Source organism: Brevundimonas sp. Br13, from assembly GCF_055391505.1.
The window spans coordinates 938535-1048753 of the sequence record NZ_AP044008.1; the positions used below are offsets into that span (position 1 = coordinate 938535).

Genomic DNA, 110219 nt, shown 5'->3' on the forward strand with positions numbered 1-110219 from the left:
GGCGGATCTGCGGATCCGCCTGGGGATGGCGCCGGTCGAACCGACCCTGAACACCCGGATCCTGGTCCTGGACATCCCGCTGGAGGACCGGACCCTGAGCCTGGGTCTGGTCGCCGACCGGGTGTTCGAGGTGACCAGCTTTGCCGCCGACCAGATCGAGCCTTCGCCCGACATCGGCGTCAAATGGCGCTCGGACTATATCTCCGGCGTGGTGCGGCGCGACGACGGCTTCGTCGTCCTGATCGACCTGCCCCGGCTCCTGTCCACCACTGGCGATGCGGCCGATCTCGCCGCCTTCGCCCCTCTCGAACGCGCCGCCTGAGGGCGGCGCGAACGGCCCATAAAAAGAAGAGAGAAACGCCTTGTCCCAAGCGGCGCTAGAACGGTCCGCCCCCACGCTTGATCAGATCAGCGCCCGCAACTTCGAACGGTTGGCGCGCTACATCTATGACTACAGCGGCATCAAGATGCCCTCGTCCAAGCGCACCATGCTGGAGGGACGGCTGCGTCGCCGGCTGCGCGTCACCGGCCATGAGACCTTCGACCGCTATTGCGACTATCTGTTCAAGGACGGCGGGCTGGAGACCGAGTCCGTCTTCCTGATCGACGCGGTCACGACCAACAAGACCGACTTCTTCCGCGAGCCGCGCCATTTCGACTATATGGCCAGCCACGTCCTGCCCGAGTTCAAGGCCGCCGGGCAGCGTCGCATCCGCGCCTGGAGCGCGGCCTGTTCCACGGGCGCCGAGCCCTATACGATGGCCATGGTCCTGCAGAAGTTCGCCGACGAAGAGGGCGGGCCGGACTATCAGATCCTGGGCACCGATCTGTCGACCGAGGTGCTGGAGACGGCCCTGCGCGGCGTCTATCCCGACGAAATGCTGACGCCCGTGCCGGCGGACATGAAGCGCTGGGTGATGAGGGCGCGCGACGCCAGCCGCCGCGAAAGCCGCATTCATCCGTCCCTGCGGTCCAAGCTGTCGCTGGCGCGGCTGAACCTGATGGACGACGCCTATTCGGTCGGCGATCCGTTCGACATGATCATGTGCCGCAACGTCATGATCTATTTCGATAAACAGACCCAGGCCAAGGTTCTGAACCGTCTGTGCGCCCGTCTGCGGCCCGGCGGCTATCTGTTCATCGGCCATTCGGAAAGCATCACCGGCATCGAACTGCCGCTGGTCACCGTCGCCAACACCATCTTCCGGAAGACCTGACCTCATGCCCAAGGTTCGTGTTCTGGTGATCGACGATTCCGCCAGCGTGCGCCAGACCCTGGTGGACGTGCTGTCGGCGGATCCGCAGATCGAAGTCATGGGGGTGGCGTCCGATCCCTTCGTCGCCGCCCGCCGCATCGCCGAGGACGTGCCCGACGTCATCACCCTGGATGTGGAAATGCCGCGCATGGACGGCATCACCTTCCTTCGGAAACTGATGTCTCAGCGCCCGATCCCGGTGGTCATGTGCTCCTCCCTGACCGAGGCGGGCTCCGAGACCCTGATGCAGGCGCTCGAAGCCGGCGCCGTCGACATCATCCTGAAGCCGCGGATCGGGGCGGCGGACCATCTGGCCGAGAGCGGCGACCGCATCCGCGACGTGGTCAAGGCCGCCGCCCGCGCCCGCGTCGGCGCCCGCCGCCCGACCGCCCGGACGCTGGATCCCGGCACCAAGCTGACGGCCGACGCCATGCTGCCGCCGCCCAGCGGCGCGGCCATGGCCCGCACCACCGAAATGGTCGCCTGTCTGGGCGCCTCGACCGGCGGCACCGAAGCCCTCCGCGAAGTCCTGCAGGCCCTGCCGGCCAATGCGCCGGGGATCGTCATCGTCCAGCACATGCCGGCCGGCTTCACCGCCGCCTTCTCCAAACGGCTGAACAGCCTGTGCGAGGTCGAGGTCAAGGAGGCCCAGCACGGCGATCCCGTCCTGCGCGGCCACGTCCTGATCGCGCCGGGCGACAAACACATGCTGCTGGAACGCCAGGGCGCCCGCTATCAGGTGGCGATCAAGGACGGTCCGCCCGTGTCGCGTCACCGGCCCTCGGTGGACGTCCTGTTCCGCTCGGCAGCCCGCGCCGCCGGCCGCAACGCCATGGGGGTCATCATGACCGGCATGGGCGACGACGGGGCGCGCGGCCTGCTGGAGATGAAGGAGGCCGGCGCCGTGACCGTGGCCCAGGACGAGGCCAGCTCGATCGTCTTCGGCATGCCCAAGGAGGCCATCGCCCGGGGCGCCGCCCAAAAGATCATGGCGCTGGAACATATCGCGCGCGAAATCATGGCGGTCGATCGGTCGCGCTGAACCAGGCCTGGTCTTCGGCCTGTTCGACAGTTGACGCCGCGCCGACGGAGACGTCGGCGCGGCGTTCTCATTTCAGGGCTGCGTGATCTTCAGAACAGCAGGTCGGCGAACTCGTCCGCCTCGGCCGGCGCCGCTTCGACGGCCGCCGTCTCGGCCTGAGCCTCTTCGCCTTCCGGCGCAGCGTCCTTGGGAACGGCGTATTCGGCATGGATCAGCCGTTCGCGCGCCATCGTATAGCAGAGCCCGATCTCGTTCATCGCCTCGTCCAGGGCGGCCTCGATCTGGGACAGGTCGTCCACCTCGGGCCCTGCGGCCTCGACCAGGGCGGCGGCGGCGGCGTGAAGGGCGTCGCCCATGTCGGCCTTCAGCCCCAGCTGTTCGGCGGCGACGGTCAGGGACCGCGCCGTGGCGGCGCCCTGGTCGCTGAGGCCGCTCAGGTCGTGCTCGACCACGTCGGCGGCCTGGCGCAGACGGCTGCGCACCCCGTTCAGACGACCGGCGTCCACCCGCCCGTCCTGATCGCCGCCCGCCGGCCTGTCATTGGCGACGCCCGCCAGGGCGTTCAGGGAGCTGAGCGTCAGATCGGCCTCTTCCTCCAGCTGGCCGGCGTGGCTGCTCAGCTCGATGGCGATCACGCTCAAAGGCTTGCCGATGTCGCCCAGGCGGTTGGAGCGCAGGCTGCTGTTGATGGCCATCTGCTGGATGTCGCGCTTGACGCCCTGGATGGCGCCGACCCGGCGCGACAGGGCCTCGACCGCCGAGACGGTTTCGTTGCTGATCCTGTGGGCGTTGGCCATGGCCGCAGTCACGTCGCCGACGAGAAGGCCCGCGTGTCCCAGGCTCTCTTCCAGTTCGCGCAATCCGCCCTTGCCGCCCCGGCCGCCCAGGGCGTTGACCGCCAGGATCTGGGCCGTGTCCGCCGCCATGCCGTTCAGGCTCTGGGTCACCTTGACCGCTTCCGCCTCGAAATCGGCCGCGATATCGGACATCTGGGCCGCCAGCATGTGCAGCAGCCGACGTTCGGCCCGGTCGCGCGCCTCCTCGGCCAAGTCCGACTGGGCCGCCAGGCGGCTGGCGACGCGCAGGCCCAGCTGGACGTGTTCGATGCGCTGACGGGTGATGTCGCCGATCTGAAGCGCCATCAGGGCCTTGCTGACCTTGGTCTGGATGTCGCGGGCGATGGCCGCGATCGAACGGGCGACGTCGGCGATCTGGGTATGCTGTTCCTGAATGGCGCGGGCGTCGACCGCCAGCCGGTCCGGCACGGCGGGGATCAGGGCGGCGTATTTGCCGCTCAGAGTCTGTTCGAACTCCAGGGCCTGTTGCAGGCGGGTCGACAGATCCGTCAGCTGATCGGCCAGTTCGTCCAACTGGCCGACGCCCAGGTCCAGCTGGCTGCACATGCGCTCGGCGAAGCCGGCGAACTCGTCCGACGCGCGGATGGTGGACCCGGCCGTTATCTTGACGTTCAGCGCAAAGGCCCGGAGGTAGCGCAGCGTTGTGCGCATCGACTCGATATTGGCCTGAAGCTGGGCGCCGGCGACCTTGATGTTGGCGAAATAGGCGATCCGGTCCTGCTGGGCCTCCGGCAGGGCGTTCAGTCCCTCGGCCGTGGACAACAGGTCCTGGGTCGTGTCCGACACGGATTTGGCGTCCAGGGTGACCTCAAGCCGATCCAGGGATTCGATCAGTCGTCCCACCATTTCCAACGACCCCGCCAGCCGGCCCCCGGCGTCGGAGAAACGGCTTTCGATCAGCGCACGCGCTGTTTCGAGCTGGTCGATGATGGCTGTCGGCTGGACGGGGAGACCGGCCGTGACGGCGAAATCATGATGCTGGATGTTCACTAACCGTCTCGTTCTGAGCGTCGTTCGGTGAAACATAGGCCGCAACTTACCAACTGAGGGTAAACGCCTTTGCGGCGGCGGGCGGAGTCGATCAGGGTCCGGAAAATTAAAAGGGGCCGGCTGCGTCGCAGCCGGCCCCTTGGAAACTGGTGGAGCTTAGCGGAGTCGAACCGCTGACCTCTTGCATGCCATGCAAGCGCTCTACCAACTGAGCTAAAGCCCCGGACCTTGCGGTCTGGTTCGCCCGGTTCATCTTGCGATGGCCCCCGGCGAGGCGGCGGAACCTATGTCAGAGCTTTTTTAGGATCAAGCCCGTTTCGACATTTATTTTCACATCGGTTCCAGGTGTGAAAAAGGGCAGAGATTTCAAACCGCAAGGGTCCGAAAGCCTGTCCGCCCGCCGCGTCTCCCTAAAGGGAAATACGGCGGGCGCAACAAAAAAGATCAGTCGTCGTCGTCGCGCGACGGCTTGGCGATTTCGTCGTCCAGGTCGTCGTCGTCTTCGTCCTCGATGAAGGGCACCGAGTCGTCGTCATCGTCGCCCAGGTCGTCATCGTCGCCGTCGGTCGAACCCATGCCCGGCTCGTCTGCGGCGTCGGCGGGGGAATCGTCGTCGTCGTCAGGCGTCAGGATCGGCTCGTGGCCTTCCTCGTCGATTTCCGGGGCGCGGATCTCTTCGTCCTCGTCCTCTTCGCCGTCGGCCGCCTTGTCCTTGACCTGATCTTCGGCGTCCTCGTCGTCGGTCGGATAGCCGGGACGGGCGCGGCGGCTGCGCAGCTTCAGGGCTTCTTCGGGATCGAAGTCCGTGCCGCATTTGGGGCAGTGGGCGGGGCGGCGGTTCAGGTCGTAGAACTTAGCCTGGCAGTTCGGGCAAACCTGTTTGGCGCCCAGTTCGGGATTGGCCACGTTTGGAACCTTCAACGGGTTGAATTCGGGGCGGTCCCTTGCCACCCCTCGGAGCCGCTGTCAAAAGCTGTCTTTCGCGCCGCCCGCGCGGCCCTTTCGACAAGCCAGCCTGAAGCGGGTGAAAATGCCGTCCCAACTGACCGCCAGCCGTTCGAACGCTCTCGCCGGAACGGTGCGGGCGCCGGGCGACAAGTCCATGTCCCACCGTTCGATGATCCTGGGCGGCATGGCCTCGGGCGTGACCGAGGTCGAGGGCCTTTTGGAGGGCGACGACGTCCTGGCCACCGCCCGGGCGGTCCAGGCCTTCGGCGCCAAGGTCGAACGGATCGGCGAGGGGCGCTGGCGGATCGAAGGGGCGGGGGGCTTCAAGACGCCCGCCTCGGTGATCGACTGCGGCAACGCCGGCACCGGTGTTCGCCTGCTGATGGGGGCGGCGGCGGGCTATCCGCTGACGGCGACCTTCGACGGCGACGCCTCCCTGAGAAGGCGGCCGATGAAGCGCGTCACCGGCCCGCTGGCCGACATGGGCGCCCGGTTCGACTGGCGGGCCGCCGAGGATCGGCTGCCGGTCGCCCTGACCGGCGGGACGCTGACGGCGATCGACTATGTGCAGACCGTGGCCTCGGCCCAGATCAAGTCGGCCATACTGCTGGCCGGACTGAACGCCCAGGGCGTCACCTCGGTGACCGAGCCGGAAAAGAGCCGCGACCACACCGAGCGGATGCTGCGCGCCTTCGGCGCCGAAGTCGGGGTGCAAGACCTTCACGAGTCTGGGGGCGAGGGCTGGGTCGTCACCCTGAAGGGCGGTCAGGCCCTGACCGGAACCTTCGTCGCCGTGCCGGGCGATCCGTCGTCCGCCGCCTTCCCCCTGGCCGCCGGCCTGATCGTTCCGGGTTCGGCGGTGACGGTCGAGGGGGTCATGCTGAATCCCCTCCGCACCGGCCTGTTCGCTGCCTGGCGCGACATGGGCGCCGACCTGACGATATCGAACCGGCGCGAGGCCGGCGGGGAAGCGGTCGGCGACGTCACCGCCCGGCATTCGGCGCTCAAGGGCGTGGTCGTGCCCGAAGACCGCGCCGCCTCGATGATCGACGAATATCCGATCCTGGCCGCCACGGCCGCCTTTGCGGAAGGCGTCACCGTCATGCGCGGGGTGGGCGAAATGCGGGTCAAGGAAAGCGACCGGATCTCGCTGATGGTCGAGGGCCTGCGCGCCTGCGGCGTCCAGGTGGAGGAGGAGCCGGAGGGCTTCATCGTCACGGGCGCTCCGTCGGTCCCGGGCGGCGCGACCGTGCACACCGCCCACGACCACCGCATCGCCATGAGCCATCTGGTCCTGGGCCTGGCCGCCGACCAGCCGGTGTCGGTCGACGAACCGGGCATGATCGCCACCAGCTTCCCGGGCTTTGTCGAGATGATGAACGGGCTGGGCGGGCGGATCGCTTGACGAAATGTCGCCTATAGACGACAATGTGGCGACAAGATTGACGTTCACGCCGGTGTTTGATCGATGGCTGCTGAGGCTGCGCGATCAAAGGGCCGTCGCTCGGATCACGACCCGTCTACAACGTCTTTCCCGCGGTCAGTGGGGCGATGTAAAGCCTGTCGGCGAGGGCGTCAGCGAACTGAGGATCGCCTACGGACCCGGCTATCGTCTGTATGCGATGAAGAAGAACGAGGCCTGGGTCATTCTGCTGGCGGGAGGCGACAAGTCGAGCCAGGACCGCGACATCGCCGAGGCGAAACGGCTGGCTGAGGAGTATCGAAATGACTGAGCCCCTGATCGAATTCGATCCCGCCCGTTATTTGAACACGCCTGAGGCGGTGGAAGAGTATCTGGTCTCCTCGTTCGAAGAAGCCGCCGAACTCGGCGACCCGCGCATCATCACCAACGCCCTGGGGGTCGTGGCTCGGGCCAAGGGCATGACCCAGATGGCGCGCGACGCCGAACTGTCGCGCACCGCCCTCTATCGCGCCCTCAGCGAAGAAGGACGGCCCGAGCTTTCGACCATCTTCAAGGTGATGCAGGCCCTGGGTCTTCGCCTCGCCCCGGTTCGCGTGGACTCCGCCGCCTGATGTCCCTGATCATCGCCGTCGACGGCCCGGCCGCCTCGGGCAAGGGCACCATCGCCGCGCGTCTGGCGCGGACCTATGGCCTGCCGCATCTGGACACGGGCCTGCTGTACCGCGCCGTGGGCGTCAAACTGCTGGAGGCCGGCCGGTCTCTCGATGACGAGGCGGCCGCGACCGAGGCTGCGCGGTCCCTGGACGCCGCCGCCCTGTCCGACGATCCCCGTCTGACGACCGGCGAGGCGGGCGAGGCGGCCAGCCGTGTGGCGGGCCATCCCGGCGTCCGCGCCGCCCTGTTGGACCTGCAGCAGGCCTTTGCGGCCCAGGCGGGCGGGGCGGTTCTGGACGGGCGCGACATCGGCACGGTCATCGCGCCCGACGCCCCCGCCAAACTGTTCGTCACCGCGACGCCGCAGGTGCGCGCGACGCGCCGCTGGAGACAGCTGACGGCGCGCGGCTTCGACATCGGCTTCGAAGAGATGCTGGCCGATATCCAGCGTCGGGACGCGCGCGACGCCGGCCGGGGCGCGGCCCCCATGGTCCAGGCCGAAGACGCGGTCTTGCTGGACACGACCGATATGGATATAGAGGCCGCCTTCGATGCGGCCCGCCGTATCGTCGAGACGGCGCGCGCGAAACACGGTCTCTGACCGGTTTTGCAAATCCAACGCTTCGTCCTCGGCTTCCGCGGGCGTTCTGACCGATCCGGCCTCGCATCCTGACGACCTGCCTATCCTTTTTGACGTCCACCTCGCGCGGGGCCGTTCGGTCGCGCGCCACAGCCCCTACGGAACGCTTTTCAGCTCCATGACTGACACCCTCACCCCCACCCGCGACGATTTCGCCGCCCTGCTCGACGAACAACTGTCGGGCCGCGACTTCGGCGAAGGCCAGGTCGTTCACGGCCGCGTCGTCGGCATCGAAAAAGACATCGTCATCATCGACGTCGGTCTGAAGACCGAAGGCCGCATCGCCATGCGCGAATTCGGCCAGGGCGAAGACGGCGCCCTGCCCAAGGTCGGCGACAATGTCGAAGTCTATCTGGAGCGCGTCGAAAACGCCCTGGGCGAGGCGGTCATCAGCCGCGACAAGGCCCGCCGCGAAGAAGCCTGGACCCGTCTGGAAGCCGTGTTCGCCGAAGGTCATCCGGTCAACGGCGCCATCGTCGGCCGCGTCAAGGGCGGCTTCACCGTCGACCTGGGCGGCGCCTCGGCCTTCCTGCCGGGCTCGCAGGTCGACATCCGTCCGGTCCGCGACGTCGGCCCGCTGATGGGCAAGGAACAGCCGTTCCAGATCCTGAAGATGGACCGCCCGCGCGGCAATATCGTCGTCTCGCGTCGCGCCATCCTGGAAGAGGCCCGCGCCGAACAGCGCACCGAGCTGGTCGGCCAGCTGCAAGAGGGCGAAGTCCGCGACGGCGTCGTCAAGAACATCACCGACTACGGCGCCTTCGTGGATCTGGGCGGCATCGACGGCCTGCTGCACGTCACCGACATGTCGTGGAAGCGCGTCTCGCACCCGTCGCAGGTTCTCGCCGTCGGCGACACCGTCAAGGTCCAGATCGTCAAGATCAACCCGGACACACAACGTATCTCGCTGGGCATGAAGCAGCTGCAGTCGGACCCCTGGGACGGCGTGGAAGCCAAATATCCGGTCGGCGCCAAATACACGGGCCGCATCACCAACATCACCGACTACGGCGCCTTCGTGGAGCTGGAAGCCGGGGTCGAGGGCCTGGTGCACGTCTCGGAAATGTCCTGGACCAAGAAGAACGTCCATCCGGGCAAGATCGTCTCCACCTCTCAGGAAGTGGACGTGGTCGTCCTGGACGTCGACGCCTCCAAGCGCCGCATCTCGCTGGGCCTGAAACAGGCTCAGGACAATCCGTGGGACGCCTTCGTCGCCAACCACCCGATCGGCTCGACCGTCGAGGGCGAGGTCAAGAACGCCACCGAATTCGGCCTGTTCATCGGCCTGGACAACGACATCGACGGCATGGTCCACCTGTCCGACCTCGACTGGTCGGTCTCGGGTGAAGAAGCCATCCAGCGTTACCGCAAGGGCGAGATGGTCAAGGCCAAGGTCCTGGACGTCGACGTCGAGAAGGAACGCGTCTCGCTGGGCATCAAGCAGCTGGGCGGCGATCCGATCGGCGAGGGCGATGCGTACCGTCGCGGCCAGCAGATCACCGTCACCGTGACGGCGATCGAGTCGGGCGGCATCGAGGTCAAGTTCGGTGAAGACGACGCCCCGGTCACCGCCTTCATCCGCAAGTCGGACCTGTCGCGCGACCGCAACGAGCAACGTCCGGAACGCTTCGCCGTCGGCGACCGCGCCGACGCCATGATCACCGCCGTGGACAAGGCCTCGCGCCGCATCTCGGTCTCGATCAAGGCGCTGGAAATGAAGGACGAACAGGAAGCCATCGAACAGTTCGGCTCGTCCGACTCGGGCGCTTCCCTGGGCGACATCCTGGGCGCCGCGCTGAAGAACGCCGGCTCCAAGGAGTAAGGCGCTCGCCGCAAGGCGTCAGGCGCTTCGCTCAAGCAGCGGAGCGCCGCGCGCTTCGCGATAGCGGACCTCGCTCAAGCAGCGGAGCGCCGCGCGCTTCGCGATAGCGGACCTCGCTCAAGCAGCGGAGCGCCGCGCGCTTCGCGATAGCGGACCTCGCTCAAGCAGCGGAGCGCCGCGCGCTTCGCGATAGCGGACCTCGCTCAAGCAGCGGAGCGCCGCGCGCTTCGCGATAGCGGACCTCGCTCAAGCAGCGGAGCGCCGCGCGCTTCGCGATAGCGGACCTCGCTCAAGCAGCGGAGCGCCGCGCGCTTCGCGATAGCGGACCTCGCTCAAGCAGCGGAGCGCCGCGCGCTTCGCGATAGCGACCAAAAAAGACCAAGGCGGCGGGAGCGATCCCGCCGCCTTTTTCCTGTGCGGCGGCGGCCAATGACCGGAACCGGACATAATTCATGCAAATCCGAGGGCTCGCGGCCCGATAGGGGCTTTTTAGAGGGGCGGGCGGCGGTTAGGGTGCCGTACAGTGGATCATCGGCGGGCGCGGCCTGCCGATCATGAGCTGGCAGGGGCCCTGATGATCAAATCCGAGCTGATCGAGAAGCTTGCGGCGGAAAACACCCACCTGACCCATGCGGAGGTGGAGCGGCTGGTCAACGTCATCCTGGGCGAAATGACCGGCGCCCTGGCCGACGGCGGCCGGGTCGAACTGCGCGGCTTCGGGGCCTTTTCCGTCCGTTCGCGACCGGCCCGCGTCGGTCGCAATCCCCGCACCGGCGAGACCGTGGACGTTCCCGCCAAGGCCGTGCCCTTCTTCAAGAGCGGCAAGGAACTGCGCGAACGTCTGAACGCTTCTGGGGACGCCTAAGCCTAAAGACCGAAAGACCCCGCATGAGCCTTCTGTCCGAGTTCCGCGAGTTCGCGATCAAGGGTAACGTCGTCGATCTGGCGGTCGGCGTCATCATCGGCGCCGCCTTCAACGGCATCGTCAAAAGCCTGGTGGATCAGGTGGTGATGCCCCCGATCGGCCTGCTGACCGGCGGGGTCGATTTTTCCGAGCTGGAATGGGTGCTGCGGCCTGAAAACCCGGCGACCGAAGCGGTCGAGAAGGTGGCGATCCAATACGGCGCCTTCGCCAATACGGTGATCCAGTTCCTGATCGTGGCCTTCGTCGTCTTCCTGCTGGTCAAGGGGATCAACAGCCTGCGCCGCCAGGAAGCCGCCAAGCCGGATCCGGCGCCCTCGGCCCCGACCCCGACCGAGGCCCTGCTGACCGAGATCCGCGACACGCTGAAGGCCCGGCCCTAGAGCCTGATCGGTTGAAGTGGAATCGCTTCGCGATTCCACTGAAGCCGTGAATCAGGCTCCAGATTAAAGCGAGAGCATGATTCACGCTTCTGTCGGAACCGCGAAGCGGTTCCGTCCGAAACGATCATGCTCTAGAGCCTGATCGCTGAACGACGCCGCGACCCGGTCCGCGCCTCGCCTTCGCGCCGACGTCGCTATAGGTCAGGGCGTAAAGAGATCGATTTTTCAACGCCTTGCGGATCGAGCCGCCCAATCGGCCGTCGGTCCTTCCGCAGCGCCTAGACTGGCGTTTCGGTATTCGACATCGCAAAGGACGGCGCGACCGTTCGCCGACGGACTGTCCGGTCCACGGCGGACTATTCTTCAGCAAAATCAAAGGGCGTCGGACAGATCGGACACATCGGACACCTTTTTTCGTGTCCGATCGCCGGCCCGCCCCGGAGCAAGACCGGTCGGCTCAGACGGCGGCGTCTCGCTCGATTTCGCGCCTGATCGACGACCGGCGGGGCGCCGGCACGGGGCGCAGGCAGACGGCGTAGTCCCCGTCGAACGGGGTGGGGCTCCATTCCTCGGCGGAGACGGGATCGCGGAAGACGGCGTGGCCGTGGCCCCATCCGCCCTCGCGCCGGGCCTTTGCGGCCAGCGGCCCCAGACGCTCCAGCATCAGGGGCGTCGTCACCTGCAGCCTGACCTTGGCCGCGCCCAGGCCCCGCGCATTGTCGATCAGGGTCCGGGCCAGGATTTCGATCGCGTCGTCCGCCCCGTCCAGCGCCGCCAGATCCAGGATGTCCAGACAGGGCGGATCGATCAGACGGGTCTTGTTCATGTGGGCCAGGGCGACGCCTTGCAGCCGGTCCCGGTGAAAAAGGCCCAGAACCACAGGCGCCAGGGTCATGTCGGGGTCGCTCATGCGCCAGGCCATGATCTCGGGGCTGCGGTCGGCGATCAGCCGGCCCTCGGCGACCAGGGCCCGCCAGAAGTCGGCATAGGGCGAACCCTCGCCCAGGTCGGTCAGCACCCGGACCCCGTCCGGCAGCTTCAGGCGGCGGGGTTTGAACAGGCGGCGGTTCATCAGCCGGTCGCCCAACCGCCGGGCCGTCTCCGCCGACACTCCGCCCAGCAGTCCGCGCAGCAGCCGGCCCTTCGCACAGGTCAGGGGATCGACCCTCCAGGCCAGCTTCAGGGCGTGGGTCTGGGCCGGCGCCGGCTTGAAGCCGAACAGGGGATAGAGCGGCGCCGACCGGGCGTTGGCGTTCAGGGTGTAGCAGGCGAACAGGCCCGACTGGGCCAATATGGCCCTGATCAGGGGCCGGCTGGCGCCCCGTCGTTCGGGCGGAACGATGATGGAAAAACCGGTGGCGGCGTAAAGAACCTCGGGGCCGCGCCGAAACCTCTGGACCAGATTGCCCAGCATGGCCTGGGGCGCATCGGCCTCATCGACGACGACCCAGCCGGTCGGGGCGTCCAGGTCCCGTCGCGCCGGATTGGCCTCCAGCCACCGCCACCCCGCCTCGGACCGCTCGGGCCAGCCGACCTGGCGGTGCAGGGCGTTCAGCGCCGCATAGTCGGATCGGCGGATCGGCCGCACAGCCATTCAACACTCCCTCCCGTCCTCGACCGGGCCATATTGGCGCCCCGGCGGCGGGATGCGGGAACCTCTGCATATCGGGCGCCAGTTCGGCGCATCGCCGGGTGCGGCGAGGGGGCGCATAACCTTAACTCTTGTTCGGGTTTGCTCCCTGTGCTGGGTATGCGCCTTTCGCGCGCCCCGTTGAGGCGCGGCAGTTGGGAGTGAGCCGTTGACAGTGACGGATGGGGGGGCGCTCGCGCCTCGTAAGACTTTCCTGGGGCACCCGCGGGGGCTGGTGATCCTGTTCTTCACGGAAATGTGGGAGCGTTTTTCCTACTATGGCATGCGGGCCCTGCTGGTCCTCTATCTGACCCAGCACTTCCTGTTCGGCCCGGCCGAGGCTCAAGGCATCTACGCCGCCTACGCCGCCCTCGTTTATCTGATGCCGGTCCTCGGCGGCCTGATCGCCGACCGCTATCTCGGATCGCGCAAGGCCGTCATCATCGGCGCCGTTCTGCTGGTCCTGGGTCACTTCACCATGGCCTTCGAAGGCACGGGCGGTCGCGAGCGCCTGACCATCGGTGACACCACCTATGAGCTGCAGGTCGAGGGCCGCGACCAGAACCGCCGCATCTTCGCCGTCAACGGCGATGAACGGGTCCAGGTCGCCATATCGCCCGAAGGCGTCTCCGCCGTGGGCGCCGAGCCCTCCGCCGCCAACGCCTCCGATGTGGCGGCCGTCGCCACGGGAGCGGCGATCAACGCCCAGCCGACCGGAGCGCTGGATCCGGCGACCGCAGCCGCGCCCGAGGCCGCCGCCAAGGCCGGCTTCCCCGCCTTCACCGCGACCGGCGCCTATACGCTGGAGACCACGCGGGATCTGGCGCTCGGCGAGCCGGTTCTTTTCCTGGCCCTGTCCCTGATCATCGTGGGCGTCGGCTTCCTGAAAGCCAACATCTCAACCGTCGTCGGCGCTCTCTATGAAGAGAACGACCCCCGGCGCGACGGCGGCTTCACCATCTTCTACGTGGGGATCAACCTCGGTTCCTTCCTGGCGACCATCGCCTGCTCCTATCTGGGCATCAAATACGGCTGGGCCTACGGCTTCGGCCTGGCCGGCATCGGCATGCTGTTCGGCCTGCTGACCTTCGTCCTGGGCCAGTCCTGGCTCGAAGGCCGCGGCGCGCCGCCGGTCCCCGTTCAGGGCCGTTCCATCCTGGGCGTGCCGCTGGTGCCTTTCTTCTGGATCGCCGGCATCGTCGCCGTCATCCCGACCTGGCTGCTGATGCAGCGCCACGAGATCATCGAGACGGCCCTGCCGTGGATCGCGGGCGTCATCTTCGCCGCCGTGGTGGGCTTCACGGTCTTCCGGCTCAAGGGCGCCGAGCGGTCGCGCATGCTGGTCGCCCAGGTGCTGATCTTCTTCTCGGTCCTGTTCTGGGCCCTGTTCGAACAGGCAGGGTCGTCCCTGACCCTGTTCGCAGACCAGTCCACCCAGATGCCGTCATGGTTCAACGCCGCCATGACCCAGACCTTCAACCCCGGCATCATCGTGCTGGGCGGGCCGATCATCGCCGCCCTCTGGGTCTGGCTGGCCAAGCGCAAGCTGGAGCCTTCGACCCCGGTCAAATTCTCCTTCGGCCTGGTCTTCGTCGGTCTGGGCTTCCTGGTGCTGACCTGGGCTGCCGCGACCCAGGCCAACGACGCCTTCCGGGTGCCGCTGATCTTCCTGTTCCTGACCTACTTCTTCCACACGATCGGCGAGCTGTGCCTGTCGCCGGTCGGCCTGTCGATGATCACCAAATTGTCGGTGGCGCGGGTGGTCGGGATGATGATGGGCGTCTGGTTCCTGTCCAGCTCTGTCGCCCATATCGTCGCCGGCATCATCGCCAAGGCGACGGCGACCGACACCGTCGCCGGCGTCGTCACCAGCCCCGAGCTGGCGCTTCAGACCTATGGGTCGATCTTCGGCACCATCGGCTGGACGGGCGTCGGCGTCGGCGTCTTCCTGCTGCTGATGTCGCCCCTGCTCAAGAAGGGCATGGCCGGGATCCACTAAAGTCTGCCTGTTCGACGCAAGAAGCCCCGGCGGAGCGATCCGCCGGGGCTTTTCGTTGGCGTCAGCCGCCTCAGAAGGTCTTGCGTACCCGGATGGAGGCGAAGGTGCGCGGGTCGACGACGCTGTCCTCGACGAAGGCCACTGCGCGGGTGTCGCGGTCGGCGAAGACGGTGCGGCTTTGGGTGAAGTCGTCCCACAGGTTCAGCTGGGCCCGGATCGCCAGGGTCGGGCTGGGCTTGTATTCGGCGAACAGCTCGAAATAGTCGGTTCCGCGCCAGCGCGAGACCTGATCGGGCGAATAGCTGGGCTGACCCAGATAGGGCAGCCACGTCACCCCCCACTGCAGCTTCAGGCGGGTGAGGTCCTGCTCGATGCCGACATTGGCCTGGGTCGGGCGAACGCCGGAGATGGGCCGCTTTTCGCCCGTGGTCGGATCGGTGACCTCGGTCTTGTTCCAGTCGTTCCTGAAGGTGAAGCGGGCGCCTGAGACGCCCAGCTTGTCCAGCGGCAAGGTCACGTTCAGCGACAGCCGGTCCAGCGTCCCCTCGCCGATATTGCCCACCGCCGACAGGCCGCCAGCCAGGGGGATGCGGTCGATGGCGTCGATGATCTCGTCGTGGCGATAGCCGATGGAGACCACGCCCTCGCCCCAGAAGCGGCGCTCATAGGTCAGTTCCGTGATCCAGCGCTGCTCCGGCTCCAGATCGACGTTGCCGCCATAGACGTTCTCGTCCTCCAGATCGGCCGAGGCGGCGAAGTCGGAGAAGTCGAGCTGGCCCAGTTCGCGCTCGAAGCGGAAGCGCAGCTGGTTGTTCGGCATCGGCGTCCAGGTGGCCATGAAACGGGGCTTGGCGAAGAAGAAGCTCTTCTCCTGATCGGCGTCGCCCGACTGGCTGATGGTCGAGGCCTCCAGCCGCAGACCCGCCTCCAGCGTCAGGTCGGGATGCAGCCGCCAGGTGCCCTTGGAGAAGGCCTCGCCGCGCGTCTCCTCGACCTTGACCGAGGCGCTGGGCAGGGTCACCGGCGCCCCGCCCACGCTATAGGCCTGGTCGGTCTGGCGCATGTTGTAGGCCACCTCGCCGCCGGTCTCGATCGTCAGCTTGGGCGAGCGTTCGTGGCGGATCAGGGCGCGCAGGATGGTCTCGGACCGCTCGCCCGAATAGACGAACCGCTCTTCCGGGGCGTCCTGACCGTTGCTGAGGACGTTGTAGGTCGAGACCCCGTCCCAGCTGCCGAACTCATGCATCAGGCGGGTTTCCAGCTTGAACCGGTCGTTCAGCGGCCGCTCCCAGGTGACGCCGAACTCGCCGCTCTTGTTGTCCTCCTGGTCGAGGCTTTGGCGGAAGGCGGTCGCGGAACGGCTGGTGTAGACGCCGTTCCAGTCATTGATCCCATAGCGGGCGGACAGGTCGACCTTGCCGCCTGCAATCGGGCCGGCGTAGGTCCCGCGGATCGAATTGCCGCCGCCGTAGCCGTCGGTGTCGGTAACCTCGTCGCGCAGCACATCGCCCGCGGCGTTGCGGCGGACGGTTCGACCGGGGCCGTTGGAATCGCTCATGCTTATGCCGTCGGACAGGGTCACGCCCCAGCTGCGGTCCCCGTCGCGGGCGGTGAACTGATAGCTGCCGCCGTAGAGATCCTGACCCGAGCCTTCGAACTGGGTCGTGTTCCAGGTCAGGATGGACTGGCGGCTGGCCTCGGTCTTCAGGATGACGTTCACCACCACCGAAAAGCCCTGCATGTCGATGCCGGGGGCCCCGCCGCGGATCAGCTCGATCCGTTCCACCTGGCGCGCCGGGGTGCGGCTGAGCACATTCGAACCGGAGTCGTTCTTGGAGGCGGGGCGGGCGTTGTTGATCAGCACATTGCCGACCGCCCCTTCGAAGCCCCGCGCCCCCGACCCGTCGTCGACCTCGAAGCCTGGCACGCGATTGACCATGTCGAGCGCCGTATTCGGGCGCTGGGCCGCGAAGAAGTCGGGCGTGAAGATCAGGACGCCGCGCTGGGTCGCGTCGGCCAGGGGCGCCTGGCCCGCCGGGCCGGTCGGCACGGGCGCCTGGGCCACCTGGCGTTCGTCCCCGGCGAAGGCCGATGCGGCCGACAGGAACAGGGCGGTGCTGGCCAGCAGCAAGGTCTTCGTCATCGGTCTTCCCCTCGAATGTTGTCGATGGGTGTGCCGTCAGCCGACGTTCATCTCCAGTTACAAGGCGGAAAGGTGGATTAAATCGCGGCCATCATTACAGACATTTCATTAAGAAACTGAAAGGGCGCCGAATACAGTGAAGTCATGAACTTTATCCGCACTGTTCTCTTTTCTATTCTGCTTGCCGCAGGCGCGAGCCGGCCGGCGACAGCCCAGGAGGCGGACCCGCCGGCCGATGCGGTGGAGGACATCGTCGTCACCGCCCGTCGGATCGAGGGGCCGATGTGGGAGATCCGGCGCGGGGACGCGACCCTGATCCTGGTCGGGTCGATCGACGGCCTGTCGCGCGACATGGATTGGCGGACCGAGGCCCTGACGACGGCGGTGGAGCGGGCGGATCGGGTGCTGTTCCCGGTGCAGGGGCGGGCGTCCCTGGCCGATCTGGGGCGAGTCATCTGGCGGGCGCGGACCCTGACCCGCCTGCCCGAGGGCCGGACCACGGCCGACTATCTGCCGGCGGAGCTGGAGGCGCGGCTGGAGGCGGTCACGGGCGAGGGGCCCAGCCGCACCAGCCTGCTGCTGCTGTCAGCCGAGCTGATGGAGCGGGGCGGCTACGCCCGGCGCGAGCGGCCGGTCTCGGACGTGGTGCGGCGGGCGGCGCGGACCAACCGCAAGCCGGCCGAGCCGGTCGGCACCCTGCGGGGGGATGAGATCATCGACCGGGTGCTGACCACCCCGCCCGAGCGGTACCTGGACTGTATGGCGCGGGCGGTGACGGCGGCCGAGCTGGGCGAGGCGGAGGGCGAGCGGCGGGCCGAGGCCTGGCGCCGGCGCCGCGTCGCCGAGGTACTGGCCTCGCCCCTGGATCAGGCCGTCAGCGCCTGCTCCTACTGGGTGGTGATGGGCCAGGGGCCGGCGCTGGAGGCCCTGTGGGGCCAGGCGGTGGACCAGGCCCTGGCCGAGGGCGGGACCACGGTCGCCATCGCCCCGCTGCGGCTGCTGGCCCAGCCCGGCGGCCTGTTGGACCGGCTGGAGGCCCAGGGGCTGGAGCCTCTGGGCCCCGACTGGCGGCCGCAGCCGCCGGCCGAGGCCCCAAGCACAAGTCCTATTTCATAGGCAATATCAATAACTTATTGGGCGGTCGTCGGACGCTCGGGCACGGTGTCGCGGGCGGCCTCGCCGATGTTGTCGGCGGCGTTTCCGACGCTTTCGGCGGCGCCGGCCACGGCGTTGGACTCGATGGCCTCATTGCGGTTCATGTTCATCAGATACCAGCCGATGACCAGGACCAGGGCCAGGCCGATGACCAGGGCAAGGACGCCGCCCAGGCCGCCGCCGCCGCTGCGGCGCTCGACAATTACGGGGGCGTCGGCGCGGTCGTTTTCGCTGACGCGCTCGACCCGGCCGTCGGGGTGTTTGATGGTGCGTTCGGTTGCCACGGTAAGTCTCCTCTCCTGTGTGGCGGGGAAACTCACGGTCGCGCGATCCGGTTCCGCCCCCTAGACCGCCGTTCCGCCGACGGTCAGGCCGCCGATCTTGAGGCTGGGCTGGCCGATGCCGACGGGCACGCCCTGTCCGGCCTTGCCGCAGACGCCGACGCCGGGGTCGAAGGCGAAGTCGTCGCCGATCATCTGGATCTTCGTCAGGGCCGTGGCCCCGTCTCCGATCAATGTGGCGCCGCGCACGGGGGCGGTGATCACCCCGTCCTCGATCAGATAGGCCTCATTGCACTGGAAGACGAACTTGCCGTTGGTGATGTCGACCTGACCGCCCGAGAAGTTGGCGGCGTAGAGGCCGCGCTTGGTACTGGCGATCATGTCGGCCTTGGAATCCCGCCCCCCCTCCATGAAGGTGTTGGTCATGCGCGGCATGGGCATGTGGGCGAAGGACTGGCGACGGCCGTTGCCGGTGGCCGCGACCCCCAGCTGACGCGCCGACAGCCGGTCGTGCATCAGCCCGACCATGATCCCGTCCTCGATCAGGACGGTGCGGCCCGTGGGCGTGCCCTCGTCATCGACCGACAGGGAGCCGCGCCGCCCGGCGATGGAGCCGTCATCGACCACGGTCACGCCCGGCGCCGCCACCCGTTTGCCCATCATGCCGTTGAAGACAGATGAGCCCTTGCGGTGAAAATCGCCCTCGAAGCCGTGGCCGATGGCCTCGTGCAGCAGGACGCCGGGCCAGCCGGCCCCCAGGACCACGTCCATCTCGCCCGCCGGACAGTCGACTGCGTCGAGGTTGACCAGGGCCTGGCGCAGGGCCTCGTCCACCTGGGCCTGCCAGCGTTCGGGCGCCACCCAGGCCTCGAAGCCCGCCCGGCCCCCGGCGCCGGAGGAGGCGCTCTCGCGCCGGCCGTTCTGCTCGACCGTCACCGAGACGTTCAGCCGCACCAGGGGCCGCACGTCGCGCACCGCCCGGTCGTCGGCCCTCAGGATCTCGATCGCGCGCCGCTCGCCGACCAGGGAGGCCGAGACCTGGACCACGCGCGGATCGCGGGCCCGGGCCCAGGCGTCGATCTCGGCCAACAGGGCGATCTTGTCCGAGAAGGCCGGCGAGGCCAGGGGATCGACCTCGGCATACAGTTTCTGATTGGTGGCGCGCGGCCCCTCGGCGACGCGGGCCTCATGCCCCGCCTTGGCCAGGGCGGCGCTGTCGGCGGCGCGGCCCAGGGCGGCGGCCGAAATCTCATTGGCGTGGGCGTAGCCGGCGGTCTCGCCCGCCACGACCCGCAGGCCGAACCCCTCGGTGGCGTCATAGGCGGCCGATTTCAGCCGCCCGTCGTCGAACACCAGGCTCTCGCTCTCGGAGCGTTCCAGGAACAGCTCCCCGTCGTCCGCCCCGGCTAAGGCGGACTTCAGGATCGACAGGGCGTCGTCGGTCGAAACGCCGGCGGCGTCGAGGAGGGGCGGCGGGGCGGCATGAAGGGTCATGACGCCTAGGTAGGGGCTGAAGCGCCCCTCGTCACCTGTTCAGGACCGGATCGGAACCGTCAGGAGGGGACGGGCGTGGAAAAAACACTGTCCGATGTGTCCGATGTGTCCGATGTGTCCGATGTGTCCGATGTGTCCGGTTGGTCCGGTTGGTCCGGCGCCGGATCGACCGGATCGGGCCCCATCAGGACGACCGCCTTCACCGCCTTTTCCAGCAGGCGGCGATAGACGGGATTGCTCAGGTCCAGGCCGGCGAAGGACCGCTCCAGGTCCGTCAGGGCCTTCATCTGGCGTTCCAGCACCTCAAACCGATCGCAGTCCGACAGGGGTTTGGGGCCGGAGCGGCGCTTGGGCGCGGGCGGTTGGGGCGCGGCCGGTTTGGGCGCGGGGGCCGGGGCGGCCTCGGCCGACGGCGGACTCGGAGTCTGGGCCTCAGCCTGCGCCTTCGCCGCCGCCTTCATCGCCTCTTCCGCCTGGGCCATGGCCGTCAGCTGGGCGTGCAGCCGCATCCAGCGCCCGGCCTCCACCCCCCGGCCCGCCAGGATCGCCCGCTGCATCCGCACCCGGGCGTGGCCCGCCAACAGGCCGTAGTCGCACAGGCCCGCCGCCGTCTCGGCCTCCAGGTCCACGGGCGCGTCCGCCCCGTCCGCCTCGAACCCATAGTCCAGGGGGTCGGCCTGATCCTGATCCTGGCGCAGCCACCCCTCGTCGCGGGCGCGGGCGTAAAGGGTCGAGCGCGCCAGGCCGAACCGCCGACAGACCGAGGCCCCCGGCTCGCCCGCCGCATAGGCCCGCTGGATCGCATCCCACCGGTCCTCCGATATCCGGCTGTAACCCCCGCCCCTCTGATAGGGATCGCGCACCCGCCGCCCGTCATACAGGGGCCGGTCGTTCAGGGGTTCATCGTCCCAGGCCCGCTCGGCGCCCGGCTCCGCCATCCCCTCCGCGCCCCAATCCCCGTCCCCGTCCTGGCCCCAGCCGCCTGCCGTCGCGTCCATCCGTCCCTCCCGACCGATCCGCCCCGATGCGGAGCCGCCTCAGTATGAGGTCGGGGGAAAGGGGTGATGGGTCGATTGTCGGGAAGCGCCGAAAAGCCGTGGGGAATCAGAGGGCGGTGTGGGGGAAGGGGTGGGGGCAGGGGGCTTCGCACCCTCCTTTCGTCATCCTCCGGGCCGCGCAGCGGAACCGGGGGACCCCCAACGTGGGCATGGGCCGCGAACCCCTGAACCTATGGCCGGACGGAATAGCCGTCCGTGGGGGAGACCCAGATCACCGGCTGATTCAGGTCGGGGCGGGGGCGGCCGTCGATGAAGGCCTCGGCCAGCCAGCCCTCGCCCTGGGGCGTATAGCGGGTGCAGACTTCCGTCCCCAGCTGGGCGAAGGCGGCGCTCAGCTGACCCCGGAGCATCTCTGCCGTCTGGGGGTCGGCCGGCTGGCCGTCGATTGTGAAGACGGCGCCCTCAAGGCCGGTTAACGGCCCGCAGACTGCGCCGTCGCGGACGACAACGGGGGTTTGGTCCCGCATGACGATGAGCGGCGAGGGATTCAGCATCACCTCGGCTTGGTTCGAAATCGTCCCGTCCGCCGCAAAGCTGTAAGTCGCGATGGCGCCGCAGGTCTTTCGCGCCGCATCTGGCGAATGGCACTGCAGCCGGCCCTCGCGCGCCGGACCCAGTGGGTCGGCGGGTTGCTGTGGGGCGACTGCGGCGAGCGCGAAGGCGAGAGCGAGCGATATCACGGGGTCAGGCCCGCTTCTTCTTCGGCGCGGCCGGAACGTCTGCGGCCGTGACCAGACGCCCCTTCCAGCCGGGCGGCGGCAGGAACTTGCCAGACTTCTCCTCGCGCGTGCCTTCGCGCGCGATCCGGGCGGCGTCGCGCAGGGCCTTCAGGGTGGTTTCGCGGTCGAAGATGCTGCTCATTTCGGTCCCCAATCTAACAGTTCCCTTCCTTTCGTCATCCTCCGGGCCGCGTAGCGGAACCGGGGGACCCAGCGGCGCCGAAGGCGAAATCCATCCGCCGCACCGACGTTGAACACCGAGTCCGCGACAGGGTCCTGCTCGCGCAGGCCGCTGGGTCCCCCGGTCTGCGCCGCGAAGACGCGGCTTGCCGGAGGATGACGAAAGGAGAGGCTAAGCTCGCGTTTTCCTGGGCGGATGGCAGACGCCAGCGGTGCCGTCCCTCTCCCGTTGGGAGAGGGCTTGGAGACCGCAAAGCGTAGCGATGCGCCAGCCGAAAAAGTGAGGGTCGTGCGTCTCCGGCGAGGTCCGACCCTCACCCTTTCGCGCAAGTCTGAGACCGAACTCGAACGAGCTGAACGAAGACTCGTCGAGCATGGTTACTCCCCAAGCGTCACGTGATCTCGCCTCTAGACAGCTTTCCCGTGTGATGCGAAGCCAAAGGGAAGGAGCGACCCAATGCTAGACACAACCCGCGAGGGCGGCTCGAACGAGCCGCAATTTGAAGAAGTCGATGGCCAAGCGGAGGGCATTGAAGACGCCGACGTCGATCAGGAAAAATTCAATAACACCACGATCATCCAAACGGATTGGACGGTCTCCACAATCATTGATCAAGTCCGCCGTGGTATCATTGATGTGAACCCAGACTTTCAGAGGCGAGACGCTTGGGATCGGAACCGGAAAACTAACTACATAGAATCTCTGATTCTTGGGATTCCGGTGCCGCCAATCGTCCTCGCCGAGCTTCCGGGCAAGAAGGGCAGGTTCGTTGTTATCGATGGGAAGCAAAGACTGCTGTCCATGATGCAGTTTTTCGCCGGGAAGAACGATCCATCCGGATTTAAGCCGTTTAAGCTGCGCGAGCCGCCGATAATCAAATCCATCAAGGGGATGGGCTGCGATGCTCTCTCGTCGACGCCATACATGGTAGCGCTCGAAAATCAGTCCGTTCGCACGAACGTAATTCGCGGCGTAAAGGACGAAGATGTTCTTTATCAGATTTTCCTTCGCCTCAATACCGGCAGCGTCAAGCTTGCAGCGCAAGAGCTTAGACAGGCTCTACATCCTGGCGATTTCCTAAAATACATCGATGATTATTGTGCGAAGAGCGACGCTCTTTCGTTTATTTTCTCGGGGCGGGTCCCAGATTTTCGCATGAGGGATGCCGAACTTCTTCTCCGTTATTTAGCGTTCCGAACTAGGCTTTCTGATTACCAAGGCAATTTGAAGCAATTTCTAGATGAGACTGTAAAATACTGGACCAGCCGCTGGGACGACAACGGGCAAAATGCTGTCGTCGAGGAATCTGTGAAATTCGAACAGGCAGTTGCGGCCGTTCGGACTATTTTTGGAGATAGAGGCGCATTCCGGTTCTGGTTGGGCGACGAATACGAGACCCGGTTCAATCGGGCCCTGTTTGACGTGATGTTGTTCTACCTCGCAGACCTGCCCACTAGGGAGCGGGCGTTGGCCAATCCCAAAGCGGTTGAGGACAAGTTCAAAGAGTTGTGCGTGTCCGACAACCTGTTCGGGGAGCACGTCAGGCTCACCACGAAATCCCTTGACGCCACACGCTACCGCATGAACACGTGGCGAACTGGCCTGCTGCAAGCGATTGGCGGTGAGACGGTAGCGTCGCCGCTGGGATGAGCATGCTCAAGCTATCGCGCTTCAGGGCCTTGGAAAAAAGGGAGCTGTCGCTTCGGCGGCAGTTCCTTCAATGGGATGTTGCTGCACAGGTTTTCGGTAGCCCCTCACCAGACGAAATCCGAGCCTATTGCGTGTTGTTTCACGCGGAAATTGAAGCGTACGTCGAAGATGTCGCTAAGGACGGTATCGAGTATTCCAAGGGCTTGCTTAGGGACAAAAACGTAGCAAACGGAGTTCTTTTTAGTCTCGTTGCCGGCATGCACGACGTTTTTGGCGATCAGGCGATCTCTGATGAAGATCGTCTATCTGCGGCGCGCACCCAAAAACCAAAAAGTAAGTTAGAATGGGTCAACCTTTGCGGCAAGCAAGGACACCAAATTATTGCTTCAAATCACGGGATCAAAGAAGAGAACATCATTCGTATGTTCCGTCCTCTCGGCGTGGATCTTGGCGCGCTTGATTCAGTCTGGCTTGCCGAGATGACACAGATGGGTGCTGCTCGGGGAAGCATCGCTCACGACACGCTGAAAATTCAGGCGGTACCAAATCTGACAGATTTGAAGACACGAGTAGATCTCATCATGAAGGGCTGCGACGAGCTACGTCAGGCGATGTTGAGTGTCTGCAAGACAACAGTTCCGGCGACCGTGGCCTTAGCCGGGGCCGCTGCAGCCACCTAGACCTTCACCTCCACCACCCCGCCCCCGGCCCGGAACTTCGCGCTCATCTCCGCCATCCCGGCCTCGGCCTCCGCCAGGCTCGCCCCCGCGTCATTCTGCGCCGCCGCCGCATCCCGGATGTCCTGGCTGATCTTCATCGAGCAGAACTTCGGGCCGCACATGGAGCAGAAGTGGGCGGTCTTGTGGGCCTCCTTGGGCAGGGTGGCGTCGTGAAACTTGCGGGCGGTTTCGGGGTCCAGGCCTAAGTTGAACTGGTCCTCCCAGCGGAACTCGAACCGGGCGCGGCTCAGGGCGTCGTCGTGCAGCCGGGCGGCGGGGTGGCCCTTGGCCAGGTCGGCGGCGTGGGCGGCGATCTTATAGGTGATGACGCCGTCCTTGACGTCCTGACGGTCCGGCAGGCCCAGATGCTCCTTGGGCGTGACGTAGCAGAGCATGGCCGTGCCGAACCAGCCGATCATGGCCGCCCCGATGGCCGAGGTGATGTGGTCATAGCCCGGCGCGATGTCGGTGGTCAGCGGCCCCAGCGTATAGAAGGGCGCCTCGTGGCAGTGCTTCAGCTGCTCGTCCATATTCTGTTTGATCTTGTGCATCGGCACATGGCCGGGGCCTTCGATCATCACCTGGCAGCCCTTGGACCAGGCGATCTGGGTCAGTTCGCCGAGCGTCCGCAGCTCGGCGAACTGGGCCTCGTCATTGGCGTCGGCGATCGAGCCGGGGCGCAGGCCGTCGCCCAGGCTGAAGCTGACGTCATAGGCCCGCATGATGTCGCAGATGTCTTCGAAATGCTCATACAGGAAGCTCTCCCTGTGGTGGGCCAGGCACCATTTGGCCATGATGGAGCCGCCGCGCGAGACGATGCCCGTCACCCGCTTCGCCGTCATCGGCACGAAGGGCAGGCGCACCCCGGCGTGGATGGTGAAATAGTCGACGCCCTGTTCCGCCTGTTCGATCAATGTGTCGCGGAACACCTCCCAGGTCAGGTCCTCGGCTATGCCGCCCACCTTCTCCAGCGCCTGATAGATGGGCACGGTGCCGATCGGGACGGACGAGTTCCTGATGATCCAGTCGCGGATGTTGTGGATGTTGCGGCCCGTCGACAGGTCCATGACGTTGTCCGCGCCCCAGCGGGTGGCCCAGACCAGCTTGTCGACCTCGTCGTCCACGGAGGACAGGACCGCGCTGTTGCCGATGTTGGCGTTGATCTTCACCAGGAAGTTCCGGCCGATGATCATCGGCTCGACCTCGGGGTGGTTGATGTTGTGCGGGATGATGGCGCGGCCGCGGGCGATCTCGGAGCGCACGAACTCGGGCGTCACATAGTCGGGGATGCTGGCGCCGAAGGCTTCGCCGTCGCGCTCCAGTGGCGAGTGGCGAGTGGCGAGTGGCGAGGTCGATGCGGGAAGCGGCACGGTCGAACCGTCGGCCAGGGTGATGGCCTGTCCCTCGCTCGCCACTCGCCACTCGCCACTCGCCACTGCCTCCCGCCGCAGATTCTCCCGGATCGCCACATATTCCATCTCGGGCGTGATGATCCCGGCCTTGGCGTATTCGTACTGGGTGACGGGGCGGCCGGGCACGCCCTTGAAGACGCGGTGGTTGGAGGTGTCGAAGCGGGGGGCCAGGTGGCGGCCCGAGGCATGGCCGTTGTCCTCGGGCTTGACCTCGCGCGGGTTCAGGACGGGGGCGATGTCGCCGCGGTCCAGCTGCCAGCTGGTCTTCACATGCGGCAGGCCCTTCTTGATGTCGATCGTGACGTTCGGGTCGGTATAGGGGCCCGAGGAGTCATAGACGGTGACCGGCGGCTCGTTCGCCGACGGGTGCAGGGCGATCTCGCGGAAGGGGACGCGGATATCCGGATAGAGGACGCCCTGGACATAGACCTTGCGCGACCCGGCCCGTTCGCCGGTCGGGATACGGCCGGTCTCAGCCTCGACCGCCTTGCGCGCCTCGGCCAGGGCCAGATCCACATTCGGCTCTTCGGGCAGGGCGGGCGGGGTGACTTGGATGTTCATGGCGGCCTCAAACGGTTTGAGGTCCGCCGACGTCGGGCGCGAGGGTCCTGTGGCGCATGGACCTAAAGCGTACTCATCCCTTCGCCGGCATGACCCGGATCAGGTTCGACGGGTCAGAGGAGGAACCTCTATCTCAGCCGCTCGATTGCGACACCCCGGAGAACGAGGCTCAGGGTGACGCCGGGGGAGGCGGACGTCAAGCCGGGCGGGCGGCGCCGGAAAAAGACGCCCCTTCCCACAGGCTTAGCCATGAAACGGACTTGCCCCCCGGCGTTCGGGCGGCCAAACCACGGGGGTGACTGTCCAATCCCTGATCATCGACTGCGACCCCGGCGTGGATGACGCCGCAGCGCTCTTCCTGGCCTTCGCCGCCCCCGAGCTGGAGCTGCTGGCCGTCACCACCGTCGGCGGCAACGTCCCCGCCCATCTGACCCAGCGCAATGCGCGCATGCTGCGCCAGATCGCCGGTCGCGAGGACGTGCCCGTCTATGGCGGGGCCGAACGGCCGCTGAAACGCCCGCCCGCCGGCGCCGGCGAGTTCCACGGGGCGGAGGGGCTGGGCGACCTGGAGCCGTTCGAGCCTCACGGCATCATCGGCGACGGCCCGGCCGCCAACGCCATCGTCGACCTGGTGATGAAACGGCCCGCCGGATCGGTGGCGATCGCCGTCCTGGGGCCGATGACCAATCTGGCCCTGGCGATGAAGCGCGAACGGCGGCTGGCCGAACACCTGGGGCCGGTCGTGGTCATGGGCGGGGCGCGGTCGGAGGGCGGCAACATCACGGCTTCCGCCGAGTTCAACATCTGGGCCGACCCGGATGCGGCGGCCGTGGTCTTCGGCTCGGGCTGTCAGGTGATCGCCTTCGGCCTGGACGCGACGCATCAGGTGCGGGCCACCGAGGCCCGCATCCGCGCCATAGAGACGATCCGCACCGAACCGGCCCGCACCACGGCCGCCCTGCTGCGCTTTTCCCAGAGGACTGAACGGACCCTGGTCGGCTGGCCCAGCCCGGACTGGGGCGCCCCCCTGCACGACCCCTGTCCGATCGCCTGGCTGATGAAGCCCGACCTGTTCAGCCTGAAGCCCTGCCGGATCGAGGTCGAGACCGGATCGGACCTGACGCGCGGCCATACGGCGGTGGAGTTCCGGGTCGATCCGGAGACGGCCCGCCATCGCTGGGCGGTCGCGGCGGACGCTCAAGGGGTGTTCGACCTGATCGCCGAAACCCTGAAGGGCGCTGAAGGGGCGCGCGGGGGATGAGGATCACCGTCGTCGGCTCGATCAATCTGGACCTGGTGGCGACGGCGCCCCGGCTGCCGGCGCCGGGCGAGACGGTGACGGGGGCGGCGCTCGCCCGCTATCCGGGCGGCAAGGGCGCCAACCAGGCCTATGCGGCCGAGAAACTGGGCGCCGAGGTCAGCCTGATCGGCCGGGTCGGAAACGACGCCATGGCCGGCGAGGCCCTGGCCCTGATGTCCGAGCTTGGCGTCGATCTGGCGGGGGTGGAGGTCGATGTGGCGGCGCCCACGGGCGTCGCCCTGATCGCCGTCGATCCGACCGGCGAGAACCAGATCGTGGTGGCGGCCGGGGCCAATCATCTGGTCACGCCCGAACAGCTGCCCCAGCGGATCGAGGGCGCCCTGATCGTGCAGCTGGAGCTGCCGATCGAGACGGTGGAGGCGGCGGTCGGTCGGGCGACCGGCTTCGTCTGCGCCAATCTGGCGCCCGCCCAGCCCGTTTCGGAGGCCCTGCTGCGCCGCGCCGACCTGATAGTGGTCAATGAGACCGAGGCCGCCTTTTATGGCGAGGCCCTGCACCGGGGCGGCGGCCGGGTGGTGGTGACCCAGGGCGCTCGCGGGGCGGTGATGTATCAGCGCGGCGTTCAGACGGCCTGGGCCGAGCCGCCCGCCGTCCAGGCGGTGGATGCGACGGGCGCGGGCGACGCCTTCGTCGCCGCCATCACCGTGGCCCTGCTGGAGGGGATGGAGCCCGCGCAGGCGCTGCGCTTCGCCTGCGCGGCCGGGGCCTTTGCGGCGACGCGGCCGGGGGCCCAGCCGTCGGCGCCGGAACGGGATCAGGTCGAGGCGCTGCTGGGAGGGTGAGGGGGGCGGGCCCCCTCCGTCTCTTCGCTGCGCTCAGAGCCACCTCCCCCAAGGGGGGAGGATTGGGGTTGCCGCCATCGTCTGGCTGTCGTTAGTCTGGCGCTTAAATCAGTGGGGACTTCAGACGATGATGATGCGTGTTCGCGGTTCCGGCCTTGCGCTGGCGGCGGTGTTGCTGGCCACGACGGCGAGCGGGGCCCTGGCCCAGTCCGCGGCGCCCGGCCAGACGACCTATCAGCAGCCGCCGTCCCCCATCGCCGACATTCTGGACGCCAAGCCGACGCCGTCGTCGATGCTGAGCCCGGACCGCAAGACCCTGGTCCTGATGGACCGGTCGAACCTGCCCAGCATCCAGGCCCTGGCCGAGCCGATGCTGCGGCTGGCGGGGTCGCGGATCAATCCGCGCAACAACGGGCCGGCCGAGAGCCGGGTCTCGTGGCTGACGGGGCTGACGCTTCAGGCCGTGGACGGAGGATCGCCCCGGGTCGTGGCCCTGCCGGCGGGGGCGCGGTTCACGGGGGCGCGCTTCTCGCCCGATGCGAAACACCTGGCCTTCGTCATGGACCGGCCGACGGGGCTGGAGCTGTGGGTCGTGGACGTGGCGAGCGCGCAGGCGCGCAAGCTGACCGAGCCGGTGGTCAATATGACGGGCGGGGCCGGCTATGACTGGCTGCCGGACAGTTCGGGCCTGCTGGTCGAGGCGGTCCCGGCCGGGCGGGGGGCTGCGCCGGACGTGACGGCGGCGCCGACCGGGCCGAACATCGAGGAGACGGCCGGGCGCGCGGCGCCGGTCCGGACCTATCAGGACCTCTTGTCCAATCCGGGCGACGAGGCCCTGTTCGACCATTATTTCACCAGCCAGCTGACCCTGGTCCCGCTGAACGGCCGTGTACGGACGATCGGCGCGCCGGCCGTCTATCTGGACAGTTCGGTCTCTCCCGACGGCCGCTATATTCTGCACGAGATCGCCAAACGGCCCTATTCCTACGCCGTGCCGGCGGGCCTGTTCCCGACCGAGATCGTGGTGACGGACATGGCCGGGCGGGTGGTGCGGACCGTCGCCGACTTGCCGCTGAGGGACGATGTGCCGACCGCCTTCGACGCCGTGGCGCCGGGGCCGCGGTCCGTGGGCTGGCGGGCCGATGCGCCGGCGACCCTGACCTGGGTCGAGGCCCTGGACGGCGGGGACATCCGCAATCAGGCCGAGTTCCGCGACCGGGTCTTCATGCAGGCCGCCCCCTTCACGGCCGAGCCGGTCAAGCTGATCGACCTGAAGGAGCGGTACGCCGGCATCGTCTGGGGCAAGGATGACTTGGCCGTCGTCAACAGCCGCTGGTTCAACACCCGGCATGAGAGCCGCTTCGTGGTCGATCCGTCCAAGCCCGGCGAGGGCCGGCTGCTGCTGGAGCGGAACTATCAGGCCCGCTACGACAATCCGGGCCAGCCGGTGACCCAGCCCAATGCGGCGGGACGTCCGGTGATCCGCTTCACCCCCGACGGCAAGATCCTGATGCAGGGGGCGGGCGCCACGCCCCAGGGCGAATTCCCCTTCCTGGCCGCCCTGGACCCGGCGACGGGGCGCAGCGAGCGGCTGTGGACCTCGGCCCAGACCGACTATGAATATGTGGTCGGCTTCCTGGATGCGGACGGCAAGCGGGTGGTGACCCAGCGCTAGACGCGGCTGGACCCGCCGAACCTGCAGATCCGCGACCTGACGACGGGCCAGACCACGGCCCTGACGAACTTCCCCGATCCGGCGCCGCAGCTGGCGGATGCGACGCGCCAGCTGGTGACCTATGAGCGGGCCGACGGGGTCAAGCTGTCGGGAACCCTGTATCTGCCGGCCGGCTATGACAAGGACCGCGACGGGCCCTTGCCCATGCTGATGTGGGCCTATCCGGCCGAGTTCACCGATGCGGCGGTGGCGGGCCAGACGGTGGACGTTCAGAACCGGTTCGTGCGACCGGGCGGGTCCAGCCATCTGTTCCTGCTGACCCAGGGCTATGCGATCTTCGACAACCCCTCCATGCCCATTATCGGCAAGGATGGGGCAGAGCCGAACGACACCTATGTCGAACAACTGGTCGCCGACGCGAAGGCTGCGGTCGATGCGGTGGTCGGCATGGGGGTGGCGGATCGCGACCGGATCGCCGTCGGCGGCCACAGTTACGGCGCCTTCATGACGGCGAACCTCTTGGTCCATTCGGACCTGTTCCGGACCGGGATCGCGCGGTCGGGCGCCTATAACCGCACCCTGACCCCGTTCGGCTTCCAGTCGGAACAGCGCAACTATTGGGAGGCGACCGAGGTCTATACGGAGATGTCGCCCTTCACCTACGCCGACCGGATGAATGAGCCGATCCTGCTGATCCACGGCGAGGCGGACGACAACTCCGGCACCTTCCCGGTCCAGTCCGAGCGTTTCTATGCGGCGCTGAAGGGGCTGGGGGCGACGGCGCGTTACGTCACCCTGCCGCTGGAGGCGCACGGATACCGCGCGCGGGAATCGGTGGGCCACACCCTGTGGGAGATGACCCGTTGGCTGGACCTGTACGTGAAGAACGCGCCGCCGAAACCGGCGGCGAACTGAGCGATCAGGGCCTGGACGCCGCAGCTTCGGCTGCGGCGTTGACGGCGGCGAGGCGAGCGTCCTGTTCCGCCTGGGGCGGGACGCCGAAGACGGCCCGCAAGCTGTCGGGGACCAGGGCGCGATCGTAAGGTTCCAGGGTCGCCGGGGCGTCGCGGGTCTTGCGGGTCTGGGTGCCGTAGATCTGGGGCTTGTCCGTCATCTGCAGATAGCGGTCCAGGGTGGCGGCGGCGATCCAGGCGGCGTCCGCATCGCCCTTGGCCACCGCTGCGACGGCCAGGCTGTGGGCCAGCAGATAGTCCTCGGGCGTCGAGCCGTGCTGGAAGACGAAGGCGGCGGCGCGATAGTCGGCGCCGGTCTTCAGCGCCCCGGCGTCCAGCAGGGCGCGGGTCTGAACGCGCCGGGCGGCGTCGGCGGCGTGCATCTGCTCGACGAAGGCGCGGTCGCGAAACTTCTGGGGGTCGATGTTCTGGCGGACGGCCTGGTCGGCGGCGAAGATGGCCGCCATTTCGGCATTGTCCTGCCCCCGGGCGTTGTCGGATGGGGCGTCCTGGGCGAAGGCCGGGGCGGCGAAGGCGAGGACGACGGCCGACATGGCGGCGGCCAAGGACGGGCGGGACAGGCGCATGGTAATCTCCGCTGAAGCTTGGGCCGGGATTGGCGCTCGGCTTTGCGGCGGAAAACGGGCGCCGGAATTACCGTCTCTTCACGGGCGAACGATCAGCCGCACCACCTCCCCGGCGTGAAGCCGGTCGAAGCCGGCGTTGATCTCGTCCAGCGGGATGACGCCGCTCATCAGCCGGTCCACCGGCAGGCGGCCCTGGCGGTAGAGGGCGACATAGCGGGGGATGTCGCGGCTGGGGACGCAGGTTCCGATGTAGGAGCCCTTCAGGGTGCGTTCCTCCCCGACCAGGGAGACGATGTTGACGGCGAGCGCCGCCTCGGGCGGGGGCAGGCCGGCGGTGACGGTGGTTCCGCCGCGCCGGGTCATCTTCCAGGCGTTCTCCAGGGCGCGGGCCGAGCCGGCCATTTCGAAGGCGAAGTCGGCGCCGCCGTGGGTCAGGGCGCGGACCTGGTCGACGGCGCCGGGATCGGCGGCTTGGACGGTGTGGACGGGCCCCAGGGTGCGGGCCAGGGCCAGTTTCTCTTCCGACAGATCCACGGCGACGACGGGCGAGGCGCCGCAGGCCAGGGCGCCCAGGACGCTGGCCAGGCCCACGCCGCCCAGGCCGATGACCACGACGCTCTGGCCCGCCTTGACCCCGGCGGTGTTCACCACGGCCCCGACGCCGGTCAGGACGGCGCAGCCGAACAGGGCCGCCTCCTCGAACGACAGGTCGGGGTCGATCTTCACCAGGGACCGGCGCGAGACCACGGCCCGTTCGGCGAAGGCGGAGCAGCCCAGGTGGTGGTTGACCGGCTCGCCTTCGCGAAAGAGGCGGCGGGCGCCGGACAGAAGCTCGCCCCGGCCGTTGGCGGCGGCGCCCGGCTCGCACAGGGCGGGACGGCCGCCGGCGCACGGGTCGCAATGGCCGCAGGACGGCATGAAGACCATGACGACGTGATCGCCGACAGCCAGGTCCGTGACGCCGTCGCCCAGGGCCTCGACCACGCCTGCGGCCTCATGCCCCAGGGCCATGGGCAGGGGGCGGGGACGGTCGCCGTTGATGACGGAAAGATCCGAATGACACAGGCCGGCGGCCTTGACGGCGACCAGGACCTCGCCGGGGCCGGGTGCGGCCAGCGTCACAGTCTCGAGCGACAGGGGGCGGCTGTCGCCATAGGGAAGGGCGGCGCCGCTCCTCGACAAAACAGCCGCGCGGGTCGTGATGCTCATAGTCAAGCTTCTCCTTGCGCTATCGCCGAGGACGCGGTCGTCAGCCGCCTGAGCGCTTGTGATCGTCCGCCTACCGATAGGCGCTTGACGCCGCGTCGTCCAAGCCCGAGCGTCACCTGGACGGCGACACGGACGATCGCCGGGGAGGATGATGACGATGCCGAAGACGGAACTGGGCGCCCTGGCCGAACGCGCGACCTATCGCGCCTTTCACATGGTCTCGACCCGCTGGGCCGACAACGACCAGTACGGCCATATCAACAACGCCAAATTCTACGAGTTCGTCGACTCGGCGGTGAACGCCCATCTGCTGATCGCCAACGCCCTGGACGAGTCCATCGGCCTGGTGGTGGACAGCGGCTGCCAATACACCTCGGCGCTGAAGTTCCCCGATGTGATCGAGGTGGGGATCAAGGTCGACCGGATCGGCACCTCCAGCGTCACCTACGGCTTTGCGGTCTTCAAGCGCAGCACCGACGTGCCCGCCGCCGTCGGCCATTTCGTCCACGTCTATGTCGACGCCGAAACCCGCCGCCCCAAGCCCCTGCCGGCGAAACTGAGGGCGGTGGTGGAGAATCTGAAGGCGGGGTGAGGCCGCGCTGACAGGTCGTATTACCGAAGCTTCATTGGCCCCGCGCGGGGCGGCGTGGTGGACTGGGGGCCTATCGGAGCAGCTCGCATGACGTTTCGCCTTCCTGTCGGTTCGGCCGGCGCCCTTGCGCTGGCCTGCGTCGCCGTCTGGACGCCGCTCGCCGCCTGTTCGGCCCAGCCTGTCCAGAGCGCGGCGACGGAGCCCTCACGGGGGACGGCGATCTTGGGCGAAGCGGCGATCCTGGCGGCGGCCGCCGCGGAGGTGACGCCGCTGATGGCGGATGGGCGCTATCAGTCCGTGTCGGGCGCCGTGGTCTATCAGGGGCGGGTCCATACCTTCCACTACGGCCGATCGCCGTCCGGGCGGGCGCCGGACGACCAAACCCTTTATGAGATCGGCTCCCTGACCAAGACCTTTACCGGCCTGCTGCTGGCCCAGGCGGTGCGCGACGGCAAGGTCGCGTTGGACGCGCCGGCCGCCCTCTATCTGCCGCAGGTCGATCCCTCGCGGCTGACCCGCAACGGCAAGCCCGTCACCGTCCGTCATCTGGCCACCCACATGTCGGGCCTGCCGATGCTTCTGGCGTGCGAAGACCAGCCAGCCGATCCGGCCCGCATCGCCTGTCTGGCGGCCCATGACGATCGGGATTTTCTGAGGCGGCTGAACGCGGTCGAGCTGCGGTCCGATCCCGGTGAAACCTATCTGTACAGCAACGCCGGCGCCCGGCTGATCGGCCTGATTCTGGAAGGAGTCTACGGCGCCCCCTATCCCGAACTGGTGCGGCGGTTCCTTCAGACCCGCGACGGGGGGATCGACGTTCGATGCGGCGCTGCGGTCGAGGATCCCGCGCGTCTGGCGGTGCGCGACCGGGCCGCCGAAACCTGCGACGGGGCCGGCGGCCTGGTCGCCACGACCGCCGACATGGGGCGATATCTCGCCCTCTACTTCGACCGGCGGGACCCGATCCCCGCCCAGGCGACGACGCCCCTGTTCCAGGACGGCGACTTCGGCCGCGCCTATTTCTGGAACACCTACAGACCCGAAACCGAGGGGCAGCTGTACCATGGCGGCGGCACCTTCAACACCTCGTCCTGGATCTCGCTTTATCCGCGCCAGGGCCTGGCCGTCTTCCTGATCTCGCCAACGGTGGCTGAGGGCGCCCAAGGCGCGCTGAACGAAAGGGCCAACGCCATTGCCGACCGCGTTCGGGCGGCGGCGGGCGAGCCGCAGGCTGGGCGCTAGGCGACACGACGGCCCTAAGCTTCGGGTCGCCTGATGTGGGACTGGTGCGCCACCAAAGCCGCCCGTCTTTGAAGCTGAGAATATACGGCCGAGCTCATGCCGGAAGCGGCGAGCCTTTGTCGATCTTCTCGCTTGCTGGTTGCCGAAAGGATCACCAAATGGAGGTGAGGATCAAGGAGACGTCATCAGATGCTGAACCCGTATGAGGCCGTTCTGGCTCTTCAGAAGCTCATTCTGCTTCACCACAAGCCGCGCGACGGCGACGAACTTAGTCCCTTCATTGTCTGCTTCGACAAGGATGGTACAGCGCTGGATATCGGTGAAGTTTCAGCGGCGCATCCAAAAGAGATGGTCGGGAATTTGGAGACATGGACCCCGACGCCCGGCGCCGGCTATTACGCCCACATTCGGCAGAGTGGTTCGAATACCAATAGACACACCGGATCCGTCACGCGCTGGGAGGTCGAAGGGCCCGACTGGAACGCCTTCGTCGATGTGTATGAACCTCTGAATCAGAGCATATCGGCCGCAGTGAACATACCCTCGTTGACGGTAGGAGCCCTGACCTTTTTGGAGCGTTATCGCGCGGTTTGAGAGGAGTCGACGGTTTTCCTTGGGCTCTGAGGGGCCGTCTGCCATCGCCTCATCTCGGACAAGGCACGGCGCCAATCTGAGGCCCCCGCCCTAGCCAATCGGCCCTGCGCGTGAGAACGTTCCCACAAAAGCGCGTGGAGGAACGCCATGAGGACGGGATGGATCGCGGTCTTGGCCGCGAGCGCGGTGCTTTGCGCCGGCGGCGCGGCGGCCCAGACGGGCGGTTTCCTGCGGGCCGAAGGGGCGCGGATCGTCGATGAGACGGGGCGGCCCGTTGTTCTGCGCGGCATGGGTCTGGGCGGCTGGGTGCTGCAGGAAGGCTATATGCTTCAGCTCGGCGCCCTGGGTCAGCAGCATGTGATCCGGGGGCGGATCGCCGATCTGATCGGCGAGGAGAAGACCGAAGCCTTCTACGCCGCCTGGCGCGCCAACCATACGACCAAGGCCGACATCGACGCCATGGGGCGCTGGGGATTCAACTCGGTGCGGCTGCCGATGCATTACGACCGGCTGACCCTGCCGGTGGATCAGGAGCCGGTCGCGGGGCGGGACACCTGGAAGGAGGAGGGCTTCGCCGAGATCGACGCCCTGCTGGCCTGGGTCAAGGCCAATGGGATGTACCTGATCCTGGACCTGCACGCCGCGCCGGGCGGGCAGGGGAGCGACCTGGCCATATCGGACCGGGATCCGGCAAAGCCGTCGCTGTGGGACAGCGCGGAGAACCGCAGGAAGACCGTGGCCCTGTGGCGGCGGCTGGCCGAACGCTATGCGGACGAGCCGGCCATCGGCGCCTATGACCTGATCAACGAACCCAACTGGGATTTCGAAAAGCCCGGCGGCGGCCACGGCTGCGAGCAGACGGCCAACGTCCCGCTGCGGTCGCTGATGATGGAGATCACAGCGGCGATCCGCGAGGTCGATCAGCGGCACATGATCGTCATCGAGGGGAACTGCTGGGGCAACAACTATCGCGGCGTCACGCCTCTGTGGGACGACAATACGGTCATCAGCTTCCACAAATATTGGAACGCGACTGACCGGGCCTCGATCGCCGAGATGCTGCGGTTGAGAGAGGAGACCGGCGCGCCGCTGTGGCTGGGCGAATCCGGCGAGAACTCCAACACCTGGTTCACGCAGACCGTGGCCCTGGTCGAGGGCGAGGGGATCGGCTGGGCCTTCTGGCCGCTGAAGAAGATCGGCTTCAACCAGCCGCTGGAGATCAAACCCAATCCCGGCTGGGCGCGGCTGGTCGCCTATTGGACCGGCAAGGGAGAGCGGCCGTCGGCGGCGGAGGCGGAGGCGACCCTGATGCGGCTGGCGACCCAGGACGTCCGGTTCGAGAACACCGTCAAACATCGCGACGTGGTCGACGCCCTGCTGCGCCGGCCCCATTCGGACGCGGCGGTCCCCTTTGCCGATCACCGCATCGGGACGTCGGGGGCGACGATTCGGGCGGCGGACTATGACCTGGGCCGGGCGGGCGCGGCCTGGTCGGACGTCTATGATTCCGACATCGACGGGCCGGGTGAGCGCGTGCCCTGGTGGAACACCGGCCGGACCTTCAGGAACGACGGGGTGGACATCGCCGTGGTCGAGGGCGAGCCGGTCGTGGCCGAGTTCGAGACGGGGGAGTGGCTGCGCTATACCGTGACGGCGGAAACGGCCGGGACGCGGGCGCTTACGGTGGTCGGAACCGGCGGCCGGGTGTCGGTGTCGCTGAACGGCGGCGCGGCGACGCCGGTCGATCTTCCGGCGGGCGACGGCTGGGGCCAGGCGACGACGCCGGCCCTGTCCTTTCTGGAAGGGACCAACACCCTGATCGTGCGGGCGGAGGATTGCGAGGACTGCCGGGTAAAGGCGTTTCGCGTGGAGCCTTGAGCGTCGGTCGAGCCCGAGGATCACGGCGGGAGCGTTGCTGCGCGCCGAAAGGGCTGGTCCCGGCTTTCGCCGGGATTGGCGGAGAGGCTGACTTCAGTCGTCCAGCTGTCCCGTCAGGAACAGCACGCCCACCGCCGTCAGGGCGCCCAGGGTGAAGGCGGCGATGATGGAGCCGGCGGCGACGGCGGCGGGGACGGTGACGGGGCGGGCCTCGTACCATTCGACGATGTCGGCCTCGTGCAGGTCGTCGTCGGCGCGGCCCTCGGCTTCATAGATGTCGGTCGCGTTCATCGGGGGCTCCTTATCGGCTTCAGGGATCAATACCCCCAAATGGTTGAGGTTCCACTGCGCTTCGACGCCGTCGCGGCGGCGTGACAGCCTGCCGCGCATCGGCTAGGGAGCGCGGCTCAGGTTTCAGACTGTCGAAGACGATCCCCATGGCCGGCCACTCGAAATTCAAGAACATCATGCACCGCAAGGGGCGCGCGGACGCGCAGCGCTCCAAACTGTTCTCCAAACTGTCGCGCGACATCACCGTGGCGGCCAAGTCGGGCCTGCCGGACCCGGCCGCCAATCCGCGCCTGCGCCTGGCCATCAACAACGCCAAGGCCGAAAGCCTGCCCAAGGACGTGATCCAGCGGGCGATCAACAAGGCCTCGGGCGGCGACGTGGATACGATGGAAGAGGTCCGCTACGAGGGCCGGGGCCCCGGCGGCGTCGGCATCATCGTCGAGGCCCTGACCGACAACCGCAACCGCGCGGCCTCCAACATCGGCACGGCCTTCAAGAAGAACGGCGGCGCCCTGGGCGAGATGAACTCGGTCGCCTTCATGTGGGACAAGGTGGGCAAGATCGTCTATCCGGCCGAGGCCGGCACAGAGGACGCCGTGATGGAGGCCGCCATCGAGGCGGGCGCCCAGGACGTCGAGAGCGATCTGGTCAAGCCGGACATCTATGAGGACGCGCCGGGCCACACCATCTGGACCGCCTATGAGGACCTGAACGAGGTGGCCGAGGCCATGTCCAAGGTGCTGGGCGACCCCAAGTCCACCGCCATCGTCTGGAAGCCCCAGTCGGAAGTGACGGTGACGGGCGAGGCGGTCGGAACCCTGTTCAAACTGCTGGACGCCCTGGACGCCGAGGACGACGTGTCCGCCGTCTATTCCAATGAGGATATTTCCGACGAGGATGCGGCGAAATACGCCGGCTGATCGGCGAACGCGGGTCTCGACTTGGACGGCTCCCTCGGATTAACCTTTCGTCAACGTTTGGGGAGCGGCTGATTCGACCTGAGGTCGCGTCGCCGCTCTGGGGCGAGGACGAGGGGCGCGATCATGAAGCTGACCAGAATAGACCGGGTTCTGTCCCGCAGCGGCAAGGCCCAGGGCAATGAGGCCCCGGCCGCCGCCCCCGCTTCGCGGGCGGAGGAGCAGGACGTCGCCGGCCTGATCGGCGAACGGTTCGAAACCATCCAGGACAGTCTGGATCAGCTGGCCGAAATGGCCCAGCGGTTCGGGACCTTCGAGACCCTGCTGGGCCAGCTGCGCGATCCGCTGGAGGCCGAGTTCCGGTCGCGACGCGACAACCACGTCGAACTGGTCAATCTGCGCAACGCCCATGACGAGGCGGCCCGGCAGCTGGGTCTGGCCAACGCCGAGGTGCGCCGCCTGTCCGAGGCCCTGGCGGAGGCCGAGGCCAAGGTGGACGATCTGGAGGCGCGCGGCGCCGAGAGCGCGGCCAATCTGCAGGAGGCCCGGGTCGAGATCGGCCGGCTGCGCGCCGACCTGGCCCAGTCCGCCACCCGGATCGAAGGGTTCGAGGCGGTCGATCGCGCCGCCGTCCAGCGCATCCGCGAACTGGAGCAGGACCAGGAGTCGCTGCGCATACAGCTGACCCAGGCCGAGACGGCGCGGTCCGAGCTGGAGGCCGCCCGCGCCCAGATCCAGCGCGACCACGCCCTGGTGCTGGAAGAGAACACCGTGCTGCGCCGCCGCGTGGACGAGGTGGGGACCGAGGTAGCCGCCCTGGCGCGGGCCGCAGCGACCGGCGAGGGCCAGCTGGCGACCGAACGCGCCCGCGCCGCCTCCGAACAGGCCGAGGCCGCCCGCGCCATCCGCACTCTGGAAAGCCAGGTCGAGGCCGCCCGCGCCGAGGCCGCCTCCCTGACCGCGCGCCTGGACACGGCCACGGCCCGGGCCAACGGCCTGGAGGTGCTGAACAGCGAACTGACCTCGCGGCTGGGCGAACTTCAGACCGGGGGCCATGCGGCCGAGCGCCGGGCGGACACGCTGCAGATCAATCTGGACCGCGCCGTGGAGCGGGTGCGCGCCCTGGAGAGCGAGATCGAGGAGGCGCGTCAGCGTCAGGCCGCCATGGAGGTCGCCCGCGTGGCGGCCGTGGACCGCGCCGACGCCCTGGCCAAGGCGGCCGCCGGCCACGACAAGGCCATCGCCCGGGCCGAGGACCGGATGGTCAAGCTGCAGGCCAAGCTGAGCGCGGCCCAGGACGAGCATGAGAAGCGCGTCCAGACCCTGAACCAGCAGATCAGCGCCCTGCGCGAAGATCTGGAAAGCGTGCGGGCCGAGGCCGCCATGTCGGCCGCCGCCCTGGACGCCGCCCGTCGGGGCCGGGGCGGCCGTCCCAGCATCGCCGACGCCGCCGCCCAGCTTCAGGCCATCGTCGGCTGATCGTCCGAAATAGGACGCGCCCGGAACATTCGGGCGCTCCCGTCGCTTGATCGGCATGATGAGCGACCTGTTGAACGGCGCGCTCTGGCCGATCCTCGGGGCGGTCGTTGCCGGCGGGACGATCGGGCTGGAGCGCGAATGGCGCGGCCGCGCGGCCGGGTTCAGAACCCACATCCTGGTCAGTCTGGCCTCGGCCCTTCTGATGCTGGCGGCCATGCGCCAGGCCGACTGGGCGTTCCGCGCCCTGCCGGATGAGAACATCGTCACCGATCCGACGCGGATGGCCCATGGGGTGCTGACCGGCATCGGCTTTCTGTGCGCCGGAGTGATCTTCCGCACCGGATTTTCCGTGCACGGCCTGACCACGGCCGCCTCCCTGTGGATCACCTCGGCCATAGGGCTGCTGTTCGGGGCGGGGCTTTACGGCCTGGGCGCCCTGGGGACCGGGGTTACGGCCCTGATCCTGGGGGGACTGCGGCTGATCGACCTGCGCCTGCCCGACCGCAAGGTGGTGGATGTGGTCGTGGTCTGGGACCGGGCGGCCCCGTCGCCGGAGGATCAGGTCCAGGCGGCCATTCGCGCCATCGACCCCCAAGCCCATTCCGGGCGGCTGGAGCTGATCCACGACGGGCGCAGAATCCGGCGATCCTGGCGGCTGAAGGCGGCGACGGACGATGAGCTGGAGCGGCTGGCCGGCCTGTTGTGCGCCGCGCCGGGCGTCGCCGCCTATCGGCTGAATCCGCGCGACGGCTGAGCGGGGCGGGAACCGTCGCGGGCCGCGCGGATTAGCCGGTGGACCGTCAGACCCGCCATGCCCGGCGCCGGTCGAAGGATGCAGACCCCGATGGACATCACCCAGCTGATCTTGGACGACCACGCCGAACAGCGCCGCCTGTTTTCGATCATCGAACAGATCGACCCGAAGGACGTGGACGCCCTGAGCGCGGTCTGGCTGAGGCTGTCGGCCTTTCTGGACGTCCATGCCGAGGCCGAGGAGCGGTTCTTCTATCCCGACCTGATCAAGCTGGGCGAAGGCGCCAATGACGCCGACGACGGGACGGCAGAGGGCGAGACCGAAGACGCCATCGAGGACCACAACAAGCTGCGCGATGCGGTCAAGGCGGTGGAACGGCATCCGGTCGGCAGTCCGGACTGGTTCGCGGCGGTGGGTCGGGCCAATGTGGTCAACTCCAAACATATGGGCGAGGAGGAGCGGCAGGGCCTGACCGACTTCCGCCTCAACGCCGACGTGGCCCTGCGGCACGACCTGGCGGTCCGGTTCGCCGCCTTCGAGGCCGAACACATCACAGGGGTGAAGCCGGTCAACAAGCACCCGGACGCCTATGTGGAGGCCCACGGCTGAGGTCGATCGGGCCGGGTTTCTGAAGCTGTTCATTGCCCGCTAACCCTCTTTGCGGCATGAGGGGAACGGATGGCGAACGAAACAGTCAGAATCATCGGCCTGGACCCCGGTCTGCGACGCACCGGCTGGGGCGTGATCACAGCCGACGGCGCGCGCCTGCGCTGGGTGGCGCACGGGGTGGTGGCCCCGCCCGAGGCCGCGCCCTTTTCCGAACGTCTGCTGTTCCTGTTCGAAGCGCTGGGGACCATCTTGGCCGACCACGGCTGCGAGGAGGCGGCGGTGGAGGAGGTGTTCGTCAACGTCAACCCGTCCTCGACCCTGAAGCTGGGCCATGCCCGGGCGGCGGTCATGCTGGCGCCGGCCCAAAGGGGCTTAAGGGTCGCGGAATATTCGCCGAACCTGATCAAGAAGGCCGTGGTGGGCGCCGGCCACGCTGACAAGGGCCAGATCGGCTTCATGGTCAAACGACTGCTGCCGACCGCCGGGGATGTGAAGGCGGACGCCGCCGACGCCCTGGCCGTGGCGATCACCCATGCGCAACTGAGGAAACGGTCCTTGCTGGAAGCCATGCACCGGGGGGCGGCGTGATCGGGCGGTTGAGAGGCGTGCTGGCCGAGGTCGGGGAGGCGGACTGCCTGATCGACTGCGGCGGGGTGGGCTATGTAGTGTCGTGCGGGGCGCGGACCCTGGGCCGGCTGCCGGCGCCGGGGGACGAGACGACCCTGCATGTCCATTCGCAGTGGAGCGAGGATGCGGGGCCGCGCCTGTATGGATTCCTGACCCGCGACGAGCGGCGGGCCTTCACGACCCTTTTGGCCATTCAGGGCGTGGGGCCCAAGGCGGCCCTGGCGGTGCTGGACGTGCTGCCGCCCGGCGAACTGGCGTCGGCTGTGGCGCGCGAAGACAAGGCGGCGGTGGCGCGGGCCAACGGCGTGGGGCCGAAACTGGCGCTGCGGATCGTCACCGAGCTGAAGGGCAAGCCCCTAAGCAGTATAGTGGGTGACGTCAGCTTTGCGCCGGCCGCACCCGGCATGCACGTCGAGATCGCACCGCCGGTTCCGTCCATCACCGGCGAGGCCGTGTCGGCCCTGCTCGGGCTGGGCGTCGCCGAGGTCAATGCGCGCCGCGCCGTGGATCAGGCGTTGATCCGTTTGGGCGAAGAGGCCGAACTGTCGGCGGTGATCCGCGCGGCCCTGCAGGAGCTGGGGCGGTGATTGGAAGGGAGTGGCGAGTGGCGAGTGGCGGGTGGCGAGCGCTGTCGTGTGGCCGCACCGGACTGTACGCCGCTTTTGCCGATGATGGGCTGAAAGCGGGGCGGCTTTCTCGCCACTCGCCACTCGCCACTCGCCACTCGGCAGCCACTCGCCACCCAGGTCGACCATGACCCGCATCATCTCCCCCGAGGCCGAAACGGGCGAAGCTTTCGACCGCGCCCTGCGGCCCCAGACCCTGGCGGAGTTCGTCGGCCAGTCTCAGGCCAAGGGCAATCTGAAGGTCTTCATCGACGCCGCGCGTGGCCGGGCGGAGGCCCTGGATCATGTGCTGCTGTTCGGCCCGCCCGGTCTGGGCAAGACGACTTTGGCGCAGATCGTGGCGCGCGAGCTGGGGGTGGGTTTTCGGGCCACGTCCGGCCCGATCCTGGCCAAGGCGGGCGATCTGGCCGCGATCCTGACCAATCTTGAGCCGCGCGACGTCCTGTTCATCGACGAAATCCACCGCTTAAGCCCCCAGGTCGAGGAGATCCTGTATCCGGCCATGGAGGACCATGTGCTGGACCTGATCATCGGCGAAGGGCCGTCGGCGCGGTCGGTGCGGATCGACCTGGCGCCCTTCACCCTGGTGGGGGCCACGACCCGGGCGGGCCTGTTGGCCACGCCGCTGCGGGACCGGTTCGGGATTCCGCTGCGGCTCGAGTTCTATACGCCTGACGAACTGACGGCGGTGGTGCGCGGCACGGCGCGCAAGATGGGCGCCGGGATCGACGAGGCCGGGGCGCGCGAGATCGCCTCGCGGGCGCGGGGCACGCCCCGGATCGCCGGGCGGCTGCTGCGCCGGGTTCGCGACTTCGCCTCGGCGGAAGGGGCGGAGACCATCTCGAAACTGGTGGCGGCGCGGGCCCTGGCGCGGCTGGAGGTGGACGAGGCCGGGCTGGACAGTCTGGACCGGCGGTTCCTGAAGGCCCTGATCGAAAACTACGGCGGCGGCCCGGTGGGGATGGACACTCTGGCGGCGGCCATCGCCGAGGCGCGCGACGCGGTCGAGGACGTGATCGAACCCTATCTGCTGCAACAAGGCTTCATCATGCGCACCCCGCGCGGCCGCATGGCCTGCGCCAAGGCCTATGCGCATCTGGGGCTGACCCCGCCGGCGCAACCCGCCGTCGGACCCGTGCCGGGCGACCTGTTTGAATGACGATCGCCTTCGATCCGGGCAAGGATGGGATCAACCGCGAGAAACACGGGCTGTCTTTGGCGCGCGCCAGCGAAATCGATCTCCGCACCGCTTATGTGCTGGTGGATGACCGTCAGGATTACGGCGAGCCACGCTGGCGCGCCTATGGTATGTTGGACGGACGGCTGCATATGCTGGCCTTCACCGTCCGCGACGGCGTAATAAGGGCCATCAGTCTGCGGCGCGCGAACGTCAAGGAGGTCCGACGCTATGGCTGATCCCGAATTCAGCCTCGATCCGAACGACTATGAGGATGGCGAGATCGACGATCCCCAGAATCCGGAGTGGACGGATGAGGATTTCGCCAGGGCGCGGCCTTTGCGGGAAGCCTTGCCTGAGCTTTACGCCCAGATCGTCGCCGAGCGCGAAGTCGGTCTGAAACTGCCTGCCGACACCATTCGCGCCTTCGCCGAAGAGGGCGAAGACTGGAAGGAGCGGATGGCCCAGACCCTGACCGAGGCGGCGCGCAAGAAACACGCGGCCTGATCGTCGATAGGCGTTGCCAAGCGAGGCGGGCGGGGGTTTGCTGGGACGAACCGGAGCCCTCGACCCATGATCCTGCGCACCCTGGCCTTAGTGGCGTTTGCGGCCGGCCTGACCAGTCTGGCGCCGCCTGCGAAAGCAGCCGCCCCCGTCTTCACCGAAAAGGCCTGTCCGGCCGAATGGCCGACCGAGGTGCGCCAAGTGCGGTGCGGAACCCTGACTGTGGACGAGGCGCGCGACGGGACGGTCAGCGACCGGCGCATCGACCTGGCCCTGGTCATCATCAAGGCCGCCGCCCCCTATAAGGACGCCTCGGGTCAGGCCCTGCCGACGGTGGTGATGTTCCACGGCGGGCCGGGCGGGGCCATGGTCGGCGGGGCCGGGCGGATGCTGACGGCCCTGCGTCGCAATCCGGAAGCCTTTGCGGTGGATCAGGACGTGATCCTGTTCGATCAGCGCGGCGGCGGGGCCGGCGCCCCGTCGATGGATTGTCCGGGCGTCGAACTGACCGATGCGGGGCCGCCGTCGGATGCGGATCGCGATGGGCTGATCGCCTGTCTGAAGGGGTATCAGGCCCAAGGCGTCGATCTGAACCAGTACAACGCCGCCGCCACCGCCGCCGACGTCAAGGACATGGTCCAGGCCCTGGGCCTGTCGAAGATCGACCTGTGGGGCGGCTCCTACGGCCCGCGCATCGAGGCGGCGGTCATCACCCACCAGCCTCAGATCGTCCGCGCCGCCGTGATGGACAGCCCCTGGCCGCCCGAGGGCAACTGGGCGGTTGGAACCCCGGAACAGGTGTCGACGGCGGTCAAGATCATCCTGGGCAAATGCCAGGCCCAGGCGGACTGCGCGGCGCGCCATCCGGACCTTCAGGCGCGGTTCGAGGCCGAGGCGCGCAAATGGCTGGCCGGCCCCGTGACGGGCAAGGACGGTAAGACCTTCACCGTCGACGACCTGTCGGCCTTTCTGATGGACACCACCTACAGCGCGCGGGGCGTGCGCAGCCTGCCGGCCGATCTGGAGAAGATCATCGCCGGGGACCTGAGCCCGGTCGCAGAGATCGCCGAGGACCGGACCTATTATTTCGAGGGTCAGCACATGGCCCATCTGTGCAAGGAAGAACTGCCGTTCGAATCCAAGGCGCGGCTGGCGGCGGGCGCCGCAGGCGATCCGGTCGCTGAGGTGCTGGTCCCCTCGCTGTCGCGGCTGTTCGACGTCTGCGCGGCGGTAGGGGAACGGCCCGCGCTGCCGATCGAGAACCTGCCGGTCCAGACCGACGTCCCGACCCTGTTCGTCGCCGCCGAGATCGATCCGGGCTGCCCGCCGCCCCTGACCGAGGCGGCGGCCAAGGGCTACTCCAACAGCCAGGTGGTGATCGTGACCAATGCGACCCACGGCGTCATCAACGCCAGCCCCTGCACCCGCAAGATGGCGCGCGACTTCCTGCGCGATCCATCGGCGCCGGTGGATCGCAGCTGCCTGCCACCGGCGGACACGCCGCTGAACTTCATCGAGGCCGCGACGGCGGGCTGAGACATGGGGCGGGCCTGGGTCTTTCCGTCCTCTTCCCGTGCGATCGCCGCCCTGTTCGTCGCGGCGGCGCTGGCGGCGGCCGGGGCGGGGCTGTGGATGATGACCCACCGGTCGCGGATTGCGCCGCCCGAGACGCCGTCGCATCGGGTCGTGCGCCAGATCGGCGAACAGCTGGGGCCGGGCGCCGAGCTGCGCTACGCCGAGGCGGGCGAGAAGCGGGCCGTCTGCGGCTATGTGGGCCGGTCCAGGGGCGGGGCGGCGGTGGGCTTCATCTCCGTGCCCAACCGCATCCTGTTCAGCGACGATCCCCTGCCGACCGAGTTCCGCGAGATGCGCCGACGCTATTGCCCCGGCTTCCTGACGCCGCCGCCCAGCGTTAGGCTGGGGACATGACCGATCTTCCCAGCGACCTTCCGACGGCCGGCCGTTTCGACGGGCGCGACCACCTGTTGCCGGTGCGGGTCTATTATGAGGACACCGACTTCACCGGCCTGGTCTATCACGCCAACTACGTCCGCTATTTCGAGCGGGGGCGGTCCGACTTTCTGCGCGCCGTCGGGGTGGGGCACGCCGACCTGCTGGAGGAGGATCAACCCCTGGCCTTCGTCGTGGCCGAGCTGAACATCCGCTATCTGAAGCCGGCGCGGATCGACGACGCCCTGGTGGTGCGGACCCAGTATGAGGCGATCCGGGGGCCGCGGCTGATCATTCGACAGACGGTGGAGCGCGGGGGCGAGGTGCTGTGCCGGGCCGAGGTGACGGCGGTCTGCATCCATCTGGACGGACGGCCGCGTCGCCCGACGAAGGGGCTGATCGAGAAGGTGACTCCGTGGCTGGCGAAAGGAAGCTGAATCATCCCTCCGCTCATCCCGGCGAAAGCCGGGACCCAGGGCTTTCGCATCGACAGCGCATGGGATGACGGCCGGGCTTTGATTTCAGGCGATTTGCGCCCAAAGATCGGGGTCCCGGCTTTCGCCGGGATGGGCGGATAGAGATCGGGTGCAGGATGGCCGGGGAAACCTACAAGATTTCGACGGGGGCGACGCTCACCGTGCTGCTGTTGGCGGCGCTGCTGGTCGGCGGCGCCCTGGTGGGCTGTCCCTATTACAAGGTCTGGGAGCGCAAGATGGCGGGCCAGGCCGAGCTGCAATATCAGCAGGGGGCGCGTCAGGCCCTGATCGCCCAGGCCGCCGCAGAAGACGAGGCGGCGATCAAACGGGCCGAGGCGGCGACGCGCCGGGTCCTGGGCTGGACCGATGCGGCCAAGCGCGGCTGCGAGGCCCTGGGCCGTCCGGGCGACCGCCAGTGCGAGGAACAGCTGCTGAAGGACGCCGCCACCTATTCCATCGCCAAGGAAGGCCACGAGGGCGTCATCATCAGCGTCGGCGCCCCCGTCTCGGTCGCTGTCGATCCGAACCGGCGGCCGAGCGCCGAATGAGGCCCTGAGGCGAGCGATCGGCCCAGAGGCAAGGCCATGATCATCGACCAGTTGGACGTCGCCGTCCGGGCCGGGGCGGCGGCGGCCCTGCTTTTGCCCGCCGCCCTTCTGCTGAGGCAATGGCGGCGGATCGGCCTGCCCGCCCTGCTGTTTGCGCCCCTGGCCCTGTGTCTGACGGGTTTCGTCCTGGGCAATACGCCCCTGGCGCTCAAGCCTGACGGACCGGTCGGAGCCGCAGCTCGGGTGCTGAGCGGCTTTACGGTCATCTTCCTGTGGTGGTTCTGTCTGTCGTGTTTCGACAGGCGGTTCCGGGTGCGGGGGCCGGTCCTGGCGGTCGGCCTCATCTGGGGACTGATCGCCGCCCTGGATCGGGGCCTGTTCGGCGCGGCCCTGGGACAGTGGGAATGGTCGCGGCTGCTGTTGCCGCTGGGGTTCGCCATCGTCGGCCATCTGGTCTGGCGGCTGCTGGTCGAACGGGAGGACGACCTGATCCAGCAGCGGCACGACGCCCGCGTCCTGACCGCAGTCGGGCTGGGCGGGATGTTGTTCGTCGATCTGTCGGCCGACCTGCTGTTCGGCTTCGACTGGCGGCCGCTGGCCTTCGCCCTGAGCCAGAATCTGATGATCCTGATCTTCGGCCTTTGGCTGGCCGGGCGGCTGCTGACCGTGCGGTCCGAGGCCCTGACCTTCGGCGTTGCGAACCCGGAGCGGGCGCCGGCCGAAGCGCCCGGCCTGGGGGCGAGGGATGCGGCCCTTCATCGCCGTCTGATCGATCTGATGGAGAACGAACAGGTCTTCCTGGATCCCGAACTGACCTTCGCCGCCTTCGTGGCCCGCATGGGGGCGTCGGAGCGGGCCGTGCGGATCCTGATCAACCACGAACTGGGCCATGACCATTTCCGCAGCTTCCTGAACCAGTATCGGGTGGCCGAGGCGCGGCGGCGGCTGAGCGCCCCGGCGCACGCTGAAGACAAGCTGATCGCCGTCGCCCTGGACAGCGGCTTCGCCTCCCTGGCCAGTTTCAACCGGGCCTTCCGCGCGGTCGAGGGCTGCGCTCCGAGCCGCTACAGGGCGACCGCCCGCGCCGCCTCCTCGACAAATGCAGGTTCTGAGGAGCCGAAAGCCGGGTTCTGAGGAGACGGCGCCGTCCCTCGGGCCCTAGTGCGGGGGGTCTGACACAAGGGGACGACAGTGAACGGATTGATCGGTTTGGCGGGGGTTCTGGCGCTTCTGCTGGGAGGGGGCGTCGCGATCGGCTTGATGGACCGGCGCGGCTTTTCGTTTCGGTGGCTGCTGATCGCGGCCGTCTTGGTGGCGGTGAACGACGCCCTGCTCACCAATCTCTACGGCCTCTTGCCCGATGTGATCGGCGGGTCGTGGAACTGGCAGGGCAAGATATTGGCCCTGGCCGCCACCCTGGCGATCGCGGCCTGCCCCGGCTTCGGCCGGCGCCGCAGCGGCCTGACCCTGGTCCAGGCGCCGGGCAGTCTGAAAGCGGCCCTGCCGGTCGGCCTGCTCTATTGCGCCTTCTTCCTGGTCCTGGCCCTGGCCTTTTCGGGGGAGAGGGCCATGGGCGAAGAGATCGCCTTCCAGCTGACGATGCCGGGCCTGGAGGAGGAGCCCTTCTATCGCGGCGTGCTGTTGCTGGCGCTTTGCCAGGCCTTCACCGGGACCAAGCGCGTCCTGGGCGTGGATTGGAGCTGGGGGGCGGTTCTGTCGTGCCTGTTGTTCGGCCTGGCGCACGCCTTCGGCTTTTCGAAGGGGAGCTTTTCCTTCGATCCGCTGACGATGGCCATGACCGCCCTGCCCGCCTTCATCGCCGTCTGGCTGCGTCTGCGGACCGGAAGCCTGCTGGCGCCTGTCCTGCTGCACAATTTCGGAAACGCCGTGTCCCTGTTCCTCTGACGGGCGCGCCTTTCTGGTGACGGCGGCGCATGGGGCGGCTAAACGGGCGGGACGCCACACAATGGTCACGCCCGCTCGGTCGAAGAGGGGACGTGACTGATCCTGATCTCGCCCGGAGCGCCTGAATGACTACGCCCGTCGACGCCTCGATGATGAACCCCGTCGAGCTGTTCATGACCGCCGACTGGGTGGTGAAGTCGGTGATGGTGGGACTGGCGGCGGCGTCGCTGTGGTCCTGGACCATCATCATCGACAAGGCCTTCCGCTTCACCGCCCTGAACCGCCAGGCCGACGACTTCGACAAGGCGGTGCAGTCGGGCCGGTCGCTGGAGGACGTCGCGGCCCAGGCGGGACCGCAGCCGGAACACGCCCTGCCGCGCATGCTGGTGATCGCCCTGTCCGACTGGCGCGAGGCGCGCCAGAAGGGGGCGCTGAACGAACACCAGGGCGATCTGCTGATGACCCGGATCGACCGGGCCATGAACAGCCTGATACAGCGCGAGGGCCAGAGGATCGAAAACGGCCTGGGCGTGCTGTCGGTCGTGGCGACGGCCTCGCCCTTCATCGGCCTGTTCGGCACGGTGTGGGGCATTATGAACGCCTTCGGCCGCATCGCCGCGGCGGGCAACACCAATCTGACCACGGTGGCGCCGGCCATCGCCGAGGCCCTGTTCGCCACGGCCATCGGCCTGGGCGCGGCCATTCCGGCCTATATCGCCTACAACAAGTTCTCGATCGACGCGGGCAAGTTCACCGGCCGGCTGGAAGCCTTCGCCGACGATCTTCAGGCGGCGGTGGCGCGGCGTCTGGGGGCTCCGTCCGCCCCGCCGCCCCCTCCGGTCGAGCCCGCCTCGGGCCTGAACCTGAAGCGGGGCGTCTGAGCCATGGCCTTGGGAGGCGGTTCGAGCGGCGGCGGGTCGCGTCGCGGGCGGCGGGGGCGCAAAGGCCCCCTGACCGAGATCAACGTCACGCCCCTGGTGGACGTGATGCTGGTGCTGCTGATCATCTTCATGATCTCGGCGCCGCTTCTGACCGTGGGCGTGCCGGTGGAGCTGCCCAAGACCGAGGCTAGCGCGGTCGAGACGAATAACGAACCCCTGTCGGTCAGCATCGACCAGCAGGGGGCGATCTTCATCGGCGACAGCGAGACGTCGTTCGACGATCTGGCGGTGCGTCTGCTGACCGAGGCCGGCGGATCGGACAAGGCGTCCGAGCGGCCGGTTTTCGTGCGGGCCGACGGCCGGGCGCCCTATCAGGCCGTGGCGCGGGTGATGGCGCGGCTGAGCGCCTCGGGCTTCACCAAGCTGAACCTGATCACCGACACGGCGCCGGAGGGCTGATTGCGCCGTCCGAGCCCCGCGATCCTCGGCTCCATCGCCCTGCACGCCGGGGTGGTCGCGCTCGCCTTCGTGTCGTTCTCGCAGAAGGCCGAGGAGGCGCCGCCGCTGGTGAACTCCGTGCCGGTGTCGATCGTGTCCGAGACCGTGATCGCGGCGGCGGCCGCCGACGATCCGCAGCCCGAGCCCTCGCCTGACGACGCCGCCACCGCCCCGGTCAGCGCGCCGGAAGAGCCGACCCCGCCGGTCCCTGAACCGACCCCGCCGCCGCCGACGCCTGCGCCCGCGTTGAGGCCCGCGCCCAAGCCCACGCCGACCCCGACGCCCCGGCCGACCCCGCCGCGGCCTGCGCCCCCGACGCCGGAAAAGGCCCGGCCCACGCCGCCGCGTCCGACCCCGCCGACCCCGACCCGCCCGGCGCCGAAACGCGACGAGCCGAGCCTGGACCTGGACGCCCTGGCGGGACCGACGCGCCCGACCAACAACCGCGGCCGCCCGGCGACGGGCCAGCAGGGGTCGGGAACCGCCTCCCAGGCCACGGGGCCGCAGGTCACGGCCATCTTCAACCAGGTCTATCCGAACTGGATTCTGCCCTGCGACATCCCCGGGGCGGACCAGTTGCGCATTCAGGTCGAACTGACCCTGTCGGCCGACGGGCGGATCACGCGCGGCCCGACCCTGGTCAATCCGCAGTCGTCCTCGGTCTATCGGGCGGCGGCGGACGGGGCGCTGCGGGCCCTGCGCCAGACCGCCCCCTTCGACGTGCCCCAGGGCTTTCCCGGCGGCGCCTATCGCCCGACCTTCAACACCGAACGGGCCTGCCGGAACCGGTGAGGCTCAGGTGTCCGTGATCAGGTGAAGGGCCGATCGTCCGCCTTTGACGGCGTCTGGGGACAGTCGGCGATCGAAGGTCGCAAGCCGGCCCCCGTTCGAGACCGCCAGAGCCAGGAGATAGGCGTCGGTGATCTGTTCCGGCTTGGTCAGGGCCGAGGGCTCGAACAGGCGTTCGTCGGCCAGGCTGACGGCATCCGGCCAAAAGACGTGACCAGCCATGTCTCGCAGCAGAGCGAGAATCCGAACGACATCGGAAGGCGGGCCGACCGGATTGCGATAGCGGCTGCTGCCGACGATGCGGACCAAACCGTTCTCGGTTATCGGACAGGTGGCCCAGGACGGAGCGGCTTCGCGTTGGAACCAGGTATTGGCAGGATGGTGAAAGACGTGGCGAGGATCGACGAGGGCGATCAGCACGTTCACGTCCAACAGATAGGTCAAGGCAGCTCGTCACGCAGGGCGTTGACGTCTTCCAGCGTGACCATGGGCCCAGGCCGATCTGGCAGAAGAGGAACCCCGTTGCGGAAGCGCACTGTGCTCTCACGCTTTTGCAGCGCCTGACGAGCGAGTTCAGACATCACCTCACCCACCGTGCGGTCCTGGTGGGCGGCAAGGGCGCGAGCCGCATTCAGCACGTCGTCGTCTATGGCGAGGGTGGTGCGCATGCCGCCGAAGATAATGCATCACGCATCACGCATCAATGTGAGGCGCGCCTCCTCAAAGTCGCCCCATTCGCCGTGAGAAGCTGGCGATTGTCATACGAACCGGCGATAAGGTCGGCGATCTTTCGAGATTTACGGGAGCATTTGATGCGTCTGAACCTCCTTCTGGCCTCGGTCGCCGCCGTGGCGACGACCGTCTCTTCCGCCCAGGCCCAGAACGTCGCAGCCGCGCCCCAGCAGAGCCAGCCGGTCGAGGTCGAGATCGACCAGGGGGTGCTGCGCCCCCTCCAGATCGCCATAGTGCCCTTCAGCGGCGATCATGGGGCCGACATCTCCAGCGTGATCAGCGGCAATCTGAAACGGTCGGGCTTCTTCGAACCGCTGAACCCGGCCGGCTTCATCGAGACCGGCCTGACCCTGGCCAATGCGCCCAACTTCCCCCAGTGGACCCAGATCGGCGCCCAGGCGGTGCTGTACGGGGCGGTGACGCCGCGGGCCGACAATCGGGTGGACGTGGGCTTCCGCCTCTATGATCCGTACCGTCAGTGCCAGCTGGTCAGCTATCAGTTCACCGCCACGGCCGAGCAGTGGCGCCGGATCGCGCACAAGATTTCCGACGTCATCTATCAGCGGATGACCGGCGAGGCCGGCTTCTTCGATTCCCGCGTCATCTTCGTCTCCGAAGAGGGGACGCAGCTGAACCGGATCAACCGCCTGACCATCGCCGACCAGGACGGGTTCAACCCCGTCTATCTGACCCAGGGCGACGAGGTGATCATGTCGCCGCGCTTTTCGGCCTCCCAGCCGGACGAGATCACCTATGTGGCGCTGGGCAAGGATTACAGCCGGATCTATCTGTACAATCTGACCACGGGCCGGCGCGAAAGCCTGGGTCAGTTCGACGGCCAGGTGCTGGCGCCGCGCTTCTCCAACGACGGCAACAAGATCGCCTTTTCGATCATCCGGGGCGGCAATACCGACATCTATGTGATGGACCTGCGCAGCCGCCAGCTGTCGCGGCTGACGTCGGACCCCGGCATCGACACCTCGCCCTCCTTCAGCCCGGACGGCAGCCAGATCGTGTTCAACTCGGACCGGTCGGGGACGGCGCGCCTCTATGTCATGCGGGCCGACGGCTCGGGCCAGCGGCCGATCTCGCGCGGCGGCGGCGTCTATACGGCGCCGTCCTGGAGCCCCACCGGCGACCTGATCGCCTTCACCAAACAGTCGGGCGGCCGGTTCTCCACCGGGGTGATGAACTCTGACGGCTCGGGCGAGCGCATCCTGTCGTCCAGCTATTTCGAAGAAGGCCCCAACTGGGCGCCCAACGGCCGCTATGTGATGTTCGCCCGCCAGACGCGGGGCGGGGACACCCGGTTGTGGACGGTGGACCTGTCGGGCCGGGTGGTGGCCCAGGCGGGCTACAACGGCCGCGGCACCGACCCGGCCTGGTCGCCGCTGCTGGACGCGCCGCCGTCGAACCTGGGCTTCGGCCAGGGCCCCGACAGCTGCCCAGCCTGAGGTCGGGCGGCGTCGCGTGACGCCGTTCGCCGTCAGACGGAGCCATTCGGCTCAACACTGCGTTATCGCCCCTGGCGCCCAAAATCCGCCAAGGGCAGAACTTAAGGCCAAGCTTGAGGCCGCCGTCCTCATAATCCTTCAGGAGACGACCCGATGAAAAAATCCCGCATCATGACCGTGGCCATGGTCGGCTGCGCCGTCGCCGCCATGGCCGCCTGCGCCCGCAAGCCGGTCGAGGGCGTCGTGCCGACCGAACCCGCGACCACCGCCCCGACCGGCCCGGCCTATCCGACCGCCCCGACCGGCCCGGTGTCCGGCGGCAATATGGGCGCCGCCGCCCCCGGCACGGAACAGGACTTCGTCGTCAATGTCGGCGACCGGATCTATTTCGACCTGGATTCCTATGAGGTCCGGCCCGAGGCCATGCCGCGCCTGGACGCCCAGGCCCAGTGGCTGCAACGCTATCCGTCGGTCACGGTGCGGATCGAGGGCAACGCCGACGAACGCGGCACCCGCGAATACAACCTGGCCCTGGGCGCCCGCCGCGCCGAGGCCGTCCGCACCTATCTGATCAATCGCGGCGTGCCCGCCGGCCGGATCGACACCATCAGCTTCGGCAAGGAGCGCCCGATCGCCGAAGGCTCGAACGAAGAGGCCTGGGCCCGCAACCGCAACGCCCACACCGCCATCGTCTCGGGCGCCTCGCGCTAAGGGGCGAGAGCCGAAATCGAGACCGGAGAGGCGTCGGCGAAGGCCGGCGCCTCTTTTCTTTTCCGCCCGCCCTCCGCAAGGTGGCCTTCGCAAGACGACGGGGGATCAAGGGCGTGGATATCGAAGGAGCCGGCGGGGCCATCACCGGCGGGCTGATCGCGGGGGCGATCGAGAAACCGGCGGGCCAGGCGGGCGAGGCCGGCCACGGCGTCTGTTCGGACTGCGGGGCCGAGACCAGCGGAAACTTCTGCGCCCACTGCGGCCAGCCGACCCATGTCCACCGCACCTTGCTGCATCTGGGCGAGGAGCTGCTGCACGGAGTCATGCATTTCGACGCCCGGGTCTGGCGCACCCTGCCGCTGTTGGCCTTGAACCCCGGCCGTCTCACGCGCGAATGGGTTCAGGGCAAACGCACCCGCTATGTCTCGCCCCTGGCGATCTTTCTGTGCACCCTCTTCATCATGTTCTTCGCCCTCAGCTTCATGCCCCAGCCGGGGGCGCATGAGGGTGAGGCGGAACGCACCGCCCGTCTCCAGGCCGAGGTCGCCGAACAGCGGCTGGGTCTGGTCGAGGCGGAAAAGACCGTCGCCGAACTGCGCGCCGACCCCGAAGTGAACGACAGTCCGATCGCCGCCCAGACCCTGAAGACCGCCGAGGGGGTGGTGGAGAACCGCCGCCAGTCGCTGAACCGGCTGGAGACCGAGCTGCGCGACGGCCGGTCCGACGGCCTGGCCCCCGGCACCTGGCAGGCTCAGGTCAAGGACTTGGCCGCCGACGGCAAGGTCAAGGGCCACGGCCTGGGCGCCGTGCTGCTGAAGAAGCTCCAGAACCCGGACCTAGCCCTCTATAAGCTGCAGCAGACCCTCTACAAGTTCGCCTTCCTGCTGGTGCCCTTCTCCCTGCCGTTCGTGGCCCTGCTGTTCCTGTGGAAACGGGGCTTCACCCTTTACGACCACGGCGTCTTCATCCTGTATTCCCTGACCTTCATGGCCCTGCTGCTGATGGTCATGGTCCTGGCCGGGACGATCAACGGCGTCCTGGGCGGCTTCGTCGGCCTGATCGGGCTGGCGGTCATACCGGCGCATATGTTCGCCCAGTTGAAGGGCGCCTATGGTCTGTCGATCTTTTCGGCCCTGTGGCGGACGGCGGCCCTGCTGTTCTTCTGCAACATCGTCATCGGCCTGTTCGTCACGGCCATCGTCTATCTGGGTCTGGGTCATTAGGTCCGCCTTGCGGCGGCCCCAAATCGGTGAAAGCTAGAAGCCATGATCAAGCTGTCCTTCCCCCGTCTCCTGGCCCTGACGGCCGTCGGCCTGGTTCTGGCCGGGGGCGGCGTCGCCGTCGCCCAGCAGGCCGCGCCCAACATCATGCAGCCCATCGAATGGGACAAACGCCGGCTGGACCAGCTGGACCGCAATGTGCGTCGGCTGGAACGCGCCCTGACCCAGAGGAACGCCGCCGGTCAGCCGGTGCTGGTCGAGCCCGACCCCGAGGTGGTCACCCTCCAGGGCCAGTTCGGCCTGTTGAGCCAGAGGCTGGAGGACCTGGAGGCCACGGTGCGCCGGATCAACGGCGACAACGAACGGCTGACCTTCCAGCTGGACGAGGCCCAGCGCGACAATGCGGCGCTGAGAACCCGGATCGTGGACGCCGAGGGCCGGATCGAGAAGCTGGAGCGGGCGGCCGAGCTGAACGCCCCGATCGAGGCCAATTCCCCGACCGGCGACGCCGGGCAGGACCTGGCGGCGGCCGTGCGGCTGATGGGCGAGGACCGGGCGCGCGGCGCGCGGGCGCTGGAGACGGTGGTCGTGACCTGGCCCGACACCCCCCAGGCGCGCGAGGCCAACTCCCGCCTGGGCGACATCCGCGTCTCGGCCAATGACAAGGCGGGGGCCGTGGCCTTCTACGCGGCGGCCCTGAAGGACTGGCCGCGCATCGGCTGGGCGGCCGATACGACGCTGAAACTGGCCGACGCCCTGTTCGCCACCGACCGCAAGACGCAAGGCTGCGCGGCCCTGGCGGAGTTCACACGCCGCTACGCCCCCTCGGCCTCGGATCCGCAAAAGGCCCGCGCCGCCCAGATGAAGACCGCCGGCGGGTGCAGCTGACGGACCCGTCGGACGACGGGACCGGAGGTCTCCAGCCCCGCCTGTTTGCACGGCTGGACGATCGGCTGACGGTCCATGACGACCGACCCGTCGCCCTGGCCCTGTCCGGGGGCGGGGATTCCATCGCACTGATGCGGCTGACGGCGGCCTGGGCCCAGGCGCGGGGGCGGCCGGTTCTGGCCCTGACGGTGGATCATGGGCTGAATCCCGACAGCCCCGGCTGGACCCGGTTCGCGGGCGAGGCGGCCCAGGCTGCGGGCTGCGCCTGGCGGGGTCTGGTCTGGACCGGGGACAAGCCTGTTGCGGGCCTGACGGCGGCGGCGCGGGGCGCCCGGCACCGGCTGATCGCCGAGGCCGCGCGGGCCGCCGGGGCGCGGGTCGTGCTGATGGCCCACACCGCCGACGACGCAGCCGAGGCCGATCTGATGCGGGCCGAGGGCTCGACCCTGGGGCGGGTGCGCGAATGGGCGCCCTCGCCGGCCTGGCCCGAGGGGCGGGGGCTGATGCTGCTGCGGCCCCTGCTGGGCGAACGGCGCGAGACCCTTCGGGCCTGGCTGAGAGATCAGGGCGCCGGCTGGATCGAAGACCCCGCCAACGCCGACCCGCGTTTCGGCCGCAGCCGGGCGCGGCAAGCCTTGGCCGATCGGGCCGTAGCGGACCTCCCTGCCGAAGCCCCCCCGGCCACAGCTCCCAGAAAGTCCGGCGCCGTCCAGCCTGTGCGTTTTTCTTCGGAGGGCTTGATCCAGACCTCGCGCGACATCGAGCCTCGCGTCCTGGCCACGGCCCTGGTCTGTATCGGGGGCGGATCGACCCCGCCGCGGGGCGAGCGGCTGGCGCGGCTGATCAGGCGATTGCGCGCGGGCGAGGATTTCGCCGTCGTCCTGTGCGGGGCGCGGATCGAGGCCGAGGGGCAGGCGGTCCTGATGATGCGGGAAGCCGGAGAGCTGGCCCGGGCGGCGCGGCCCGATCTGGACCTGATCCCTGGGGTGGAGACGGTCTGGGACGGCCGGTTCGTGTTTGAAGCCGACGAAGCGGGCTGGCGCGTCGGCGCGGCGCGAGGCCGTCTGGCCCAGTTGGCCCCGTCGGACCGCGCGGCCCTGGGGCGGCTGCCGTCGGCGGCGCGGGGCGCCGAGCCCGTGCTGATCCGGGACGATGAAGGCGCCCCGGTTCTTGCAAGCCCGGCCGTGCGGCGACGCGATCTGGCGCCCGAACGGCTCAGACTGGCGCTGGGCGAAACGACGCATGAGGACGATCTGATCGCGCCGCCATGGCGTAACGCGGCGGAAGCGCCTATTTTCCGAGACTGACAATCCAGCCGTCGGGCCAGAGGGCGCCGGCGGACGACCGAGGACCTCAATGAACCTGCGTAATCTGGCGATCACGGGCGTCATCATCCTGGCCCTGCTGGCGGTCTATGCGGCGGTGTCGCAGGGCGGCGCCATGACCGGCATGGCGGCCCAGGGCGGCCCCGGCGCCGGCCGGCCCGAGACCATCACCTATTCCCAGCTGGTGCAGCGGGTCGAGGCCGGCGACATCAAGGAAGCCACCGTGCGCGGCGACCAGGTGACCGGCGTCTATAAGAACGACGGCCGCTTCTCCGCCACCACCCCCTATCCGAACGAGCAACTGGTCAACTCCATGCTGGCCAACGGCGTCAACGTCGACGCCAAGACCACGCGCCAGTCGATCTGGATGAGCCTGTTGATGGGCATCCTGCCCATCGCCCTGCTGGTCGGGGTGTGGATCTTCTTCATGCGCCAGATGCAGGGCGGGGCGCGCGGCGCCATGGGCTTCGGCAAGTCCAAGGCCAAGCTGCTGACCGAGCACAAGGGGCGCAAGACCTTTGACGACGTCGCCGGCGTGGACGAGGCCAAGGAAGAACTGACCGAGGTGGTCGAATTCCTGAAGGATCCGGGCAAGTTCCAGCGCCTGGGCGGCAAGATTCCCAAGGGCGCCCTGCTGGTCGGCCCTCCCGGCACCGGCAAGACGCTTCTGGCCCGTGCGGTCGCGGGCGAGGCGGGCGTGCCCTTCTTCTCCATCTCGGGCTCCGACTTCGTCGAGATGTTCGTCGGCGTCGGCGCGTCGCGGGTTCGCGACATGTTCGAACAGGCCAAGAAGAACGCCCCCTGCATCATCTTCATCGACGAGATCGACGCCGTCGGTCGCCATCGCGGCGCCGGCCTGGGCGGCGGCAATGACGAGCGCGAACAGACGCTGAACCAGCTGCTGGTCGAGATGGACGGCTTTGAAGCCTCCGAGAACATCATCCTGATCGCCGCCACCAACCGTCCCGACGTGTTGGACCCGGCCCTGCTGCGTCCCGGCCGTTTCGACCGTCAGGTGGTGGTGCCCAACCCCGACGTCTCGGGGCGCGAGCGTATTCTGCGCGTGCATATGAAGGACGTGCCCCTGGCCGCCGACGTCAACGTCAAGACCATCGCGCGCGGCACGCCCGGCTTCTCGGGCGCCGATCTGGCGAACCTGGTCAATGAGGCGGCCCTGATGGCGGCCCGCAAGGACCGTCGCATGGTCACGCACCGCGACTTCGAAGACGCCAAGGACAAGGTGCTGATGGGCTCGGAACGTCGCTCCATGGCGATGAACGAGGAAGAAAAGCGCCTGACCGCCTATCACGAAGCCGGGCACGCCATCGTCGCCATGAACGTCAAGATGGCCGACCCCGTGCACAAGGCCACCATCGTGCCGCGCGGCCGGGCCCTGGGCATGGTGATGCAGCTGCCGGAAGGCGACCGCTATTCGATGAAGTACCAGCAGATGATCGACCGGATCGCCATCATGGCCGGCGGTCGGGTGGCGGAAGAGCTGATCTTCGGCAAGGAGAACATCACCTCCGGCGCCTCGTCCGACATCGAACAGGCGACCAAGCTTGCAAGGGCGATGGTCACGCGCTGGGGCTTTTCCGAAAAGCTCGGCACCGTGGCCTATGGCGAGAACCAGGAGGAGGTCTTCCTGGGCCATTCGGTCGCGCGCAGCCAAAACGTGTCCGAGGAGACGGCCCGCACCATCGACGAGGAGGTCCGCCGTCTGGTCGCCTCGGGCTGGGACGAGGCGCGCAAGATACTGACCGAAAAGGCCGAGCATCACGAGAAACTGTCCCAGGCCCTGCTGGAGTACGAGACCCTGTCGGGCGAGGAGATCAAGGACCTGCTGGAGAAGGGGGTCGCGCCGAACCGCGACGAGAACAACTTCCCCAACGCCGGGCCTTCGGTCTCGGTGCCGGTGACGCCGGTTTCCGATGGGACCGAGATCGAAATCCCGGTCGAAAAGCCCGCCGTGACGAGTGTGCCGACGGTGCATTGAGGCGCGGCCGCGACGCCGACAAAGACGAAGGGGCGGCCTGCGAAGGCCGCCCCTTTTTTTGACGTCGGACAGGGTTCAGAGAATCTGCGCCGCCTGGTCGAAGCTCAGGCGCGGCGAGCGGGGGAACAGGTTCTCGTCCGTGCCGTAACCCAGGTTCAGAATGTAGTTGGGTTCGACATGGCTGTCGGGGAAGAATTCGGCCTTCACCCCCGCGGCGTCGAAGCCCGACATGGGGCCGACGTCCAGACCCAGGGCGCGGGCGGCGATGGTCAGATAGCCGCCCTGGAGCGAGGCGTTGCGGAAGGCGGTCTCGCGCCGTCCGGCCTCGTCGGCGAACCAGTCGCGCGCGCCCGGCGCATGGGGAAATAGGGTCGGCAGATGGTCGTGGAAGTCGAGGTCCTGAGCCAGGATCAGATTGACCGGCGCCTGCTGGGTCTTGGCGCGATTGCCCTCGCTCATCAGCGGGATCAGCCGGGCCTTGGCCTCGGGCGAGGTGACGAAGACGAAGCGGGCCGGGCCGGCGTTGACGGCCGTAGGGCCGAACTTGGTCAGGTCGTATAGTTTCTTCAGCAGCTCGGGCGCGACCGGCCGGTCGCTCCAGGCGTTGCGGGTGCGCGCCTCGGTGAAGAGTTGCGCCAGGGCGGCGTCCGACAGAGGGAGGTCGCGGGGGGAGAGAGCGTCATAGGCCATGGGAGGGCGTCCTGATCTGCAAAAGCAACAAAGTCTGGTGCTAATTTAGCCCATTCCGCAACTGTCGCAAGTGCAAATCCGGCAATCCATCGTTTCCAACCGTGCGCCGCCCCCCTGTCGCAAGACGCGGCTTTGTCCTATCTAGGCAGGATGAAAGACCTGACCCAACTGATGCAGCAGGCCCAGGCGATGCAGCAAAAGCTGCAGGACGCCCAGGCCAAGATGGCCGAAACCACCGCCGAGGGCTCCTCCGGCGGCGGCCTGGTGAGCGTGGCCCTGAAGGGCGCGGGCGAGATCACGGCGATCAAGATCGACGACAGCCTGCTTACCCCCGGCGAGGGCGAGATCCTGGCCGATCTGATCGTGGCCGCCCATGCCGACGCCAAGCGCAAGCTGGACGAGGTGAACGCCGCCCTGATGCGTGAGGCCGCCGGCCCCATGGCCGGGTTGAATATTCCCGGAATGCCGAAACTGTTCTGATGGCCGCCTCCGCCGGGCCGGAGATCGAGCGGCTCATCTCCCTTCTCGCCAAGCTTCCGGGCCTGGGGCCTCGCTCGGCCCGGCGCGCGGCCCTGGCCCTGCTGAAGCGGCGCGAGCAGCTGCTCGTGCCGCTGGCGGCGTCCCTGGCCGAGACGGCCGACAAGGTGGTGTCCTGTTCGGTCTGCGGCGCGCCCGATACGCGCGACCCCTGCGCCGTCTGTTCGGACGGGGCCCGCGACAACGGCCTGATCTGCGTGGTCGAGGAGGCCGGCGCCCTGTGGGCCATGGAGCGGTCCGGCGCCTTCCGCGGCAAATATCATGTGCTGGGGGGGCTGTTGTCCGCTCTGGACGGCGTCGGCCCCGAACATCTGCGCATCGCCGAACTGGTCGGGCGTGTGAAGGGCGGGAGCGTGCGCGAGGTCGTCCTGGCCCTGCCGGCCACGGTCGACGGCCAGACGACCGCCCATTATGTCGCCGAGCGGATCGCCGGCCCGGACGTCCAGGTCACCTCCCTGGCGCGCGGCGTGCCGGTGGGCGGCGAACTGGACTGGCTGGACGACGGCACCATTGTTCAAGCGCTGCGGGCGCGGCGGCCGGCCTAGGCTCGCGTCTTCCCCGAGCCGCCGACTCCGGCTAGGAACGGAGCATGAACATGTTCGTGCTGATCCTCGCCGTCGTCGCTCTTGCCTTCGGGGGCGGTTTTCTGTGGGCCTTTATGGGGTGGCAGAGGGCGCGGGGGGATCTGGCGGCGGCCCAGGCGCGGATCGACCTGGTCGAGGAGAGCCGCGTCACCATGGGCGAGCTGCTGAAGGCCCAGGCGGCCCAGTCGGCCCAGGCGGTGGCCGACCAGATGGTCAGCCGCGCTACCGAGACCTTCCGCGCCCAAGATCAGCTTGCGCGCGAGCGGATGGCGGCCCAGCTGAAGCCGGTGGCCGATACCCTGACGAAGTTTCAGGAACATGTGGCGGCGCTGGAAAAGGCCCGGGCCGAGGAGACCGGCGGCCTGAAGGAGCAGCTGACCCAGCTGATGGCCGCCTCGTCGGCCACGCGGGACGAGGCGCGCAAACTGACCGAGGCCCTGCGCGGCAACACCGGGCGGCGCGGCCGCTGGGGCGAACAGACCTGCCGCAATGTGCTGGAGGCCGCAGGCATGGCCGGCCGGTTCGACTTCACCGAACAGACCTCCAGCGCCGACGACGAGGGGCGCCAGAACCGGCCAGACTTCCTGGTGCGTCTGCCCGGCGGCGGCCTGTTCGTCATCGACGCCAAGGTGCCCCTGGCCTTCGACGAGGAGGAGGGGGACGAGGAGGCGCGCGCCCGGTCGGTCGGCCTGCGCATCGCCGCCAGCCTGAAGACCCATGTGCGCCAGCTGTCGTCCAAGGCCTATCAGGACCAGTTCAAGCCCAGCCCGGATTTCGTCGTCCTATTCGTGCCGGGCGACAGCTTCCTTTCCACCGCGCTCGACCATGCGCCGAACCTGCTGTCGGACGCGATGGAATCGCGGGTCGTCATCGCCACCCCCTCTACCCTGTTCGCCCTGTGCAAGGCCGTGGCTTACGGCTGGCGCGCCGAGGAACAGGCGGCCAACGCCGACAAGGTCGCGGCCCTGGGCCGCGAACTCTACAAGCGGCTGTCGGTCATGGGCGGCCACGCCTCGGCGGTCGGTCGGGCGCTGGATCAGGCGGTGGGTAAATACAACCAGTTCGTCGGTTCGCTGGAGAGCCAGGTCATGGTCTCCGCCCGCCGGTTCGAGGATCTGCAGGTCGACCACGAGGGCAAGGAAATCCCCGCCCTGGCCCAGGTCGAAACCCAGCCGCGCCTGATCACTCGGCCGGAGCTGACGGGGCCGTCAGACAACTGACCTTGTCTCTTTGACAAGGTCGCTTGACATAATCGACGCACGGTGAGACAAGCATCCTTGTCATAACGACAAGGAGCATTGTCATGGCCAAGGGCCTCTGGAAAATCATCGCCCTCTCGCTCGCCGGCGTTCTCGCCATTGTGGTGCTGGTCGTCGTCGGCGGCGTCATTGCGGTTCTGGCCTCGGACAAGGGGCTGATCGCCGAGGACGCCGCCCTCCTGATCATCTCCGCCGTCATGGCTGTGCTGATGATGGCCCTGTCCCTGTGGCTGGGCGTCGCCTGGATGGCCCGTATCGACGAGGCGGCGCGCGAGGCCCACAAGGCCTCCTGGTTCTACGGCGGATCGGGCGGTCTGGCGGTGGGCGGGGTCTTCATCATCCTGGCCTCCACGCCGCCGGCGGCTCGGCTGACCCTTCCTGCCTGGTTTGACGGGCGCACCGACCCTGCCGCCTATGCCGCCACCGGCGCCGTGGGTCTGATGACCCTGATGCTGATCGGCTATGGCGTCGTCTGGGGCTGGTGGTGGCTGGCGCGGCGGTGAGGAGCTGAACCATGAACAACCGCCTCAAGGTGCTGCGGGCCGAGCGCGACTGGTCCCAGGCCCATCTGGCCGAACTGCTGGGCGTGTCGCGTCAGACGGTCAATGCGCTGGAGACCGGTCGCTATGACCCGTCCTTGCCGCTGGCCTTCAAGATCGCCCGCATCTTCGAACAACCCATCGAATCCATCTTCTCGGAGGACTGACCATGTCGAGCGTTGAAGATCCGAAAATGTCCTGGCCGGGGCGTATCGGCGGCCTGTTGTTCCTCGGCCTGGCCGGGGCGGGCGTCGGCTATCTGGTCGGGGGCCGAATGGAGGTCGAAGACCTGCGCTGGGACGACGCCCTGGCCCTGGTCATCGCCGCCCTGCTGCTGACGACCGGGGTGATCATGGCGGCGATGGCGGTCCTGCGATCCAGCACGCTGCCCCCGGCCTGCGGTCCGCTCCAGGCCCTGGTCATGCTGATCGCAGGCGTGCTGATGATCGCGCCGATCTGGGGGCCGAACCTGGCCTCGCCCGACGTGGTCTTCATCGGACTGGTCCTGCTCAGCATCATCCAGTCGGTCGCCAATCTGATGCTGTGGCGCCGCGCCGACGAAATGCTGCGGCGGGTGATGGTGGAGACCAGCGCCCTGGCCTTCTGGGCCTCGCAGATGGCCTTGTTCCTCTATGCGGCGGCCGAGCGCCTGGGCCTGACCGGAGGGGTCTCCGCCTGGGGCATGATGGGCGTGTTGATGACGATCTACCTCCTGGCCTCCACCGTCGCCTCGATGCGGCGCGGCCTCCACTGAAAACTCTCAACCGAAGGAAACACCCATGACTCTCGCCAAACGCCTGAAATCCTCCGTCTCCAACCTGGCCCAGGGCGCCGTCGGCGTCGCCGCCGGACTGGCCCTGGTCTTCGCCATCGCCGGCGCCCCGACCCAGGTTCTGGCCCAGGCCGCCCCGGCGCCCGCCGCCCCGGCCGCCGCGCCCGCCATCCAGGGGCAGGGCCCGGCCCTGTGGGTGATCAAGGACGCGGACTCGACCCTGTATCTGTTCGGCTCGGTCCATGTGCTGCGCCCGACCACCGGCTGGGCCAGCCCCCGCGTCAACGCCGCCTTCGACAGCGCCTCGGACATCTGGTTCGAGATCACCAATCCGGAAGACCAGGCGGCCATGATGCCCCTGATCCAGCAGTACGGCCTGTCGCCCCAGACGCCCCTGTCCAGCCGTCTGACGCCGGAAGAAGTGGCCCAGTTGGACGTCGCCGCCAAGACCATCGGCGCTTCGGCCGCTCAGCTGGATCCGCTGAAACCCTGGCTGGCCGCCCTGTCCCTCTCGGTCGCGCCTCTGGTCAAGGCGGGCTATGATCCTCAGTCGGGCGTCGAACTGGCCCTGAAGGCCCGCGCCCAGGCCGCCGGCAAGAGCCTGCACGGCTTCGAGACCCTGGAGAAACAGGTCGGCATGCTGGCCACCCTGCCGGATGACGTCCAGCTGGAGTTCCTGCGCGAAACCCTGAAGGACTTCGACCAGGCGGTGGAGATGCTCGACTCCATGGTCGAGGCCTGGGCCAAGGGCGACGTGGAGGGCCTGGACCGGATCGTGGTCGAAGAAATGAAGACCGATGCGCCGGAACTGTACAAGGTGCTGCTGGTCGACCGGAACACCGACTGGGCCGACCAGATCCAGACCCTGCTGCAAGGCTCCGGCACCGCCTTCATCGCCGTGGGCGCGGCCCATCTGACCGGCGACGACAGCGTCCAGTCCATCCTGCAATCGCGCGGCGTGGCGGTCGAAACGGTCGAATAGGGCGGCAGGCGGCGGCGTTCAGGCCTGGTTGACGTCCCAGACGAAGACCACCCACAGCGCCGCCGCCGCCGCTGCGGCCATCAGGACGGCCGCCAGACAGCCGAAGGCCAGGCCCTGCGGCCCCTGTCCGTCACCCTGGTTCATGCTCTGGCGCTCCCCTGCGCGCCCATACTGCCCCAAGCCCTTGAGCCCCGCCACCGCCCCGTCTATGGAAACAGGCGCGCGGGCGTAGTTCAGAGGTAGAACGTCAGCTTCCCAAGCTGAATGTCGTGGGTTCGATTCCCATCGCCCGCTCCAGCTTCCCGCCCATCCTCCGATGCGCCCCTGGACCCCGACGCCTCTGCACGACGCGCCGTCCGCCGGTCGTGAGGCGCCCGGCACGCCCTGCTGCGGGCGGCGTCCCCCAGGCCGAAAAGTATTTAGCACCGCAACTCAGAATTTTTTAAGTTGAAGCGCCCGTAGGTTGTGCCGGCTAAGGGTTTTTGCATCGACATCTGAGCTTTTAGAATCCCCCAGGTTGTGTCTTTACTTGGCCGACGGAGCTGATCCGTCTGCAATGGGGATGTCATCACATGCGTCGTTTGCTTGTTTCTGTCGTCGCCTTGATCGCTGGCCTTGCCGTCGCGGGGGCCGCCTCGGCCCAGGGCCAGGGAAAGCGGGCCCTCGATGCAACACCTTCACCACCACGATGACCCTGTCGTCCAAGGGCGTCTGGTCGTTCCGCTTCACCGCCACCCCCTATGGCGAGAACACCACGGCGGTCTGCACCTTCGAGCCCACATCGACCAATGCGTCGACCGGCCGATACTACGCCGACGCCAAGGTCTCCGGTCTCTGATCGGTTTACGTCTTAAAAGGGAAGAGATCGCAATCTGCGATCTCTTTCTCCTTCAGGGAAGCCCGCCATGACCGACGCCCTCAATCCCAAACCGCCTTCGGCTGCGGCCTCGGCCGCCGCGCCCAAATCCGACGCCGCGCCAAATCTCGCGCAGAACATGGAGCGGCTGCGGACCCTCGCCGCGATCATTACGGATGAGAGCGGGAACGTCACCACACAGGCCAAGCATGCGGCGGCTCTGGAGGAGCGCCGGATGTTTCTCGACGGAAAGTTCAAGGGGTCAGGTACGGAGACGACGCCGATATATCTTCAGATCAGCAACAGCGAGTTCAGAAAGAAAATAGATTCTATAAGAACGGAAATGATGAACTTAGACCTCAGTCCTGCGGACGAGGTGAAATTCGTTAATTCATACTCATCAGAAGACCAGCAGATCATATTCGATTTCATTTTAAGTCCCACATACGGAGACGGCTCTCGGCAGTACGCCGACCTCGACAGCTGGAAGAAGAATATGGAGGCCCTGTCCAAGGTTCAGGACTTCATGGCGAAGGCCAAGACGGACCCGGCGGTCAAGGCCGATCCCAAGTACGCCGAGGTGGAGAAGCTGTGGATGATGGCCGACACCTCGGCGCCGTCCTGGACCGCCCTGGTGCTGCAACTGTTCGGCGAGACGCCCAGTTCGAAACTGGACCTGTCGGACAAGGCCAGGACCGTCGTCGGCGACGTCAAGCCCAACGCCCAGCCCGCCCCCTATGAGCCCGGCGCAGTGGCGTCAAAGCGCGTCTGATCCCTTCCTCCGACATCAAGTACCGCCCTAATGACAGACGCCCTCAATACCGCCTCGACCCCCGCCGCCGGCGCCTCCTCAACGGCGGCGCCTCCGATGACGCCGAAGCTGGCGGAGAACCTGGAGAAGCTGCGCGGTTTGGCGGCGATCATCGCCGACGGCGACGGCAAGACGAACGTGGAGGGCAAGAAAAACGCCTATGCCGCGATGCGAAATATGATCATCACGGGAGCGTTTTCAGATGCCGCCAACAATAATCAATCGCTCTTGTCGACGCTGAACACAATATACGAGAGTCCGTTTGGAAAGCGGGTAAGCGAGTTGGACAATAGGTACGGTGAGGAGGTGACGGCCCTCAACCAGGATGGTCGTCTTGGTGAGGCGATGGTTTCCGTCATCAGCACCTACTCAGAAGAAGACCAGAGACTGATATTTGATCTTAACATCAATGCGGCGGACGGCGGAGGGGCGAGAAAGTACAGCGATATTGACAGCTGGAAGAAAAATGTGGCCGCCGTTTCTAAGGTCCGGGACTTCATGGCGAAGGCCAAGACGGACCCGGCGGTCAAGGCGGACCCCAAGTTCGCCGAGGCGGAGAAGCTGTGGATGATGGCCGATACCTCCGCGCCGTCCTGGACCGCCCTGGTGCTGCAACTGTTCGGCGAGACGCCCAGTTCGAAACTGGACCTGTCGGACAAGGCCAGGACCGTCGTCGGCGACGTCAAGCCCAACGCCCAGCCCGCCCCCTATGAGCCGGGAACGGTGGCGTCAAAGCGCGTCTGATCATCGACCGACCGCGCTAGAGCATGATCGTTTCGGACGGAACCGCTTCGCGGTTCCGACAGAAGCGTGAATCATGCTCTCGCTTTAAATCTGGAGCCTGATCCGTTTCAGCGGAACCGCGAAGCGGTTCCTCCTCAACGGATCAGGCTCTAAAGCACCAGAACCCCCGGCTCGGGCGCCGGCTTGCGGGTCAGGGGGGTGCGTTTCAGCCACAGTTTCAGCGCCTCCCAATGGATGGCGGCGACGACCTTCAGCGTCAGCAGCGGCATGGACAGGGCGGCGGCGACCAGGGCGCGGTCGGTCAGGGGGCGACGGCGGCCGGTCATGGCGGTGGCGATCAACAGGCCCTGGGCGTCGCGGCCGTCGATCGCCAGGCTCAGGGTCTCGCCGGGCGGGCGGCCCCGGAAGACATAGTCCATCTCCATCCCCATGAAGGGCGAGACATAGAGGCGTTTGTCGGTCTGCTGGCGGAACCGGTCGTCGTCGACCTCGGCCGCAGGGACCGGCAGGACATAGGACCGGCGCTCACCGAAGGTGCTGGTGACCTCATAGACCATGGCCGCCAGCCGCCCGTCGGCCCGGTGGCAGTAGTAGAGGCTGATGGGGTTGAAGACGAAACCCAGAACGCGCGGCATGGTCAGGAGGCGGATCGCGCCGGAACCGACGTCGATCCCCGCCTCGGCCAGGCGGGCGACGATCTGGGCGCGAAGCGGGGCGCCCGAGCCGTCGCCGTGGTCGCGGTCGTAAAAGCCCATCAGGTTGAACCGGCCGCGCGAAAAGGTCTTGAGCCGGCGGTGCAGGACGTCGATCTCGTCCAGGTCCAGCATCAGCCAGAAGACGCGGTATTTCAGCCGATGCCGCCGGGGCCTCAGACGGGTGTGCAAGACCCCGCCGACATAGAGGGCCGAGGCCCCCGTCACGCGACGCGCGCCAGGGAGGCGGCGCCAGAGGTCAGATGGATGCGACCGCTCTCGTTCTCGACCGTCCAGGGGCGGCGCACCCCGCCCAGCTGTTCGGCGACGGCGAGGCCCGACTGAAGCCCGTCCTCATGGAAGCCGGCGCCGAAATGGGCCCCGCAGAACCAGACGCCGCCGTGACCTTGCAGGCTCCACAGGTCTTTTTGCGCCCGGACGGCCGCCGGATCGAAGATCGGATGTTCGTACAGTTCGCTGCGCAGCAGCGTCCCGGCCGCAGGCGGGCGGGGCGGGTTCAAGGTGACGAACAGGTCCTGGCCCGGCAGGCCCTGAAGCCGGTTCATCCAATAGGTGACGCAAAGGCCGTCGTCGGCCCCGATATAGTTCCACGAGGCCCAGGCCCGGCGCCGACGCGGCATCAGGCCGGGGTCGGTGTGCAATATGGTCAGGTTGCGGCTGTAGCGGAAGGCGCCCAGCAGCTCGCGTTCGCGGGCCGTGGGCTGGGCCAGCATGGCCAGGGCCTGGTCGGCGTGGGCGCCGATGACGACATGGTCGAACCGTTCGGTCGCGCCGGTCGCGTCCTGAACCAGAACCCCGCCCTCGATCCGTCGGACCTGGGTCACGGCCCGGCCCAGACGCGACCCCTCGCCGCCGCGGCCGGCGGCGGCCGGGCCGGCCGCGATCTGATTGGCCGAAATCTGGCGCGCCAGTTCCTGGACATAGACCCGGCTGCCCCCGACCACGGTGCGCCACAGCGGCCGGCCGACCAGTTTCAGCAGGCCGTGATTGCCGCAGAACCTCAGGAAAGACTCAGCCGGATAGTCCAGCAGCGTATGGGCCGGCGACGACCAGATGGCGGCGGCCATGGGCAGGAGGTGATCGTCGCGGAAGGCCTCGCTGAAGCCCTCGCGCTTCAGATAGTCGCCCAGGGTCACGTCGCTGTCGGCCAGGGCCGCCAGCCCTTCCGGGGCCGAGCGATAGAAGCGCAGAATCTCGCTCAGCATCGACCAGAAGCGCGGGCGCAGCATGTTCCGGCGCTGGGCGAACAGGCCCGGCGCCGCATATTCGAACCGGCCCTGATCCAGGGAGACGGCGAAGGACATGTCGGTGGCCTGGGTCTTCAGCCCCAGATGGGCGAACAGGGCGATCAGGTTCGGATAGGTGGCGTCGTTGAAGACGATGAAGCCGGTGTCCACCGCCGTCTCGCCCTCCGCCGAACGGACGTCGACCGTATTGGAATGGCCGCCCAGCCGATCCTCGCGCTCATAAAGGGTCACGTCGTGACGGCCCGACAGCAGCCAGGCGCAGGACAGGGCCGAGACGCCGGAGCCCACGACGGCGATCCGCAGGCGGGGACCAGTCTGTACGGCGGCTGAAGGGGGCATTGGGTTTCCAGAAGGGCGGATGTTTGCGACGATACGCCGCCCGCTCTGCGGCGGATCACGAAATGATCCAGACTTCGACCTGAACCGTATTAGGGTCGATGCATGAGCAGATTTCCATCCTTCGGCCGATTCGGACGCCCGTGACCCCGGCGGGCGAGGATTTCGACCGCCTGATCGAGGCGGTGGCGATGCGACGCGATCGGGACGCCTTTGCGCGCCTGTTCGACCATTTCGCCCCGCGGCTGAAGGCCTATCTGATGAAGGCGGGGGCGACGGCCGGCGCGGCCGAGGACTTCGCCCAGGACGCCATGCTGACCGTCTGGCGCAAGGCCGAGCTGTTCGACCGCACCAAGGCCCATGCCGCGACCTGGATCTTCACCATCGCCCGCAACCGGCGGCTGGACGTGCTGCGTCAGGACGCGCGGCGTCTGCCCCTGCCCGAGATCGACCTGGTTCAGGACGAGCCGGAACAGCCCGACACGGTCGTTCTGGCCGCCGAGAACGCCGCCCGGCTGAAGGCCGCCATGGCGCGGCTGTCGCCCGATCAGATCGAGGTGCTGCGGCTGGCCTTCTTTCAGGACAACCCCCATTCCGAAATCGCCCGGCGGCTGGAACTGCCCCTGGGCACGGTGAAGTCGCGTATTCGCAAGGCCATGATCAAGCTGAGAACCCTGCTGGACGACGAACAGGGAGGGACGGCGTGACCGGCGTGCACAATCCCTCCGAAGAGCGGCTGTTGGCCTATGCGGCCGGGACCCTGAGCCCGCCCGAGGCGGTGGTGGTCGCCGCCCATCTGGCGATGCGGCCCCAGAACGACGCCTGGGTCAGGACGCTTCAGGCCGTAGGCGGCCGTCTGCTGGACGAGCTGGAGCCTCAGGCCCTGGCCGAGGACGCCCTGGCGCGGGTGATGGCGCGGGCCGAGACCGACGCCGGAGAGGTTCTGGCCTCCACCCCGCTGAACGACATGGCCGGCCTGCCCGAGCCGTTGCGCCGCTACGCCCTGGGGCCATGGCGCTGGCTGGGACCGGGCATGCGCGCCCGCGACGTCCATGCGCCGCGCGACGGCGACTGCCGCGTCATCCTGCTGGAGATCGGGCCGGGGCGAGAGACGCCCAAACACACCCACGGCGGGATCGAGCTGACCTGCGTCATCCACGGCGCCTACGCCACCGAGACGGCGGTGTTCGAGCCGGGCGATTTCGAAGAGGCGGACGGCGAGGTGCTGCACCAGCCGCGCGTGGTCTCGCCCGACCCCTGCCTGTGCGTGGTGGCCCTGGACGGCCAGATCCAGCTGGACGGCTGGCTGGGCAAGCTGATGCAGCCCTTCATCAAACTGTAGGCGCACAAGGAAAGACGCCCGGTCCGCAGGGACCGGGCGTCTTGGTTTTCAGGCCGGGAGAGGGCGATCAGCCGCGACGATTGTCCCAGTCGCGGCGCTCATAGCGGACCTGGGCCGCCAGGCGATCCAGGCGGCGGTCCAGATCGGCGCGCTCCCAACCGCTGAGGCCGCCCCGGCGATAGCCGGCTTCCAGACGCTGGACGCTGTTGAGTTCGGCGCGCAGACGGCCGGCTTCGCGGCGGCTCAGCTGGCCGGTGCGCAGGCCCTGGTCGATGCGGCGGTCGAGTTGGTCGATGCGGACGTTGACCGAGGGGCCGTAGCCGTAGCCGGCGGGCTGGGCGTGATGCGGACGACCATGAGGGCCGTAGGATTGGGCGGCGGCGGGCAGGGCGGCCGAGGCCGCGGCGGCCAGGACCAGGGCGGGGATGAGGGCTTTCTTGTTCAGCATCGGATCAATCCTTGCGTTGGGGACGCTCCGAGGGGGAGCGCCGATGAAGCCAAGAGACCACGCCCCGCCTGAGCCCGATCTGAACGGCGCGTTTCAGGCGCCGTTCATCTGTTCGCCCCCGTTGTTCGCCCCCGTCAAACGAGCGAACGGGGCGCACTCCGCCGTCTTTGGCGCGGGCCGTCTTTGGTGTAAGGGCGGTTGACGGGGATTTTCATCAGTCTGGCCCCTTTCCGACACCCTTGTTCAGCGGCTGTTCAGAGCCGTCCGCCTAGAACCGCCCCATGACCCGCACCCGCGCCCTCCTCATCGCCGCCGTCCTGGCCCTGGTCCCTGCGACCCTGGTTCCCGCGACCCAGGTCTCGGCCCAGTCGCGCGAGGCGTCGCGGGATCAGGATCGCGAGGCCGCCCAGGACCGTCGGGGTCCGCCCCCGCGCGACAGCCGGGCCATGGACGCGCCCCGCGCCGACCTGGGGGCCGTGGTGCGCCGGGTCGGCGCCGGTCGCGAGGGCCGGATGCTGGGCGTCAGCCCGCGCGGCGACACAGTGGTGGTGCGCTGGGAATATCCTGGCGGCCGGGTGGCGGATATTCGCGTCGACGCCCGTTCGGGCCGCGTGATGGGAGAAGACTGAAGATGCGTGTCCTGCTGGTCGAAGACGACGCCGATCTGTCGCGGCAGCTGAAGGGCGCCCTGGCCGACGCCGGCTATGCGGTGGATCACGCCGCCGACGGCGAGGAGGCCTGGTTCCTGGGCGACACCGAACCCTATGACGTCATCGTTCTGGACCTGGGCCTGCCCAAGATCGACGGGGTGTCGGTGCTGGAGCGCTGGCGGCGCGAAGGCAAGGCCACGCCGGTCCTGATCCTGACGGCGCGCGGCGCCTGGTCGGACAAGGTCTCGGGCTTCGACGCCGGGGCCGACGACTATCTGACCAAACCCTTCCATACCGAAGAGCTGCTGGCGCGGCTGCGGGCCCTGCTGCGCCGCTCGGCCGGCATCGCCTCGGCCACCCTGTCGTGCGGCGGCCTGCGGCTGGACCCGCGCGCGGCCCGCGCCAACGTCAACGGCGAGCCGCTGCGCCTGACCTCGCTGGAGTACCGGCTGCTGCACTATATGATGATGCATCAGGGCCGGGTGATCAGCCGCACCGAACTGGTCGAACATCTCTACGACCAGGACTTCGACCGGGATTCCAACACCATCGAGGTCTTCATCGGCCGACTGCGCAAGAAGATCGGCTCGGACCGGATCGAGACGGTGCGGGGCCTGGGCTATCGGCTGGCGCCCCTGGCCGGCGAGTCCGAGGCGGCGTGACCCTGAGTCGATGAACCGAGACGGGGGGACGAGGCGCGCCGGCTGGGGCCGATGGTTCGGCCGGCCCGGGCGGTCGCTGACGCGGCGGCTGATCTGGCTGGCCTCGGGCTGGATCCTGCTGGCCCTGGTCGCCACGGGCCTGGTCCTGACCAATCAGTTCAAGGAATCGGCCCTGCGCCGCCTGGGCAACGTCCTGGCCGAGACGACCGACGAACTGGTGGTGCGGACCGTCACCGCCAGCGGAACGGTGATGACGCCCCAGATCATGGACGCCCCGACCTTGCGGGTCTTTTCCGGCAAATACTGGATGACGGCCGAGCCGACCCTGGCGGGGGGCTTGCGCATCCTGACCCGGTCGGACTCCCTGTATGGCGAAGACCTGGTCGCGCCGCCGGACCTGCCGGCGCGGCTGGACGACGCCTATGGCCAGACCATCACCTATAACGCCGTCGGTCCGGCGGGTGAGCCGCTGCGGATCGCCGCCAGCATGAAGTCCCTGCCGGGGCGGACCGCGCCGGTGGTCTTCTTCGTCGGGATCGACCGCTCCAATGTCGAGGCGGATGCGCGCCAGTTCGCCACCGTGACCTGGGTCGCCCTGTTGCTGCTGGGCTTCGGCCTGGCCTCGGCGGTCTTCATCCAGGTCCAGGTGGGCCTGCGGCCCCTTTATGATCTGCGGAATGAGATCGCGGCGGTCCGAAAAGGCCAGGCGGCCCGGATCGAGCGCGCCTATCCGCTGGAGATCCAGCCCCTGGCCGAACAGGTCAACAATCTGCTGGACCACAATCAGGAGGTCGTGGACCGTCAGCGCACCCATGTCGGCAACCTGGCACACGCGCTGAAGACGCCCATCTCCGTCATGCTGGCCGAGGCCGGTACCGCGCAAGGGGCCCTGCCGGAACTGGTGCGTCGCCAGACCCAGATCATGCAGGGCCAGGTCGATCACCACCTGCGCCGCGCCCGCGCCGCCGCCCGCGCCGCCCACGGCCTGGGCGAGACCACGCCCGTGCCCGAGGTGCTGGACGAGCTGGCGGTGATGATCGAACAGGTGTTCCGCGACAAGGGGGTCGAGATCGACTGGCGCGCGCCCGACGACCTGGCCTTTCTGGGCGAACGCCAGGATCTGCAGGAGATTCTGGGCAATCTGATCGAGAATGCGGCCAAGTTCTCGCGGCGGCGGGTGCGGGTCTCGGCCGGGGGCAACGGCCTGGGCCAGATGATCGTCGTCGTCGAGGACGACGGCGCCGGCCTGCCGGCCGATCAGCGCGAGGCGGTGATGAAGCGCGGCGCCCGGCTGGACGAAAGCGCGCCCGGTTCGGGCCTGGGTCTGTCGATCGTGGAGGATCTGACCCGCGCCTACGGCGGGCGGCTGACGCTCGGCGACAGCGACATGGGCGGGCTGAAGGCGGTGCTGGAGCTTCCCGCCGCCCACGGAGCCTGAGGCGGCGGGCGAGGCGGGAGCCATAGGCGGCCGGGCACGTTGAACGGCTCCGCCTCTTCAGGAGCCCGCATGGCTGTCGCCCGCCTTCGTCACGCCGCCGCCGCCCTGGGCCGAACCGTGCGCGACCGGATTCCCGTCGCGCGCCGAACGCCGCCGCTTCATGTCCTGGTCGAGCAGGCGGCGCGGGTCGGCTATGGGGCGCGGGGCTTCGTCTATCTGTCGGCCGGCGCCCTGACCCTGCTGGCGGCCCTGGACCGGATCGGCGACGCGGTCGGCACGGGCGGGGCGGCGGGCTGGCTGGCGGAACAGCCGTTCGGTCGGGTCTGGCTGGTGGCCCTCGGCCTGGGATTGTGGGCCTTCGTCGGCTGGCGCGTCCTGCAGGCCGTCTTCGATGCGGACCATGCGGGGCGCGATCTGAAGGGCTGGGCGACGCGGGCGGGCCAGGCGGCCAGCGGCCTGTTCTACGGCCTGCTGGCGGCGGGGGTGTTCGAATATCTGGACGAGGCGGGCGGCGCGACCAGCCAGGCGGCGGACCAGGCCGAAAGCATCGCCGAAAACCAGGAGAAGGCGGCCATGGTCCTGGACCTGCCGTTCGGCGACCTGCTGCTTATGTCGGCGGGGCTGGTGGTGCTGGGGGTCGGGATCGGCAACATCGTGCGGGCCTTCCGCGACGACTTCGACGCCGCCCTGGCCTGTCCTGACGGCCTGCGCCGTCCGGCCTCGATCCTGGCGCGGATCGGCTATGGGGCGCGGGGCTTCGCCTATCTGCCGCTGGGGGTCTTCGTCGTTCTGGCCGGTCTGCACACCCGATCGGGCGAGGTCACCAATACGGCGGCCGCCCTGGAGACGCTGGAAAGCCAGCCCGGCGGCTCATGGATCCTGGGCCTGACGGCTGCGGGTCTGATGGCCTTCGGCGCCTTCGCCTTCGTCGAGGCCCGCTGGCGACGGATCCGTCCGCCGCGCGATCTGAAACTGGGGTGAGTGAAGCGCGCGGGTGCGGGTGAACAAGCGGTGCGCGGGGTCTGCGGCGGCAGACCCGCCCTGCTCACCTCCTGCTCACTGGCGCCAGGGCAGCGGCCCTCCCATATGATCCGAAACCAAGGCTGTTTCAGAAGGCGCGCCATGTCCCAAACCGCTTCCAAGACCCTGAAGATCGACTTCGTCTCCGACGTGGTCTGCCCCTGGTGCGTGGTGGGGCTGGGCGGCCTGGAGGCGGCGCTGGACCGGCTGAAGGACGAAGGCGTTCAGGCCGACATCACCTTCCATCCGTTCGAGCTGAATCCGCAGATGGCGCCGGAGGGCGAGAACATCGTCGAACACATCGGCCGCAAATACGGGGCGAGCCCGGAACAGTCGGCCGCCAACCGCGCCATGATCCGCGAGCGGGCGGGAGAGGTCGGCTTCGATATGCGGATGACCGATGAGAGCCGGATCTGGAACACCTTCGACGCCCACCGCCTGCTGTACTGGGCCCACGAGACCGAGCCTGAAAAGCAGAAGGCGCTGAAACAGGCCCTGTTCACCGCCCATTTCACCGAAAACCGCAACCTGACCGACGCCGGGGTTCTGACGGCCGCCGCCGAGGCCGCAGGGCTCGACCGGGCCGAGGCGGGCGAGGTCCTGGCCTCGGGCCGCTACGCCCAGGCGGTGCGCGCCGAGGAGGATCTGTGGCGCGCGCGGGGGATCAACTCGGTCCCGGCCGTGGTCGTCGAGAACAAATATATGATCAGCGGCGGCCAGCCCGCCGAGGTGTTCGAACAGGCCCTGCGCCAGATCGCCGGCGAAGCCTGACCTCTTTTAGCGCGCCAGCCGGCCCTTGGCTTCGGCGGCGGTCAAGACCACTTCGTCGTCCGGTGCGGCGATCTCCTCGCCGCAATGGTCCAGCACCTTCAATATGTGCCGGATCAGGTTCAGCCGGGCGGTCTTCTTGTCGTCGGTGGCGATGACGGTCCAGGGGGCGTAGGCGCGGTCGGTCTCGTCCAGCATCCGGTCGCGGGCGGCGGAATAGGCGTCGAACCGGGCCTCGGCCTCGGCGTCCAGGGACGACAGTTTGAACTGTTTCAGCGGATCGACCCGGCGCTCCTTCAGCCGCTGAGCCTGCTCCTTGCGCGAAATGTCCAGCCAGATCTTGATCAGAATGATCCCGTCCTCGGTCAGCATCCGCTCGAACCGGGGGGCGTCGGTCAGGAACTGGGCGTATTGTTCCGGGGTGCAATAGCCCATGACCGGCTCCACCCCGGCGCGATTGTACCAGGAGCGGTTGAAGATGACGGTCTCGCCCGCCGCCGGCAGGTGCGGGACATAGCGCTGGAAATACCACTGGGTGGTTTCGCGATCGCTGGGCTTGGGCAGGGCGACCACACGGGTCTGGCGCGGCGACATATGTTCGGTCAGCCGTTTGATGGCGCCGTCCTTGCCCGCCGTGTCGCGCCCCTCCAGCACGATCACCACGCGCAGCCCGTGTTCGATCGTCCAGGCCTGGGTCTTCACAACGGCGAGCTGGAGCCGTTCCAGTTCGGCGTCATAGGCGTCGGTCTTTTTTCCCATCGGGGCATGGTGAAGGGTCCGGCGCGTCGGGACAAGCGGAGCTTTAATGAGGGTGTCGCCGATTACGGCTGTATACTTAGGAAGACAACCGTCGGCTACATGGTAGGCGGCCAATTGTCTATGCAATTCCAGCAATTTAACTTGAAAATAAGGAGCAATACCGACCTATCCTATACTGTTTATACACCCAGAGCGCTCATGGTCGGCGGATCAGTCAAACGGGTTCGCAGATGTTGATCGGCAATTTCTCAGTGGTGAACAGGGACCCCCTCGGGAAGGGGCGTCGGTTCTCCCTGGGACAGGGCGAATACGGGGTGTCGGACGAGTCGGATCTGGCCCTGACCACGGTCCTGGGCTCGTGCGTGGCCGCCTGCATCCATGATCCGGTCGCCGGCGTGGGCGGGATGAACCATTTCGTGCTGGCCCGCCGCAACCGCGGCGCCAGCGGCGATCCGGCCCGCTACGGCGACCATCTGATGCCGCTTTTGATCGAGGGGCTGTTGCAGGCCGGGGCGAAGCTGAACCGGCTGGAGGCCCAGGTGTTCGGCGGCGCCAGCCCCGGCAATTTCGTCAACTCCATCGGTCAGGACAATCTCGCCTTCGCCTGCGGCTTTCTGGAAGAACTGGGCGTGCCCGTCGGCGTGGGTGAACAGAGCGGCCCGGCGGGATGCCGGATCGTGTTCTGGCCCGCCAGCGGCCATGTGACGCACAAGCCCCTGACGCGCGTCAAAGAGACCAAGGTGCGGCGCATTATCCTGCCGCTTGTGAAACCGCTGAACCTGACGCCGGCCGCCGCCTGAGACTCCCTCGGCGTTGAACGTGCAGCCCTGCGCGGCGTTTGCCAGCGGGGCCGTTGGCGGTCCATGCTGGGGCCTCATGAAGCGCGACTTCGCCGATTTCTGGAATCTGATGTGGGAGGTCGGGCTGTTGGCCTGCGCCGCCTTCGCCCTGCTGAACGCCTATGCGCCGCCGCAGGATCTGCCCTGGAAACCGCTGGACTTGAACCAGCCGGTCGGGCGGGCGACGGCGGCCAAGGTGGCGGACTTCGACCTTTCCCCCACCGCCGCGCCTGAAGAGGTGCAGGGCGCGACCGAGGCCTGTATGCAGGTGCTGCGCGAGGCGGGGGTCGAGGTCGAGCGCGCCGCCGATCGCGACGACGGCGGCTTCTGCGTCGTGCGCGGCGCGGTGCGGATCACCGGCGGCGCGGCGACGCCCCTGGCCCCGGCTGATGTGGTGATGCAGTGCCCGCTGGCGGTGCGTTACGTCATCTGGGACCGTCAGGTCTTGCAGCCCGCCGCCCGCGAGATGCTGGGCTCGGTCCCGGCTCGGGTCGAAAACTATGGGACCTATTCCTGCCGACGCATCTACGGCTCTCAGGACGTCAGCGAACGGCCCAGCGAACACGCCCGCGCCAACGCCCTGGACGTCGCGGGCGTGACCCTGGCGGACGGGCGCACTGTGACCGTGCTGGACGACTGGCGCGGCGAGGGGCGGGCGGGACCGGCGGGGTCTCGCTTCCTGCACGCCCTGCGTGACGGCGCCTGCGGCCTGTTCGCCACGGTCCTGACGCCCGACTATAACGCCGCCCACGAGAACCATCTGCACCTCGACGCCGCCGACCGGGGCGTCTGCCGTTAAGCGCGATAGGCGAAAAGGCCCGCCGCTTTGCTGTTGACCGTCTGGAAAAGCCGGGTGACAACAGAGGCGCAGTCCGGATTTTGCGTGGGGTCCACACCCGCGTCTCGCTCCTTCGCCTGAACGAGCTGTCCAGATGGATTGTCGGGTCCTCCCGAGGGAGATCCGCCTGGAAAAGCGCGTTTACGGAGACGCAGACATGGCGACCGGTACGGTCAAGTGGTTCAACCCCACCAAGGGCTATGGTTTCATCCAGCCCGACAGCGGCGGCTCTGACGTGTTCGTTCACGTCACCGCCGTTCAGAAGGCCGGCCTTCAGGGCCTCGATGAAAACGCCAAGGTCGAATACGAGCTGGAAAATCAGCGCGGCAAGACCTCGGCCATCGACCTGAAGCTGCTTTAAGTCGAAGAATGGAAACGGGCGCGGAGATGATCTCCGCGCCCGTTTTTCCTGTTGACTGCGGCCTTCGCCGCGAAGCTTGTTTGACGCGGCGTCCGCCGCAGGGCTTGGCTTCAGGCCGGCGCCTCGATGCGCGTGCGCAGGGCGACCTCCAGCCCCGGCTTCTGATCGCGATAGTCGATCTGACCGCCCAACTGGGCCACCAAACTGCCGATCATCATTGAGCCGAACCCCTTGCCCGCCTTGTGGCCGCCCCTGCCGTCGTCGGCCACCACCAGGCGCAGGCTCTCGTCCGCCTCGGTCAGACCGATGCGCAGCGGACCGGGTCGGCCGTCGTAGGCGTATTTCTGGGCGTTGATGATCAGTTCCGTCAGGATCAGGCCGATGGTCACCGCCCGGTCGGCCCCGACGCAGACCGGCGCCAGATCGGTCTCGATCGCCGACACCCATTCCGGCCCCATGCTGGAGCCCAGATCCTCGACCAGTTCGCCGATGTAGCGCGACAGGTCGATGGCGGCGTCATGATCCCCGCGATAGAGGCGGGTGTGGACGCTCGAGACGGCCCGCACGCGGCGGCGCGCCTCCTGCAAGGCGACCCCGGCCGGGCTGTCGCCCAGGTCGCGCGCCTGAAGCCCCAGAAAGCTGGACACCAGGGTCAGGCTGTTCTGGACCCGGTGATTGACCTCGCGCATCAGGAACTGCTGCTGCTCCAGTCGCAGATCGCGCTCGGACAGGCGGGCCTGAAGCGACTGGTTCAGGCTGCGAAGCTGGGTGACGGAGGTGAAGTCCGATAGGGCGTCGCGCAGGCGGGCGGCGGATTCGACGGCGGCGGCGCCCCAGCGACGGGCGCGGCCCGACACGGTCTCGCGCCATTCGGCGAAGGAGGCGCGCGGCGTCAGGGCGCCGCCCCCGTCCGTCGATTTGACGGCGGTCGACGGATCGCCGGCCCAGCGCACCGTCTCCAGGATCTCGGCGCGGAACCACAGCAGGCTGAGCGGCTGCGGGCCCGGCAGTCGCACGGCCAGAAGGCCGCTGGCGTGGGTCCGCCAGGCCTCGGCCTGGGGCAGGAGGGTGGACAGGGCGTTGGTGGCGACCGGACGAAGCCCCGGCTGGGCCTCCAGCCAGTCCGCGATCTGACGCTGGGCCTCCGGCGGCGGGACATGGCCGAACGCCTCGATCCGGTCGCCCTGGACGATCGCCACGCCGTCCGCGCCGACCAGATCCTTCAGGGCGCCGGCCTGGTCGGCCAGGCCCGAGGCCAGGTCGCGGTCGCGCGACAGGCCGATGATCAGCTCGTCCTCCAGCCGACGCAGCCGAACCCGCTCGCGATACAGTTCGGCGTCCGCCTTGGTCTTCAGCTGGCGCGCCAGGGTGCGGGCCAGGGTGGTGCAGGCCACGCGCAGTTCATAGGACAGCAGCAGCGGCGTGCTGCTGTGGCAGGCCACGAGACCCCACAGAACATCATCGACGATGATGGAGACCGAGGCCGAGGCCCGCACCCCCATATTGTGCAGATACTGGATATGGATCGGCGACACGGACCGCAGGCCGCTGTCGCTCATGTCCAAGGGGGGCTCGCCCGGATGCAGCGGTCGCAGCGGCTGGGGCGTATAGCGGGTGTCGGGAATGACCCGCACCGGATTGCGCAGATAAAGGGCCCGCGCCTGGCGGGGAATGTCGGTCGCCGGGAAATGGTGGTTCAGGAAGGAGGTCGCCTCGCCCGCGCGCGATTCAGCCACCACCTGGCCCGCCTCGTCGTCCAGGAAGCGATAGATCATGACCCGCTCAAAGCCGGTCAGGCTTCGGAAGGCGTCGGCGGCCCGCTCGCAAACGCCCTGAACCGTGGCGCTGCGTTCCAGGGCCGCGCCCGCGGTATCGAGCCGGGTGATCAGTTCGACGCCCAGCCGGGCCTGTTGCGAGCTCTGCTCGACCTCGACCACCATCCGCAGGGCGGGGGCGGTCTCCGTCGCGGCCGCCTTTCCGGCGGGCGCATAATAGACGACGACGTCGTATTCCAGCCGGTTGGCCGCGCGCCAGCGGCCGGCGAAGCCCGCCTCGCGGATGGCCGCCATGTCGCGCAGACGACGCCCCACCACCTCGCCCAGAAGATCGGCGATCGGCAGGCCGATCCAGCGGGTCTGGCCGGTCAGATCCTCGATCGCCCCGGCTCCCTGTTCCAGAGTCAGGGCGTCTGGATTCAGCACAAGCAGCAGGCCGTGGCCCTGGATCGCCTGGGGGATGTGGATCGGCTCCCGGTCGCAGTCGTTCAGGGCGACCTGGGCGCGGACGTCGTAGTCCGTCATGATTTCGTCTTCCCGTTGCGGCGGTTTCGCCCCCAGCGGAAGGTCGCAAGTCCGACCTGCGAGGCAGACGGCAGGTCAGATAGGGAGAGATCCATATGGGTCGCACCGTAACACATTGGCGAGGCTTGTCTATTTAAGCCTTCCGTGTACGGCGGCGTACAGTCTGGAGGGGCTGGACATGGAACGGCCCCAGTCGCATGGCGTTAGCCCCATTCCCTTCCACCGGTCAGACCCCATGAAATTGCGCGTTCGCGCCGAGCTCGTTTACAGCTTTGATCCGCCCACGGACGCCATCTACAAGATTCAGGTCGCCCACTGGCCCGGCCAGGAGATTCTGGAGGAGCGACTGACCTTCGATCCGCCGGTCCAGTTCCAGGAAGACGAGGATGTCGATTTCGGCGCCCGGACCCTGCGTTGCCACGTCCAAGGCGAGGTCGCCCTGGTCTATGAGGCGGTCGTGGACAATGGGGTGCTTAAGGGGCTGCCGCCCAGCGTGTCGCAGCATGACTGGGGCGATCTGCCGGCCGAGGTTCTGCCCTATCTCCAGCCCAGCCGCTATTGCCCCTCCGACCAGTTCGGGCGCTTCGTAACGCGCCAGTTCGGCGAGACGGCGGGCGGGGCCCGGGTTCTGGCCATTCTGAACTGGATCGCCGAGAACATCGACTATGAACACGGGGTCTCGGACACCGAGACGACGGCGGCCCGCACCTTCATTGATCGGGCGGGCGTGTGCCGCGACTTCACCCATCTGGGCATGACCTTTTGCCGGGCCTCGGGCATTCCGGCCCGCGCCGTCAGCGCCTTCGCCCATCAGCTGACCCCGCCCGATTTCCACGCGATCTTCGAGGTCTGGCTGGACGGGGGCTGGTGGCTGGTCGATCCGACGGGCCTGGCCCCGGTCGAGGGGCTGGTGCGGATCGCCTGCGGCCGCGACGCCGCCGACATCGCCTTTCTGACCACCCAGGAACGCTGCCGGATGGTGCGCCAGTCAGTGACGGTGGAGGCGGCTTAGGAGGCCATCAGCCTCTAGGGCTTGGCCGCCGCCCTCTGCTCGGCCTTATAGGCCTGAAGCCGGTCGATGACGTCCATCTGGCGCAGCACCTTGTTCTGCGGGTCGATCAGGACATGGGCGCCGGCCGGGACCGCGATCTCGCCCCGGCCGCCCGTCATGGCCACGGTCCGAACGCGGCCGTCGATCTCGACCTCGACCGGCATGGGGAAGACGCCGCCGTCGCCGGTGGTCCATTGCAGGCTCAGCCGGCCGTCACGCCGGGTCTGGGTCAGGACCGGCAGGGCGGCGTTGTACAGATAGCCGCGGAAGAACCAGCCATAGTCTTCGCCCGTCACCGCATTGACGATCTGCAGATAGTCCTGGGTCGAACGGTACAGGGGCGTAAAGGCGCCGGGGCGAGGATCGTCGGTCCCATAGACCAGCCGCGTCAGGGACCGATGGAAGGCGTCGTCGCCGATCAGCATCCGCAGCGAATGGGCGATCAGCGAACCCTTGGAATAGATGTCGCCGCCGGGACCCACGTCGCCCTTATAGACCTCGTCCTCAGTCTTGGGCGTGCCGGACACCACGGGGTATTTATTGACCAGCCCCTCGCGCTGATTGGCCAGTTCGCGCTGCATGTAGCGGTCGCCCAGCAGCCAGCGGGCGTACAGCGGCTGCATATAGCTGCCCAGTCCTTCGTGCAGCCACATGTCGTCGGCGTTGGCGTTGGTCAGCTGGTTGCCGAACCATTCGTGGGCGAATTCGTGCTGCAGCAGCCAGTCATAGCCCCGGCCGTCGATCTTGTAGCCGTTGCCGTAGGCGTTGATGGTCTGGTGCTCCATGCCCAGGTGCGGGGTCTCGACCACGCCCATCTTCTCGTCGCCGAAGGGGAAGGGGCCGACGTTGGCTTCGAAGAAGTCCAGCATCTGGGGGAATTCGGCGAACAGGGCCTGGACCTTCTCGGGCGCGTCCGACTTCAGATGCCAGTAGTGCAGCGGGATCGTATTGCCGAACCGGCTCTGATACTGGCCGCTGACCTCCTCATAGGGGCCGACGTTCAGGGCGATGGCGTAGGTGTTGGGGCTCTTGGCCGACCAGTTCCAGGTGGTCCAGCCGTCGCCGTGATCGACCTTGCCCAGGAAGCGGCCGTTGGACGGAGCCGACAGGTCGGACGGGACGGTGATGTGCAGATCGACCCGGCCGGGCTCGCCGTGCGGGCTGTCGATACAGGGCCAGAAGATGTCGCAGCCCTCGCCCTGGACGGCCGTGGCGATCCAGGGCTCGCCCGAGGGGGCGGTGGACCAGACGAAGCCGCCGTCCCAGGGCGCGCGCGGGGCGACGCGCGGCTGTCCGGCATAGGCGACCCGCAGGACGACCGACCCGCCCGCCGCCAGGGTCTGGGGCAGTTCGACCGTCAGCCGCCCCTCGGGGTTGGACCAGCGGTCGGCGGCCAGTTCGACCCCGTCGATCTGGACCGAAGAGATGGGCAGCAGCGTATCCAGATCGACCACCAGCCGCTCCAGCGGCGCCTTGGCGGTGAAGCCCAGAACGGCGACGGCGTCGATGGCCTTGTCCTGGGGGATGACCTTGATCGACAGATCGGCCGTGTCGAACCGCATCGCCTGCTGTTCGACGGTCAGGGGCTGGTCGGTCGCCAGGGTGTAGGGGGTCGATTCGCGCACCGGCGTCGCCGCCTGCGTCTCCTGCGCCTGGGCGATGGACGGCGCGACGGTCAAAGCTGACAGGCCCGAAACCGAAAGACCAAGGGCGGCGGCCGAGGCGGCCAGGGTGCGGGCGACAGTCATGCGGATTCCCCTCCAGTTGCCCGTCAGGCTTAATCCGGGCTTGGAAGGCGCGCAAAGAAAAAGGCCGGCGTCGCCGCCGGCCCTTTCCAGATCATGATGCGTCGCCCGACTTAGGCGGCGGCCTGTTCGGCCAGCTTGGCGCGGACCTGGCGCTTGATGCGCTGGGCGGCGATCGACAGCTGCTCGTCGCGGGCCTTGACGATGAAGGCGTCCAGGCCGCCCTTGTAGTCCAGGGTGCGCAGAGCGGCGTTGGAGATACGCAGCGAGAAGGTCTGACCCAGGGCGTCCGAGGTGACCTTGACCGTCTTCAGCGACGGCAGGAAGCGGCGCTTGGTCTTGATGTTCGAGTGGCTCACGCTGTGGCCGACCATCGGGCCGATACCGGTGAGTTCGCAACGACGCGACATCGTCAGATCCTTAAGGTGCGGCGTCCGGCCCGAAGCGTGGGAGCGGACGCATGAAACAGTTGCGCGCGGGAACCAGCCCGCGCGAGAGGGGGCCGTATAAGGGAAGAGGCGGTCGGGCGTCAAGCCGAGTCTTGAACGCTGAGGCCCGGCGCGCCGGCGGCGGCCGAAATCCAGCCCTGCGGCTGGACGGCGGGGAACAGCCTCGTTCAGCCGTCATTCAAATGACGCGCTCTATACGCCATATCATGAAGACTTCCGCTGAACAGAAGGCCGCCATGTCCCGTCCGTCTCTTAAACTGCTGGCCGCCCTGGCGCCCGTCGCCGCCGGCGCCCTGATGCTGGCCGCCCCGGCCATGGCGCCCGCCCAGACTCCGGCCCAGTCGGAAGTGCTGCCGGGCTATTGGGAATACACCACCAGCGCCCTGGGCCAGAACGAGACCCATCAGAAATGCGTCCGTCCCAGCGAGATCAATCGCTTCTTCGGCGGCCTGTCCACCAACCGCTGGCGCTGCACCTATCCGACCCGGGTGGTCGGCGACGGCCGCGCCCGGTTCGAGGGGACGTGCCAGGACAAGAAGGGGCGGCGGATTCAGGTCCGGCTGAACGGAACCTATGAGGACACCAGCTTCAGCTTCCGCGGCGGAGCCCAGCTGCTGCGCGGCACCCCCTATGTCCCCGCCAGCATCACCGCCCGGCGCATCAGCGCCCAGTGCCCGGCCAACGCAGAATATTTCTGACGCTCAGACCGGCTCGGCCCGCGCCACCACATAGGTGTGGGTCTGGTCGCCGGTCGACAGGCTGAGGTATTCGCCGGTCTGGATCACTTCGTCGGCCAGACGGAAGCCGTGGGCGTCGTCCGCCTCGCCGGGTTCGAAGTCCAGGAACCAGCGGTCCGGCGCCGCATGGCGCAGCCGTCCGAAGGCCAGGGTGGCCCCGTGCGAGAAGCGGCGCACCCGGCATTTCTCCGGCGCCTCGCGCCAGACGGCGGCGTCCAGCCGGCGCTCGGCCGTCAGGGGCGCCAGTATGTCATAGCCCATGTCAGGGTCGCCTTCGGGGTGCTGGGGCTCGCGCGCCAGCTCCAGGCGGATGTGGTGAAATCCAAGCGGGGCGGCGTCGGTCATGGTCGGCTCCTTGTCGCCGGCCATCTGAGCGGATGAGGCCGCGCCCCGCCTTGACGTCGGTCAAAACAAAAAGGCCCCGGATCGCTCCGGGGCCTTTTCGTCGTTCCGATGCGGACGCTTAGAGCATGATCGTTTCGGACGGAACCGCTTCGCGGTTCCGACAGAAGCGTGAATCATGCTCTCGCTTTAATCTGGAGCCTGATTCACGGCTTCAGCGGAATCGCGAAGCGATTCCACTTCAACAGATCAGGCTCTAGGCGGCTTCGGCGGTCGGGACCGGCTTTTTGGCGCTGAGCGACTTGGCCAGCAGCTCGACGGCGGCGTCCTTGTCAATCTTGTTGGCGGCGGCGACTTCGCGCGCCATCCGGTCCAGAGCCGATTCATAGAGCTGGCGCTCGGAATAGGACTGTTCCGGCTGGGTGTCGGCGCGGTGCAGGTCGCGGACCACCTCGGCGATGGAGATCAGGTCGCCCGAGTTGATCTTGGCCTCGTATTCCTGGGCGCGGCGCGACCACATGGTGCGCTTGATGCGGGCGCGGCCCTTCAGGGTGGTCAGAGCCTTGGTCACGACGTCGTCGGCGGCCAGCGAACGCAGGCCGGCGGTGGCCGCCTTCTTGGTCGGGACGCGCAGGGTCATCTTCTCGTGGTCGAAGGTCACGACATAGACTTCCAGCGACATGCCCGCGACTTCCTGAGTCTCGATGGCCGCCACCTTGCCGACGCCGTGCGCCGGATAGACGACCGCGTCGCCAACCTTGAACTCCAGACCAGTCTTGCTCGTCATATTCGTCCTTTCCCGGTCAGGGCCGGGCGAAGCGAAGGCGCATCAAACGCAATGCAGTCTCGCCGCCGGAAGCTTCCGTCGGTCGATGAAATGCGGACGTCAGATGCGGAAACGGATCACCAAACCTCTGGCCGATCCCGTCTATGGGCGGGATTCTGTCGCAAACACGGGCGGCGCGAAGGTTTCGCGGACCGCCCGATCCAATGAAACAGAACCTATCACAAATTTGCGGAATTTCAAAACGTCCACACAGCCGACGCGGAATGTCGCGAAGGTTTGAACGCGCGGCCCTGCGTCGGCCGCCCCGGCTCAGGAGCCCTTGCCCGGCTTGGGGCTGAAGTATTTCTCGAACTTGCCGGTCTCGCGCTCATACTGTTCGCGGTCGGCGGGGGGCGTGCCCTTGACGGTGATGTTGGGCCAGACCTTGGCGTACTCGGCGTTGACCTGAAGCCATTTGCCGTCCGGCTCATCCTCGGTGTCCGGCACGATGGCGTCGACGGGGCATTCCGGCTCGCAGACGCCGCAGTCGATGCATTCGTCCGGGGCTATGACCAGGAAGTTCTCGCCCTCATAGAAGCAGTCCACGGGACAGACCTCGACGCAGTCCATGAACTTACATTTCACACAGGCGTCGGTGACGATGTAGGTCATTGGGCGGCGAAGAGATCACGATTGCGAGCGGGAGGTCTGCGACATGGCGGCCGCGCAACCAACTGTCAACAGCAGGGCTTAAGGTGAGAGGCGTTCGCGGGCCTGGCTCGACCGCTTGACAAAGGTCGGGCTTAACCGCAACTGTGTAGATTACATATCAACCCCTACCGGAACATGACCATGCGCGCTCCCCTGATGAAATACGCCTTCGCCAAATACGCCGTGGCCGGCGCCCTGGCCCTCAGCCTCGCCGCCGGTGGCGCCGTCGTGGCCCAGGCCGCCTTGACCCAGAACCCGGCCGAGGTCCGCGCCGGCGACTATGCGCTGGAGTCGAGCCACGGCAAGATCACCTGGTCGGTCAGCCACTTCGGCCTGTCGACCTATACGGGTCAGTTCGTGAACGTGAAGGCCGAGTTGAAGCTGGACCCGGCCAACCCCTCCGCCTCGACCCTGACCGCCACCGTCCCGCTGACCGACGTGGCGCCCAATGACGACCGGCTGAAGGCCCATCTTCAAACGGCCGACTTCTTCGACACCGCCAACCATCCGACGGCGACCTTCGTCTCGCGCTCGGTGACGGTCGATCCGTCCGATCCGAATGAGGCGACGGTGGTCGGCGACCTGACCCTGCGCGGCGTGACCAAGCCGGTGACGATCGAGGTTGAGTTCAATGCGGCCGGATCCGTCATGGGCGCCTATAAGGCCGGCTTCGACGGCGAGGCCACCATCAAACGCTCGGACTTCGGCATCAACTACGCCCTGCCGGCCGTCTCCGACGAGGTGAAGCTGCACATCGAAGGCGAGTTCGTGATCAAGTCGTAAGGCGGCTATAGAGGGCGCGGGCCTCTTCGGCGGGCCCGCGCCTTTCGCCCAGGGCCTCCACCCGCAGGGTCGTGACCTCGCCGTTCTGGACGAAGGTCAGTAGGTCGCCGGGGTGGACGCCGCGGCTGGGCTTGTCCAGCCGGGTCTCGCGCCCCTGATGGACCAGCCGCACCGCGCCCCGCTCCACGAGGGCGGCGGCCAAGCCCCGCGTCTTCACGAAGCGCGCCCGCCACAGCCAGACGTCGATACGACAGGCGGTTTCGCTCAAGAGGCGGCCTTTCGGCGCGGACGCCGCCGCTTGGGTCTGGCCGTCGGCGCCTCGGTCAGGGCGGCCAGGGCGGCGAAGGGGGAATCCTTGACGATCTTAGGCGCGGCGCCCGGCTTGTCGGGCCGGCGCGCGCGTTCGGTTTTCAGGGCGGCGATGAGCTGTTTCGCCTGATCGGCGCTCCACCCCAGATCGGTCAGGGCCTCGTCCGACAGTCGGCCGTGATTGGCGGCGCGCAGCTCCGCCATCTTCTCCAGAGCCTCCACCGGCGCCAGCCACCGACCGGCGTGGCGCAGACCCGAGGCCGACAACAGACGCGGGGAAGGGGGCTCGACCGGGGCGGGGATCAGTTCGGGGCTGGCGGGGATCAGCGGGGCCGTGACGAAGGCCTGGGCGAAATGGCGGGCGCGGGGCTTTTGCAGGCCCGGCAGCCAGACCGAATGGACGCCGACGCGGATGGCGAAGCTTTTCAGGGTGCGGCGCTCCACCTGGCTCAGCGCCGCCAGATCCCGATCCACGTCGCGCCGGTCGATCAGCCCGCCGGCCTCGATCAGGCGGAAGGCGAGGCCGCGCGGCAGGCCCTTCAGCGCGCCGGATTCGACCGCCTGTTTCAGCCGCCGCAGATCGCGCAGCGCCCGACCCGCCTCGGACGCCAGCCAGGCCTCGATCCGTCGACGGGCGCGTTCGCGGGCCGGCGTCGCCCCCAGGTCGCCCAACAGGCGCACCGACGGCGAAAAGGGATCGGCCCCGGTCGGCGTCGCCTGAATCTGGGCGGTCAACACCCCGCGCCACAGCACCGCCCCGTCCGGCGTGACGGCGAAACCCTCGTCGGTCTCGGACGCCAACTGCCCCAGACGGCGATTGATCTCCGGCGTCACGGCCCGCACCGCCGCCTGGCGCAGGGTGCGGTCCTCCAGGGCCGAGGCGCCCTTTTCCATCTGGAAGCGGACGCCCTCGAGCTGACCCACCACCTGGCCCTCCACCGTCACCTCGCCGTCCTCGGCGACGCCCGCAAACGCATCCTCCCGGACGTTCAGCGCCCGCATCAGGGCCGTGGTGCGCCGGTCCACGAAGCGGGCCGTCAGCCGTTCGTGCAGCACGTCCGACAACCGGTCCTCCAGGGCGCGGGTCTTGTCGCGCCAGCCCTGGGCGTCATGGACCCAGTCTGGGCGGTTGGCGATATAGGACAGGGTCCGCACCGCCGAGAGCCGGGCCGACAGCTGGTCGATCTGGCCGTCGTCGCGGTCCACGAAGGCGAAGCGCGGCGCCATCCAGTCGTCGGTCAACCGCCCCCGCTTGCCGGTCAGGGCCTGGAAGACGTCCTTGGCCAGGCGGGCGTGCTCGTCCAGGGTCGTCTTCTGGAAGTCGGGCAGCTGGCAGGCCTCCCACAGCCGCATGACCGCCCCGCGCGAGCGGCCGATACGGGCGACCTCCTCATCCTTGATCAGGCGGCGCAGCAGGGTCTCGTCCAGGGCCTCGGCCGTCAGGCTGAGCCCCGCGCGGCCCGGCGTCACCGTCAGGGACCGCAGAAGGTCGGGCAGGGTGTCGAAGTCCAGCCGGGCGTTTCGCCATTCGGCCGCCTCGATCGGATCGAACCGATGCTCGACCACCTGTTCGACCAGATCCACGTCCAGATCCTCGGCCTCGGCCGTGACGCCGAAGGTCCCGTCGCGCAGATGGCGGCCGGCCCGCCCGGCGATCTGGCCGATCTCATGGGCGTGCAGCCAGCGGGTGCGGCGACCGTCGAACTTTCTCAGCCCCGCAAAGGCGATATGGTCCACGTCCATGTTCAGCCCCATGCCGATGGCGTCGGTGGCGACCAGGAAGTCGACCTCGCCCGACTGGTACAGGGCCACCTGGGCGTTGCGGGTGCGCGGGCTGAGCGAGCCCATGACCACGGCCGCCCCGCCCCTCTGACGCCGGATCAGTTCGGCGATGGCGTAGACCCGCTCGGTGGAGAAGGCGACGATGGCGCTGCGGCGGGGCAGGCGGGTCAGCTTCTTGGAGCCGGCGTAGGACAGGGTGGACAGCCGATCCCGGGTCACGATCTCCACATCCGGGATCAGGCGACGGATCAGGGGCTCCATGGTCCCGGCGCCCAGGAACATGGTCTCGAACCGGCCGCGGGCGTGCAGCAGCCGCTGGGTGAAGACGTGGCCGCGTTCAGGGTCCGCGACCAGCTGGATTTCGTCGATGGCCAGAAACTCGACCGACCGCTCCAACGGCATGGCCTCGACCGTGCAGACGAAATAGAGGGGGCGGGCCGGGACGATCTTCTCCTCGCCCGTGATCAGGGCGACGGCGGCGGCCCCGCGCTGTTTGACGATCCGCTCATAGATTTCGCGCGCCAGGAGCCGCAGGGGCAGGCCGATCATGCCTGAGGCGTGACCCAGCATCCGCTCGACCGCCAGATGGGTCTTGCCGGTGTTGGTGGGCCCCAGGACCGCAGTGACGCGCGATGGGGGCAGGCCTGCGGACCGGTCACTCATGACAGGACAAGGTGGCGACGATCGCGCCCGGGCTCAAGTGAGTCTTTTGAGCCCAGAAGGGGCGGGCGTCAGGCGTCGGCCACGCTGAGCCCCAGCCGCACCAGCATGGACAGGCTCTGGGCCTGCATCTTCTGCATCACCTTGGCGCGGAAGATCTCGACCGTGCGGGGGCTGATGTCCAGGGCCAGGGCGATCTCCTTGTTCGACTTGCCGTCGATCAGGGCGTCGAACACCTGGCGCTCGCGCGGCGTCAGGCTGGCCAGCCGGGCGGCGGTCTGTTCGCGCGCCTCGCTCTCGACGCCCTGGCGCGCCAAGGCCGACAGACAGCCGCGCACCGCCTCCAGGATGCGGTTGGGATCGAAGGGCTTTTCGATGAAGTCCACGACCCCGGCCTTCATCAGCTGGACGGCCAGGGGCACGTCGGCGTGGCCGGTGATGACGATAACGGGCCAGGCCTCGCCCTTCAGCGCCTTGAGCCGCTGGATCAGTTCGGAGCGCCTTCAATCTGGGGCATCCGCAGGTCGGTGATGACGCAGGCGGACTTGTCGTCCGGCAGCTGTTCCAGAAACTGCATCGCGCTGGCGAAACCCCGCGCGCGGATGCCCTCGCCCCGCAGGAGCATGAGCAAGGAATCGCGCATGGCTTGATCGTCGTCGATGACGAAGACGGAATGGTCGGTCATGCGGCTTCGAGCTCCGTGACAGGCGTGAGGCGAAAGGAGAAGGCGGCGCCGCCCAGGGCGCTGCGGCCTACGGCCAGGGCGGCGTCGTGGCTCTCTATGATGGAGCGGGTGACGGACAGGCCCAGGCCCATGCCGCCGGCCTTGGTGGTCATCATCGGTTGGAAGATCCGGTCCATCTGATCCTCGGCGATGCCGGGGCCGTTGTCCTCGATCCGGATCTCATAGCCCTCATCGGCCAGGCTGCGGCCCGTGAGCGATACGACCGCACCGGGATGGTCGCCGACGGCGTCGACGGCGTTGCGCACCAGATTGGTGATGGCCTGCTGGAACTGGATTCGGTCGGCCAAGACCCGATCCCCGGCCGTATCGACGTCGATGCGGACGGCGATACCGGTTTCCTGCCGGATCAAATCGAAGAGGGGGCGCAGGTCGTCCACCATGGAGGAGACCCGCTCTTCCGTCAGCTGGGACGCCCCGGTCGCGATCAGTTCGCGCATGCGCCGGATGATGTCCCCCGCGCGCAGAAGCTGGGTCTTGGCCAGGTCGAGGGCGCGGCCCGCGCTGTCGCCGATCGGTCCAGCGCGCGCGATGTCGGTTTGGCACGCATGGAGATAGACGGTGGCGGCCGTCAGGGGCTGGTTCAGCTCATGCGCCAGGATAGCCGCCATCTCACCCATGGAATTGAGCCGCCAACTCTTGCTGAGCTGGTCCATCAGGTCGCGCATGCGATCGTTGACGGCCAGGCTCGGACGCTGGTCCGCCAGGGACAGGACCACCCGCTCGGAGGCCATGCTGTGCGCCAGCAGCCCGCCGTGGATGATCACCGGCACGATCTCGCCGTTGGGACGTCTCACCAGCCAATAGCCGGAGGGCGGGGCGGCCAGGGGGGCGTCCTTGACGAAACTCGCCAGGATGTCCTCGCCGAAGTCCGGCGCGAACAGGCTGAAAGGGCGTTCGTGAGCATCCTCGGGCGCCACGCCCAGCAGATCGGCCGCCGGGCCGGTGATGCGGCGAATACGCCCCTCGTCGTCCAGCGTCACCACGGGCACCGAGGTCAGTATGCTGTGCAACAGGGCGGTCCGGCTGGTCAGCCGATGACCGACTTCGGCCAACAGCAGGGATACGGCGATGAAGAGGCCGGCGCCGACCGCCGCATCGAAGAGGTCGCTTCGCCCCTTCATCGCCAGATCGGCGGCGATGGAGACGCCGATGACGAAGAGGGTCGCGGTGCGGCTGCCGACCAGGGCGGTCGCCATGACGGCTCCGAACAGCGGCAGGTAGTGCACGTGATCGACGTCGCGAAGAGCCACGCTCGTCGTAACCGCCAGCGAGACGCAGACGCATGCGAGCAGAACGGCGTTCTTCGGAGATGCGTTCGCGGATTTTCCGATGACCCGCTTCAACAACTCAGTAAAGGCGTCCGCCCGCGCCCCTGTCATGTTGGATCTCGCCGTTGCGAAATCATCTGGACTTCACCGTCGCCGCTTTTCTGACGAATTTACTACAACGACAAGGGCGTGGCTGGGAAGCGATATCGTCGTCTTTTCACACGCCTCGCGACTATCGAGCGCACTTCGTCCGATGCGATTCAGGAGATCCGCCGCGTTCGCTGCGCCGGATGGCGCCGCCCCTCAGCCCGCGCCAACCTTCGCTACGCATTCCTACCTAAGCCGCAGTTCAGAAATCGTATTAATCATCCTTCCATCCTTGGTCGGACAGATGCGGGTTCATCGCAGAGGGGCGGCTGGCGCGCCGCAAAGGGCCGTTTCGGCCGTGGCGGCGCGCTCAGATCGACGAAGACCGTAGGAGTTTGGGTTGCGTTTTATTGAGAACATGTCCGTCGGACGGAAGCTCGCCGTGGCTTTCGGCGTGGTCCTGGCCGCCATCGCCGTCATGGGCGTGGTGGTGGTGACGAACCTTCTGGCCTTGCAGCGCGCCGACCACGCTCGCAATCTGGAAGGTGAGATCAATCAAGTGCTCGCCGTCGCCGAGTTCCGCCTGTCCAAGCAGGAAAACTCCTATCGCGGCTATCTGCTGTCGCAGGACCCCTATTACGCCGAACGGCTGGATCTGCACCGCGCCAAGTTCAAGGAAGCGCTGGAGGAGGTGCGGGCAAAACTGCCCGCCGATCGCGCCGCGCCCGTCGACGAGGCCATCAAGGCCGCTGACGGCTGGTACGCCAACATCGTCCAGGTCGGTAAGGCGATGGTCGCCGAGGGGCGGATCGCCGAGGCCAGCCGGATGGTCGGTCAAACCGGCGTCGCCGACCAGTTCATCGCTCCAGTTGAAGAAGCGATCGACGTCCTGAGGGCTGAGAACGAGGCCGCCCGCGAGGCGACCCGCAAGGCCCAGGCCGAGGCGGCCCAGGCCGCCCTCATGGCCGTGATCGTGGGCATGGTCTGCGCCCTGCTGATGGCCCTGGCTGCAGGTCTGGTCGCCACCCGTTCGATCGTGCGGCCGACCTTCACCATGATCGGCTATATGCAGAAGCTGATGGCGGGCGACACCGCTATCCAGGTCCAGGGCGCCGACCGCAAGGATGAGTTCGGCAAGATGGCTCAGGCCATCGTCGCCTTCCGCGACGCCGCCATTGAGAAGGCGCGTCTGGCGGCGGAGGCGCTTTCGCAACGCTCGATGAGCGAGCAGGAGCGGGCCGCCCGCGAGGCCGAGAAGGCGGCGGAGGCCGAGGCCGACCGGGTGACGATCGAGGCCTTGGGCCGGGGTCTGGCGGCCATGGCGGACGGCGACCTGACCTATCGGATCGAGACCGAGTTCGCGCCCAAGGCGGCGCAGCTGAAGACGGACTTCAACGCCGCCATCGCTCAGCTCCAGCAGGCCCTGTCGGTGGTGGTGGGCAATATCGCCGGCATCCGCTCCGGCGCCGGCGAGATCAGCCAGGCGGCCGACGACCTGTCGCGGCGCACCGAACAGCAGGCTGCGGGGCTGGAGGAGACGGCGGCGGCTCTGGACGAGATCACCGCCACGGTGAACAAGACGGCGTCGGGCGCGCGCCAGGCCTCGGACGTGGTCCAGGCCGCCAAGGGCGACGCCGAGACCTCGGGCGTCATCGTTCGCGACGCCGTCCAGGCCATGCAGGCCATAGAGGGCTCGTCGGACCAGATCAGCCAGATCATCGGCGTCATCGACGAAATCGCCTTCCAGACCAACCTCCTGGCCCTCAACGCCGGGGTCGAGGCGGCCCGTGCGGGCGAGGCCGGTCGCGGCTTTGCGGTGGTGGCCTCCGAGGTCCGCGCCCTGGCCCAGCGGTCGGCGGAGGCCGCCAAGGAGATCAAGACCCTGATCTCGACCTCCAGCACCCAGGTCGGTTCGGGGGTGAAACTGGTCGGCCAGACCGGCGAGGCCCTGCAGCGGATCGTGGACCGGGTCGCCGAGATCGACGGACTGGTGTCGGAAATCGCGGCCTCGGCCCAGGAACAGGCCATCGGCCTGGCCGAGGTCAATACGGCCGTCAACCAGATGGACCAGGTCACGCAACAGAACGCCGCCATGGTCGAACAATCGACCGCCGCCAGCCACTCTCTGGCCCAGGAGGCCCAGTCGCTCCAGGCCTCGGTGGCCCGGTTCAAGGTCGGCTCAGCGGCCCAGGTCGCCGCCGCCCCCGCCCGCGCCCCTGCGCCCGCGCCTGCGTCTTCCGCACCGGCCAAGCCGGCCCATCGCATGGTCCAGGCTCTCAAGACCCTGGGCCGCGGCGGCGCCGCGCCCGCCCAACAGGCCGCTCCCGCCGAAGACGGCTGGGAAGAGTTCTAAAATGCTCCGTTCTTCAAGCGATATTTACCAACCGCGTGAGACGAAGCGGACGGGGCTGAAACAAGGAAACACCAATGGCTGAGGTCATAAGTCTCGCATCGGTCCTGGACATGAACGCAGCCGAGCCGCTGAAGGCCGAACTGTTGGCCAAGCGCGGCCAGGCCGTAACGGTGGATGCGAGCGGCGTCGAACGCCTGGGCGGTCTTTGTCTCCAAGTCCTTCTCTCCGCCCGCAAGACCTGGGCGGCCGACGGGGTCGATCTGATGATCACGCCCCAATCGACGTCTTTCGCTGAACAATGGGCCGCCTTCGGCGCGTCCGAAACCAACGCACCAGACCTCACTGAAGGAGCGCTCGCGTGAGCAAGACCGTTCTGACCATCGACGATTCCCGCACCATGCGGGACATGCTGCTGATGGCCCTGGAAGACGCCGGCTATGTCGTCATCCAAGCCGTAGACGGCGTGGACGGCCTGGAGACGCTCGCCGCCCAGGGCGCCGACGTCATCATCACCGACATCAACATGCCCCGCATGGACGGTTTCGGCGTCATCGAAGGCGTGCGCGCCGATCCGAACCACCGCACCACCCCGGTGCTGGTGCTGACGACCGAGAGCGACGCCGAGAAGAAGGCCCGCGCCCGCGCCGCCGGCGCGACCGGCTGGATCGTCAAACCCTTCGACCCGGTGAAACTGGTCGACGCCGTTCGCCGCGTGGCGGCCTAACACTTTTCCAGATCGGTCGGGCCAACAGCCATGGACGCCTTCGAAGCCATCAAAGCCACCTTCTTCCAGGAGTGCGACGAACTGCTCGCCGAACTGGAATCGAAGCTGATGCTGTTGGAGCAGGGTCAGACCGACCTGGAGACGATCAACGCCGTCTTCCGCGCCGTTCACTCGGTCAAGGGCGGGGCGGGGGCGTTCGGCCTGGAGGCTCTGGTCCGGTTCGCCCACGTCTTTGAGACCTTGATGGACGAGCTGCGGGGCGGCCGCAAACCCTGCGACGCGGTCACGATCAAGACCCTGCTGCGGGCCTCTGACGTGCTGGCCGACCACATCCAGGCCGCCCAGGGCCTGGCTCCTCCGGTGGACGAAGAGCGTTCGGCCGGCCTGGTCCAGGAGCTGGAGCTTCTGACCCACGGCGGCGAGGCGCCGCCCGCCGTCGAAGAGGAGGAGGAAGACGACTTCGGCTTCACCCCCATGGCCTTCGACGCGCCGCTGGACGACCCGGCGCTGGCGGTCGAGGCTCCCGCTGCGGATGCGGCGCCCGCAGGCCAGCCCGGCTGGCGCATCGTCTTCAAGCCGCACGGCCGCATGTACGGCAGCGCCAATGAGGCGGGGCTGCTGCTGCGCGAAGTGGGCCGGCTGGGCCCCATCACCGTCTCTGTGGACGAGGCCGCCCTGCCGACCCTGGACGTGCTGGTCGCCGAAGACGGCTATCTGACCTGGACGATCGACCTGGTCGCCGATGTCGATGAAAAGGCCGTGCGGGAAGTGTTCGACTTCGTCGAGGCCGACTGCGACCTGACCATCACCCCGCTGGGCGGCGCCCCGGCCCTGGTCTTCGAGGAAGAGCCGCCGGCCGTCCTGCCCGCCAGCGACGAACTGGACATCGCCGCCCTGCTGGCCAAGGCCGCTGCAGGCGCCGCGCCCGAAACGCCCGCCGCCGCTCCGGCGCCGGCCCCCGCGCCCCAGTCTGTCGCGCCCCAGTCGGTCGCGCCCGAGCCGGTCGCGCCTGCGCCGGTCGCCGCCCAGGTCTCCGCGCCTGAGCCCGCACCGGCCCCGGCCGCCGCCCCCATTCCCCCCGCCCAGGTCGCCACCCCCGTGGCGCCGGCGCCGGTCACCATCCGCGTCGACCTGGATCGGGTCGATCGCCTGATCAACGTCGTCGGCGAATTGGTCATCCAGCAGGCCATGCTGTCCCAGCGCGTGCTGGAAAGCGGCCTGGCCCGCTCTTCGGGCATCGCGCTTGGGATGGAAGATCTGGAGCTTTTGACGCGCGAGATCCAGGACAGCGTCATGGCCATCCGCGCCCAGCCGGTGAAGTCGGTGTTCCAGCGCATGCCGCGCCTGGTCCGCGAAGTCGCCGACATGGTCTCCAAACAGGTCCGTCTGGTCACCTCCGGCGAAGACACCGAGGTCGACAAGACCGTGGTCGAACGCCTGGCCGAGCCGATCACCCATATGCTGCGCAACGCCATCGACCACGGGCTGGAGACGCCGGAGGAGCGGATCGCCGCCGGCAAGCCGGCCGAGGGTACGGTGCGCCTCGCGGCCCTGCACCGCTCGGGCCGGATTGTCATCGAAATCGCCGACGACGGCCGCGGCATCAATCGCGAACGGGTCAAGAAGATTGCGGTGGACAAGGGGCTGATCGCCGCCGACGCCGCCCTGACCGACGAACAGATCGACAATCTGATCTTCCTGCCCGGCTTCTCCACCGCCGCCGTGGTGTCCGACATCTCGGGTCGGGGCGTGGGGATGGATGTGGTCAGGCGGTCGATCCAGGCCCTGGGCGGCCGCATCTCGATCAGTTCGGTCCCCGGCAAGGGCTCGACCTTCACCCTCAGCCTGCCGCTGACCCTGGCGGTTCTGGACGGCATGGTGGTGACGGCCGCCGACCAGACCCTGATCGCCCCTCTGCCGGCCATCGTCGAAAGCCTGACGCCGCAGGAAAGCGACCTGCACTATGTCGGCGGGCTCGATCCGGTGATCCGCTTCCGCGATCGCTTCCTGCCGCTGATCGACGTGGCCCTGACCATGGGCTTCCGCGAGACGCCGATGGTCCCTTCCGAAGGCGTCGCCGTGGTGGTCGAGACCGAAGGCGGCCAGCAGGCGGCCCTGCTGTTCGACGCCATCCAGGGCCAGCGCCAGGTGGTGATCAAGAGCCTGGAGACCAACTACCGCCAGGTCGAGGGCGTCGCCGCCGCCACCATCCTGGGCGACGGCCGTGTGGCCCTGATCCTCGACGTCGATGTCCTCGTCACCGACATGCGCCGCAAATCTCCCCGATCCGACTTCAAGCTCGCGAGCTGACCCATGACAGAAGCCAACGACACCCAGCGCGAACTCATCGCCTTCCGCATCGGCCGGCAGGAATTCTGCGTCGACATCATGTCGGTGCGCGAAATCCGCGGCTGGACGCCCGCAACCCCCCTGCCGCGCTCGCCCGGCTATATGAAGGGGGTGATCAATCTGCGCGGCACCGTCCTGCCGATCATCGACCTGGGCGCCCGGTTCGGGCTTGAGACGTCCGAGCCGACCGCCCGCCACGTCATCATGGTGGCCCATATCGGCGGCCGCATGGTGGGGCTGCTGGTCGACGCCGTGTCCGACATTCTGGAGATGAACGACGCCGCGGTTCAGCCGACGCCCGACGTCGCCAGCGACCAGGTCAAGACCTTCGTCAAAGGCATCTTCTCGATCGACGGGCGGATGATCAGCCTGATCGAACTGGACCACATCCTGCCCCAGGTCGAGGCCGAAGCCGCATGAACCCCGCCCCGGGACGGGGGTCGATCGTCGAAGGCGAGTTCGTCTTCACCGCCGACGACTTCCGTCAAATCGCCCAGATGCTGCATGCCCACGCCGGCATCGCCCTGAACGAGGGCAAGGCCGCGTTGGTCTATTCGCGCCTGGCCAAACGGCTGCGGACCCTGGGCCTGACCAGCTTCCGGGACTATTGCGCCCTGGTCGAGGGCGCCGACGGCGTGGACGAGCGTCAGAAGATGACGGCGGCCCTGACGACCAACGTCACCCGCTTCTATCGCGAGCCGCATCATTTCGACGATCTGCGCGACCGCGTCATGCCCGACCTGGCCGCGCGCGCCCGCGCCGGGGGCCGGGTGCGGCTGTGGTCGGCCGCCTGTTCGAACGGGCAGGAGCCCTATTCGATGGCCCTGACGGTGCTGTCGGTCCTGCCCGAGGCGGCGGACCTGGACGTGCGCATCCTGGCGACCGACATCGACCCCAATATGGTGGCCCAGGGCTATGACGGGGTCTATTCCGAAGAGGCGCTGGAGCCGGCGCCGGCGACCCTGTGGCGCAAATATTTCAACCGCGCGGACCGTGGAAACTGGGTGGCGGGGCCGCAGCTGAAGCGGCTGGTCACCTTCCGCGAACTGAACCTGATCGGCGACTGGCCGATGAAGGGCCGGTTCGACGTCATCTTCTGCCGCAACGTGGTCATCTATTTCGACGATCCGACGCAGGAGCGGATCTGGAGCCGGTTCACCCCGCTGATGAACCCCGGCGCCACCCTCTACATCGGTCATTCCGAGCGCGTGTCCGGCCCGGCGAGCCGCCAGCTGCAGACCGCCGGCCTGACCACCTACCGCCTGGGAGCCGCCTGATGGCCGATCGCGTCAAAGTCCTGATCGTGGACGACAGCCTGACCATGCGCGGCCTGATCTCGGCCGCCCTGAAGTCGGACCCCGAAATCGAAGTCGTCGGCACCGCCGCCGATCCGCTGGAGGCCCGCACGGCCATCAAGGAGCTGAATCCCCACGTCCTGACCCTGGACGTCGAAATGCCCAATATGAACGGGCTGGAGTTCCTGGATAAGATCATGCGGCTGCGCCCCATGCCGGTGGTCATGGTCTCGACCCTGACCGCAGCGGGCACGGACGTGACCCTGGCGGCGCTGGAGATCGGCGCGGTGGACGCGGTCGCCAAGCCGGCCGTGGCCAGCGCCGAGGCCTTCCACGAACTGATCGGCAAGGTGAAGACGGCGGCCCGGTCGCGGGTTCGCGCCCGCGGCGACGTGCCCGCCGCCGCCGCCGCCCCCAGCGCCTATCGCCCCGCGCCCAATCACGTCCTGGCCATCGGCTCCTCCACCGGCGGGGTCGAGGCCCTGCTGACGGTCTTGAGCGGCTTTCCCGCCAACTGCCCGGCGACGGTCATCACCCAGCACATGCCGGCGACCTTCACCTCCAGCTTCGCGGCGCGCCTGGACCGGGTCTGCGCCCCGGCGGTCAGCGAGGCCGTGGACGGCGCGCCGCTGAAGCCCGGCCACATCTATCTGGCGCCCGGCGGCGCCGCGCACCTGGAGCTGACGCCGGGCCTGTCGCCGCGCTGCCGCCTGGTGAACAGCGAACCCGTCAACGGCCACCGTCCGTCTGTGGACGTGATGTTCGATTCCGTCGTCCGTCTGAAACGGCCCATGACCGGCGTGATCCTGACCGGCATGGGCAAGGACGGCGCCAAGGGGCTGAAGGCCATCCGCGATGCGGGCGGCCGCACCCTGGGTCAGGACGAAACCACCTCGGTCGTCTATGGCATGCCCAAGGCCGCCTTCGAACTGGGCGCTGTGGAGCGGCAACTGCCGCTGCACCGCCTGGCCCCAGCCATCCTTGATCTGTGCGCCGATCCGGCCGCACGGTCCGTCGCCTGACACCGGGAGCCTTACTCATGCCCGCCGCCGCCTCACTTCACTGCCTGGTCGTCGACGATCAGATGACGATGCGCTCTCTGGTCCGCACCAGCCTGCAACAGCTCGGCGTGCGCGAGATCCGCGAAGCCGCCGACGGCGAAATCGCCCTGCGCGACATCATCGCCAAGCCGGCCCATCTGATCATTTCCGACTACAACATGCCCAATCTGGACGGGCTGGGCCTGCTGCGCGCCGTGCGCGCCCACCCCCCGACCTCCAAAACCGCCTTCATCATGCTGACGGGTCGGGCCGATCGCGAGCTGGTCCAGCGCGCGGTCCAGTTCGGCGTCAACAATTACCTGGTTAAGCCTTTCACCGTCGCCCAGCTGAAGGGCAAGATGGAAGCCGTCTTCGGCGCCCTGACATGACCTTTTCCGCCCTGAAGGACACGCAAGAAAAGCGTCTGCACGTCGGACAGGGCGAACACCATGTCACGCGCGATCCCAATGTGGTGCTCAGCACCATTCTGGGCTCCTGCGTCGCCATGTGTCTGCGCGATCCGGTCGCCGGGGTGGGCGGCATGAACCACTTCCTGCTGCCCGAAGGGTCCGGCGCCGGCACCGACGCGGGCCGCCGCTACGGCGCCTACGCCATGGAACTGCTGATCAACGACGTGCTGAAGGCGGGCGGCCGGCGCGATCGGCTGGAGGCCAAGCTGTTCGGCGGCGGCCGCATGTTCGACTCCCTGCGCGACGTGGGTCGCTCCAACGCCGATTTCGCCGAGAAATTCCTGCGTGACGAAGGCATTCCGGTCGTCGGCGGCAGCCTGCGCGGAGACGGCGGGCGCCGGGTCCACTACTGGCCCGTGACCGGCAAGGCTCTGCAACGCGCCGTGACCGACACTGTGGCGCCGCGGCCCGCGCCCGTCGCCCCGCCTCCGGTCGATACCGGCGCCCTGGAGCTGTTCTGATGCACGCCCCTCCCGAACACGCCGAACTGCTGGTCGCCGTCGCCGACGAGCTGACACGGGTGCGCGAGGGGATCGACCATGTCGAGGCCCTGGTCAGCCGTCTGGTGCGCCGCGCCCCGGCCGAGGATCGGGCCGAGGCCCTGACCGAGGCCCAGGCCCTGGACGCCCTGACCCAGCGGCTGGAGGCCCTGTCCGGCGTCCTGCGTATGCTGGGCGACGGGGCCACCCCGGCCGAGTCCGTCAGCCGCATCTCCCTGGCCGACATGGCGGTGCGGCTGCGGCCCGCCGCCGGCGTCAAGGTCTCGGCTCCGCCCGATTCGGGCGATCTGACCCTATTCTAACGCCGTGACCAAGGCGCCCGATAAGGTCAATCTGGCGCATTCCACCCTGCTGCTGGTCGATGACCAGCCGACGTCGCTGGATCTGCTCAGCTCGATCGTCCAGGGGTTCGGAGTGCGCGAACAGCTGAAATGTCCGTCCGCCAAGGAGGCGGTCGAACTGCTGCGTCGTCGGGCGGTGGACCTGATCCTGGTCGATTGCGCCATGCCGGAGATGGACGGCTACGACTTCGTCACCTGGCTGAGGCGCGAGGCGCCCGAGCCGGCCCGTTTCACACCCGTGATCATGATCCTGGGCCACGCCGCCCAGGCGCGAGTCGCGCGCGGCCGCGACTGCGGCGCCAGCTTCATCGTCGCCAAACCCCTGACGCCGTCGGTCCTCCTGCGCCGCATCGTCTGGCTGGGCGCCCAGAACCGCCAGTTCATCGAGGCCGAAAACTATGTCGGGCCGGATCGGCGCGTCCACAACTACGGCCCGCCGCCCGGCGAGGATGGCCGCCGCAGCACCGACCTGTCGGGCGAGGTCGGCGAGGCGGTCGGCGAAAACATGAACCAGGACGATATCGACATGCTGTTGAAGCCGATGAAGGTGAACCTGTGACCGCCGCCTCCAAAGCCGTTTCTCAGGATGTCTCAAAGCCCGCCGTGCGGATTCGCGACATCACCACCTCGCTTCAGCGGCAGATGGCGCGCCCCGGCGGCATAGATATCGAGGCCGCCGTCGCCGCCGCCGAACAGGGACTGGAGGGGCGCCGGGAGGAAACCCTGCGGGTGATCCAGGACAAGGTCCAGGCCTTGGCGGCCTTCTGCGCCGGCCGGCCCGCCGCCCCGGAGGCCGAGCTCTACGCCATCGCCTCCGTTCTGGTGGATACGGCGGGCTTTCTCGACATGCCCGCCTTCTATGAGGCCGCCTACAGCCTGTGCGAGGTCGTCAGCCGGATGTCGGCGGCCGAGGCCTGGTCCTGGCCCTCGATCGACGTCCATGTCCACGCCCTGTCGCTGATCCTGGGCGAGGGGGGCGGCGCCTCGGACGCCAATTCGACCCTGCTGGCCGGTCTGCGCGCCGTCGTGGACCGCACGCCCGCGCCCGGTTAAGCGCGATCCGCAGCCGGCGGAACAGGGGCGAAACGAATCAGGACCGAATCACGGACTCGCGCCGATTCAGCCTTTGTTCACCCCAAGATATTGTATCTTAAGACAGATTAACCACAATCGAGTTCGGGCGGCGCCGACCACGCGGCCAAGAAAATGCAGTTCGCCGCACCCACCGTCTTCCCCCCTCCGCCCCGACCCGCTAGTTCACCCCTGCGGGCCCCGTAGCTCAGCTGCATAGAGCAAGGCTTTCCTAAAGCCGAGGTCGCAGGTTGGAGTCCTGCCGGGGTCGCCATGAAGTCGGGCAATGGGAGTTCATCTGGACAGCATCAGCCGCGAGCACCCCGCCTTCCGCCGCGAGCAAGACGGGGAAGGCTTATCCTTGTCCGCAAGGAGGGGCAGGATTCAGCCTTCAACGAGATAGCACGAGACTTGATCAACTCTGCCGGCGAGGAGTTTCTGGTCTTCCCCACCACAGATGGTCAGACAGGATATGAACGGGTTTTCGTCCTTCCTGTTTGAGAAGGTCTCGGGCTCTCGACGCCCAGAGCCCGTCTCGACGCCCTTTGCCGATACTGACCCTGTTACTCTTAGGCATCATGGCGACTTCGCGGATGTGAAGGGCGCCGTGATCCCTCAATCTGGCTATTGACGGGCGCTCAAGACCTTGCGGAGCGAAGCCTCGATATTTCCGCCGCTCCAGGTGTCCCCGTAATCTGACCGCGCCTTATTGGCCAAGTCGGCCAAGGGCGAGAGGGCGGCCACCCTGCTGGACAGGGCCGCTGTCATCGGTGCGGCATCCCTGATCAAGTCCTCGAGGGGCTGGAACCGGTCGGCCAGGGTGGCCCAGAGCGTCGCTGTCACAAGATCCGCCATCTGTGGGTTTGCGCTGCCGAGCAAAAAGCCGGAGGTCCCCGTTAGGCCGTGACGTCGGCCGGTCTCCTCCCAGAGGGACATCCATTTTCTCAGACGCGGCTCGAAGTCGGCCCATCGCGGGTTTGTCCACATCTGACGGCCGCCGTCGAGCGTGAGTTCGTCGATCAGATCATTGGCGTCATTGATGATCTTGAGCGTCAAAGCCCGAGCCCCGGGCGTTGCCGGCAGCAAATCGAGAGTTTCGCCGAGATAGAGGAGAATGGCCGGCATTTGGGAGAGCGCGACCTTATTCTGTTCGTCGATAAGAACCGGCGGCCCCATGAAGGGCACTGGCATGGCGCGGACCGGCCCCTCCATCAAGCGGGAAATCTCTCTGTCGTCGGGCTCCCGCCAAGTCTTGCCGGAATAGGCCAGAACCGCGCGAACGAACTGCCCCCGAAAGGGCAGGGACCAATAATAGAGGGTGTAGTCCGTCATAGCGAACCTTTGATCCATGAGCTCACTGACGAACGCGGGCGGGCGTCAGGCGTTCACGGCGCCACGCCCGGGGCTTCAGAACAGCCAGTCGCAACGGATCGCCAGCGCGATCGCGATCCGGCGCTCCGACTTCGCCGGTCGCCAGGATGGGGATGCCGACATAGTCTTCGTCATTAAAGTCGCGCCAGAAGCGCCACGAGTTCCAGTTGGCTCCGCACGCCGCATTTCTCGAATATGCGGCGTACATGTGTGCGTACCGTTCCGACGGCGACGCCGTTGGCTTCGGCAATTGCTTGGGGCCCCATTCCGGCGGCTAGTTTGGCGGCGACTTCCGCCTCTGCCCTGGTCAGGTGAAACAGGCTGCGTGTTGCGGCGACAAGGCGCGCCTCCTCCTGTCGCGGCGGGCGAATGACCACCAGGGCGGCGGCCCCGAACCTCAGGGCATAGTCTCCAGGTGCGGCACAGACTTCGGCAAGGGTCGGCCGGTCTCCTCTGGCGTCGCGCAGCACGACGGGTCGGGGCGGCGGCCGGAGGCCGCCGGTGCTCGCCGCCGCCGCAGCGATCGCGGTGCGAAGGGCGGCGGTGTCCGCATCGCGAGCGCCGGCCGCCATGCCGCGCGTCACGCGCAGGATCTCGCCCGAAGTCGCCATCGCCTCAGCGGCGGGGGAGAGCGCCAGGACTCGACCGTGCCCGTCACAGATGAGGATGGCGTTTGAAAGCGTATCTAGAAGGCCCAGGGCGAGGTTCAATCCTCGCGCGTCCAGGACGATCTGGGTCCGGACGGCGGCGCGGACGTGAGGAACGACGGTTGCGAAGGCCCGACGCTGTTCCACTGTCACATTGCCCTGAGACTCGCTCCGCATCAGCGCCAGACCCACCAGCAGGTCGTCCTGGCGCAGCAGCGGGGACAGGCAGGCGAAGGCCAGATCATGCCGACGCAACCAGGCGCCGTATTCCGGAAAGCGCGCGGCGTCCTGCGCGCTGGTGAAGGCCGTTTCGTCGAGCACCGCCATCTCGGGCGCCGCCATGCCGATTCGAACGCGCGAGTTCACGCGCGGGTCGCCGCCGCCCGCCGTCACGAACTCGGCGGAGGCTTCCGGCGGCAAGCCCGTCATCCAGTTGAACGGCACCGCCGCCTCTCGACCCAGGCCGATCAGTTCGCCGCCCTTTGAACCGGTCAGCCTGGCCAGGCCTTCCAGCGCCTCCACCCAGGTCCGGTCCCCCAAGCCCACGCCCTGGAAGGCGGCGGTCGCCGTCGCGACATCCTCTTCGGTCACGCTAGAGGCTCTGAGCCGGTGCGCGAATGCTGATTCATCACTGCGTTGTCCTTCTCTGGCGCGAGTCTCCTGGATCGACCGAAACCTCTACAAGATTGTAGATGCAGACAAGAGTGAGGGAGTCTAGTTCAGCGAACAAGGACTGGATCGCCGCCTTACGGCGGTTGGGGAGAGGGCAGGCGTGATGGGTGGTATTGCAAGGCGCGGCGCCTCTTGGCGACTTATGGGAGGCGCATCGACCCTGGCCGTCGCGCTGTTCCTGTCCCCAGGCGTCGCCTCAGCCCAGGTCGTCCCCGGCCAGACCCGCGAAGAGATCGATCCGGCGCGTCAGGCGCGCCCGCTGGCCGCACCGGTCGTTGATCCAACAACCTTGTACCAGCCCGGACAATGCCCCTTCACAGGTCAAGGTCGCACGACCCTGACGCGGATCGAGGCGCAGGGCGCCAGCCTGATCTCCGACGCCGAGATTCAAAACGCGGTGGCGGATCTGATCGGTAAGGACAGCGATCTGTCGGTGCTCTGCGTCGCTCGGGACCGCGTCGCCGCCCTGTACGGTGCTGAGGGCGAAGCCCTGGTGCGGGTGGATCTGCCCCAACAGCGGATGACGGGCGGCGTCCTGGTGATCACCGTGACCGAAGGTCGAGTGGTCAGCGCCTCCGTGATTGACGCCGACAAACTGGGCCCTGCGGCCGCCCTTGCCGCCGACTATCTGAGCGCTCTGAAAACGGAACGGGCGACGCGCTGGCGCGAAGTCGAACGCGCCTTTCTCTTGGTTCGCGACATTCCCGGCGCCGACCCGTCTTTCAGCATCCGTCGCGCGGAGACGGGCGAAGCCAATGGTCTGGAAGCCGTGGCGGCCTTCGCCCCTCGGCGGAAGCTGGACGTCACCCTGAGCGGCCAGAACTTCGGTTCAGAAGAAGTCGGGCGCGAGGGCGCCTCGATCCGCCTTGACGCCAACAGCTTCACCGCCTTCGCCGAGCGCACCAGCCTGATCCTGTTCTCGGGTTTGGAAGGCGATCAACGAGTGGTCCAACTGCTGGAGGAATTCCGTATTGGAGCCTCCGGCCTGACCGTTCTGGGCGATGTGGCCTACAGCGAATCCGAGCCCGGCGGCGCCCTGGCGCCGCTAGAGTTAGAGGGACGCTCGACCGTCGGCCGACTCGGCGTCCGGTATCCGGTCGTCCTCACTCGGCCCCTGCGCATGGATGTGGGCGCCCGGTTGGAGTGGGTGGATCAGAAGAACGATCTGGGCGCCTTCCGCCAGCCGAACGGCGATGCGACCGCCCTGTTCGAGGAAAGCCTGCGGGTCCTTTCCGCCGAGGTCGTCGCCACCTGGCGGCCGAGGCAGACGCCGGGGCTTCAAGGCGGGTTCCAAGCCGAGTTGCGCAAAGGTCTGGAGGCTTTCGGCACCAGCGAAGCCGGCGATCCCTTGTTGTCGCGGCCCGAAGGGCGGCCGGACTTCACCTCGGTTCGAGGTCAAGCCTCGATCCGCAAGGACGTCGTCCTGTCGCCGGGACGCGGCCTCTATGCGGCGGCGGCTTTGCTGGGGCAGTGGGCGCCGGATCCGCTGCCGGCCTATGAAGAGTTCCAGGTGGGATCCTACACCGTAGGCCGGGGCTTTGATCCGGGAGCGGCGTCCGGCGATCGGGCCCTGGCGACCCAGATCGAGGCGGGCTGGGAGGCGGCGTCCGCCCAGGCGGTCTGGACCGTCTTCGGCTTCGTCGATGCGGCCAAGCTGTGGAACCAGGACGCCTTCGGCTACGACAGCCGGCCATGGTCCGTCGGCGCCGGGGTGCGCGCCCGCACACGCAGGGGGCAGGTCAGCCTGGTCTATGCGGCGCCGCAGAACGCGCCGTTCCCCGGCGCGGTCCGGCCGAAGGATCGGCTGCTGCTGTCGCTCTCCACCACCTTCTCGTTCCGTTGAGGCTCGCCATGAACAACGCTCACGCCGCTCGTCGTCGCGTCTCGCTTCTTCTGAGCGCCGCGGCCCCCGTCGCACTTTTGCTGGCGTTGGCGGCGCCGGCCTCGGCCCAGATCGCAGCCGGCGGTGGAAGCACGGCCGCCGGAACCGTCTCCAACACCTATAACGGATCGGGATCGGCGACCGTCTTCTCGGGCGCGGCGTCCAACACCGGCGGCGCCGACACCTCGACCATCACTTTGAGCGGCTCGCGGACGCTTTTGAACTGGAACGGTTTCAATCTGGCGCCCGGCGACACGCTGAACTTCAACCAGAGTGGCTCGACGAGCATTGCGGTCAACCGCATCCTGGGCGGAGGCGGCACGATCATCAACGGCGCCGTGAACAGCAACGGCCAGGTCTGGTTTCTCGATGCCTCCGGCATAGCGGTGGGGGGGACGGCGGTTCTCAACGTCGGCGGACTGTTGTTGTCGTCTCTGGGGCTGACCGACGCCGATATCTTTGACAACGACAGCAGTTTCAACTTCACCGGCGTGGGCGGCTCCGTCGCGTTGAACGGGGGCGCGGCGCTGAACGCCGCCGCCGGCGCGGTGACCGTGGTGGGCCCCGAAATCAACTTCTCAGGCAGCGCGACCGCCAGCGGCAGCATCGCCCTGATCGCCGCGCGTGACGCGACGCTCGTCTTCGACGGCGATCTCGACGCCTATCTTGCGCTCACCGTCGCAACGGGTACCGACAAGAACACCGCAATCAGCGTCGGATCCCAAGCGCGCTTCGACACCGCGTCGGCTGCCGCCGGAGGACGCACCTATCTGATCGCCGCCGGCTACAACGGCGGTCTCGGCTCCATTCTGTTGGGCGGTTCGGCGGCTGACGCAGTGGAGTTCGTCGATGGCGACGTCGTGCTTTACGCAGCGGGAGAGGAGTCCTTCAGTCGCCACTTCATCGCCGGAGGGGCGTTGCAAACACCGACGGGGGCTCCCGCAGGGGATGTGACAATCGGCGCCGCCACGGTTTCCGGGGGCGATCTGAACGTGATTGCGTCCGATGAAGTGATCATCAACGACCTTATCTCAGTCCCCACCGGAAGCGTGCGGCTGGAGTCAGGCAATTTGACCACTGTTTCCGTCTCGGTCGAGGTGGGTCAGAACTATACCCTAAAGGCGCCGGACTGGACCGGAGGCGCCGCTTTTTCGCCGGTCTTCCTCAACGCGGCTTCGGGGATCGGCAAGTTCATCATTCAGGACATGGCCTTCGGCGTAACCCTGGGCGGGCTCAGCGCGCCGGATGAACTTCGCATCACCGCCGAGAACGGCGGCGCCGTCAACGTGGTGGGGACGCTCACCGCGGGCAACGGCCTCTATCTGTCGGGGCAGTCGCTCCAGCTCGGCGGCGATCTGACCGAGACCGGAGCGGACGGGGTTCTCAGCCTGACGTCCAGCGACGGAATTTCTCAGACCGCCGGAGCCCTGACGGCGGGAGTCCTGACGATCTTGGCGATCAACGGCGTGACCTTGAATGGTGCGGCCAATGCGATCGGCGCCCTGGGCGCGTCCACCGCGAACGGTTTGAGCCTGGTCGATACAGGCGGCCTGACGGTCAGCGGCGCGCTCAACGGCGGAGCCACCGGGGTCTCGCTGACCACCACGGGCGACTTGACGGTGCAGGCGCCGATCACCGCCAGCGGAATCACCCTGTCGGCGAGCGGGGCGAGTTCGGACATCGTGCTCAACGCGGCGCTCGATGCAGGAACCTCCACGGTTTCGCTCCATGCCGGCGGAACGATCAGCCAGAGCGCCCTGGGCCGGATCACGGGTAATCTGATGGGGGGATCAGGCGGGGCCACCGATCTGACGGCGGCCGTCAACCGTGTTCGCGATCTCGACGTCTTTACGGCCAACGGCTTTTCGCTCGTTGATGAGGGTGGGCTGACGGTGACGGGCGGCGTCAACGCCGGCGCCGGCGACATCTTGGTCCGCACCACCGGAGGAGCCTTGTCGTTCAGCCCCTCGGGGATCGCAAGCGGGCGCGACATCGTCCTTTCCACCGACGGCGACTTCATCAACCAGTCGGGCTCTTCTGCGCTTGCCGCCTCGGGCAAGTGGACGATTTATGCGGCGTCTCCGAACTCCAGCACCTTCGGCGGTTTGGACAGCGGCTCCACGGCCCTCTGGAACGGAACCTTGGCGACACGAGCGCCGGCGGGTCTGAGCGGCAACCGCTACGTCTTCGCCGCCCAACCCACTTTGACGGTCACTACCCTTTCCACGAGCAAGGTTTATGGGACCGATCTGACGGGTTCGGTGGGCGCCCTTTACACCGTCAGCGGCTATCATCCGGGCGTGGCGGGGGCCTTCCTGGCCGATACGGCGGCGACGGCCTTCAGCGGGGCAGCTGCGATCAGCTCTACCGGATCAGCGGAGCGCGCCTCCGTCGCCGGCGGCCCCTATGCCGTCACCGCCGCGCAGGGCACGCTCACCAGCAACAGCGGCTACGCCTTCGCCTTCAGCAACACCGGCCAGATCACCGTCACGCCCAAGGCCCTGACGAGCGCCCTGACCGCCTCGAACAAGACCTATGACGGCACGACCGCCGGTTCCGGCTCGGTCGCCCTGTCGGGCGTCGTCAGCGGCGATACGGTCGGCGCGACGGCGGGAACCTGGACCTTCGCCGACCGCAACGCCGGAACCGGCAAGACGGTGACGGTCAGCGGCGTCGGTCTGACGGGGGCGGATGCGGGCAACTACACGGTGACCATTCCCGCCACGGCCCTGGCCGACATTCTTCAGCGCAGTCTGACCGCCACCCTGACGGCCTCGAACAAGACCTATGACGGCACGACGGCGGGCTCCGGCTCGGTCGCCCTGTCGGGGGTCGTCAGCGGCGATACGGTCGGCGCGACGGGGGGAACCTGGACCTTCGCCGACCGCAACGCCGGAACCGGCAAGACGGTGACGGTGAGCGGCGTCGGTCTGACGGGGGCGGATGCGGGCAACTACACCGTAACCATTCCCGCCACGGCCCTGGCCGACATCCTTCAGCGCAGTCTGACCGCCACCCTGACGGCCTCGAACAAGACCTATGACGGCACGACGGCGGGCTCCGGCTCGGTCGCCCTGTCGGGGGTCGTCAGCGGCGATACGGTCGGCGCGACGGCGGGAACCTGGACCTTCGCCGACCGCAACGCCGGAACCGGCAAGACGGTGACGGTCAGCGGCGTCGGTCTGACGGGGGCGGATGCGGGCAACTACACCGTAACCATTCCCGCCACGGCCCTGGCCGACATTCTTCAGCGCAGTCTGACCGTCACCCTGACCGCCTCGAACAAGACCTATGACGGCACGACCGCCGGTTCCGGCTCGGTCGCCCTGTCGGGCGTCGTCAGCGGCGATACGGTCGGCACGACGGCGGGAACCTGGACCTTCGCCGACCGCAACGCCGCAACCGGCAAGACGGTGACGGTCAGCGGCGTCGGTCTGACGGGGGC

Annotated in this window: 116 protein-coding genes, 3 tRNA genes, 1 pseudogene and 1 riboswitch (2 of these 121 cut by a window edge); of the genes and pseudogenes, 85 read left to right on the top strand and 35 right to left on the bottom strand. The window is 67.9% G+C overall.

Annotation, left to right across the window (positions count from 1 at the left end):
- The 3 genes in view from ACZ5M6_RS04595 to ACZ5M6_RS04605 are tightly spaced (at most 40 nt apart) and all read left to right on the top strand, a layout consistent with a single transcriptional unit that may run on beyond the window.
- Positions 1-322: the 3' portion of a chemotaxis protein CheW gene (locus ACZ5M6_RS04595; RefSeq protein WP_464159786.1), read on the top strand. Its footprint begins 191 nt before the window's first position; 322 of the gene's 513 nt are visible here — the last part of the coding sequence; its start codon lies off the left edge, out of view; it ends in the stop codon at positions 320-322.
- Between the two features lie 40 nt (positions 323-362).
- Positions 363-1217 carry a CheR family methyltransferase gene (locus ACZ5M6_RS04600; protein ID WP_054764673.1) on the top strand — a complete coding sequence of 285 codons (855 nt, stop codon included), beginning with the start codon at positions 363-365 and terminating at the stop codon, positions 1215-1217.
- 4 nt (positions 1218-1221) lie between these two features.
- Complete coding sequence (locus tag ACZ5M6_RS04605) at positions 1222-2298, top strand: protein-glutamate methylesterase/protein-glutamine glutaminase (RefSeq protein ID WP_054764674.1); 1077 nt, start codon at positions 1222-1224, stop codon at positions 2296-2298.
- A gap of 89 nt (positions 2299-2387) precedes the next feature.
- Here the strand turns inward: ACZ5M6_RS04605 and ACZ5M6_RS04610 are convergent, their stop codons facing one another.
- From ACZ5M6_RS04610 to ACZ5M6_RS04620, 3 genes are all read right to left on the bottom strand, one after another.
- Complete coding sequence (locus ACZ5M6_RS04610; protein ID WP_464159787.1) at positions 2388-4145, bottom strand: hypothetical protein; 1758 nt, start codon at positions 4143-4145, stop codon at positions 2388-2390.
- Between the two features lie 147 nt (positions 4146-4292).
- A tRNA-Ala gene (locus tag ACZ5M6_RS04615) sits at positions 4293-4368 on the bottom strand.
- A gap of 221 nt (positions 4369-4589) precedes the next feature.
- The gene (locus tag ACZ5M6_RS04620) at positions 4590-5051 is read right to left on the bottom strand and encodes a TIGR02300 family protein (RefSeq protein WP_054766821.1); all 462 of its coding nucleotides are present in this window, start codon (positions 5049-5051) and stop codon (positions 4590-4592) included.
- 124 nt (positions 5052-5175) lie between these two features.
- Between ACZ5M6_RS04620 and aroA the strand changes: the two genes are divergently transcribed.
- The 7 genes from aroA to mscL all read left to right on the top strand — a co-directional run bounded on the left by aroA (position 5176) and on the right by mscL (position 10937).
- Positions 5176-6498 (top strand): 3-phosphoshikimate 1-carboxyvinyltransferase, encoded by a 1323-nt coding sequence (aroA, locus tag ACZ5M6_RS04625; protein ID WP_464159788.1) that lies wholly within the window; start codon positions 5176-5178, stop codon positions 6496-6498.
- A gap of 37 nt (positions 6499-6535) precedes the next feature.
- Entirely contained in the window at positions 6536-6826 is a 291-nt protein-coding gene (locus tag ACZ5M6_RS04630; protein ID WP_227976039.1) for a type II toxin-antitoxin system RelE/ParE family toxin, read from the top strand.
- The gene (locus ACZ5M6_RS04635) at positions 6819-7127 is read left to right on the top strand and encodes an addiction module antidote protein (RefSeq protein WP_152949458.1); all 309 of its coding nucleotides are present in this window, start codon (positions 6819-6821) and stop codon (positions 7125-7127) included. The genes ACZ5M6_RS04630 and ACZ5M6_RS04635 overlap by 8 nt, the downstream gene beginning before the upstream one ends.
- On the top strand, positions 7127-7771 hold the full coding sequence (gene cmk, locus ACZ5M6_RS04640; RefSeq protein ID WP_464159789.1) for a (d)CMP kinase: 645 nt from the start codon (positions 7127-7129) through the stop codon (positions 7769-7771). Before ACZ5M6_RS04635 ends, cmk begins: the two co-directional genes overlap by 1 nt.
- Positions 7772-7928: 157 nt before the next feature.
- Positions 7929-9632, top strand: a complete 1704-nt coding sequence (gene rpsA, locus ACZ5M6_RS04645; RefSeq protein ID WP_054764680.1) for a 30S ribosomal protein S1 — start codon at positions 7929-7931, stop codon at positions 9630-9632.
- Between the two features lie 574 nt (positions 9633-10206).
- A complete protein-coding gene (locus tag ACZ5M6_RS04650) occupies positions 10207-10497 on the top strand; it encodes an integration host factor subunit beta (protein WP_054766822.1) in 291 nt (96 codons plus the stop codon).
- A 23-nt stretch (positions 10498-10520) separates the two neighbouring features.
- Positions 10521-10937, top strand: a complete 417-nt coding sequence (gene mscL / locus ACZ5M6_RS04655) for a large-conductance mechanosensitive channel protein MscL (RefSeq protein ID WP_182714923.1) — start codon at positions 10521-10523, stop codon at positions 10935-10937.
- 457 nt (positions 10938-11394) lie between these two features.
- Here mscL and ACZ5M6_RS04660 read toward each other — a convergent pair whose 3' ends face one another.
- Entirely contained in the window at positions 11395-12531 is a 1137-nt protein-coding gene (locus ACZ5M6_RS04660; protein WP_464159790.1) for an N-acetyltransferase, read from the bottom strand.
- Positions 12532-12802: 271 nt separating this feature from the next.
- On the opposite strand from ACZ5M6_RS04660, the gene ACZ5M6_RS04665 reads away from it, so the two are divergent.
- Entirely contained in the window at positions 12803-14566 is a 1764-nt protein-coding gene (locus tag ACZ5M6_RS04665) for a peptide MFS transporter (protein ID WP_054764683.1), read from the top strand.
- A gap of 70 nt (positions 14567-14636) precedes the next feature.
- Here ACZ5M6_RS04665 and ACZ5M6_RS04670 read toward each other — a convergent pair whose 3' ends face one another.
- Positions 14637-16709: a TonB-dependent receptor plug domain-containing protein gene (locus tag ACZ5M6_RS04670; protein WP_464159791.1), complete on the bottom strand. Its 2073-nt coding sequence runs from the start codon at positions 16707-16709 to the stop codon at positions 14637-14639.
- Positions 16710-16853: 144 nt separating this feature from the next.
- On the opposite strand from ACZ5M6_RS04670, the gene ACZ5M6_RS04675 reads away from it, so the two are divergent.
- The gene (locus ACZ5M6_RS04675) at positions 16854-17825 is read left to right on the top strand and encodes a TraB/GumN family protein (protein WP_464159792.1); all 972 of its coding nucleotides are present in this window, start codon (positions 16854-16856) and stop codon (positions 17823-17825) included.
- A 14-nt stretch (positions 17826-17839) separates the two neighbouring features.
- Here ACZ5M6_RS04675 and ACZ5M6_RS04680 read toward each other — a convergent pair.
- The 5 genes and pseudogenes from ACZ5M6_RS04680 to ACZ5M6_RS04700 all read right to left on the bottom strand — a co-directional run.
- A pseudogene (locus ACZ5M6_RS04680) lies at positions 17840-18190 on the bottom strand (hypothetical protein); the annotation flags it as partial.
- An 18-nt stretch (positions 18191-18208) separates the two neighbouring features.
- A complete protein-coding gene (gene tldD / locus ACZ5M6_RS04685) occupies positions 18209-19639 on the bottom strand; it encodes a metalloprotease TldD (protein ID WP_464159793.1) in 1431 nt (476 codons plus the stop codon).
- A gap of 59 nt (positions 19640-19698) precedes the next feature.
- A complete protein-coding gene (locus ACZ5M6_RS04690; RefSeq protein ID WP_464159794.1) occupies positions 19699-20637 on the bottom strand; it encodes a hypothetical protein in 939 nt (312 codons plus the stop codon).
- Positions 20638-20867: 230 nt separating this feature from the next.
- Positions 20868-21377, bottom strand: coding sequence for a hypothetical protein (locus ACZ5M6_RS04695; RefSeq protein ID WP_464159795.1), 510 nt, complete (start codon positions 21375-21377; stop codon positions 20868-20870).
- A gap of 4 nt (positions 21378-21381) precedes the next feature.
- Complete coding sequence (locus ACZ5M6_RS04700) at positions 21382-21558, bottom strand: hypothetical protein (RefSeq protein ID WP_152949469.1); 177 nt, start codon at positions 21556-21558, stop codon at positions 21382-21384.
- A gap of 495 nt (positions 21559-22053) precedes the next feature.
- On the opposite strand from ACZ5M6_RS04700, the gene ACZ5M6_RS04705 reads away from it, so the two are divergent.
- Positions 22054-23247: a GmrSD restriction endonuclease domain-containing protein gene (locus ACZ5M6_RS04705; RefSeq protein WP_464159796.1), complete on the top strand. Its 1194-nt coding sequence runs from the start codon at positions 22054-22056 to the stop codon at positions 23245-23247.
- A 2-nt stretch (positions 23248-23249) separates the two neighbouring features.
- On the top strand, positions 23250-23927 hold the full coding sequence (locus ACZ5M6_RS04710; RefSeq protein WP_464159797.1) for a HEPN domain-containing protein: 678 nt from the start codon (positions 23250-23252) through the stop codon (positions 23925-23927).
- On the opposite strand, the gene thiC is transcribed toward ACZ5M6_RS04710, so the two are convergent.
- A complete protein-coding gene (gene thiC / locus ACZ5M6_RS04715; protein ID WP_464159798.1) occupies positions 23924-25939 on the bottom strand; it encodes a phosphomethylpyrimidine synthase ThiC in 2016 nt (671 codons plus the stop codon). The genes ACZ5M6_RS04710 and thiC overlap by 4 nt on opposite strands.
- A 58-nt stretch (positions 25940-25997) precedes the next feature.
- Positions 25998-26107: riboswitch (TPP riboswitch) on the bottom strand.
- A 127-nt stretch (positions 26108-26234) separates the two neighbouring features.
- Between thiC and ACZ5M6_RS04720 the strand changes: the two genes are divergently transcribed.
- From ACZ5M6_RS04720 to ACZ5M6_RS04735, 4 genes are all read left to right on the top strand, one after another.
- Positions 26235-27200, top strand: coding sequence for a nucleoside hydrolase (locus ACZ5M6_RS04720; protein WP_464159799.1), 966 nt, complete (start codon positions 26235-26237; stop codon positions 27198-27200).
- A complete protein-coding gene (locus tag ACZ5M6_RS04725; RefSeq protein WP_464159800.1) occupies positions 27197-28042 on the top strand; it encodes a ribokinase in 846 nt (281 codons plus the stop codon). Before ACZ5M6_RS04720 ends, ACZ5M6_RS04725 begins: the two co-directional genes overlap by 4 nt.
- A gap of 127 nt (positions 28043-28169) precedes the next feature.
- Positions 28170-29717, top strand: a complete 1548-nt coding sequence (locus tag ACZ5M6_RS04730) for a TolB family protein (protein ID WP_464159801.1) — start codon at positions 28170-28172, stop codon at positions 29715-29717.
- A gap of 114 nt (positions 29718-29831) precedes the next feature.
- Complete coding sequence (locus tag ACZ5M6_RS04735; RefSeq protein ID WP_464159802.1) at positions 29832-30632, top strand: alpha/beta hydrolase family protein; 801 nt, start codon at positions 29832-29834, stop codon at positions 30630-30632.
- Positions 30633-30636: 4 nt separating this feature from the next.
- On the opposite strand, the gene ACZ5M6_RS04740 is transcribed toward ACZ5M6_RS04735, so the two are convergent.
- Positions 30637-31257 (bottom strand): hypothetical protein, encoded by a 621-nt coding sequence (locus tag ACZ5M6_RS04740; protein WP_054764692.1) that lies wholly within the window; start codon positions 31255-31257, stop codon positions 30637-30639.
- Positions 31258-31335: 78 nt separating this feature from the next.
- A complete protein-coding gene (locus ACZ5M6_RS04745) occupies positions 31336-32466 on the bottom strand; it encodes a zinc-dependent alcohol dehydrogenase family protein (protein WP_464159803.1) in 1131 nt (376 codons plus the stop codon).
- Positions 32467-32623: 157 nt separating this feature from the next.
- Here ACZ5M6_RS04745 and ACZ5M6_RS04750 point away from each other — a divergent pair, with 157 nt between their 5' ends.
- From ACZ5M6_RS04750 to ACZ5M6_RS04765, 4 genes are all read left to right on the top strand, one after another.
- Complete coding sequence (locus ACZ5M6_RS04750) at positions 32624-33058, top strand: acyl-CoA thioesterase (protein WP_182714881.1); 435 nt, start codon at positions 32624-32626, stop codon at positions 33056-33058.
- An 87-nt stretch (positions 33059-33145) separates the two neighbouring features.
- Entirely contained in the window at positions 33146-34300 is a 1155-nt protein-coding gene (locus tag ACZ5M6_RS04755; RefSeq protein WP_464159804.1) for a serine hydrolase domain-containing protein, read from the top strand.
- Between the two features lie 189 nt (positions 34301-34489).
- The gene (locus ACZ5M6_RS04760; protein ID WP_182714879.1) at positions 34490-34894 is read left to right on the top strand and encodes a hypothetical protein; all 405 of its coding nucleotides are present in this window, start codon (positions 34490-34492) and stop codon (positions 34892-34894) included.
- 147 nt (positions 34895-35041) lie between these two features.
- The gene (locus ACZ5M6_RS04765; RefSeq protein WP_464159805.1) at positions 35042-36772 is read left to right on the top strand and encodes a cellulase family glycosylhydrolase; all 1731 of its coding nucleotides are present in this window, start codon (positions 35042-35044) and stop codon (positions 36770-36772) included.
- Positions 36773-36865: 93 nt separating this feature from the next.
- Here ACZ5M6_RS04765 and ACZ5M6_RS04770 read toward each other — a convergent pair whose 3' ends face one another.
- Positions 36866-37063, bottom strand: a complete 198-nt coding sequence (locus ACZ5M6_RS04770) for a hypothetical protein (RefSeq protein WP_054764699.1) — start codon at positions 37061-37063, stop codon at positions 36866-36868.
- A gap of 146 nt (positions 37064-37209) precedes the next feature.
- On the opposite strand from ACZ5M6_RS04770, the gene ACZ5M6_RS04775 reads away from it, so the two are divergent.
- The 18 genes from ACZ5M6_RS04775 (at position 37210) to ACZ5M6_RS04860 (ending at position 50806) form a co-directional block, all read left to right on the top strand.
- Entirely contained in the window at positions 37210-37983 is a 774-nt protein-coding gene (locus ACZ5M6_RS04775) for a YebC/PmpR family DNA-binding transcriptional regulator (RefSeq protein ID WP_182714877.1), read from the top strand.
- Positions 37984-38106: 123 nt separating this feature from the next.
- Positions 38107-39459 (top strand): hypothetical protein, encoded by a 1353-nt coding sequence (locus tag ACZ5M6_RS04780; protein ID WP_348683859.1) that lies wholly within the window; start codon positions 38107-38109, stop codon positions 39457-39459.
- A gap of 55 nt (positions 39460-39514) precedes the next feature.
- Positions 39515-40213, top strand: coding sequence for an MgtC/SapB family protein (locus ACZ5M6_RS04785; RefSeq protein ID WP_464159806.1), 699 nt, complete (start codon positions 39515-39517; stop codon positions 40211-40213).
- Positions 40214-40291: 78 nt separating this feature from the next.
- Complete coding sequence (locus ACZ5M6_RS04790; protein WP_464159807.1) at positions 40292-40822, top strand: hemerythrin domain-containing protein; 531 nt, start codon at positions 40292-40294, stop codon at positions 40820-40822.
- A gap of 69 nt (positions 40823-40891) precedes the next feature.
- Positions 40892-41410 (top strand): crossover junction endodeoxyribonuclease RuvC, encoded by a 519-nt coding sequence (gene ruvC, locus ACZ5M6_RS04795; protein WP_191555016.1) that lies wholly within the window; start codon positions 40892-40894, stop codon positions 41408-41410.
- Positions 41407-42036, top strand: coding sequence for a Holliday junction branch migration protein RuvA (ruvA, locus tag ACZ5M6_RS04800; protein ID WP_054766827.1), 630 nt, complete (start codon positions 41407-41409; stop codon positions 42034-42036). The genes ruvC and ruvA overlap by 4 nt, the downstream gene beginning before the upstream one ends.
- 166 nt (positions 42037-42202) lie before the next feature.
- Positions 42203-43234, top strand: coding sequence for a Holliday junction branch migration DNA helicase RuvB (gene ruvB, locus ACZ5M6_RS04805; RefSeq protein WP_464159808.1), 1032 nt, complete (start codon positions 42203-42205; stop codon positions 43232-43234).
- A complete protein-coding gene (locus ACZ5M6_RS04810) occupies positions 43231-43491 on the top strand; it encodes a BrnT family toxin (RefSeq protein ID WP_054764705.1) in 261 nt (86 codons plus the stop codon). The genes ruvB and ACZ5M6_RS04810 overlap by 4 nt, the downstream gene beginning before the upstream one ends.
- Complete coding sequence (locus ACZ5M6_RS04815; protein ID WP_054764706.1) at positions 43484-43759, top strand: BrnA antitoxin family protein; 276 nt, start codon at positions 43484-43486, stop codon at positions 43757-43759. Before ACZ5M6_RS04810 ends, ACZ5M6_RS04815 begins: the two co-directional genes overlap by 8 nt.
- Before the next feature lie 66 nt (positions 43760-43825).
- Positions 43826-45292, top strand: a complete 1467-nt coding sequence (locus ACZ5M6_RS04820; RefSeq protein ID WP_464159809.1) for an alpha/beta hydrolase — start codon at positions 43826-43828, stop codon at positions 45290-45292.
- 3 nt (positions 45293-45295) lie between these two features.
- Entirely contained in the window at positions 45296-45685 is a 390-nt protein-coding gene (locus ACZ5M6_RS04825) for a hypothetical protein (protein WP_182714871.1), read from the top strand.
- Entirely contained in the window at positions 45682-46143 is a 462-nt protein-coding gene (gene ybgC, locus ACZ5M6_RS04830) for a tol-pal system-associated acyl-CoA thioesterase (RefSeq protein ID WP_464159810.1), read from the top strand. Before ACZ5M6_RS04825 ends, ybgC begins: the two co-directional genes overlap by 4 nt.
- A 155-nt stretch (positions 46144-46298) precedes the next feature.
- Positions 46299-46730 (top strand): hypothetical protein, encoded by a 432-nt coding sequence (locus ACZ5M6_RS04835; protein ID WP_464159811.1) that lies wholly within the window; start codon positions 46299-46301, stop codon positions 46728-46730.
- Between the two features lie 36 nt (positions 46731-46766).
- Entirely contained in the window at positions 46767-47864 is a 1098-nt protein-coding gene (locus ACZ5M6_RS04840) for a helix-turn-helix domain-containing protein (RefSeq protein ID WP_464159812.1), read from the top strand.
- A 57-nt stretch (positions 47865-47921) separates the two neighbouring features.
- The gene (locus ACZ5M6_RS04845; protein ID WP_464159813.1) at positions 47922-48635 is read left to right on the top strand and encodes a CPBP family intramembrane glutamic endopeptidase, BDIM_20840 family; all 714 of its coding nucleotides are present in this window, start codon (positions 47922-47924) and stop codon (positions 48633-48635) included.
- A 125-nt stretch (positions 48636-48760) separates the two neighbouring features.
- The gene (tolQ, locus tag ACZ5M6_RS04850; protein WP_191555020.1) at positions 48761-49516 is read left to right on the top strand and encodes a protein TolQ; all 756 of its coding nucleotides are present in this window, start codon (positions 48761-48763) and stop codon (positions 49514-49516) included.
- A gap of 3 nt (positions 49517-49519) precedes the next feature.
- Positions 49520-49975: a protein TolR gene (tolR, locus tag ACZ5M6_RS04855; RefSeq protein WP_464159814.1), complete on the top strand. Its 456-nt coding sequence runs from the start codon at positions 49520-49522 to the stop codon at positions 49973-49975.
- Positions 49976-50806, top strand: a complete 831-nt coding sequence (locus ACZ5M6_RS04860) for a hypothetical protein (RefSeq protein WP_464159815.1) — start codon at positions 49976-49978, stop codon at positions 50804-50806.
- A gap of 3 nt (positions 50807-50809) precedes the next feature.
- Here the strand turns inward: ACZ5M6_RS04860 and ACZ5M6_RS04865 are convergent, their stop codons facing one another.
- Both ACZ5M6_RS04865 and ACZ5M6_RS04870 read right to left on the bottom strand, forming a co-directional pair.
- Positions 50810-51247: a TA system VapC family ribonuclease toxin gene (locus ACZ5M6_RS04865; RefSeq protein ID WP_054764716.1), complete on the bottom strand. Its 438-nt coding sequence runs from the start codon at positions 51245-51247 to the stop codon at positions 50810-50812.
- Positions 51244-51471 (bottom strand): hypothetical protein, encoded by a 228-nt coding sequence (locus ACZ5M6_RS04870; protein WP_054764717.1) that lies wholly within the window; start codon positions 51469-51471, stop codon positions 51244-51246. The genes ACZ5M6_RS04865 and ACZ5M6_RS04870 overlap by 4 nt, the downstream gene beginning before the upstream one ends.
- Before the next feature lie 144 nt (positions 51472-51615).
- On the opposite strand from ACZ5M6_RS04870, the gene tolB reads away from it, so the two are divergent.
- From tolB to ftsH, 6 genes are all read left to right on the top strand, one after another.
- Positions 51616-52989, top strand: a complete 1374-nt coding sequence (tolB, locus tag ACZ5M6_RS04875; RefSeq protein WP_152949498.1) for a Tol-Pal system beta propeller repeat protein TolB — start codon at positions 51616-51618, stop codon at positions 52987-52989.
- A 153-nt stretch (positions 52990-53142) separates the two neighbouring features.
- Entirely contained in the window at positions 53143-53700 is a 558-nt protein-coding gene (pal, locus tag ACZ5M6_RS04880) for a peptidoglycan-associated lipoprotein Pal (protein WP_464159816.1), read from the top strand.
- Positions 53701-53813: 113 nt separating this feature from the next.
- Positions 53814-54923, top strand: a complete 1110-nt coding sequence (locus ACZ5M6_RS04885; RefSeq protein WP_152949500.1) for a DUF3667 domain-containing protein — start codon at positions 53814-53816, stop codon at positions 54921-54923.
- A gap of 42 nt (positions 54924-54965) precedes the next feature.
- Positions 54966-55808, top strand: coding sequence for a tol-pal system YbgF family protein (locus ACZ5M6_RS04890; RefSeq protein WP_054764721.1), 843 nt, complete (start codon positions 54966-54968; stop codon positions 55806-55808).
- The gene (tilS, locus tag ACZ5M6_RS04895) at positions 55799-57115 is read left to right on the top strand and encodes a tRNA lysidine(34) synthetase TilS (RefSeq protein WP_464159817.1); all 1317 of its coding nucleotides are present in this window, start codon (positions 55799-55801) and stop codon (positions 57113-57115) included. Before ACZ5M6_RS04890 ends, tilS begins: the two co-directional genes overlap by 10 nt.
- Positions 57116-57164: 49 nt before the next feature.
- On the top strand, positions 57165-59129 hold the full coding sequence (gene ftsH, locus ACZ5M6_RS04900; RefSeq protein ID WP_054764722.1) for an ATP-dependent zinc metalloprotease FtsH: 1965 nt from the start codon (positions 57165-57167) through the stop codon (positions 59127-59129).
- Between the two features lie 75 nt (positions 59130-59204).
- Here ftsH and ACZ5M6_RS04905 read toward each other — a convergent pair whose 3' ends face one another.
- Positions 59205-59819, bottom strand: a complete 615-nt coding sequence (locus ACZ5M6_RS04905; RefSeq protein ID WP_054764723.1) for a malonic semialdehyde reductase — start codon at positions 59817-59819, stop codon at positions 59205-59207.
- Between the two features lie 150 nt (positions 59820-59969).
- Here ACZ5M6_RS04905 and ACZ5M6_RS04910 point away from each other — a divergent pair, with 150 nt between their 5' ends.
- The 7 genes from ACZ5M6_RS04910 to ACZ5M6_RS04940 all read left to right on the top strand — a co-directional run bounded on the left by ACZ5M6_RS04910 (position 59970) and on the right by ACZ5M6_RS04940 (position 64492).
- Positions 59970-60299 carry a YbaB/EbfC family nucleoid-associated protein gene (locus ACZ5M6_RS04910; RefSeq protein ID WP_191555027.1) on the top strand — a complete coding sequence of 110 codons (330 nt, stop codon included), beginning with the start codon at positions 59970-59972 and terminating at the stop codon, positions 60297-60299.
- On the top strand, positions 60299-60901 hold the full coding sequence (gene recR, locus ACZ5M6_RS04915; RefSeq protein ID WP_464159818.1) for a recombination mediator RecR: 603 nt from the start codon (positions 60299-60301) through the stop codon (positions 60899-60901). Before ACZ5M6_RS04910 ends, recR begins: the two co-directional genes overlap by 1 nt.
- Positions 60902-60945: 44 nt before the next feature.
- A complete protein-coding gene (locus ACZ5M6_RS04920; protein WP_464159819.1) occupies positions 60946-62160 on the top strand; it encodes a DNA recombination protein RmuC in 1215 nt (404 codons plus the stop codon).
- A gap of 83 nt (positions 62161-62243) precedes the next feature.
- A complete protein-coding gene (locus ACZ5M6_RS04925) occupies positions 62244-62702 on the top strand; it encodes a hypothetical protein (protein WP_191558729.1) in 459 nt (152 codons plus the stop codon).
- 11 nt (positions 62703-62713) lie between these two features.
- A complete protein-coding gene (locus ACZ5M6_RS04930; RefSeq protein ID WP_152949505.1) occupies positions 62714-62905 on the top strand; it encodes a helix-turn-helix transcriptional regulator in 192 nt (63 codons plus the stop codon).
- Between the two features lie 2 nt (positions 62906-62907).
- The gene (locus ACZ5M6_RS04935; protein ID WP_464159820.1) at positions 62908-63492 is read left to right on the top strand and encodes a hypothetical protein; all 585 of its coding nucleotides are present in this window, start codon (positions 62908-62910) and stop codon (positions 63490-63492) included.
- 25 nt (positions 63493-63517) lie between these two features.
- The gene (locus ACZ5M6_RS04940) at positions 63518-64492 is read left to right on the top strand and encodes a TraB/GumN family protein (RefSeq protein WP_464159821.1); all 975 of its coding nucleotides are present in this window, start codon (positions 63518-63520) and stop codon (positions 64490-64492) included.
- Between the two features lie 18 nt (positions 64493-64510).
- On the opposite strand, the gene ACZ5M6_RS04945 is transcribed toward ACZ5M6_RS04940, so the two are convergent.
- Entirely contained in the window at positions 64511-64636 is a 126-nt protein-coding gene (locus ACZ5M6_RS04945; RefSeq protein WP_287105181.1) for a hypothetical protein, read from the bottom strand.
- Between the two features lie 78 nt (positions 64637-64714).
- Between ACZ5M6_RS04945 and ACZ5M6_RS04950 the strand changes: the two genes are divergently transcribed.
- The 4 genes from ACZ5M6_RS04950 to ACZ5M6_RS04965 all read left to right on the top strand — a co-directional run bounded on the left by ACZ5M6_RS04950 (position 64715) and on the right by ACZ5M6_RS04965 (position 66903).
- Positions 64715-64789 (top strand) — tRNA-Gly (locus ACZ5M6_RS04950).
- A gap of 391 nt (positions 64790-65180) precedes the next feature.
- On the top strand, positions 65181-65330 hold the full coding sequence (locus ACZ5M6_RS04955; RefSeq protein ID WP_464159822.1) for a hypothetical protein: 150 nt from the start codon (positions 65181-65183) through the stop codon (positions 65328-65330).
- 67 nt (positions 65331-65397) lie between these two features.
- The gene (locus ACZ5M6_RS04960; protein WP_054764731.1) at positions 65398-66120 is read left to right on the top strand and encodes a hypothetical protein; all 723 of its coding nucleotides are present in this window, start codon (positions 65398-65400) and stop codon (positions 66118-66120) included.
- Positions 66121-66150: 30 nt separating this feature from the next.
- On the top strand, positions 66151-66903 hold the full coding sequence (locus ACZ5M6_RS04965) for a hypothetical protein (RefSeq protein ID WP_395942174.1): 753 nt from the start codon (positions 66151-66153) through the stop codon (positions 66901-66903).
- A gap of 149 nt (positions 66904-67052) precedes the next feature.
- Here ACZ5M6_RS04965 and ACZ5M6_RS04970 read toward each other — a convergent pair whose 3' ends face one another.
- Together ACZ5M6_RS04970 and ACZ5M6_RS04975 are read right to left on the bottom strand one after the other, a co-directional pair.
- Entirely contained in the window at positions 67053-67823 is a 771-nt protein-coding gene (locus ACZ5M6_RS04970; protein WP_464159823.1) for a DUF1365 domain-containing protein, read from the bottom strand.
- Positions 67820-69202: an NAD(P)/FAD-dependent oxidoreductase gene (locus ACZ5M6_RS04975; protein WP_464159824.1), complete on the bottom strand. Its 1383-nt coding sequence runs from the start codon at positions 69200-69202 to the stop codon at positions 67820-67822. The genes ACZ5M6_RS04970 and ACZ5M6_RS04975 overlap by 4 nt, the downstream gene beginning before the upstream one ends.
- Before the next feature lie 98 nt (positions 69203-69300).
- Between ACZ5M6_RS04975 and ACZ5M6_RS04980 the strand changes: the two genes are divergently transcribed.
- Complete coding sequence (locus tag ACZ5M6_RS04980; RefSeq protein WP_464159825.1) at positions 69301-69906, top strand: sigma-70 family RNA polymerase sigma factor; 606 nt, start codon at positions 69301-69303, stop codon at positions 69904-69906.
- A complete protein-coding gene (gene chrR, locus ACZ5M6_RS04985) occupies positions 69903-70541 on the top strand; it encodes a cadmium/peroxide/UV radiation responsive anti-sigma factor ChrR (protein WP_444581294.1) in 639 nt (212 codons plus the stop codon). Before ACZ5M6_RS04980 ends, chrR begins: the two co-directional genes overlap by 4 nt.
- A gap of 67 nt (positions 70542-70608) precedes the next feature.
- Here chrR and ACZ5M6_RS04990 read toward each other — a convergent pair whose 3' ends face one another.
- Entirely contained in the window at positions 70609-70989 is a 381-nt protein-coding gene (locus tag ACZ5M6_RS04990; RefSeq protein WP_182714562.1) for a hypothetical protein, read from the bottom strand.
- 281 nt (positions 70990-71270) lie between these two features.
- On the opposite strand from ACZ5M6_RS04990, the gene ACZ5M6_RS04995 reads away from it, so the two are divergent.
- The 5 genes from ACZ5M6_RS04995 (at position 71271) to ACZ5M6_RS05015 (ending at position 75530) form a co-directional block, all read left to right on the top strand.
- Positions 71271-71618, top strand: a complete 348-nt coding sequence (locus ACZ5M6_RS04995; protein WP_054764738.1) for a hypothetical protein — start codon at positions 71271-71273, stop codon at positions 71616-71618.
- A 2-nt stretch (positions 71619-71620) separates the two neighbouring features.
- On the top strand, positions 71621-72301 hold the full coding sequence (locus ACZ5M6_RS05000) for a response regulator transcription factor (RefSeq protein ID WP_054764739.1): 681 nt from the start codon (positions 71621-71623) through the stop codon (positions 72299-72301).
- A gap of 10 nt (positions 72302-72311) precedes the next feature.
- Complete coding sequence (locus tag ACZ5M6_RS05005; protein ID WP_464159826.1) at positions 72312-73739, top strand: sensor histidine kinase; 1428 nt, start codon at positions 72312-72314, stop codon at positions 73737-73739.
- A gap of 69 nt (positions 73740-73808) precedes the next feature.
- Positions 73809-74720 carry a DUF1206 domain-containing protein gene (locus tag ACZ5M6_RS05010; RefSeq protein WP_464159827.1) on the top strand — a complete coding sequence of 304 codons (912 nt, stop codon included), beginning with the start codon at positions 73809-73811 and terminating at the stop codon, positions 74718-74720.
- A gap of 141 nt (positions 74721-74861) precedes the next feature.
- Positions 74862-75530 carry a DsbA family oxidoreductase gene (locus ACZ5M6_RS05015; protein WP_464159828.1) on the top strand — a complete coding sequence of 223 codons (669 nt, stop codon included), beginning with the start codon at positions 74862-74864 and terminating at the stop codon, positions 75528-75530.
- Positions 75531-75536: 6 nt separating this feature from the next.
- On the opposite strand, the gene ppk2 is transcribed toward ACZ5M6_RS05015, so the two are convergent.
- Positions 75537-76286, bottom strand: coding sequence for a polyphosphate kinase 2 (gene ppk2, locus ACZ5M6_RS05020; RefSeq protein WP_182714573.1), 750 nt, complete (start codon positions 76284-76286; stop codon positions 75537-75539).
- Between the two features lie 230 nt (positions 76287-76516).
- On the opposite strand from ppk2, the gene ACZ5M6_RS05025 reads away from it, so the two are divergent.
- The 3 genes from ACZ5M6_RS05025 (at position 76517) to ACZ5M6_RS05035 (ending at position 78324) form a co-directional block, all read left to right on the top strand.
- Entirely contained in the window at positions 76517-77086 is a 570-nt protein-coding gene (locus tag ACZ5M6_RS05025; protein ID WP_152949515.1) for a chemotaxis protein CheD, read from the top strand.
- Positions 77087-77162: 76 nt separating this feature from the next.
- Positions 77163-77924 (top strand): extensin-like domain-containing protein, encoded by a 762-nt coding sequence (locus ACZ5M6_RS05030; RefSeq protein WP_183217802.1) that lies wholly within the window; start codon positions 77163-77165, stop codon positions 77922-77924.
- Between the two features lie 196 nt (positions 77925-78120).
- Positions 78121-78324, top strand: coding sequence for a cold-shock protein (locus tag ACZ5M6_RS05035; RefSeq protein WP_008264090.1), 204 nt, complete (start codon positions 78121-78123; stop codon positions 78322-78324).
- A gap of 110 nt (positions 78325-78434) precedes the next feature.
- Here ACZ5M6_RS05035 and ACZ5M6_RS05040 read toward each other — a convergent pair whose 3' ends face one another.
- Positions 78435-80624, bottom strand: a complete 2190-nt coding sequence (locus tag ACZ5M6_RS05040) for a histidine kinase dimerization/phosphoacceptor domain -containing protein (protein ID WP_464159829.1) — start codon at positions 80622-80624, stop codon at positions 78435-78437.
- Between the two features lie 235 nt (positions 80625-80859).
- Between ACZ5M6_RS05040 and ACZ5M6_RS05045 the strand changes: the two genes are divergently transcribed.
- Entirely contained in the window at positions 80860-81636 is a 777-nt protein-coding gene (locus tag ACZ5M6_RS05045; RefSeq protein WP_191555148.1) for a transglutaminase-like domain-containing protein, read from the top strand.
- 14 nt (positions 81637-81650) lie between these two features.
- Here the strand turns inward: ACZ5M6_RS05045 and ACZ5M6_RS05050 are convergent, their stop codons facing one another.
- Positions 81651-83423, bottom strand: coding sequence for a M1 family metallopeptidase (locus ACZ5M6_RS05050; protein WP_228185136.1), 1773 nt, complete (start codon positions 83421-83423; stop codon positions 81651-81653).
- A gap of 110 nt (positions 83424-83533) precedes the next feature.
- On the bottom strand, positions 83534-83830 hold the full coding sequence (rpmB, locus tag ACZ5M6_RS05055) for a 50S ribosomal protein L28 (protein WP_054764747.1): 297 nt from the start codon (positions 83828-83830) through the stop codon (positions 83534-83536).
- Between the two features lie 275 nt (positions 83831-84105).
- Here rpmB and ACZ5M6_RS05060 point away from each other — a divergent pair, with 275 nt between their 5' ends.
- Entirely contained in the window at positions 84106-84567 is a 462-nt protein-coding gene (locus ACZ5M6_RS05060) for a DUF3617 domain-containing protein (RefSeq protein ID WP_464159830.1), read from the top strand.
- Positions 84568-84570: 3 nt separating this feature from the next.
- On the opposite strand, the gene ACZ5M6_RS05065 is transcribed toward ACZ5M6_RS05060, so the two are convergent.
- From ACZ5M6_RS05065 to fdxA, 3 genes are all read right to left on the bottom strand, one after another.
- Positions 84571-84951 carry a hypothetical protein gene (locus ACZ5M6_RS05065; protein ID WP_224764379.1) on the bottom strand — a complete coding sequence of 127 codons (381 nt, stop codon included), beginning with the start codon at positions 84949-84951 and terminating at the stop codon, positions 84571-84573.
- Positions 84952-85204: 253 nt separating this feature from the next.
- Positions 85205-85735, bottom strand: a complete 531-nt coding sequence (locus ACZ5M6_RS05070) for a CarD family transcriptional regulator (RefSeq protein ID WP_054764749.1) — start codon at positions 85733-85735, stop codon at positions 85205-85207.
- Positions 85736-86044: 309 nt separating this feature from the next.
- The gene (gene fdxA, locus ACZ5M6_RS05075) at positions 86045-86386 is read right to left on the bottom strand and encodes a ferredoxin FdxA (protein WP_054764750.1); all 342 of its coding nucleotides are present in this window, start codon (positions 86384-86386) and stop codon (positions 86045-86047) included.
- 180 nt (positions 86387-86566) lie between these two features.
- On the opposite strand from fdxA, the gene ACZ5M6_RS05080 reads away from it, so the two are divergent.
- Positions 86567-87208, top strand: coding sequence for a YceI family protein (locus ACZ5M6_RS05080; RefSeq protein ID WP_224764380.1), 642 nt, complete (start codon positions 86567-86569; stop codon positions 87206-87208).
- Here the strand turns inward: ACZ5M6_RS05080 and ACZ5M6_RS05085 are convergent.
- From ACZ5M6_RS05085 to ACZ5M6_RS05105, 5 genes are all read right to left on the bottom strand, one after another.
- Complete coding sequence (locus ACZ5M6_RS05085) at positions 87198-87476, bottom strand: RNA-binding S4 domain-containing protein (RefSeq protein ID WP_336970975.1); 279 nt, start codon at positions 87474-87476, stop codon at positions 87198-87200. The two genes, ACZ5M6_RS05080 and ACZ5M6_RS05085, sit on opposite strands and share 11 nt — an antisense overlap.
- Complete coding sequence (locus tag ACZ5M6_RS05090; protein WP_464159831.1) at positions 87473-89962, bottom strand: helicase-related protein; 2490 nt, start codon at positions 89960-89962, stop codon at positions 87473-87475. Before ACZ5M6_RS05090 ends, ACZ5M6_RS05085 begins: the two co-directional genes overlap by 4 nt.
- A 68-nt stretch (positions 89963-90030) precedes the next feature.
- On the bottom strand, positions 90031-90450 hold the full coding sequence (locus ACZ5M6_RS05095) for a response regulator transcription factor (protein ID WP_464160098.1): 420 nt from the start codon (positions 90448-90450) through the stop codon (positions 90031-90033).
- The gene (locus ACZ5M6_RS05100; protein ID WP_464159832.1) at positions 90447-90644 is read right to left on the bottom strand and encodes a response regulator; all 198 of its coding nucleotides are present in this window, start codon (positions 90642-90644) and stop codon (positions 90447-90449) included. Before ACZ5M6_RS05100 ends, ACZ5M6_RS05095 begins: the two co-directional genes overlap by 4 nt.
- Complete coding sequence (locus tag ACZ5M6_RS05105; RefSeq protein ID WP_224761249.1) at positions 90641-91954, bottom strand: sensor histidine kinase; 1314 nt, start codon at positions 91952-91954, stop codon at positions 90641-90643. The genes ACZ5M6_RS05100 and ACZ5M6_RS05105 overlap by 4 nt, the downstream gene beginning before the upstream one ends.
- 523 nt (positions 91955-92477) lie before the next feature.
- Between ACZ5M6_RS05105 and ACZ5M6_RS05110 the strand changes: the two genes are divergently transcribed.
- From ACZ5M6_RS05110 to ACZ5M6_RS05170, 13 genes are all read left to right on the top strand, one after another.
- Entirely contained in the window at positions 92478-94412 is a 1935-nt protein-coding gene (locus ACZ5M6_RS05110) for a methyl-accepting chemotaxis protein (RefSeq protein WP_464160099.1), read from the top strand.
- Positions 94413-94486: 74 nt separating this feature from the next.
- Positions 94487-94774 (top strand): STAS domain-containing protein, encoded by a 288-nt coding sequence (locus ACZ5M6_RS05115; RefSeq protein WP_054764755.1) that lies wholly within the window; start codon positions 94487-94489, stop codon positions 94772-94774.
- Positions 94771-95136: a response regulator gene (locus tag ACZ5M6_RS05120; RefSeq protein ID WP_054764756.1), complete on the top strand. Its 366-nt coding sequence runs from the start codon at positions 94771-94773 to the stop codon at positions 95134-95136. Before ACZ5M6_RS05115 ends, ACZ5M6_RS05120 begins: the two co-directional genes overlap by 4 nt.
- Positions 95137-95166: 30 nt before the next feature.
- Positions 95167-97446 carry a chemotaxis protein CheA gene (locus ACZ5M6_RS05125; RefSeq protein ID WP_464159833.1) on the top strand — a complete coding sequence of 760 codons (2280 nt, stop codon included), beginning with the start codon at positions 95167-95169 and terminating at the stop codon, positions 97444-97446.
- 3 nt (positions 97447-97449) lie between these two features.
- Positions 97450-97905 (top strand): chemotaxis protein CheW, encoded by a 456-nt coding sequence (locus ACZ5M6_RS05130; protein WP_054764758.1) that lies wholly within the window; start codon positions 97450-97452, stop codon positions 97903-97905.
- The gene (locus tag ACZ5M6_RS05135; protein ID WP_054764759.1) at positions 97902-98762 is read left to right on the top strand and encodes a CheR family methyltransferase; all 861 of its coding nucleotides are present in this window, start codon (positions 97902-97904) and stop codon (positions 98760-98762) included. The genes ACZ5M6_RS05130 and ACZ5M6_RS05135 overlap by 4 nt, the downstream gene beginning before the upstream one ends.
- Entirely contained in the window at positions 98762-99802 is a 1041-nt protein-coding gene (locus ACZ5M6_RS05140) for a protein-glutamate methylesterase/protein-glutamine glutaminase (RefSeq protein WP_464159834.1), read from the top strand. The genes ACZ5M6_RS05135 and ACZ5M6_RS05140 overlap by 1 nt, the downstream gene beginning before the upstream one ends.
- Positions 99803-99819: 17 nt before the next feature.
- A complete protein-coding gene (locus tag ACZ5M6_RS05145; RefSeq protein WP_054764761.1) occupies positions 99820-100209 on the top strand; it encodes a response regulator in 390 nt (129 codons plus the stop codon).
- Positions 100206-100751: a chemotaxis protein CheD gene (locus tag ACZ5M6_RS05150; protein ID WP_054764762.1), complete on the top strand. Its 546-nt coding sequence runs from the start codon at positions 100206-100208 to the stop codon at positions 100749-100751. The genes ACZ5M6_RS05145 and ACZ5M6_RS05150 overlap by 4 nt, the downstream gene beginning before the upstream one ends.
- Entirely contained in the window at positions 100751-101092 is a 342-nt protein-coding gene (locus ACZ5M6_RS05155) for a hypothetical protein (protein WP_054764763.1), read from the top strand. Before ACZ5M6_RS05150 ends, ACZ5M6_RS05155 begins: the two co-directional genes overlap by 1 nt.
- Positions 101093-101096: 4 nt before the next feature.
- Positions 101097-101690 (top strand): response regulator, encoded by a 594-nt coding sequence (locus ACZ5M6_RS05160; protein WP_054764764.1) that lies wholly within the window; start codon positions 101097-101099, stop codon positions 101688-101690.
- Positions 101687-102184, top strand: a complete 498-nt coding sequence (locus ACZ5M6_RS05165; protein ID WP_183217819.1) for a hypothetical protein — start codon at positions 101687-101689, stop codon at positions 102182-102184. The genes ACZ5M6_RS05160 and ACZ5M6_RS05165 overlap by 4 nt, the downstream gene beginning before the upstream one ends.
- Before the next feature lie 215 nt (positions 102185-102399).
- Positions 102400-102476, top strand: a tRNA-Arg gene (locus ACZ5M6_RS05170).
- A gap of 350 nt (positions 102477-102826) precedes the next feature.
- On the opposite strand, the gene ACZ5M6_RS05175 is transcribed toward ACZ5M6_RS05170, so the two are convergent.
- Both ACZ5M6_RS05175 and ACZ5M6_RS05180 read right to left on the bottom strand, forming a co-directional pair.
- Positions 102827-103534, bottom strand: coding sequence for a glutathione S-transferase (locus ACZ5M6_RS05175; protein WP_444572472.1), 708 nt, complete (start codon positions 103532-103534; stop codon positions 102827-102829).
- Positions 103535-103707: 173 nt separating this feature from the next.
- Positions 103708-104811, bottom strand: coding sequence for a helix-turn-helix transcriptional regulator (locus ACZ5M6_RS05180; RefSeq protein WP_464159835.1), 1104 nt, complete (start codon positions 104809-104811; stop codon positions 103708-103710).
- 223 nt (positions 104812-105034) lie between these two features.
- Between ACZ5M6_RS05180 and ACZ5M6_RS05185 the strand changes: the two genes are divergently transcribed.
- The gene (locus ACZ5M6_RS05185; RefSeq protein ID WP_464159836.1) at positions 105035-106735 is read left to right on the top strand and encodes a ShlB/FhaC/HecB family hemolysin secretion/activation protein; all 1701 of its coding nucleotides are present in this window, start codon (positions 105035-105037) and stop codon (positions 106733-106735) included.
- Positions 106736-106743: 8 nt separating this feature from the next.
- Positions 106744-110219 carry the 5' portion of a beta strand repeat-containing protein gene (locus tag ACZ5M6_RS05190; RefSeq protein WP_464159837.1) on the top strand. The gene runs 721 nt beyond the window's last position, so 3476 of the gene's 4197 nt are visible here — the first part of the coding sequence; its start codon is at positions 106744-106746; its stop codon lies beyond the right edge, outside the window.

Coding starts and splice junctions, on each gene's coding strand:
- ACZ5M6_RS05110 (WP_464160099.1), top strand. CDS start 92,478: ATGTCCGTCGGACGGAAGCTCGCCGTGGCTTTCGGCGTGGTCCTGGCC.
- ACZ5M6_RS04675 (WP_464159792.1), top strand. CDS start 16,854: ATGAACTTTATCCGCACTGTTCTCTTTTCTATTCTGCTTGCCGCAGGC.
- recR (WP_464159818.1), top strand. CDS start 60,299: ATGGCCGCCTCCGCCGGGCCGGAGATCGAGCGGCTCATCTCCCTTCTC.
- ACZ5M6_RS04965 (WP_395942174.1), top strand. CDS start 66,151: ATGACAGACGCCCTCAATACCGCCTCGACCCCCGCCGCCGGCGCCTCC.
- ACZ5M6_RS04755 (WP_464159804.1), top strand. CDS start 33,146: ATGACGTTTCGCCTTCCTGTCGGTTCGGCCGGCGCCCTTGCGCTGGCC.
- ACZ5M6_RS04745 (WP_464159803.1), bottom strand. CDS start 32,466: ATGAGCATCACGACCCGCGCGGCTGTTTTGTCGAGGAGCGGCGCCGCC.
- ACZ5M6_RS05100 (WP_464159832.1), bottom strand. CDS start 90,644: ATGACCGACCATTCCGTCTTCGTCATCGACGACGATCAAGCCATGCGC.
- ACZ5M6_RS04705 (WP_464159796.1), top strand. CDS start 22,054: ATGCTAGACACAACCCGCGAGGGCGGCTCGAACGAGCCGCAATTTGAA.
- ppk2 (WP_182714573.1), bottom strand. CDS start 76,286: ATGGGAAAAAAGACCGACGCCTATGACGCCGAACTGGAACGGCTCCAG.
- ACZ5M6_RS04890 (WP_054764721.1), top strand. CDS start 54,966: ATGATCAAGCTGTCCTTCCCCCGTCTCCTGGCCCTGACGGCCGTCGGC.
- ACZ5M6_RS04740 (WP_054764692.1), bottom strand. CDS start 31,257: ATGCGCCTGTCCCGCCCGTCCTTGGCCGCCGCCATGTCGGCCGTCGTC.
- ACZ5M6_RS04990 (WP_182714562.1), bottom strand. CDS start 70,989: ATGCTGAACAAGAAAGCCCTCATCCCCGCCCTGGTCCTGGCCGCCGCG.
- thiC (WP_464159798.1), bottom strand. CDS start 25,939: ATGAACATCCAAGTCACCCCGCCCGCCCTGCCCGAAGAGCCGAATGTG.
- ACZ5M6_RS04995 (WP_054764738.1), top strand. CDS start 71,271: ATGACCCGCACCCGCGCCCTCCTCATCGCCGCCGTCCTGGCCCTGGTC.
- ACZ5M6_RS04810 (WP_054764705.1), top strand. CDS start 43,231: ATGACGATCGCCTTCGATCCGGGCAAGGATGGGATCAACCGCGAGAAA.
- ACZ5M6_RS05035 (WP_008264090.1), top strand. CDS start 78,121: ATGGCGACCGGTACGGTCAAGTGGTTCAACCCCACCAAGGGCTATGGT.
- ACZ5M6_RS04820 (WP_464159809.1), top strand. CDS start 43,826: ATGATCCTGCGCACCCTGGCCTTAGTGGCGTTTGCGGCCGGCCTGACC.
- ACZ5M6_RS05090 (WP_464159831.1), bottom strand. CDS start 89,962: ATGAGTGACCGGTCCGCAGGCCTGCCCCCATCGCGCGTCACTGCGGTC.
- rpsA (WP_054764680.1), top strand. CDS start 7,929: ATGACTGACACCCTCACCCCCACCCGCGACGATTTCGCCGCCCTGCTC.
- ACZ5M6_RS04700 (WP_152949469.1), bottom strand. CDS start 21,558: ATGAGCAGCATCTTCGACCGCGAAACCACCCTGAAGGCCCTGCGCGAC.
- ACZ5M6_RS05040 (WP_464159829.1), bottom strand. CDS start 80,624: ATGACGGACTACGACGTCCGCGCCCAGGTCGCCCTGAACGACTGCGAC.
- ACZ5M6_RS05130 (WP_054764758.1), top strand. CDS start 97,450: ATGACAGAAGCCAACGACACCCAGCGCGAACTCATCGCCTTCCGCATC.
- ACZ5M6_RS05060 (WP_464159830.1), top strand. CDS start 84,106: ATGTCCCGTCCGTCTCTTAAACTGCTGGCCGCCCTGGCGCCCGTCGCC.
- pal (WP_464159816.1), top strand. CDS start 53,143: ATGAAAAAATCCCGCATCATGACCGTGGCCATGGTCGGCTGCGCCGTC.
- ACZ5M6_RS05155 (WP_054764763.1), top strand. CDS start 100,751: ATGCACGCCCCTCCCGAACACGCCGAACTGCTGGTCGCCGTCGCCGAC.
- tolR (WP_464159814.1), top strand. CDS start 49,520: ATGGCCTTGGGAGGCGGTTCGAGCGGCGGCGGGTCGCGTCGCGGGCGG.
- ACZ5M6_RS04930 (WP_152949505.1), top strand. CDS start 62,714: ATGAACAACCGCCTCAAGGTGCTGCGGGCCGAGCGCGACTGGTCCCAG.
- ACZ5M6_RS04920 (WP_464159819.1), top strand. CDS start 60,946: ATGAACATGTTCGTGCTGATCCTCGCCGTCGTCGCTCTTGCCTTCGGG.
- ACZ5M6_RS05125 (WP_464159833.1), top strand. CDS start 95,167: ATGGACGCCTTCGAAGCCATCAAAGCCACCTTCTTCCAGGAGTGCGAC.
- ACZ5M6_RS04780 (WP_348683859.1), top strand. CDS start 38,107: ATGAAGCTGACCAGAATAGACCGGGTTCTGTCCCGCAGCGGCAAGGCC.
- ACZ5M6_RS04730 (WP_464159801.1), top strand. CDS start 28,170: ATGATGATGCGTGTTCGCGGTTCCGGCCTTGCGCTGGCGGCGGTGTTG.
- ACZ5M6_RS04935 (WP_464159820.1), top strand. CDS start 62,908: ATGTCGAGCGTTGAAGATCCGAAAATGTCCTGGCCGGGGCGTATCGGC.
- ACZ5M6_RS04750 (WP_182714881.1), top strand. CDS start 32,624: ATGCCGAAGACGGAACTGGGCGCCCTGGCCGAACGCGCGACCTATCGC.
- ACZ5M6_RS05045 (WP_191555148.1), top strand. CDS start 80,860: ATGAAATTGCGCGTTCGCGCCGAGCTCGTTTACAGCTTTGATCCGCCC.
- ACZ5M6_RS04760 (WP_182714879.1), top strand. CDS start 34,490: ATGCTGAACCCGTATGAGGCCGTTCTGGCTCTTCAGAAGCTCATTCTG.
- ACZ5M6_RS05010 (WP_464159827.1), top strand. CDS start 73,809: ATGGCTGTCGCCCGCCTTCGTCACGCCGCCGCCGCCCTGGGCCGAACC.
- ACZ5M6_RS04770 (WP_054764699.1), bottom strand. CDS start 37,063: ATGAACGCGACCGACATCTATGAAGCCGAGGGCCGCGCCGACGACGAC.
- ACZ5M6_RS05145 (WP_054764761.1), top strand. CDS start 99,820: ATGCCCGCCGCCGCCTCACTTCACTGCCTGGTCGTCGACGATCAGATG.
- ACZ5M6_RS04905 (WP_054764723.1), bottom strand. CDS start 59,819: ATGGCCTATGACGCTCTCTCCCCCCGCGACCTCCCTCTGTCGGACGCC.
- fdxA (WP_054764750.1), bottom strand. CDS start 86,386: ATGACCTACATCGTCACCGACGCCTGTGTGAAATGTAAGTTCATGGAC.
- ACZ5M6_RS05065 (WP_224764379.1), bottom strand. CDS start 84,951: ATGACCGACGCCGCCCCGCTTGGATTTCACCACATCCGCCTGGAGCTG.
- ACZ5M6_RS05070 (WP_054764749.1), bottom strand. CDS start 85,735: ATGACGAGCAAGACTGGTCTGGAGTTCAAGGTTGGCGACGCGGTCGTC.
- ACZ5M6_RS04690 (WP_464159794.1), bottom strand. CDS start 20,637: ATGGACGCGACGGCAGGCGGCTGGGGCCAGGACGGGGACGGGGATTGG.
- ACZ5M6_RS04785 (WP_464159806.1), top strand. CDS start 39,515: ATGATGAGCGACCTGTTGAACGGCGCGCTCTGGCCGATCCTCGGGGCG.
- ACZ5M6_RS04975 (WP_464159824.1), bottom strand. CDS start 69,202: ATGCCCCCTTCAGCCGCCGTACAGACTGGTCCCCGCCTGCGGATCGCC.
- ACZ5M6_RS04710 (WP_464159797.1), top strand. CDS start 23,250: ATGCTCAAGCTATCGCGCTTCAGGGCCTTGGAAAAAAGGGAGCTGTCG.
- ACZ5M6_RS04910 (WP_191555027.1), top strand. CDS start 59,970: ATGAAAGACCTGACCCAACTGATGCAGCAGGCCCAGGCGATGCAGCAA.
- ACZ5M6_RS04790 (WP_464159807.1), top strand. CDS start 40,292: ATGCAGACCCCGATGGACATCACCCAGCTGATCTTGGACGACCACGCC.
- ACZ5M6_RS04660 (WP_464159790.1), bottom strand. CDS start 12,531: ATGGCTGTGCGGCCGATCCGCCGATCCGACTATGCGGCGCTGAACGCC.
- ACZ5M6_RS04940 (WP_464159821.1), top strand. CDS start 63,518: ATGACTCTCGCCAAACGCCTGAAATCCTCCGTCTCCAACCTGGCCCAG.
- ybgC (WP_464159810.1), top strand. CDS start 45,682: ATGACCGATCTTCCCAGCGACCTTCCGACGGCCGGCCGTTTCGACGGG.
- ACZ5M6_RS04825 (WP_182714871.1), top strand. CDS start 45,296: ATGGGGCGGGCCTGGGTCTTTCCGTCCTCTTCCCGTGCGATCGCCGCC.
- ACZ5M6_RS04775 (WP_182714877.1), top strand. CDS start 37,210: ATGGCCGGCCACTCGAAATTCAAGAACATCATGCACCGCAAGGGGCGC.
- ACZ5M6_RS04765 (WP_464159805.1), top strand. CDS start 35,042: ATGAGGACGGGATGGATCGCGGTCTTGGCCGCGAGCGCGGTGCTTTGC.
- ACZ5M6_RS04670 (WP_464159791.1), bottom strand. CDS start 16,709: ATGACGAAGACCTTGCTGCTGGCCAGCACCGCCCTGTTCCTGTCGGCC.
- ACZ5M6_RS05140 (WP_464159834.1), top strand. CDS start 98,762: ATGGCCGATCGCGTCAAAGTCCTGATCGTGGACGACAGCCTGACCATG.
- ACZ5M6_RS04835 (WP_464159811.1), top strand. CDS start 46,299: ATGGCCGGGGAAACCTACAAGATTTCGACGGGGGCGACGCTCACCGTG.
- ACZ5M6_RS05150 (WP_054764762.1), top strand. CDS start 100,206: ATGACCTTTTCCGCCCTGAAGGACACGCAAGAAAAGCGTCTGCACGTC.
- ACZ5M6_RS04960 (WP_054764731.1), top strand. CDS start 65,398: ATGACCGACGCCCTCAATCCCAAACCGCCTTCGGCTGCGGCCTCGGCC.
- ACZ5M6_RS05175 (WP_444572472.1), bottom strand. CDS start 103,534: ATGACGGACTACACCCTCTATTATTGGTCCCTGCCCTTTCGGGGGCAG.
- ACZ5M6_RS05135 (WP_054764759.1), top strand. CDS start 97,902: ATGAACCCCGCCCCGGGACGGGGGTCGATCGTCGAAGGCGAGTTCGTC.
- ACZ5M6_RS05030 (WP_183217802.1), top strand. CDS start 77,163: ATGAAGCGCGACTTCGCCGATTTCTGGAATCTGATGTGGGAGGTCGGG.
- ACZ5M6_RS05015 (WP_464159828.1), top strand. CDS start 74,862: ATGTCCCAAACCGCTTCCAAGACCCTGAAGATCGACTTCGTCTCCGAC.
- ACZ5M6_RS04725 (WP_464159800.1), top strand. CDS start 27,197: ATGAGGATCACCGTCGTCGGCTCGATCAATCTGGACCTGGTGGCGACG.
- ACZ5M6_RS05050 (WP_228185136.1), bottom strand. CDS start 83,423: ATGACTGTCGCCCGCACCCTGGCCGCCTCGGCCGCCGCCCTTGGTCTT.
- ACZ5M6_RS05025 (WP_152949515.1), top strand. CDS start 76,517: ATGTTGATCGGCAATTTCTCAGTGGTGAACAGGGACCCCCTCGGGAAG.
- ACZ5M6_RS04925 (WP_191558729.1), top strand. CDS start 62,244: ATGGCCAAGGGCCTCTGGAAAATCATCGCCCTCTCGCTCGCCGGCGTT.
- ACZ5M6_RS05115 (WP_054764755.1), top strand. CDS start 94,487: ATGGCTGAGGTCATAAGTCTCGCATCGGTCCTGGACATGAACGCAGCC.
- ACZ5M6_RS04635 (WP_152949458.1), top strand. CDS start 6,819: ATGACTGAGCCCCTGATCGAATTCGATCCCGCCCGTTATTTGAACACG.
- ACZ5M6_RS04870 (WP_054764717.1), bottom strand. CDS start 51,471: ATGCGCACCACCCTCGCCATAGACGACGACGTGCTGAATGCGGCTCGC.
- aroA (WP_464159788.1), top strand. CDS start 5,176: ATGCCGTCCCAACTGACCGCCAGCCGTTCGAACGCTCTCGCCGGAACG.
- ACZ5M6_RS04605 (WP_054764674.1), top strand. CDS start 1,222: ATGCCCAAGGTTCGTGTTCTGGTGATCGACGATTCCGCCAGCGTGCGC.
- ACZ5M6_RS05000 (WP_054764739.1), top strand. CDS start 71,621: ATGCGTGTCCTGCTGGTCGAAGACGACGCCGATCTGTCGCGGCAGCTG.
- ACZ5M6_RS04945 (WP_287105181.1), bottom strand. CDS start 64,636: ATGAACCAGGGTGACGGACAGGGGCCGCAGGGCCTGGCCTTCGGCTGT.
- cmk (WP_464159789.1), top strand. CDS start 7,127: ATGTCCCTGATCATCGCCGTCGACGGCCCGGCCGCCTCGGGCAAGGGC.
- ACZ5M6_RS04955 (WP_464159822.1), top strand. CDS start 65,181: ATGACCCTGTCGTCCAAGGGCGTCTGGTCGTTCCGCTTCACCGCCACC.
- ACZ5M6_RS04650 (WP_054766822.1), top strand. CDS start 10,207: ATGATCAAATCCGAGCTGATCGAGAAGCTTGCGGCGGAAAACACCCAC.
- tldD (WP_464159793.1), bottom strand. CDS start 19,639: ATGACCCTTCATGCCGCCCCGCCGCCCCTCCTCGACGCCGCCGGCGTT.
- ACZ5M6_RS05185 (WP_464159836.1), top strand. CDS start 105,035: ATGGGAGGCGCATCGACCCTGGCCGTCGCGCTGTTCCTGTCCCCAGGC.
- tolQ (WP_191555020.1), top strand. CDS start 48,761: ATGACTACGCCCGTCGACGCCTCGATGATGAACCCCGTCGAGCTGTTC.
- ruvB (WP_464159808.1), top strand. CDS start 42,203: ATGACCCGCATCATCTCCCCCGAGGCCGAAACGGGCGAAGCTTTCGAC.
- tolB (WP_152949498.1), top strand. CDS start 51,616: ATGCGTCTGAACCTCCTTCTGGCCTCGGTCGCCGCCGTGGCGACGACC.
- mscL (WP_182714923.1), top strand. CDS start 10,521: ATGAGCCTTCTGTCCGAGTTCCGCGAGTTCGCGATCAAGGGTAACGTC.
- ftsH (WP_054764722.1), top strand. CDS start 57,165: ATGAACCTGCGTAATCTGGCGATCACGGGCGTCATCATCCTGGCCCTG.
- ruvC (WP_191555016.1), top strand. CDS start 40,892: ATGGCGAACGAAACAGTCAGAATCATCGGCCTGGACCCCGGTCTGCGA.
- ACZ5M6_RS04815 (WP_054764706.1), top strand. CDS start 43,484: ATGGCTGATCCCGAATTCAGCCTCGATCCGAACGACTATGAGGATGGC.
- rpmB (WP_054764747.1), bottom strand. CDS start 83,830: ATGTCGCGTCGTTGCGAACTCACCGGTATCGGCCCGATGGTCGGCCAC.
- ACZ5M6_RS05005 (WP_464159826.1), top strand. CDS start 72,312: ATGAACCGAGACGGGGGGACGAGGCGCGCCGGCTGGGGCCGATGGTTC.
- ACZ5M6_RS04840 (WP_464159812.1), top strand. CDS start 46,767: ATGATCATCGACCAGTTGGACGTCGCCGTCCGGGCCGGGGCGGCGGCG.
- ACZ5M6_RS05080 (WP_224764380.1), top strand. CDS start 86,567: ATGCGCGCTCCCCTGATGAAATACGCCTTCGCCAAATACGCCGTGGCC.
- ACZ5M6_RS04980 (WP_464159825.1), top strand. CDS start 69,301: ATGCATGAGCAGATTTCCATCCTTCGGCCGATTCGGACGCCCGTGACC.